The following is a 111756-nucleotide window of genomic DNA, read 5'->3' on the forward strand; positions in this document are numbered from 1 at the left end:
GCGGTCGAGCACCACAGGCGAAAAGGCGACGCTGACGCCGAAACTTTTCCACTCGATCGTGACCTGGTCGAACCCTTGCGAAATCGGCACCGGAAACTCGCCGCCGGACAGGAATGTCGCCGTTTCTCCGGAAACCGCCGTCAGGTTCGGTTCGGCGAGAATGGAAACCAGCCCCTCCGCCTGAAGCGCGTCCAGAAGGCCGGAGACATCGACATTGCCGCTGTCGCTTCTGTATCCGAATCCGAGCGAATTCACCCCGGTTGAGCTGCGTGAAAAATCCCCGATGGTTTCCGCCGCGCTCGCCAGCGGTTCGCGCCCGGTCAACAACCCGACGGCGAATTTTCCGTCGTTAAAGACCGCGTTCCAATTGAGCCCGAAGCTTTTGTCGACCTGTTTTGACACTTCAGCGACGCGAATTTGCAGATTGACCTGCGTCGGCTCGCGCACGCCGACATTGAAGGCCATGTCTTCATCTTCGCCGATATGCTGTTGCACCGCGCCCTTGACGATTTGCGCCTCAACCGGCGACCCAACGGTCCCCGATACGGAGACGCCGCGCGGCGCGCTTGTGACTTTGACGTCCGCCCCGGGAGCCTGTTCGCGGACAGCCGCCCCAATCGCCTGTTTGGAATGCTGCACCGTCAGCGCATAGGATTCGGCCGCGCCGTTTTTCAGCAATGTGTAAATCGTCGTTTTGCCGGGTTTTTTCGCATAGACGAGCACGCGCGCCGGCGTCGGAACCTGAACGTCTGCAATCTCCGGATTGGCGATGAACACGGTTTCAGCCGCCCGCGGCAATTCGATCAGCGTCGCCGCATCGACGTCCAGCGTGATGGCCTTTTGCGACGCCGCCGGTTCGGCCATTGACGGCTGAACGATCAACAGCATCGCCGCGAGCGTCGGCGCGCCCTTCGAAAAAATACGCATAATCGCCTTATTGGTTTTCTGTCGTTCCGCCATGCATCACCTGAACCCGGGCCGGGCCTTGTTGATTTGATCCGGCTGCCCCGCCTTTAGAGCCCTCGAGCGTGGAAAGCGCAGGCGAAACGTCGGCCGCCCAAACGGTCTCCCGCGCTTGCGCTGAAGCGGCGTCCGCGCTGACAAACGGCCTCAACGCAAGCCCCAGATTGCCCAGCTCCGTCGCGACGAGCAGCTTTTCAGCATCCTGTTGGGAGACTTCCACCGTGATCGTGTTCGGCAGCTTTTCCCGCCCGGCCGATTGCCGGGAAGAAGAAGACTCTTCCTCCATATTCAATCTCTGATCGACCGCAATCACGCGGACATTATGCAAAATGGTTTCGCCGGAAACCTTGCGCGCAAGACCGGCTCCGGACTCGCCGAAGCGCTGCGTCAGGATCACGTCCACCCGATCGCCAGGCAACAACATGCCGGCGGCGCTTTGCAGCGCATTGACGGTGACGGTGACGGCGCGCATGCCCGGCGTGAGCACCGCAGCCAGAAAATCGCGCTCTTTCGGCCTTATCAGGCCGGAGGCCAGCAACGGCTCGCCTTCGCTGAACCGGCGCGTCGTCACTGCGCCGATATAATTCAGCTCAGCGGCTTCGCCGCCCTCGATGTACTCTTTTTCAAAACCGCTCGGCGGAACCTCCGCCCAGCCGATATCGTCCGCGCGCAACAAAACACCGGCCTCTACCGGATGAGCCGCAACCAGAACGGCTCTCGGCCTGTCCGCAGCCGGATCAGACGACGGCGCAGCGGGGCGCATGACGGCGATCCCGGACAACAACAGGCCTGAGATCAGCGCCACAACGCCGACCGCCATCAAAATATTGCGAAAACTCATTGCACGCCCCCTACGCTGTTACAGGTCATGCGAACGCGCAAACGCCCCGCATCGCGCGCCGACACGCCGTATTTTCGAATTTTTTCCGAGGCCGAAGCCCGTTCAAGATTATAGTGCGTGTACGCAATATATTGTTCTTGTCCAAACCGAAGCCGTTTTCCGTCTTTTGCAAAATTCTCTTCGGGTCGCGCTACGCTTGGTTTTATAGCGCAGATCTTCTGGGTGCGCATTGTTTTTCCTTGACCACAAAAATTACAGCTCGCACTGTAACTCAACACCCCCAAGTTTCGTTGATTTGCATCAAGTTTTATTTTACTCATTATTTAAATATCTTTATACGGAATTAATTCTTTAGAAACTATATTGCCCTTCATATGGTCTGAAACCGCCCGACTGCGGGACAGCGTCTCGGACTGGGACATGCCATATCGCTCTAATCATATTGACGTCTTGAAAATCTTGTCCGCCTTGCTGATGGCCGCCGGCGCGTCAGCATGCGCAAGCGGCGCCGGCGTGAAAGACGCGCAGCCCGTTTCCGTCGCGGAGCCGAGCACAGCCTCCATGCTTCGCCTGGCGCACGCCGCACGATCGGCGGGCGATCTCGCCTCCGCCATCAATCTTTATCGCAACGCCCTTTTGCAGGATCCGGGCAATGGCGATTTGCAAGTCAAGCTCGGCGAGGTTCTCGCCGAAGCCGGATCCTTCGACGACGCAATCGGCGTTTTCCAAGACGTGGACGACGCATCGCCGGACAAGGCCAGGGCCCTTGTCGGCCTTTCCCGCATCTATCTGCAGCTCAATCAGCCGGAACAGGCCCTCGCCTATGCGGACCAGGCGCAACAGATCGCCCCCGCCGACGCTCAGGCGCTGAACCAGCGCGGCGTTACGCTCGACTCCCTCGGCCGGCACGACGAAGCCCAGGCCAGTTATAGATCGATACTTGAGACAGCGCCGCGCAACGTCCCTGCGCGCAATAACCTGGCGTTGTCGCTCGCCTTCAGCGGACATTTCGATGAAGCCGTCGCCATTCTGACGCCCATGGCCCGCTCGTCGGACGCCTCCCCGCAAATCCGTCAAAATCTGGCGCTGGTCTATGGGCTGAAAGGCGACGCGCAACGCGCGGCGGCGTTGAGTAAGATGGATCTCGATGAGGAAAAGGTGCAGGTGAATTTGCGGTTCTTCGACTACGCCCGCAGCCGCCAGCGCTGAGCGCGCCCTGCCGCCGTTTTTACCGCCGGCGCTCGCGCATTGCCTGGGTCAGAGCGGATAACACGCTTCCGCTTTCAGCATGACCGTCCCCTTTCCCGTCCAGGGCAGGATCAGGCGAACCGGATGGCTGACGGCGACCTTTTCTCCGCATTCCACGACTTCGACGTCGATCAGCTCCGCATCGAGCGCGACGCCCGCCGCGCGGGCGACGACATAGTCTTTGACGGCGTCGTCTTCGCCGCATTTAACCGCGTCGACAGCGCCGCACCGCGCGGCGACGTCAACGGCGTGGCTGAGCGTCGCCTGCGTCCAGACCACGCGGCCTGCATCGATCAGCCCCAGCACGAAGGCCAGCAACACCGGAAACAAAAGGGCGTATTCAATCGCAACCACGCCTTTTGCGTCAGCATGCGAACTTTTCCCGCGCAGATGTCGACGGCCAGCCGCTGGGGTCATTTCAACCTCACCGTCGATTCCCCCGTCAGGACAACCGGCGAAGACACCCAGGGATAAGGCAAAATCGTGTGATGCTCGAATGACGCCTCGACCTTGACATAGTCGCCGGGGGCGTCGCCGCCGGGGCAGGTGAAATCGCAACTGATGACGGTGACGCCGTCCAGCCCCGGACAGCCGCAAAAACTGAGCGGCGCCGCGCCCGCCGTCACGCCGGACAGGCCGGTGGCGTTCTCCATCGCCGTCTCAATGCCGTCCGGATCGAACCCGTTCCGCACGGCGTAAAGCGCGCCTGCTTCAGCCGCGTTCTGCACTTCCATATCCTGATAAGCGGCCAGCCCGATCTCGACGACTCCAATGAGTAGCACGACGAGCAAAGGCGCAAGCAAGGCGAACTCAATAGCCGCAACGCCGGCTGTCGTTTCCGGTCCGGGCTTACGCCGTGATGTTGATTTCATCATGCTCATGCCGGCGCCTCACTCCACAAGTTCGCTGCTGTTGTCGCCGCCGATCGGCGTGATTCCGACGCCGTCGCAATCGGTGTCGAGGTCGAGATTGTTGTAGAGCTTTATCGTGCGGACGATGATTTGCGTGCAGTCCGTGTCGCCGATAACCGTATTGTTTCTGATGTAGACGCCCTGATTGGGAAAATAGAGAGCGCCTTCCACTTTCACGATCGAATTGCTGTCAAACCTGTGCTCCCTTGACGGCGAGGCGGTTCTCGGGCTCATCATGGCGATGCCGGCGTAAGGTCCCGTGGAAGGCGCCGTGATTTCCAGGACGGAATTATTCCTGATGCGAAAATCGTAATCGCCGTTTATGACCAGCGTCGTTCCTGACGTCGCATAAACGCGCGAATTGCTGTCTATCTGGAACCTGTCATCGATATAATAGACGCCCGCGCCAAGGTGAGCGGTCGCCCCGTTGCGGAAATAGAGCCCATTGCAGAAATGCCCGGCCGTGAGGTGAACTGTCTTATTGTTCTGCGCAAATCCGCTTTGCGACGTGCAAGGCGGAATCGGCTGCAGGGATAAATCCGCATAAGGATCGTCAATCGGCGGCGCATTGCTGAGCAGCGGCGAGCCGTTCAGCTTCGCATTATTGCTCAGCCGCCAGCCGCCGACTACGGACACCGGGCCGTTGATTTCCGCATTGTTGCGGACGGTCAGCCCGGCGCTGGAGCTCGAATTGACGCCGACGCCGCATTCCGGATTGGCCACCTTCGCATTATTGGTGACGGTGGCGGCGCTGTAAGCGGTCGGATCGAGCACCAGAAGGCAGTAAACGCCGCCCGGCGAGCCCACGACAGCGACCGCGCGCGCGCTGACATCGACGCTCGCCACATTATAGAGCCGCATAAAGCCCACTTTTTGCGGCTGCGTGATGATGACCTCTATGGCGTTTACGTCTCCCGCATGGGATCCGGACAAGGGCGGGCGATTGACGACGACTTCCGCGCCGTCGACGGTGTTGGCGAAGCCGGCCTCGCTTGCAGCGGCCTGGGCTTCGAGCGTGAAATCCGACGGATAGCCGGCGCCCATGGCGACCGCGCCGCCATACGCCGCAGAGTCGGCGGCGGTCTGCATCTGGCGGTGCTTGGCGAAAAGAAACGCCGCTTCCGTTCCAAGCGCGACAAAGCCGATGACCACAACGAAAAGGATCGCGAAAAGAACGGCGACGCTGCCCTTCTGACGCCGCAGGAGCTCCGCGGAAACAACAGAAGAATGATCATGCATCGGCTTCACCAGATCCTGAACGGTTTGCAAGAACAACAGCGCGTCGTCCCGCTGATCAAAGCTCGCCCCTCACAAGGGCAGGGCCTGATTGTCTGCTATTAGCGTTTCCGAACGGTTGCGCTGACTTGCTTTTTATTGGCGGAGGAAAATTCTTCACCGCATATTAAGCATGTTTTGCGGCCCGCCCCGCTAACCGTCGCGAAAATTGGAAATTTAAAAACCAATCCTAATAATCATTTAATTTTCAGGAACTTTGGAGAGAACCGCAGGGCGCAAGCGCCGCCTTTATCTCCTAACGATTGAGTAACCCCCGCCCGATTATTCTTCTACTTTGCAGTCACGACGCTCAATAACGGCGTTCGGCGGCGCGGCGCTTAATGTATGAAAATAGCCGATAATATCGCAAGCATTTCCGACCTTCAGGCGATCATCAACGTGATGCCGTTGCCGGTTTTCATCAAGAATCGCGCGCACCGCATCGTGTTGCTCAATGACGCGGCGTGCGAGTTTTTCGGCCATTCCCGCGAGGTTATGATCGGCTTTTCCGACTACGATCTTTTCCCGGACGAAGAGGTCGAGGTGTTTCACGCCGCCGACGATCGCGTATTCGACGACGGCGTCCTTTCGGAGAACGAAGAACAGGTCACCGACGCGGCCGGCAAAACGCGAACGGTCATCACGCGCAAACGCCGCGTGCGCCTGGAGGACGCCGATTACCTCGTCGCCACCATCACGGATGTGACCGCCTATCGCGAAGCCGAAGCCCACAACTACCATCTGGCGTTTCACGACACGCTGACCGGCCTGCCGAACCGCGCCTTGCTGAATGAGCGCATCGACCAGGCTTTACTGCGCCGCCAACGTTCAGGCGAGCGCTGCACATTGCTCTACATCGATCTCGACCGTTTCAAGGAAGTCAATGACGCCTTCGGCCATCAGGCGGGAGACGCGTTGCTCCAAGCTTTCGCCGAACGCCTGACAATGATCGTGCGCGCATCCGATACTGTTGCAAGGCTCGGCGGCGATGAATTCGCCGTTTTGCTCATCGACCGCGGCAAACAAGCGGATGTGGAGCTTGTTTGCCGCCGCATTCTCGAGGCCGCGGCCGAACCCTTCTTTGTTGAAAATACGCGCGCCTTTGTCAGCGCCTCGATCGGCGTTGCGGACGCAATCAAAGATCTCGACAATGTCGAATTGCAGCGCCAGGCGGATGTGGCGCTCTATCAGGCGAAACGCGAGGGCCGGGCCTGCTTTCGGCGCTTCACGAGCGAGCTCGACAAACATATTCAACACCTTCGCCGCCTTGAAAGCGATCTGCGGGAGGCGTTGGCGAAGAAGAGCGGTCTCGAAGTCTACTACCAGCCGCTCTTTACTACGGCCGACGAAAAGCTTGCGGGAATGGAGGCGCTGATCCGCTGGCGCCATCCCGAACTCGGCCTGCTGCAGCCGGAGGAATTCATACCGGTCGCGGAGGAATCGGGTCTGATCGTTCCGCTTGGCGATTGGGTGCTCCAGCAAGCCTGCCTGATGATGGCGCAATGGCCAGACATTACGCTGGCCGTGAACCTGTCGCCCGTTCAGCTGCGGGAGGAAAACCTGGCGGAAAGGATCGTTGAGATCCTGAACGAGGCGAATCTCGATCCGTCCAGGCTGGAGCTTGAACTCACGGAAGGCGCTATTCTCAATACAAACGAAAACATCCGCACCTGCCTGAAAAAGCTGCGGGCCGCCGGCGTCAAGATCGTGCTCGACGATTTCGGCACCGGGTATTCGAGCCTGACGCATCTTCAAAAGCTCGACGTCGACAAGGTCAAAATCGACAAGTCCTTTGTCAATGACATCGCCGCAAACGATCAATCCGAGGCGATCGTGCACGCGGTCACTTATCTTGCGCGGGTGCTCGGCATTCCCGTCACCGCCGAAGGCGTGGAGAACAGCCGCCAGCACGATCTGCTGCGCATCATCGGCTGCACCGAGATGCAGGGCTTTCTCTACTCGCATCCTCTCAGCGCCGAAGACACCCGGCGCTTCCTGGCCGACAAAAAGAAATGGACTCACGTCGCTTAAGACGCGGCGGCCGTCCTCATCCGAGCAAAACCGTCAAAACCGAAAAGCGATACGGCGACCGGGAAACGGCGGCATGCGCTGATCCGTGCGCATATGCGGATTGGCTCCAGCGTAATGTCTTGTTTTTAAAATGGATGGAGCGGGTGAAGGGAATCGAACCCTCGTCGTAAGCTTGGGAAGCTTCTGCTCTGCCATTGAGCTACACCCGCTTCAGGCCGCCGGCGGCGCGCGGGGCCGCAGCGGCCCCTCATTTCGCCTTAGCGGAGAAAAAGGTCAAGCGGGGCCTGTTCTAACGGGGTCTGGCCGGTTCGGCGCCGACCCAGCTACGCCGGAGCGAAGCCCCGGCTTCGCCGAGGCGAGAAAGGCCTCGACGCAAGGCCCAAATCTCACCAAGAATTCATGTTCCAGGCTGCGGGCCGCCATCTTTCGGCCCCGCCAAACAGGCTTATTTATGGCCCGAACTGGGACGGCCTGAGCGCTGTTCCCTAGGATTATCGGGGATTTTGAAAGGAGGCCGGCAGATGAAACGGCTATTTTGCATGCTCGGCGCTTTCGGCGCGGCGATTTCGATGACGATCGCGCCCGCCAGCGCCAAGCCGAAAGGGGAAAAGGCCGAAGAACTGGTGGTGAAGGCCGCCGACACGGTCAGCTATTTCGCCAATGACAGCGCCTTCGAGCCGCTCTGGGATACGGCGGATCAGGCGAAAGCCATGGTGATCATCCCGAAATCGATCCGCGGCGGCTTCATCATCGGCGCGTCCGGCGGCAATGCGGTGATGGTCGCGCGTAATGAAGACGGCAGCTGGTCGGAGCCGACCTTTTTCACCATCGGGTCTCTTTCCGTCGGCTTCCAGGCCGGCGTCGAAGGCTCCGAGACGATCCTCCTGATCATGACCCAGCGCGGCATGGAGCACATGCTGTCGACCAATGTGAAGCTGGGCGCCGACCTGTCGCTCGCCGCCGGGCCCATCGGCGCCGGCGCGAAAGCGCAGACCGTCGACGTCCTCGCCTTCTCCCGCTCGCGCGGGCTTTACGGCGGCGTCAGCCTTGAAGGCGCGATCCTGAAATCGCGCAACAGCTGGAATGAGGGCTATTACCAGGCGAATGTCAGCCCGGTGGACATCATCTTCCGCGAAAAGGTCTCGCACCCGCAATCGGCGGTCCTGCAGAACGCGGTCTGGGCGCTCGCCCATCGCGACGAGCCGGGCGCGCAGCCAGCCGTGATGGCGCCGGTGCAGCCGGCGCGCATCGATCCGGTGACCGGCGAGCCGCTGCCGGACGAGCCCGAATATGAAGACGACGACGTCTGGGCCGCGCCCATCGGCCCGGTCGAGCCGGCGGAAGAAGACAACAACTAGCCTCAAGAGCCCGGGGCGCATCGTTTCCCGGCCGACAGAAACGTCTGATTATCAACCGCCGCAACAAAGGCGGCATATTTCAGGTCAGGCTCTAACGCTGAATTGATCGCGTTTGAAACGCCCGCCGGTTTCCCCGGCGGGTGTTTTCGTTATGCTGCAGCGTTTAATCCGGACGAAAAAAAATGGACGGCGAAGCAGGCGTTAAAACCGCCGCAAAATTTCAGCACAAGGAACGAACGGCGGCGGGCGAGCTCCGCGCCGAAGTGCCTCTCGCCCGGCTCGAGACGCTGTGGATCAACACCGGCACGCTGTGCAATGTCGAATGCGCGCATTGCTATATCAAATCTTCGCCAACCAATGACCGGCTTGTTTATCTGAGCGCTGAGGAAGCCGCGCCGTTTCTCGACGAAGCCCGCAGAATGGGCGCGCGGGAAATCGGCTTTACCGGCGGCGAGCCGTTTTTGAACCCGGACATGATCGCGATGACCCAAGGCGCGCTGACGCGCGGCTTCAATGTGCTCATCCTCACCAACGCCATGCGCCCGATGATGCGCCCGAAGGTGCAGGAAGGCCTCCTGTCGCTGCGCGCGCGCTTCCCGCATCTGCTGACCTTGCGCGTCAGCCTCGATCATTACAGCGCCGAAGGCCATGACGCCGAACGGGGCGAAGGCGCGTTCGAGGCGTCCATGACGGGGCTTGGATGGCTGCAGGACAACGGCTTCTCCTTCACCATCGCCGGACGCGGCCTGACCGGCGAACGCGAAGCCGAATTGCGCTCCGGCTTCGCGGCGCTTTTCGAAGCGCGGGGCGTTCCCCTCGATGCGCACGATCCGGCGCAGCTTGTAATCTTTCCGGAAATGGATGCGGCCCGCGACGTTCCCGAGATCACTGCGGCCTGCTGGTCGATCCTCGGCAAGGATCAGGCCGACATGATGTGCGCAACCTCGCGCATGCTCGTAAAGCGCAAGGGCGCTGAAAGGCCCGCCGTCCTCTCCTGCACGCTCCTGCCTTATGACGAGCAATTCGAAATGGGAAAAAGCCTCGCCGAAGCGGCGAAACCGGTAAAACTCAATCATCCCTTCTGCGCGCAGTTCTGCGTCCTTGGCGGCGCAAGCTGTTCGGGGTAGAAGCCGCGCTCATGACAAAGACGCCGAAAGAAACCGCCCTCGAAAATCGCGCCCATGACGGCGCCAAGCTGTTTTCGCCCTCGACCGAGCGCAATCGCGACGCGATCCGCGACGTGTTTTTGAAAACCATGCCGCAGAAGGGGCGCATCCTCGAAATCGGCGGCGGCACGGGCGAGCATGCGGTTCATCTCGCGCGCGCCCTGCCGGATGCGGAATGGCGGACCGGCGACCCAGACGAAAAAGCGCGAGCCTCCATCGCCGCCTGGATCGCGGACGCCGGTCTTTCGAACCTCTCAGGGCCTCACGCCATCGACGTCACGCAAGCCGATTGGGGCGTTGAGGACCGCGCGCCCTTCGCCGGAATCGTTTCCATCAACATGATCCACATTGCGCCTTTTGCGGCTGCGAAGGGATTGTTCGCAGGCGCGGGACGGCTTCTCGCCCCCGGCGGAAAACTGTTTCTTTACGGACCGTTCTCCAGAAAAGGCGCACACACGGCGCCGTCGAACGAGGCCTTTGACGCCAGCTTGAAGGCGCGCGACCCGCGCTGGGGCGTGCGCGATCTGGAACGGGACATCCTCCCTTTGGCGCAGGAAAACGGGCTCAGTCTCGACGCGGTTGTGGAAATGCCGGCGAATAATTTCTCCGTCGTCTTCACAAAAGACTGACAAGCATTTGAAAAATCAGCGCTGTCTTTTCCCCACAAGTTCAGGAGAAAGTTTGTGGAAAAGAATGAGTCGACCGATGTCAATAAATCGGTATCCTGATCATGTTTCGCGGTTCTACAGACAATTCGCAGTGTTTGCCTAGCGGCGGGTTGGACGAGCTAACGGAATGATGCGCGAGGCCGGATGCAACGCTCAGATGCAGTCCGGCGAACGAAACAAAGGCGAGTTTCATGCGCATGGCCGGACCTGAGCGGTCCGCTCCCGCCGGAAAGCCGAAAGGCGGTTCGGGAAACGGGAGATCGGCATCGCCGTGGGCAGCGGGCAAGCTGCTGATCGGCGCGCTTCGGTGACGCCCTTGCGGAGGTTAACGCTGACGTATGGGAAAAGCCGGTGCGGATCTGAAGGACGCAGGACGTCGGACATGGCGAAACGCAAATGCCGGCAGCCACGACCTGAGTTTTGCGCCCGCAAGGTCTAGCGGTTGAGAGCGATACGGCAACGGACCCGCTCAACAGTCGCAAACTGGAGACCATCTGAATTCTCACTGGATTGGGGTGTGCTCCGGATTTCCGCGAAAGCGGGAAGAAAGGGCGTCGCTTAAGCGACGCCCTTTTTCTTTACTCCCCCTTATGAATTTTCAGCGAAATCTTGACTGCGCCCTATCACGGACGCCGGCGAATTTGTGTATGAGGCCGGGCGATGGCCCAGACTATCCGCGTTCTCTCGGCGCTCCTGATCGCCGCCTTCCTCCTGATCTCCGGCGCCGGCCTGCAGGGGACGCTCCTGTCCGTGCGCGGCAATATCGAGGGCTTTTCCCTCGTCCTTCTCGGCTCCTTGATGTCGGCCTATTTCACGGGCTTCACCATCGGCTGCCAGTTCGCGCCGCATATGGTGAAGCGGGTGGGCCATATCCGCAGCTTCACCGCCCTCGCCTCCATCGCCTCGGCGGCGGCCCTCGCCCACGCTTTGGCGGTGAACCCGGTCTTCTGGATCCTGTTGAGGGTCATCGCCGGCTTCTGCCTCGCCGGCCTTTATATGATCATCGAAAGCTGGATCAACGAAGGCGCGACCAATGAGCGGCGCGGGCGGGTTCTCGCCGTCTATCGAGTCGTCGACCTCAGCGCCGGCACGGTCGGCCAGGCGCTCCTGGCCACAGCCGATCCGGCCGACTTTTATCTCTTCGCCCTCGTCTCGATCCTGATTTCCGTCGCCCTGGTGCCCGTGGCGCTGACCACGACGACGCAGCCGACGCCGATCACGTCGGCGGATATCGATCTGAAAAAACTATTCCGCATCTCCCCGCTGGCGGCGTTCGGCTGCCTCAGCGTCGGCGCGGCGAACGGCGCTTACTGGGCCGTCGGCGCCGTCTATGTGCAGAAACTGGGTTATGACATTCAGACCGTTGCGGCCTTCATGACCACAGTGGTTGTTTCCGGCGCCCTGTCGCAATGGCCGCTCGGTCACATATCCGACCTTTTCGATCGGCGCATCCTGATCGTCGCCATCGCGGCGCTCAGTTCCGCTGCAGGCGTTCTGCTCGCCCTCACCGGCGGACAGTCCGAGTTCATGCTGCTGGCCGGCGGCGCCGCTTTCGGCTTCACGGCGATGCCGATCTTCGGCCTCGCCGTCGCCCACGCCAATGATCGGGCGGACCCCCATGAATATGTCACCCTCGCCGCAGGCCTTTTGCTGCTCTACGGCGCGGGCGCCATTGTCGGCCCCTTCGTCGCGCCGATCATCATGCAGAACGCCGGCCCGCAGGCGCTCTTCTTTTATACCTCAAGCGTCTATGCGGCGCTGACGCTTTTCGGTCTCTACCGCATGCGGCGCAGCGACGCGACGCCGCCGGAAGAGCGCGAGGCCTATGTCTCAGTACCGCGCACCTCGCCCGCCGTCTTTGAAATCGACCCGCGCGGCGAACACGAAGAAGACGAGAGCGCGGACGAAGCCGCTGAAGATGACGCGAAGGGCGAAACCGCCTGATCAGCGGAAATGCTTCGACAGTTTCAGGCCCTGGCCCTGGTAATTCGATTTGATTCCCTCGCCGTAAAGGGCCTCCGGCTGCGCGGCCATGCGCTCATAGACGAGCCGCGCCACAAGCTGGCCGTCTTCGAGGACGAAAGGCGCGTCGTGGCTCCTCACTTCCAGAACGCCGCGCGAGCCGTTGCGGCCCCCGCCCTCTGAATTTGGCGACCAGCCGAAGCCGGGGTCGAAAAAGCCCGCATAATGGACCCGGAACTCGCCAAGCCCGGGACTGATCGGCGTCATTTCCGCCGCATAATCGGGCGGCACGGCCAGCGCCTCCTTGGAGGCGAGAATGTAAAACTCATCCGGATCGAGAATGACGAAGCCTGATTTTGGCGGCGCAAGGGGCTCGAAATAGTCATGCGGGTCGAGGGCGGCGACCTTGTCCACGTCGATAAGCCCGGAATGACGGCGCGCGCGCCAGCCGATGCACTCTTCCTTGCTTGCAAGACAGACGGAAAGACCGAGGCCGCCATTAATATCCGCCGCGCCTTCAACGAGCGGGATCTCCCCGTTCAGGCGGCGCAGCGCCCCATCGTCGAGGCGGCAGTCCCCGGCTTTCAGGCGCAGCTGATTGAGACTCGACCCCGCCCGCGCTAGGATAGAGAATGTCCGTGGACTGATCTCTGCATAAAGGGGCCCTTCATAACCCGCCGGGATCTCGTCGAAGGCCGCGCCGTAATCCGTCACCAGACGGACGAAAACGTCAATACGCCCGGTCGAGCTTTTGGGATTGGCGGCGCCTTCAATCTCCTTGGGCAGCGACAGTTTTTCATTGAGCTCCACAAGATAAACGCAGCCCCGCTCGAAAACCGCGCCGCCGGAAATATCCATCTCCTGCATGGCGAGCCCGCCGGTCAGCCGCGCTTCGACGGTGCGCGAGCGTGAGGGAAGAAACGAGGCGCGCACCCGCCATGCGCGAGGCGACAAAGTCAGATCGAGACTGGCCGGCTGCAGCCGGGCGCGGTCCGCGCCGACGATCACCCCGGCGTCAATCAGACCCGCAATATCTTGCGACGCCAGAACCCCTTTGTCCGGAAGTCTTGTCTCAGCCATAAAGCCCCTTTGCCCGCCGCGAAGAGTGAAGGCAAGATTTATTAACGTGCGCCCCGGCGCTGCTTTTCCCCGCCCCGTTGAATTTCCGGCTATGGCTGGCGCTCGCCTGCGATGCAGCATAGATTACGCGAAAACAGGGGATGAAAGAGATGGAGTTGCTAGGCGGCGAAATGGCCAGGGGAGAGCGCAACATCGGGACATATGAGCAGGTGACGCGCGGCATTCGCGTCAGCGTCAGCCCGACTTTTCTCGAAGATCAATCGGATCCGGACGAGCCCCGCTATGTCTGGGCCTATACGGTGCGCATCAACAATGAATCCGACACCCCCGTGCAGCTGCGCACCCGCTATTGGCGGATCACCGATTCGCGCGGCCAGACCGATGTTGTCGCGGGCGACGGCGTGGTCGGCGAACAGCCGGTGATTCGTCCCGGCGAAGGTTTTGAATACACCTCCGGCGCGCCCCTGGCGACGCCGTCGGGCCTGATGGTCGGAGCCTATGGAATGGAGACCCATGAAGGCGAAGTCTTCGACGTCGACATTCCGGCCTTCTCCCTCGACAGCCCGCATGAATTGCGCCAAATCCACTAGGGATCCCGCCGGGCGCCGGCGGCCGGCTTTATCAAACGCCGCGACCTTGTGAAGCCATGCTGAATTTCCGTCCCGTCTTGCTGGTTACGGGCGCGCTTGTGACGGCGCTCGGCGTCACCATGCTGATCCCGATGATCGCCGACCTCCTCTCGCAGGACGAGGTGCACCGCGCCGACTGGTCGGCCTTTGCGGTGGGCGCGGCGGCGGCGATCCTGATCGGAAGCGGCGCGGCGGCGGCGAGCTGGGGGCGGATCGACGATCTCGGCATTCGCGAAGGCTTCATGCTGACGGCGGCGAGCTGGCTGGCGCTCACGCTGTTCGCCGCCATTCCGCTGGCGCTCGGAGGCCTGCATCTTTCCTATGTGGACGCCTTTTTCGAGGCCATGTCGGGGATCACCACCACGGGCTCGACGGTCGTCAGCGGCCTCGACGACGCGCCGCCCGGCGCCTTGTTGTGGCGCTCCATGCTGCAATGGTTCGGCGGCGTCGGGGTCATCATCATGGCTTTCGCCGTCCTGCCGGCGCTGAAAGTCGGCGGCATGCAGATCTTCAAAAACGAGGCCTGGGACACGTCGGAAAAATTCATCGCCAATGCGGCGCAATACTCGCTGGGCTTGAGCGGCATCTACGGCTTCTTCACGGTTCTTTGTTTCCTGTGCCTGTGGGGCTTCGGCATGACGCCCTTCGACGCCGTCAATCATGCGTTGACGGCGGTCTCCACCGGCGGCTTTTCGACCAAGGACTCCTCTATCGGCGCCTTCCTGACGGTTGGGCGCGGGCCCATCGACCTCGTCGTCACCGTGTTCATGATCATCGGCTCCCTGCCCTTCGGGATTTTTCTCGCGGCGATCACCCGCGGCGCCTGGAAACGTCTGTTCACGGATAGCCAGATCCGTTTCTTCGCCGGCATCGTCGCCTTCCTCACCATCGTCATCATGATCGAAGTCTATGAGGTGTACGCCCATCTCGGGCTTTTCACCGCCTTCCGCATGGCGATCTTCAACGTCGTTTCGATCCTGACCGGCACCGGCTACGCCACGACCGATTACGACGACTGGGGCGCCTTCGCTATCGCCTTTTTCTTCTGCATCATGTTCATCGGCGGCTGCGCCGGATCGACGTCCTGCGGGATGAAAGTTTTCCGCTTTCAGGTGGCGCTCTCCGCCATCGTCGTCTACGCCAAGCGCCTGGCGCATCCGAGCGGCGTCTTCGTCGCGCGTTACAATCAACGCCCTCTGACCGACGAAATTTACGTCTCGGTTCTGAGCTTCTTTTTCGTTTATTTCGCGACCTTCGCGACGCTGGCGGTCATCCTCGCCGGGCTCGGCCTCGACACGCTGACGGCGATTTCCTCAGCCGGCACGGCGATCGCCAATGTCGGGCCGGGGCTCGGCGACATTGTCGGGCCGGCGGGGAATTTCGCGCCCCTGCCCGACGCGGCGAAGATCGCCATGTCGATCGGCATGATGCTCGGCCGGCTCGAATTCTTCACGGTGCTGGTGCTTTTGTCCCCCGCCTTCTGGCGCGGGTGAGCCGCTACAAGTTCTGCGCATTGAACGTGTCGCAGCGGGCGGCGTCGCCCGAGCGATAGCCGGTCGTGAACCAGCGCTGGCGTTGCGCGGACGTCCCATGGGTGAAGCTTTCGGGCGTCACGCGCCGCCCGGCGTTTCGCTGCAGCGTGTCGTCGCCGATCGCCGCCGCGGCGCGCAGGCCCTCCTCGATATCGCCGTCATCGAGAAAGTCGCCATAGCGGTCCGCATGATGGGCCCATACGCCGGCGTAGCAATCGGCCTGCAGCTCCATCATCACCTGATAAGCATTGGCTTCCGCCTCGCCCTTGGCGCGTTGTTGCGCCGCGCGCACCTCGTCGGAGACCCCGGTGATCGTCTGGATATGATGGCCAACCTCGTGGGCGATGACATAGGCCGCCGGAAAATCGCCCGGGGCGTTGAAGCGCTGATCCAACTCCTGGAAAAAGCTCGCATCGAGATAAACTTTCCGGTCCCCCGGACAGTAAAACGGGCCGGCCGCCGCAGAGGCGCGGCCGCAGGCCGAGGTGACGCCGCCTGAAAACATCACCAGCGTCGGCTCGGGATAGTCGCTTCCCGCAGCCTCGAACTGGCGGGACCAGACATCCTCGGTCTCGGCGAGAATCACGCGCACGAATTCGGAGGTTTCGTCGTCGACGGGATCGGCATGCGTCGCTGGGCTTGCGCCCCCGGCGAATTGCAGCGGATCGACCCCGGCCATGTAGAGTCCGAGGCCGGCGAGCCCCACGACGACAACCCCGCCAAGGCCGAAACGGCTGAAGATAAAACGCAAGAGGAGCAGGATGATCCCGGCGCCGCCGGCCCCGCCGGCGCTGACGCCCCGGCGATCCTCCACATTCCGGCTCTGGCGCCGGCCCCGCCATTTCACCATCCCGAAGGCCCCTTTCGTCTTTCGCGTATTTACCTTTTCGCCCGGCCACTATGGCGCAAAGCCGCCGCCTGTCGAGACCCGGAAAGCCCCGCAAAACGGGGCTTTCGCAAGCGCGCCTTGACAGGGCCGGGGCCGCATAGGACTTTCGGCGCTCGATTGCGCGGGGACAGTTGGGGGTTGTTTCATGTCCGGAACCGGCGACGGCGTTAGACTGGCGGCGACGTTCATCACCGCAGCCCTGTTCGGCGCGGCCATCGCCTGGCCGCAGAGCGGCGTGAAGCTCGCCGAAAAGGCCGAATCCATCGCCGCGCAAACCATGGCGCGGGCCGACGGCGCGCCCATGGCGAGCCGCGTTTGCGCCATCGGCGAGCCGGCGCTCACCGGTCCCTTCGCGCCGCTTGAGGATGTCCTCTCGGTCTCGCCGCTCGGCGGCGTCACCGCGCCCGGCGAGCCGCTGCCCGCCCCTTATATCCGCATCAACACCCGGTCGGGCGATCAGGCGTTCGAACGCCGGCAAACTGAGGCGCTGGCGCCGGCGAAAGCGGACGTCACCGCCATCGAACGCCATGTCCTGCGCGACGAATATGGCCGCGCCACGGGCCTTGCATGGACGGTGCATTTTCGCTCCTGCGAAAACATCGCGTTTTATTACGACCGCATCGACGAGATCGATCCCGGCCTGCTTCAGCGCGCCGGCGGCCTCGTCGCCTTCACCGAATTCGGATCGACCGACAACATGGCCGTAGAAACCCGCGTGCGCGTCAATGAAGGCGACGTCATCGGCAAGAGCGACGGCTTCGATGTCGGCCTGCACGATCTTTCCGCAAGGCCGGCGGCGCTCGCCCGCCCGGAACGCTACCGCGTCGACAGTTTCGCCCGCGCGGAAGTCTTCGACGCGCCGCCGAGCCTCGTCGCCGCCATTACGACGGATGTGACCCGCGCGCGCTGTCCCATCAATTATCTGCCCAAAGACGAGCAGCCCGAATGGGCGGCGAAGCTGGGCGACGCCTGGGGCATCCGCCGGGCGAAGGGCGACAACGCCTGCCGCACGGCGCTTGTGGACACGCCGGATGCGGCGCAGGGCGCCTGGTTCACCGACGCCGCCCATAATGCGGCGACCACGAAAGTCAGCGCCATCGCCTTGTCTCCCGACGCCATCGATCCCGAGCGGCTGATCTTCGCCCTGCACGGACGCCTGCCCTCCCTGACGCCGCAGATGATCGGCGGACGCATGAAGCCGGGGAGCGAGGCCGACGACGGCGCCACGGACGGGTTTCTTTCCTTCACGAAAGGCGAAGGCCGGATCAACACCCCCTTCGCCGACGTGGATGACAGCGCCGTTCATTGTTATCAGCGGCTCAGAACCAATTTCATCGGCCCACTGATCAACGGCGTCGTTCTTCTGCAGCGTCAGACAAGCGACAACGGACTCTCTCTTTTGAAAATAGAAGCGCGCGGCGACGTCTCCTCCTGCATCGATCTTGAGGAGCCCTGGAGCTTCACCGGCGACGAAACGATCTTTTACCGGTAGTCGCCGCAAAGAATTTCAACCGCAAAGAAAAAGCGGCGGACCCATGGCCCGCCGCTTCTTTTATGATGACGCAAGTCTGCCGCTCGCGTTCTTTCGGGCGTTCGCCCCTCCCTGTCCTTAAATTAAAAGTCCGCTCTCGCCTGCACCCAGAGCGTGCGGCCCTGGCTGAAGAAAGAATAGTTCGATTTGGCGCCGAAAGTCGAGCCGGCGAGCGGCGTGTCGCCGCCATATTGCAGGAACTGCTCGTCGGTGAGGTTCTTGCCAAGGAACGCGATCTGCCAGCCGCCGTCCTGCGGGCCGAAGGCCAGCCGCGTATTAATCGTGGCGTAGCCGTCTTGCACCAGCGCCGGGTCGTAGGTCGAGGAGGCGTCATATTTCGAGGTGTAGAAGAGATCGGTGACGCTGGAGATTTCGTAGTCGTTCATCACCGGGAAATGGATGTCCGCCGTCAGGACGCCCTGGAAGTCGGAAACGAGCTGGTTCGACTTGCCCGTATAATCGCAAAGCCCCGGCAGAGACGGCGAATCCGGCGTCTGGCCGAAATAGCACTGGCCGTTTTCGAAATCGGTGAATTCGAAATCGGTGAACGCGCCGGAGCCGGAAAGCGTCAGATACTCGCTCACCGCCCAGCGGCCGTCGAATTCGATGCCCTTGATTTCGGCGGCGGCGGCGTTGCCCACATTGAAGCCGAGCACGCCGTCGAAGATCGAAATCTGCAGATCGTCGAATTTCGTGTAAAACGCCGCAAAGTTGATCTCCGCCGTCGATCCGATGCCGAGCTTGCCGCCGATTTCGTAATTGGTGGCCTGTTCGTCGCCGAACTTAAAGGAATCGGAGATGGTCGGATAAAAGTTCTTGTTGTTCGCGCGGAAGTCGAAGCCGCCGGTTTTGTAGCCGCGCGCCCAGCTCGCATACAGCAGGAGATCGTCCGTGGCGTCGAAAACCAGCTTCACGTCGGGCGAGAAGCGGGTTTCTTTCAATGAATCCGCGACCGGCAGCTCGCCGAGCGCCGCGAGAAGCCCCGTCGCCGGCACGGAAAGCTGCGGCACGGGCGCCATCGACAGATCCGTCAGATTGGTCGAGGTGATGCCGAACAGGTTGCCGTAAATCAGCGGCGCGGAAATCTGCGCCATCGACAACGGGTCGAAGTTCAGATCGACGATGGAGAGGGTCCGCGTCCCGTCTTTCTTTTCATAGCTGAGACGCCCGCCAAGCTGCAGCTCCAGCCGGTCCACGGGGCGGAGATTGACCTGCGCGAAGGCGGAATAAAGATCGCTGTCCGTCGTCGCTTCGCGAGCCGCCTGCGTCGCCGACACGGCGAGACCGGCGGAGCTCATGGTCAGCGCATTGATCGCCGGCACGAGAATGGAATTGGCCGGCACGGCGATCTGGTCGGCGTAATTATGATCGCTCGTCTGCCAGTAAAGGCCGGCGACGAAGTCCCAGCGGTCCCAGACCGGCGAGGTCACGCGCAGTTCGGAACTCCACTGCTCGTATTCCTCCTGAAGATAGGCCTCAAAGACATTGGCGCCGGTGAAATCGCAATCGCAAAGCTCGTCATATTCGAAATTTTCGTAAGCCGTCGTCGACCGGATCTCATAACCGTCGGCGTCCCATGTGAAATTCGCCACATAGGTCTGGGTTTCGTTGTTGCTGAAATCGCCGTTGGAGCTGCGCACGCCGTCAACCGTCGTATTCAGGACGCTCGGATCGGCGCCGAAGCCGCCCGCCAGGATCTGGCCATAGGTGAGGCCGTTGAAAGGACCCGGCGCGACCGAGGGCTGTTCGCCGATCACCTCGATATGGCGGCCGACAACGTCGAACTGGCCAACTTCGGCTTTCAGGCGCATCTGGAACGTGTCGGTCAAATCGGCTTCGAGCTGGCCGCGGATCATCCAGTCTTCGCGCTGCGGCTCGGTGCGATCGAGCGTCGCGTTTTGCACATAGCCGTCGGCGTCGCGATAGCGCCCGGCGATACGGCCCCGCACGCGGTCGGTGATCGGACCGGAAACCGCGCCCTCAATAATATATTCCTCGTCGACGAATTCATAGGATCCCGAAAGATAGCCCTCGAAGTCTTCCGTCGGTTTCGCGGTCGTGATGTTGAGGGCGCCGGCGATGGCGTTTTTGCCGAACAGGATCGCCTGCGGCCCGCGCAGGACTTCGACGCGCTCAAGATCGAGGAACGGCGCGCGGGTCTGTTGCGCGCGGGGATAATGAACGCCGTCGATATAGGTCGCAACCGACTGTTCGAACGCCTGGTTGATGCCCGACCCGATGCCGCGGATGAAAATATTCGTGGCGATGCCGGTTTCCGTCATGGTGAAGTTCGGCACCAGGAACTGCAGGTCTTCGGATTTCTGGATCGCCGTATCGGCCAGTTTTTCAGCCGGCACCGCGGAGATCGAAATCGGCGTGTCCTGAAGCCCTTGCGCGCGCGACTGCGCGGTGACGACGATTTCGTCGAGCTCCTGCGCCGCCGCGCCGGCGCTGATGGCCGCCGCGGCGCCGATCAGCGCCGATGTCAAAAACAGCTTGTTTGCGAATGTTCTCTTCGCCATAGGACCCTCCCAAGTCGCGCCCCGAAATTTAGGGCGTTGTTGTTGGATTATTATTTTCAGGGCTCTGTAAACCGGCCCGTTTCCTCACAATAATTCATATATCATTGCGCTATATTGCGAAAAGTCACTTTCAGCTGAAATCTCTTTTTCGTCGCCGGTTATCCCGCGACTGGTTCATTTGCGTCACAAAGTCTCGCCGCATGTTGCAACGCAACGTATTCCATCACGCCGGAAAAGGAGTATGAAGCTGGAGAGAGAGCGTGATGGGAGGGGGAGAGAATGCGGACGGAGAAACGTGAGCAATGGCGCAGAAGTCTTAAGCTGGATTGACGCGCTCCCGCCGGACGTGCGGGCGGCTGTTCTGGGGAAAATGCAAGGTCAACGGGTTCCGGCCGGCGCCGTGATTATGGAGCGCTATGCGCCTGTGCGCGGACTATACCGGATCGTCAAAGGCAAAGTGCGGCTCTTCTCCCTGTCTCCGGACGGGCGGGAGTTTTTATACAAGGTCTACGCGCCGCCGGAAAACCTGGGCGATCTCGCGGCCATCGACGGAGAGCCTTATCCCCTTTCCGCCGAGGCGCTGACCGATTGCGAGCTCTTGTTTCTATCGCGCAAAGATCTGACGGAATTGCGCAGGACCTATCCTCAGATTGAAACCGCCCTTCTGGAATTCTTCGTGAAAGTGGCGCGCAGCTCGCTCCTGTTTATCGAAGAAGCCTCGATCTTTCCTTTATCGGCGCGGATCGCGTCGCGGCTTTCCTTTCTGGCTTCCAGCGCCAAGGCCCGCGGCGAGCCCATGACCGAACTCAAAGTGGCGCAAAAGGATATTGGCGTCATGGTCGGCGCGTCGCGTCAGGCGGTGAACAAGGTCCTGGCGGACTTCCAGTCGCTTGGCCTCATCGAAACGCAGTACGGCGCCGTGCGCATCCTCGACCGCGAGGGGCTGATGCAGCAATCGCTTCGCTTTTCGTCCTCGCCTGCAGAGAATACCCCTAAACACCACCCATAAAAGGCTTTTCTGTTACGCTTTCCCGGCGCTGACGACGGAATAATAAGGGCTCGTCTGTATCGCCTCGACGCCGGTGAATCCGGCGCCTTCCAAAATAGCCGTCAGCTCGCGAAGCGTATATTGCTTGCCTTGCGTGCCGCGCAGCATCAGCATCGAGAACGACGCCGTCGTCAAAGGCCCGTCTTCATTGTCGTTCATCAGCATTTCATGCAGGAAGATCCGCCCCCCGGAGGGCAGCGCGTCATAGGACCGTCTTGCAAGCTCAGCGTTCGTTTTTTCGTTCCAGTCATGGAAGACGTTCGAAAAGAACAACGCGTCATAGCCTTGCGGCCAGTCTTCGCGGAACATGTCCACCGCAACCGTATCGACGCGGGCCTCGACGCCGGACCCTTTGACGAAAATCTCCTCGGCCGCCGCGCACATCGTATCGAGATCCATGATCGTGGCTTGCAGCGCCGGATCGCGCTGGGCGGCGGCGATGGCGAAAACGCCCGACCCGCCGCCGACATCGAGAAATTTTTTCACGCCGCGAAAAGCGCCGGAGCGCGCGGCGGCCACCGCCGCCGGGAGCGAATGCGCGTGCATGAATTTGGCGATGAACTGCGCGGCTTCGGGCGTGATTTTTCCCGCCGCCCAGCCCTCGACCGGCCGCCCGCTCATATCCGTTTCGCCTTGCTTTAAAAGCTCGAGAAGCTGCTTATGAACGCGCGATTCATCCTTATAGGAGGAAAAGAGCGGCCCCCAGAAATAGTCGCTGTCGGATTTCAGATAAGCGCGCGTCACAGGCGCGGGCCGGTAGACGCCCTCGCGCCGCGTCACGAGGTTGAGCCCGCACAACATCGCCATGAGAGCCGACAAGGCACGGCGATTGAGCGACAGCTTGTCGGCCAGCGCGTCGAAACTCAACGGCGTCTCGCAAAGCGCATCAAAGATCCCGACTTCTTCGGCGGCGGTCGCCGCCGGCAGATGGTGCATCGAGAGCCACAAATCCCAGATCGCCTTGTCGTTGATGCTCGGCGCTTCGTAATCTCCGCTCATTCGGGCTTCTCCCTGTCCAGCCGTCTTTATGCAGGAGAGTTTACCGCTCCGGCCTTATCGGGAAACGCCTTTCAAGGAATGGAAAACCGACCTCAAGAGCCCGGGCGGTTCAAGGCGGCGGAAGCGCACCAGTCCTTGCGCCCGCCGCTGACGGCAAGACCCGCCGCCGTCAACGCGCGTGCGAGATCGGCGCCGTTCGCCTCGATGCGGGCGACGACGCGGCCCGCATATTTGCCCTGTTCGATGTCTTCAAGACGCGCTTCGCCGCCGCTCAGAAACACTTCTACAAAGTTTTTGGCCTTAAGGGCGCGCGCGCGTTCGGCGTCGCATTTCGGTCGAAACAGCTCCGGCGCGTCGACGCCGGCAAGACGCACCGATACGAGGATTTCCTGATCGAGCCAGATGGCGACGCGCATTTTCACCGTGTCGCCGTCGATCACCCGCTCCACGCGGGCTTTTGCGGGCCCGTCAAAACCCGCAGCGGCGGCCGGCGGCGCCAGCACCAGGAAAAGCGCAACTATCCATCGCATATACACGCATAAGTAGCATGTTTATTATTTGTTCTCAAAATAAGTGTATTACACTTTTTCAAATCTATACTTAAATAATACTGTTTATTGCTTATCTGGTTTATAGCGCCAAACCCGCGCCGGGCCTCATGCCGATGGACGCGGCTTACTCGACGCCGGTGAAGATGAATTTCTGCACCCGGCGGCCGGTGCTCACTTCGCTCGTATAGAGATTGCCGTCGCTGTCGACGCCGATGCTGTGGAGCCAGATGAACTCGCCCGGATAACGGCCGTTGCGGCCGACGGCGCCGAGAAACTCATAAGTCTTTGCATCGAGAATCCAGACCTGGCCGTTCATCATGTCGGAGACATACATGAATTCTTTATCCGGCGAGAAGGCGACGTCGGATACGGTGCGCGTGCCGCCGGTTTCCGGCGCAAAGACAATGTCCTGAATGAAAACCGTCTCGCCGTCTTCGTTGGTTTCGAAAACCTGCAAGCGGTTGTTGCGCCGGTCGCAGACATAAAGGCGCTCATCCGGGCCTTTGACAAGACAATGCACGATGTCGCCGAAGGTCTTCGACGCCGGATCGGCGCCGCCATCGGCGTTGCTCGACGCCTGGCTTTGATCGAAGGCGCCTGCGCGCGTTTCGTCGTCGGGCGACGAAGCATAAGCGCCCCAGAAGCGCGTGAAGTCGCCTTCCTCGCCGAAACCGATAATGCGCTTGTTGATATAGCCGTCAGCGATGAGGATTTCGCCGTCATCGCTGTCATAGGCGATGTCCGCGGGATTGCCGAGGGTTGCGCGGTCGTAATTGCCGCGCGTCTCGCCGCGCCTGCCGATGGCGCGAATGAAGTCGCCGTCACCGGTGAAGTTCAAGACCACATGGTCGCCGTCGCCATTGCCGCCGATCCAGACCGAGCCTTCCTCATCGACAAATAGTCCGTGCACGTTGGACGGCCATTGCGGCTCGCCGTCGATCTCGGGCGCCAGCGCCGGACCGCCCCAAGCGTCGAGGAGTTCGCCGTCCTGCGCGAATTTCATGACATGGGGCGCCGGCCGGCAGCACACGGCGATGGGCGGGTCCTGCGCCAGCCCGGTGTCGGAAAAGCCGAGGGAGTTCGGGCGCTGCAGGATCCAGACATTGTCTTCGCCGTCGACGGCGAGCCCTGGGATCTGGCCGAGCATGAGATCGTCGGGGAGGTCCGGCCAGCCGGCGTCGACGACAAAGCGCGGGATCGGCCGGTCGGTGAATTGCTGGATATGCGCCTCGACATGGCCGGCTGGCAGGTCCGGCGCCTCTTCGGCGCGCGCTTCAGACGCCGTCTCTGCGCAGCCGGCAATCGCCCCGTAAGCCGCCAGCAACGCCGTCCTGAAACCGCCTGGACCCTGAAGCTGCATAATCCCGCCTTTCGCCTTGTCTCGGACGCACGAAATCTTAACGGCGCTGCATACGCGCAGCCAAGCAGGATCGGACGGCGCCACGGCCTATATGGATAACAGTTGCGAGAGGAGGAACCGGACCGGCGCGGCCTAAAAATCCACCGCGCGCCCGCCGCGCTCCCAGTCGCCATAGCGGGTCGGCTCTTCGCCCTTCGGCCCCCCAAGTTCTTTGGCCAGCTCCTTGGGCCGCTTGCCGGTGTTCGCGGCCTCGCTCGCCGCCTGGCGGCGCGCCTCGGCCTCGGCGAGGGCGCGCTGCGCCGCGGGCGGCAGGTCTTTGCGGGAAGAGGTTTCGGTTTCGTCAGCCATATTGAAGCCACGCCTTTCAGCTCTACATATAAGCCTTCGAATTCTTCGTGAAAAGGACGGTATCCGAACCATGAACACGCTTCGCACCGGCATGCTGCTTGCGGCGCTGACCGCGCTTTTCATGGGCGTCGGCTATATGCTCGGCGGCGGCGCCGGCATGGCGCTCGCCTTCCTGTTCGCGGCGGGAACGAACCTCTTCGCCTACTGGAATTCGGACAAGATGGTCCTCAAAATGTACAAGGCCCAGGAGGTGGACGGGTCCCACGCCTCCGGCGCGGTGCGACGCTACGCCGAGATCGTGCAAGGCCTCGCCGCGCGCGCGGAGCTGCCCGAGCCCAGAATTTACATCATCGACAATCCCCAGCCCAACGCCTTCGCCACGGGCCGCAATCCGCAGAACGCCGCCGTCGCCGCGACCACCGGACTTCTCCAGATGCTCACGGACGAAGAAGTCGCGGGCGTCATGGCCCACGAACTCGCGCATGTGAAAAACCGCGACACGCTGACCATGACGGTGACTGCGACCATCGCCGGCGCCATCACCATGCTGGCGAATTTCGCGCTCTTTTTCGGCGGCAACCGCAATAATGGCGGCGGGCTGATCGGCGCGCTAGCGATCATGATCCTCGCCCCCATGGCGGCCGCGCTCGTCCAGATGGCGATCAGCCGCGGCCGCGAATATGAAGCCGACAAGGGCGGCGCGGAAATCTGCGGCCACCCCGAATGGCTCGCCTCGGCGCTGGCGAAAATCTCGAACGGCGCGGCGCAGATCCCCAACATGACCGCCGAGCGCCACCCCGAAACCGGGCAGCTGATGATCATCAATCCGCTGGCGGGCATGCGCGCCGACAAGCTGTTTTCCACCCACCCGGCGACGCAGGACCGCATCGACCGGCTGATGGAGATGGCGGGGATGAGCGGGCACGTGCAAGCAGCGCCGGAAGGCTTTTCGCAACAAGGCGAACCCCGCCGCAAAGGCCCGTGGGGTTAAGACAAGTCAGGCGCGGCCTTTTTCTACAGGGAAATCTTCCATGCGCGAGGACGGCAACGCAAACCAGTTTCGCGCCGATCCCGGCGGCGCTTCATGGAATCGCCTTTCGTTTCCGTCCCAAAGGAAAAAGCGGTAGCCAAAATCACTGAGAAACGCCTGACAAGCGTCGGCGGTAGGGTTGTTTTCAACCATTAAAACCGGCGCACTCTCGCGAAGGGTTTCCCGCATGCCTTTAAGCACACCGAGTTCGCGCCCCTCAACGTCGATTTTCACCGCGTCGGGACGCAGGCCCAAAGCGTCGAATACGCCGATCTCCACCGACTGTTCAGCGACGCTCCCTTTTTGACCGGTTTCGCGCGCGAGCGCCTCAGCCTGTTCAGCCGCGGCGGCGGCGCTGAGACTTGCTCGGGTTGTCACCGGCAACCCGCCGATACAGGGAACGTAAAGCGGCAACATTCCTTCCCTGTCAGCGAGCCCAATCTTATGGAAATCGAATCGTGCGCCAAGCATGCCTTTGATAAAATCGAGATCGGGCCAAAGCTGCGGGTTGGGTTCGAAAGAAAGAATCCGAAATCCTGGGCAGTGAACGGCGAAGGCGACCGCCGATTGCCCGCCATTCGCGCCGATATCAACGACAAGGCCGCCGGCGCTTTTTTTCAGCCCCTTGAAAGCGCGAAAATCCGGCTCGTCCGGCGAGCGCGCAACGAATTGCGCGGCAAGGAGGGCGCGGCGCAAATATCCGTAAATACGCGGATTTTTGATCGTCTTGCGCAGGCAAGTATTGATCGCAGCGCTCTGCATGAGCGGACCTCCCGAAAAAAGCTGATTTAAGGTTAAGTATTTTCTTTTCAGTTAACGCGGAAATCCGGAAAACCAAATCAAAACGCGTCGAATAGATCCGGCGCGAGCGCGCCTTCGATTTTCAACAGCCTGCGTTTCAATTCCGCCCCGCCCGGCGCGGAAAAGCCGGTCATGGCGCCGGACGCGCCGACAATGCGATGGCACGGCACGACAATCGGAAACGGATTGCGGCCCAGCGCCTGTCCCACGCGCCTTGACTGCGCCACATCGCCCAGCGCTTTCGCCAGATCGCCATAAGTCTTCGCCTCGCCCGGCCTGATCTCGACCGACAACGCATAAACCCGGCGCTCGAAATCGCCGACGCCCTCAAGATCGAGTTTGGCGTAAGAAAGATCGCGCTTTTCGCCTTCGAACAGCGCAACGATGTCTTCGATCAACGCGGCGATCTCTCGCGGCGGCTCGGCCTCGGCGGCGCCGGGCGCGCGCCGCCGCAGACGCCCGCGGGTTTCCTCGTCGCTCGCTTCGGGAAAGCTGACGGCGCGCAGGCCGTCCGGCCCCCAAGCGATCCCGCAGCGGCCGAGGGCCGTGTCGAAAAGAGCAAGCGAATAGCCCGTCATCTGCTGAAAGTAGCATGGATTCGAGAAACCCGGCGCCCGGAAGTTGCGGCGAGCATCGCAACGCCTGACCATCCAAGAAAAAGGGTGGCCGGAAACCGGACCGCCCTTGAATTTCTGGGCCAAGCTGAGCTTGCCCTATGATCTTGCCTTCAAGCTAAGCGGCTTTTTTCCTGCCGCGCAAGAAGCCGAGACCGCCAAGTCCCGCCAGGAACAGCGGAAACGCCGCGGGCAGCGGCACGTCGCTGACATCGCCAACCACAGCCGTGAATGTGATGTCCGTCCCAACGCTTGCAAATTCAAGCACGCCGCCGTCCGTCAATACCGCAGACACAGCCCATTGGAGGAAGTTGCCGCCTCCCGTTGACGGGCCGATGGACGTCGTCAGGTCATACGCGCCTAAGCCTGCCGGACCGTTCAGAAGATCCGCGCCGTTGAGACCGCCGTTTGCGCTGCGGCTGAATCCGACAAAACCGTTATTCACGAAGGTGCGCGTCGGCGAAATAAAGTCGAAAACGCCTAAACCATCGATGGCGATCGACGCAGCCAGGTGTTCGACAGCATAAGTGCCGCCGCCAACATCAACGATATCATCCGTATCCGCCGCCGCTGTGATGACGATTGCTCCCCCATCGAAAGCTGCGCCGTCCAGCGTTCCGCCGCCGGAAGTCGCCTCGTGAGTGAAGGTAATAGGAGCGGCGTGCGCCGCCGAGAACATCGCAAGCGCGAAAAACACAGAAATGGCAGAGAATACTTTTGACACAACAACCCCCGTTTTTTGATCACTTCCACCTTATGTAGACACAATAAGGCGAAGTCAATCAGAGGCTGGAAACTCTTCCTTTGTGCGCCCCCGCAACGCGTTACACCCGCAAAACGGGCGCCATCCCTAGGCGCCTGTCCGAGCGCGGATCGCTTTCAGCTCTTCGCGCAGCTTTTCAATGGGAAGCCGCTTTTTCGACGCATCGCGCCCCTCCATCGCATATTCGATCTTGCGCACGCGCTCCAGCGTCAGTTCCAGCAATTGCCGGTTATAAGCGACAAGATCGGCGATCAGCGCGAACATGGCGGAAACGGCGCCGATCATCATGATGACGCCGCCGATGATCAGCGACTGGATCATGCCCTCGCCGTCGCCGGCAAAATAGTGGATGAGAAAGCGCACCACCGGCACGGCGCCCATAACCATCATGGCGAGGCCGAGCAGCGCGAAAATTTTCAGCGGCTCATACATCGCATAGGCGCGCAGCATGGTGCGGCCGGTGCGCATGAGAAAATGCGGAATGGAGCGGAAAAGACGCGAGGGCCGCTCCACCTTGTTGGTGCGGACCGGCACGGAGGCAATGCGCAACCGCCGCCGCCCCGCCTGAATGAGCGTTTCGGTGGTGTAGGAAAAACTCGAGCGCACGGTCATGCCCATAGCCGCCTGGCGCGAAAAGGCGCGAAAGCCGCTCACCGCATCGGCGATCTCGGCGTTCGCGAGCGCGCTGACGACGCCGCTCCCGGCTTTTTGCAGGCGCTTCTTCAAGGGCGAAAAATGTTCGATGGCGTCCGTCTGGCGGTCGCCGACGACGATGTCCGCCTTGTTGTCGAGGACCGGACGCACCAGCGCCGCCACATCCGCGCCGCAATACTGGTTGTCGCCGTCGGTGTTGACGATGATGTCGGCGCCGAGCCGCAAGGCGGCGTCGAGCCCGCGCTGAAAACTCTGGGCGAGACCGCGATTGCCGCCATTGCAGACCACGTGATCGGCGCCCGCGGCCTTCGCCGCCTCCGCCGTCCCGTCGGTCGACCCGTCATCAATGACCAGAATCTCGATCACGTCGACGCCGTTGATCGCGCGCGGCAACTCGGCGATGGTCGCCGCAATGGTTTCCGCTTCGTTAAGACAGGGGATCTGGATGATGAGTTTTGTCATAAGGGGGGCGCCGCCGCCAGCGTTTCGAACGAACCTCCGACAAGCTTTATCTAACAAGCTTAACCATGCGTAAATCTACAGCTCCTAGCTTTCTACAAAGGCCCGGAAGGGAAGACTAACCAAATGAGCATCCCGTCAGTCCGCGAGGGGCGCGACCTTAACGCTGTCCGCACCGCGCTGCAGCAAGGCGCTCGGGCGCATGCATGCGCGCTGTTCGCCGGCGCCGCGCCCCGCATCGGTTTTTTCCGGCAAGCCGCATTCCCAAAAAGACTCCGCGCCATCATTTACGCCGGAGCCATGCTGCTCCTTATCGCAGGCGTCATTATTGCTTTTCGCGCCTTACCCGAAAACGTCTCCCTAGAACATCCCGTCTATGGCTGGCTTGTGTTCGCCGCTATCGCGCCTGCAATCATCGTTATGAACACGCTGGAAACCCAGTTAAGCGCATACATTCTCGGCGTGCGTTTCGGTTGGATCAGCGCCCTCAGAATCTCCGTTTTGTCCAGCGCCGCAAACGTGCTTCCGCTTCCCGGCGGTCCCGTGCTGCGCGCGGCGGCGCTGAAAACGCTTGGCGTAAAATTCACATCTAGCGGGGCGCTTATTTCGGCGATGACAACGCTCTGGCTCGGTCTCGTCTTTATTTACGCAGGCGGCGCATTAACACTGCATGGAAACAGCATCGCATTTGGCGTTCTCTTCATGTCCATTGGCGCAATCAGTCTCGCCGCCGCCGCCTTATGGCTGCGTCATCTTTCCTGCTCCACAGCTCAAATTCTGCTGATCGGCGCCCTAAAGCTCACAACAAGCATTATCGGCGTCATCGGTCTATGGTGGACTTTCGCGCTATTGGGCGCTTTCCCAGGCTTTATCGAAGTGTCAGTGTTTTCGGTTTCCGCAATCAGCGGCATTGTTGTCTCTTTCGTGCCCGCCGGACTGGGCGTCACGGAAATAGCATCGGCGGCGATGGCGACCATGGTTTCAATCTCGCCGGCGCTCGCCTTTCTCGCCGCCGCGGCCTTTCGGATCATCTGGCTGGCCTTTCTCCTCCCGCTCGCCGCCTTTTTCGCCTTGACGGGGGCGCGACACAAAGGGCGAATTTTATGACGACTTCCACTTTCACCGACAATACGATCAATCGGGAAACGCACGCCGTCACGGGCGCGCACTCCCGGCTAAAAAAAGCGCGCAAGATGGAAATGCTGATCGCTCCTTATGCGAAGATCAGCGGCGCAAAAATCCTTGATATCGGCGCAGGGAGCGGCGAGATCACAAACTACTTTGCAGCGCAAGCAGGCCCTCAAGGCGAAGTCGTCGGCATCGACGCGGTCAATCAGCTTTGCGGCGAGTTCGATTTTCGCTTCGAACTTGCGGAAGGAACGGCGATTCCCTGCGAAACCGGCGTGTTCGACATCGTCATGTCGAACCATGTCATCGAGCATGTGGGCGCGCACAGGCATCAAGCGCGCCATTTAAGCGAAATCTGGCGGGTTCTTAAAAAGGACGGGGTTCTCTATCTCGCTTTTCCAAACCGGTGGGGCCTCGTGGAGCCTCATTATAGACTGCCCTTTCTCAGTTGGCTGCCGAAACGTGTCGCCGATTTTTATGTCGCGCTGAGCGGGCGGGGCGAGGCTTATGACTGCGACCTGTTAAGCCGCGGCGACGTCATGAAGCTCAGCCTTCCGCTATTTGAGATACACGATGAAACAAAAGCCGCGCTCAAGATTTATATCGCAACGGAATTGACCGGCCTGAAACGCATTGCGGCGAATTTTGCGTCGCGATTTCCCTATCCGCTCCTCCGTCCTTTCATCCCGACGATCATCTTCGTGTGCAAACCGCGTTAGACGTTTGGCCGGATCAGCTTGCCGACAAAACTGTCCCAACTCATTTCCCCGCGAATCCGGCCGAGCCCCTCCTTCATCGCTTGACAATCTTCCGGCGTAATGCGGCTGAACAAGGTCGCGAGTTCGTCGCTCGACCCCACCGGGAACACCCAGCCAGTCTCGTCATTTCGGACCACCTCAACCAGCCCCGGAAGATCCGAAGCGATCACCGGCCGTCCATACCGATACGATAATGGCGCGACGCCAGTTCCCGAGACCGACCGGTAGGGAAGCAACACGGCATCCGCACGATTGAAATATTCCGCCGCTTCCTGATCGCTGACGTAACGGTCGACAATCTCCACAAGATCGCGAAGGCCGCCTTCTTCGATTAGCGCATCATAACGCGCCCGGGCTTCCCAGAACTCGCCAACCACGCTGAGTTTTACGTCCCGTCGATTGGCGCGGGCGAGCGCCTCAAGCGCGATGTCCAGGCCTTTGTAGGGGCGCACCAAGCCGAAGAACAACAATTCCAGACCAGCACGGCGCGGCCAGTTCTGCACCGGCAGCGGATAATGATCGAAAATAGGATGCGGGCTGACGGCAACAGGCTCGCCCGGAAAAAACCGCCTGACCTCGCTCGCCAAGGCCGCGCCATGCACGATGAAATCGTCCGCATGTTTAAGTTGGCTGTTGCTGAGCCAGGACTTTAACGCCGACGTTTCATGATCGGCGACATTATGAACAACCATAGTCACCCGGATTCCGGCCTTTCTACACAAGGACGCGATACGGCCCAGACAAGGGCCGACGAAAAACGTCCAGGCCGGCATGATTACCTGTGTAGCGCGCCATTCTTTGATCACCCGCGCCGCGCGCGGCCATGTAAGCGGATTGACGGCGTCGATCACATAATCCACAGAAAGGTCATCCGGTCGTTTTACATCCGGCGCATGATCGCTTTCCCCTGGATACAAAATCTTCGGATAAAGCTGGCTGAAAGAAATAACACGGACATCGATTCCTTTCATGCCGCGAAGTGTTTTTGCAATTTGAGTCGTATGCGCTGCAACGCCGCCGCGGAAAGGATCGACGGGGCCCACCACGGCAATTCTATTTTCAGCCCCGCTTTTGCCCGTCATCTGCTCTCGCCATCAAGGCTTCAAATTTGTGAAGGCTTTACACAGTGAAGATGAGCGCAATTTATTTACCCCGCCCGACCGGCCATTGATGAACGATTTAACATTCAATAAGGGCCGCGATCTGCGTCTCTTTCTACATACGCGGAACGAAACAGCACGCCTTTATGAGCCGCATTATCATTCGCTATGCGCCATACTTTGGACGCCGCGCGTTTCACCGATTGTTCACCGCCATCCTGTAGCCTCATCCTTAACAGCCTTTTAACGCGCGCCACGCAGGCGCCGTCTTGAGCCATGTGAGGAACAGCGCGGAGATGACGGAACCGGCTTTCATCGCACCGCATCGATCCGGGCTGACTTTAACTGGCCGCATCGCGCTTCCGGCGCTTGCACTTGTCCTCGCCGCCGTCGCCTTTCTCGTCCCGCCCATGCCGTTCATCACCGACGGGGCGGTGTATGCCGAGATGGCGCAGGCCATGGCCGGGCATGGCTGGCTTCACATTGCGGAAAATGGCGGCGTCGAAGGCGCGCCGGCCCTGCAAAAATGGCTGACGGTCGTTTACGACGGCAAGGTCTATCCGCAATATCCGAGCGGCTACGCCCTCATCGCCGCGCCTTTTTACTTGGCCTTCGGCATGAGAGGGCTTTTGCTCCTGAACGCCCTGGCGAGCGCGCTCGCCCTGGCCATGACCTTTCAGCTTTGCCGGCGGCTCTGGAACGACCGCGCCGTCGCCTTCGCGGCGTCGGCGCTTTTGGGCGGCGCAACTTATCTGTCGACATACGCCTTCGCCATTTGGCCCCATGCGCTTGCGCTCGTCTTTTATCTCGGCGCGGCGCTAGCCGCCGTCGAAGGCGCCGGCGCGCAGGGACGCGAGAGGCGTCTTGGGTGGATGGCCGCAAGCGGGCTTTTCATCGGTCTTGGCGTCAATATCCGCGTCGACATGATTCTCGCCCTGCCCGCTGTCCTTTTATGGCTGCGCCTGTTCGTCCTGCCGAAAGAGCGCGCGGCGGCCGCCGCCGTCCTTGTCGGGACGCTGCCGGGGCTTGCGCTGTCCGCCTGGTTCAACTGGATGAAATTCGGCCGGGCGAGTCCGTTTTCCTATGGCAGTGACGGCGGCTTCACCAATGCATCCCACTATCTCGCCGTCGCGCTCGCGGCGGGCCTCGTTCTCGCCGGTCTCCTGCTCGTCAACCTGCCAGGCGCCTTGCAGGCGCTGCGGCGGCGCCCGAAACCTGCGCTTTTCGGCGGCGCGGGCCTTCTTCTTGTCCTTGCCGCACTGGCCTGGCCTCTTGTCTGGCCGACCTTGCGCGGGCTCTGGGTGCTCGTCGTCGACCTGCAAGCCTTGCAGCCAAAATATTTCCGGAATGGGGTCGGCTATGACGCCTATGGGCATCTTCTTTTCTGGAACTTTCCAAAGCGGGCGCTTTTGCAAAGCGCGCCTTTTTTTGCGCTGGCCGTCATACCCGTCATAGGATTTTTCCGCGGCCGGAATGTGGGGCCATGCGCCCTTTGCCTGTTGTTCGCCGCAGCGCCGATCGTCTTTTACGCGCAGAATGAATGGCATGGCGGGGGCGGCTATAATATGCGCTATTTCACGCCCGCCCTGCCTTTCCTGTCGATATTGACCGCAGACGGGCTGGTCCGGCTTTTGCGCAAGGCGGACGCGCCGGCGGCCCGGATGCGTCTGTTCGCCTTCGCCGCCGCCGCCGCCGGTTTCACCGCCTTTCTGTTCGCTGATGAAATATCCCGCGCGCATGCGGCCCTGCGCGCGCCGCTTGCCCTCTATCCGCAACTTATCCTTTTCGCACTGCTCGCCGCCGCCGCGGCGCGGCTCGCCCTGGCGGCGCAAACGCAAAAACGCGCGTCGGCCGGCGCAGCGGTCTTTGCTTTTTTCGTCATCGGCTATGGCGCCGGCGTCAGCTTGCTCGACACGGTCGCCACGGTGAAAACGCGCCTTGGCCAGCAGGACATGGCGGCGGCGATCGCCGACGCTGTTCCCGCGAATGCGTTGATCCTGAGCGAATGGCAAACCATCGACATTCTCGCCGAAGACAAAGGCGCGGCCGTGATGGAGGTTTATGACGAAACGCGCGAAGACGCCGCCGAGGCGGCGGACGCCTTCGCCAGGGCGGGACGTTGCGTTTACTTTCAAGGCGAACGAGTGCGCGACGCCATGGCCGGGCTTTTGAAAGAGCGCGCCGTTTCGACAGCGCCGGTCCGCCTTGCGTCAACTCGTTTTTCCGACGACTTGCGCGTCGATTTTTACGGACTGGCGGATCAGGCTGATCGTTGCGCCTTAAAATCCGCGCCTGACGGGAGGGCGCCTTGAAACCGCCGGCCGTATTCGCCGTCATCATCCTTGTTCTCGCCGCCGGCGCTTTTCTGGCGCCCGGCGCGGCGTTTATCATCGACGGCGGCGTTTACGCCGACATGGCGAAGGCCATGGCCGAAAACGGCGCCCTTCATATCGGCGGCAATGGCGGGGTCGAGGGCGCGCCGGCGCTGACGAAATTTCTCACCGCTCCGCGCAACGGCCTTGTTTATCCGCAATATCCGAGCGGCTACGCCATTCTGGCCGCGCCGTTTTACATGGCCTTCGGCATTCACGGCCTGATGCTGATGAACGCGCTTTCCTTCGGCGCGTGCCTGTTTCTCACCTTCCGGCTCGCCGAGCGGTTTTACGATAGGCGCGTTGCAAAGCTCGCTGCAGCGATTTTAGCCTTCGCCACTTTTGCGCCCACATACGTCTTTCCGGTCTGGCCGCATATGCTCTCCCTCGTCTTCTGGCTCGGCGCCTTTTACATGGCGGTGAAGGCGCAAGAGGCCGGAATGCATAAATCCGTATACGGCTATCTCGCACTCGCAGGCGCATTGATAGGCGCCGGGATCAATATCCGCATCGACGTCTTTCTCGCGGCGATTGCGCTGTTTGTCTGGCTTCGCTGTTTTGCGCGCCCTGAAGACCGGCTCGCCCCCCTGGCGCTGGCGCTCGGCGCGGCGCCGGGCCTGTTGCTCGCCGCCTGGTTCAACAGCATCAAATTCGGCGCGTTCACGCCCTTCAGCTATAACAGTTCCGGCGACGCCGCCGATATCGGGCGTTATGCGCTGGTCCTCATCGCCGCAACCGCCGGCATGACCGCGCTCTGGGCGGTCAACGCCAAAAAAGTCGTGCACAAGGCGCACAGCGCTTATGGCGTTCTTCCCATGATCGCTGCTCTTTTCGCCTGCTTCGCCGTTGCACTGCTCGTTGCGCCGTTGCGCGATCTTATCTGGCGCATGGCCAGGGGCGTTTACGTGCTGGTCGTCAATCTTCAGGCGCACAGCGCCTACATCCAGGAAGGCGTAGAACGCAATCAATACGGCCAGCTTCTTTTCTGGGACTATCCCAAAAAGGCGCTTCTCCAGAGCCTCCCCTATCTGCCGCTGATCGCGCTGCCCGCCTTACATTTCCTGCGCGGAAAGAACGCATCCCGCACAGCGCTATGCCTTCTCGCCATCGCCGCGCCCGTCGCTTTTTACGCGCTCAACGAATGGCATGGCGGCGGCAGTTACAATATGCGTTATTTCACGCCGGCCCTGCCGTTCATTGCGATCTTAAGCGCGGCGGCGCTTGCCGAATTGATCGACAAGGCGGGCGGCGCGCCAAGCCGGCAAACTGTGATGCTCATCATGGGCGGCGCGGCGGCCGTTTATACCGCCATGCAGGAACTCGCCAATTCCGCCGACCGCCTTCTCGCGCCCGCCTCGCTTTATCCCCAATGGCTGATCGCCGGCGTTTTGACATTCACGCTCGCCGCTTATCTCCATGCGCGCAAACGCGCGCGCCTTGCGCTGCATGTCTCGCTCGCCGCCCTGGCCTATGCCGGCGCCGTCAATCTCTATGAAGAGATCGGCCATGAAAAAACGCGGGAAGAACAACTCGCCATCGCGCACGACGCCTCAGCGCCGATCCGGCCCGGCGCGCTCGTCCTCTCGCAGTCACCGCTGATGCTCAGACCGGCGGAAAGAAACGGCGCTTTCGTCATGGTCGGCGCGCAGGACACTGTCGACGCCGCCGCGCAAGCGGCAATGGCGTTCCTGAAAGCCGGGCGCTGCGTTTATTTCCATAATCCGGCGCAACTGCGCCTGATTGCGCCGCAGCTCGACGCGCCGGTCAGCGAAGAAATCTTGTGGGCGCCGAGCCGGCGTTTCGGCCGCGACCCGCGGCTCGCCTTTTTCACATTTGAAAGCCGGCGCGCGGATTGCGCATTCTAATCGGCGGCGCTTGCGGCCTCCAATCTGGACGAAAGCGTCGCCGCGCCGCAACCCACAGTTGAAATTCTCGCCCCTTCTGCGCCAGACAGCGCGGAAAACAACTCTTTCAAGCCAATTTGTCATCGATTTTGCACATGCGAAGGCTATGTTCGCGGGTGCAGCATATGCTATAATAGGCTGACTTTGGGGGAAGACGGATGAAAGTTGAGTTCGAATCGGTCCTTTTCGGGGCCGCCTTGCTGGTTCTGGTGATAATTTCGCTTCCCGGCAAAGAGGCCGACAGCGAAGACAATGTTGCGCCCGCCGCTGCGGAGCAGGTTGAAACCTCAGCCGCGGATGACGTCTTGAAGTCTTAGAGCCCGCCCGGGAAGGGCCTCTCGCCTAGTGCGCTTCATCCCAGTTTTTGCCGGCGCGCGCGTCCACGATCAACGGCACGGATAAATCCACCGCCGGAACCGGGGCGCCGATCATCACATCCGCAACGATGTCACAAGTCTTGGCGGCCTCGTCTTTCGGACATTCGAAAATCAGTTCGTCATGAACATGCAGCAGCATTTTCGCGTTAAGGCGCGCTTTTTTGAGCGCGGCGGGCATGCGGATCATCGCCCGGCGGATGACGTCCGCCGCCGCGCCTTGTATCGGCGCATTGATCGCCTGGCGCTCTGAATAGCCGCGCATCGCCGGGTTCTTGTCATTGATGCCGCCCACATAGGTGCGCCGGCCGAAAATCGTCTCCACGAAACCCTGCTCTTTCGCCGAGGCGATGGTGTCGTCCATATACTGACGAATGCCGGGAAATTTCTTGAAATAAGCGTCGATATAATCTTTCGCCTCGCTGCGCGAAATGCCGAGCTGGTTGGCGAGCCCGAAGGCCGAAATGCCGTAGATGATGCCGAAATTGATCGCCTTGGCGCGCCGCCGGATCATCGGGTCCATGCCCTCGACCGGCACGTTGAACATCTCCGAGGCCGTCATGGCGTGAATGTCGATCCCGTCCGCAAAAGCCTGCTTCATGGATTTCAGATCCGCGATATGCGCCACGAGCCGCAATTCGATCTGGCTGTAATCGGCGGAAATCAGCACATTGCCTTTTTCATGAATGAAGGCGGTCCTGATCTTGCGCCCGTCCTCGCTGCGGATCGGAATGTTCTGCAGGTTCGGGTCGGTGGAGGCGAGCCGGCCCGTGGTCGTCGCGGCCATGGCGTAGGAAGTGTGAACGCGCCCCGTCTCCGGATCGATCTCCTCCGGCAGGGCGTCGGTGTAGGTGCTTTTGAGCTTTGAGAGCCCGCGCCATTGCAGGAGCACCTGCGGCAGCGGGTGGCCTTCCGCCGCCAGCTGTTCGAGAACGTCGGCTTTCGTAGACCAGGCGCCTTTCGCGGTCTTCTTGCCGCCGGGCAGGCCGAGCTTGCCGAAGAGAATCTCTGAAATCTGTTTCGGCGAACCGAGATTGAATTCTTCGCCGGCGAGCTCATGGGCTTCCGCCTCCGACGCCGCCATGCGCTGGGTGAAATCGGCGGACAGGCGCGAGAGCACCGCCTTATCGACTTTGACGCCCTCGCGCTCCATGGCGACGATCACCGGCGCAAGCGGGCGTTCGAGGGTTTCGTAAACCGTCGCCTTGCCTTCCGCGGCGAGGCGCGGTTTTAAAATCTCCCAGAGGCGGAAAGTGATGTCGGCGTCTTCGGCGGCGTATGTCGCCGCTTCCTTGATCGCGATCTGGTCGAAAGTTTTCGCCTTCTTGCCGGTTCCGGCGAGGTCGGAAAACTTGATCGTGTCATAATCGAGATGACGCTTGGCGAGCTCGTCCATGCCGTGCCCGCCCTTGCCGCAATCGAGCGCGTAAGACATCAGCATGGTGTCGTCGAACGGCGCGATATTGACGCCGTAACGCAATAGGACGAGCACGTCGTATTTGAGGTTTTGACCAATCTTGAGGATGCTTTCATCTTCGAGCATCGGCTTTAAAAGCTTCAGCGCTTTTTCGAGCGGGAGTTGCCTGCCGGCGTCCTCATCGCCCGACGCCTCGCCGTCGAAGAGACCGCCATCCCCATCGGGCTTGCCGTGGCCGAGCGGGATGTAACAAGCGCGGCCCGCGCGCGTCGACAGCGATACCCCCACGAGATTGGCCTGCATGGCGTTCAAACTGTCGGTTTCGGTGTCCACCGCAACGGCGCCGCGCGCCGCAGCTTCATCGATCCAGCTTTTGAGCGCTTTCTCATCGAAAACCGTCTCATACTCGGCCTTGTCCGCTGAAAAGGGCGCGGGCGCGTCGGCCGGGTCGCCGCCTTCCGCGCCGCCGACTTCGCGTTTGACCCGCTCGATCAGCTTGTCAAACTCCATTTCCTTTAAAAACGGCAGCAACAGATCGAGATCGATGGCGCGCATGGAAAGCGCGTCCACCGGCTCTTCAAGCGGCGCGGTCGTGCAAAGTTCGACAAGCTTTTTCGAAACGCGCGCCTGCTCGGCGAATTCGATGAGATTTTCGCGGCGCTTTTTCTGTTTGATCTCTTCGGCGCGGTTGAGCAGCGCATCGAGATCGCCATATTCCTCGATCAGTTGCGCCGCGGTTTTGACGCCGATGCCCGGCACGCCGGGGACATTGTCGGTGGAATCGCCGGCGAGCGATTGAATGTCCACCACATGCTCCGGTCCGAGGCCGAATTTCTCGATCACTTCCTCGCGCCCGATTTTTTTGTTTTTTATGGGATCGAACATCGACACCCGGTCGGAGACAAGCTGCATCAGATCCTTGTCGGAGGAGATGATGACGACTTCGCCGCCTTCCTTCTCCGTCTGTTTTGCGTAAGTCGCGATGATGTCGTCGGCCTCGTAGCCTTCGAGCTCGATGCAAGGCACGTTGAAAGCGCGCGTCGCGTCGCGCACCAGCGGGAACTGGGGAATGAGGTCTTCCGGCGCTTCGGGACGGTTGCCTTTGTAGTCGGGATAAATCTCGTTGCGGAAGCTTTTGCCCGAATGATCGAAAATCACCGCTAGATGGGTGGGGTCATGCTCGTCCTGCATGTCGGTCAGGAGCTTATTCAGCATGTTGCAAAAGCCGAGGACCGCGCCCACAGGCGTACCATCGGAACGGGTCAGCGCGCCCGAGCGTCCAAGAGCGAAATAGGCGCGGAAGATGTAGCCGGAGCCGTCAACGAGATAGAGGCGCTTTGCGCTTTTGGATTTCGCCGCCATTTGTCGTAGCGTTCCTTTCGGGCTGTCAGGTCCCGCCTCAATAGGAGATCGTCCATGAAAGTTCTAGGCATCCGCTTCTGCAAAGTCGCCCACGCCGATGACGCCAAAGCCATCGCCGACTTGCTTGGGGAAAACGGGCTGGGCCTTGCGCCGATGGACATGGGGACGGGCGACGGGTTTTCCGGCGCGGTGTTTCCCGTTGACGACGGCGCCAAGCAAGGCCTCGGCAGCTGGATCGAACTCTGGGCGGCGGGCGAACAGATGCCCGAAATGACCATGCTGCAGATCGTGGTGGACGACGCCGACGCCTGGGCCGAGCGCGCCAAAACCCGCGGTCTCGACGTCAAAGGCCCCGACGACGCCCATGGCGAGCGGATTTATTACCTCGAAGGCGCAGGCGGATTGCCGATTGCGTTTTTGTCGAAGACGAAGTGACCGTTATTCAGCCGCGGCCTTCGCCGCTTTCACCGCCGGGCGCTTTTCGGCTGCTTTCGCCGCCATGCGGATGAAGTCGGCGATGCGCGGCTGGATTTGCGAACGCCAGCGCGAGCCGTTGAAGACGCCGTAATGGCCCACATCCGGCTGGATGTAATCGAGGCGCATGCTTTCAGGAATATTGACGCAAAGATCGTGCGCGGCCTGTGTCTGGCCGATGCCGGAAATATCGTCGTTCTCGCCTTCGACCGTCATCAGCGCAATGTCGGCGATCGCTTCGGGCTTCACCCGCCGGCCATGATGTATGAACCTGCCCTCGGGCAGCGCAAACTCCTGGAACACGTCCTTGATCGTCTGCAGGTAAAACTCCTCCGTCATGTCGAGGACGGAGAGATATTCATCATAAAAATTCCGGTGTTTGTCCGCGCTGTCGCCGTCGCCGTCCACGAGATGCTGGAAATAGTCGTAATGGGCGTTCACATGGCGGTCGGAATTCATCGACAGGAAGGAATAAAGCTGCACGAAGCCCGGATAGACGCGGCGCATGGCGCCGGCGTAAGGCGCGGGCACGGTGTAGATCATGTTCTGTTCGAACCAGTGATAGGGCCGCTCTTCGGAGAGCTTGTTCGGCAGGGTCGGCGAGCGGCGCGCATCGATGGGGCTGCCCATGATGGTGATCGACAAGGGCCGCAAGGGATCCTTGTCTTCCGCCATGACCGCCGCAGCGGCGAGCAGCGCCGGGCCCGGCTGGCACACCGCCATGGCGTGCGTTTCGGGACCGATCGTCCGTATAAAGCCGATCAGATAGTCGATATAATCATTGAGATCGAACCGGCCGGCGGACAGCGGCACATGGCGCGCATCCGCCCAGTCGGTGATGTAAACGTCGTGATCCGGCAGCATCGCCTCGACCGTGCCGCGCAGCAGCGTCGCGTAATGGCCGGAAAGCGGCGCGACGATCAGCACCTTCGGATCGGGTTCGGCGTCGCCCCTGATTTTTTTCAGGGCGTCCTCGTCGCGCTTGAAATGCAACAGCGTGCAGAAATCGAGCGCCTCCGCCTCTTCGATCTCCACCCCGATTTCGGCGCCGTCCACAACGGTCGTCTCGATGCCCCATTCGGGCTTGGGATAGCGGCGCACGGCGTGCTCGAAGACGTCGAGCGCGGCGGCGGCGGAGCGCCCGAACCAGCTTTCCGCAACGGGATTAAACGGCGAGCGCCAGAATTTCGCCCCGACCCCGGCGGCGATCCGCGAAGGCGTTAAAGCCGCGTAGGCAAGCTCGTAGGCCGTGTACAACATCGTTAATGACCGCCCCAAAACGCTACTGGTTTATGCTGCATAGCACAAAATATGCGCAAGTCCTTAAAAGAGGGCGGACTATGCGCCTAACCGGCGGCCGGAATCAACGCTTTACAACGGCTCTGCAACAATTCGCCGAGCCGGCCGAAAAGCGTAACTCACTGATAAAAAAGATAATTTTCTTAAAAACAGGGTTACTTGCCGATTTCGCGGCGCAAAATCGCCGCAAGTCCCTCAGGGCTCGCCCCGCCCACCATGGCGATCTGCGGCCGGCCCTCGCGGTCGCTGATGAAGAACGCCTGCTGGTGCTGGACCGTATAGCCTAGGGCGCTGTCGGGCAGCGGCTGTTTTTGGGCGAACACCTTGAAGGCGTTGCGGGCCGCCTTGGCCGCCTCGACCGAGCCCGTCAGCGGGATGATCCGCTCGTCAAAGGCGAAATAATCCGCCATGGCCTCGGGGGTGTCCCGCTCCGGGTCGACGGAGATGAAAAGCGGCGCAACCTCGTCCGCCTTGTCCCCGAGCTGATTGAGGGCCGCGCTCATCACGCCCACATCGGTGGGACAGATATCCGGGCAGTTGGTGAAGCCGAAATAGACCAGCATGATCTTGCCCTCGAAATCCTCGTCCGTGACCGGCGCGCCGGTCTTGTCCACAAGCGCGAAATCGCCGGTGAACTGATCGGAGAGCGTGACGACGCCTTCGGTGGGAATGTCGGCGGCGGGCTCTTCCCCGGCGCAGGCGGCGGCGAGGAGAAGGAGGAGAACGGCGGCGCAGCGAACCATGATGAGGCTCCTTTCGGCGGCGGCGGGGAACGCCCGTTACATAGACTCCTTCCATTCACAACAACAGACGGGCTAAAAGCGCCGAATGCCGCACGCCCTCCTCGACAACCATCACGCCCGGGACGCCCAAGACGCGATGAACGCGCTGCGCGGGCCGGTGCGCTTGCGCACGCTGACAACCCTGCGCTGGCTCGCCGTTGCGGGACAATCCGTCGCCATCATCATCGTGCATTTCGCGCTCGGCTTTCCGACGCCGCTGGGGCTTTGTCTCGGCGCCATCGCCGCCAGCGCCTGGCTCAATCTCTTCACGGTGCTGCGCTTTTCGCCGCAGCGGTTTTTGTCGGACCGCGAAGCAGCCGCCTATATCGCTTTCGACATTGTTCAGCTGTGCGCGCTGTTGTTTTTCACCGGCGGCATTTCAAACCCTTTCGCCGCGCTCATCATCGCGCCCGTGACCATCGCGGCGAGCGTCCTGCCCCTGCGCTTCACAATCGCCGTCGCCGCGCTCGCCATGGCCGGGGTCAGCCTTCTCGCCGTTCATCACATGGCGCTGCCCTGGACGCCCGGCGAGACGCTCGATCTGGCGCCGATTTACAAGGCCGGGGTGTGGGCGGCGCTGACCTTTTCGATCGCCTTTTTCGCGGTCTACGCCCACCGCATCGCAGCGGAATCGGCGCAGATGCGCTCGGCGCTGGCGGCGACGCAGCTGGTGCTCGCCCGCGAAGAACGGCTTGCCGCGCTCGGCGGTCTCGCAGCGGCGGCGGCGCATGAGCTCGGCACGCCGCTCGCCACCATTCAGGTGACGGCCAAGGAAATGAAGCGCGACATCGAACGCTCGCTGCCCGAAGAAGACGATCTCGCCGACGACGCCGCGCTCCTCGTCAGCCAGGCCGAACGCTGCCGGGACATTCTCGGGCGCCTGTCGCGCCATGGCGACGCCGGCGACGTCATGCACGACAAGATGAGCGTCGAGGCGGTGATGCGCGAGGCGGCGGCGCCGTTCATGGACCAGCCGGGCGGCCCGCTGATCCGTATCGAGACGAAGTCCCGCGACGGCGCGCCGGCGCCGGTCTTGAAGCGCCGGCCCGAAATCGTGTTCGGCCTTCGCAATTTCATCGAAAACGCCGCCGGCTATGCGGCCGATCAGGTGTTGTTCGAAGCCGAGTGGGACGCTGACAGCCTGTCGATTTCGGTGCAGGACGACGGACCGGGCTTTTCGCCCGAGATTCTCGCCCGCCTGGGCGAGCCCTATGTGAGCGAACGGGGCGGGAAAACCGGCCTCGGGCTCGGCTTTTTCATCGCCAAAACCCTGCTGGAGGCGACCGGCGCGACCGTCCGGTTCGACAACCGCCGCTGGAAATCGGGAGATTTCGACGCCGAAGGCGCCTGGGTTTCGTCCGAATGGAGCCTAAGCAGCGGACAATCGACCCTAATTGCTTGAAATTCACGCCAAAAAGCGCATTTATGCGCTATCGAACAAGACCCTCAGGCACCGAATAATGTCCCACCTTGACGACGCCCGCACTGACGACGCCTCTCTGCCCGAAGACGCCACCCTGCTGATCGTCGACGACGACGAGCCGTTTCGCACCCGCCTCGGCCGGGCGCTTGAAAAACGCGGCTTCCAGCCGATCCTCGCCGCCGGCGTCGCCGACGCCGAAACCATGATCAAAGACATTCCGCCCGCCTTCGCGGTCGTCGATCTGCGCCTTGAGGACGGCGACGGGCTCGAAGTCGTGGAACAGATCCGGGCGAAGCGCGAGGATTGCCGCGTCGTCATGCTGACCGGCTATGGCAATATCGCCACCGCCGTCGCCGCCGTGAAAGCCGGCGCCATCGACTATCTGTCAAAGCCGGCGGACGCCGACGACGTCGAAAAGGCCCTGCTCGCGCGCCCCGGCGAGCGCCCGGCGCCGCCGGAAAATCCGATGTCAGCCGACCGTGTGCGCTGGGAGCATATCCAGCGCGTTTACGAGCTGTGCGATCATAATGTTTCCGAAACCGCGCGGCGTCTCGGCATGCACCGGCGCACCCTGCAGCGCATCCTCGCCAAGCGCGCCCCCCGCTAAGCATTTTTGCTGCGCCCGCCCGCTACATTTGTCTTGCGCCAGGCCGTTCCCCTGGCGCGCCGAACCGTTGCCGCAGGCTGTCATTTGCATTTGCCGCGCCCGCTTCGTATTGCGAAAAGCAAAGCAGACCCGCATTTCATCCGAAGTTCAGAAGGAAACCCAGATGCGTTTCATCCTGCCTCTTGTGAGCGCCGTCGCGCTCGTCCTCGCCCCGGCCGCCGCCGCCGACATTGAACTGCCTTATAGCGAGTTCACGCTCGACAACGGCCTCACCGTCATCGTCCATGAAGACCGCAAGGCGCCGCTGGTCGCCGTTTCCGTCTGGTATCATGTAGGCTCGAAAGACGAGCCCGAAGGCAAAACCGGTTTCGCGCATCTGTTCGAACACATCATGTTCAACGGATCGGAGAACTTCGACAAGGACTGGTTTGGCCCACTCGAAGAGGTTGGCGCCACGGACCTCAACGGCACCACCTGGTTCGACCGCACCAATTATTTCCAGACCGTGCCGACGACCGCGCTCGACATGACATTGTGGATGGAATCCGACCGTATGGGCCATCTCCTCGGCGCGCTCACCCAGGACAAGCTCGATGAACAACGCGGCGTCGTGCAGAACGAAAAACGCCAGGGCGACAACCAGCCTTACGGCCGCATGGAATACGCGACCCTCGAAGGCCTCCTGCCCGCCGGCCACCCTTACAGCCACTCGACCATCGGCTCCATGGAGGATCTCGACGCCGCCTCGCTCGAAACCGCGAAACAGTGGTTCAAGGATTATTACGGCGCGGCCAACGCGGTCCTCGTCCTCGCCGGCGATATCGACGCCGAAACGGGACGCGATCTCGCAGAGAAATATTTCGGCGACATTCCCGCCGGCCCGCCGGTGACCCAAAGCAAAGCGAATGCGCCCAAGCTCGAGGTCAACAAGCGCGAAGTCATGTATGACCGCGTGCCCCAGCCGCGCCTCGACCGCAACTGGGTCGCGCCGGGCCGCGCGACGCGCGAGGCGGTGCTGCTCGACCTTGCGGCCGAGGTGCTGGGCGGCGGCAAGACCTCCCGGCTTTACAAGCGCCTGATTGACGATCTGCAAATCGCCACCAGCGCCACCGCCCAAAACCAGCATCAGGAGCTGATGAGCTTTTATTCCGTGACGGTCGACCCCAAGGCCGACGCCGACCGCGCCGAGGTCGAGCGCGAGATGGAAGACGTCATCGCGGAATTTCTGGACAAGGGCCCGAGCTCGGACGAACTCGCCCGCGCCAAGACCTCGATCAAGGCGGACGTGCTGCGCGGCCTTGAACAGATTGGCGGCTTCGGCGGCAAGGCGGTGACGCTGGCGCAAGGCGCGCTTTACGCCGACGACCCCGGCTTCATCTTAAAGCAGCTCGACTGGCTCGACGAAGCGTCGCGCCAGGACGTCCTCGAAGCGGCGCGCGGCGTGATGAGCGCCGGTTATTACCAGCTCGACGTTCTTCCGTTCCCTGAATATTCAACCACCGCCTCGACGGTCGACCGTTCGGCGGGCCTGCCGCAAGTCGCCTCGACGCCGGATCTCGTTTTCCCGCAAATTCAGGAAGCGACCCTCGAGAACGGCGTGAAAGTCGTCCTCGCGGAACGCCACACCATGCCGCTCGTTGAACTCGCCGTGCAATTCGACGCCGGTTACGCCGCCGATTCCGTCGAAGGCGGCAAGCTCGGCGCCTCGTCCTTCGCCGCAGCGATGCTCGACGAAGGCACGAAAAAACGCTCGGCCTCCGACATCGCCGAGGAACTGGAATCGCTCGGCGCGACCTTGAGCGCCGGCGCCAATCTCGACGTCAACGCCGTCTCCATGTCGGCGCTGAAGGAAAACCTGCAGCCTTCGCTCGACATTCTCGCGGACGTCATCCGCAATCCGGCGTTCAAGCAGTCCGAGATCGACAAGCTGCGCGGGCGCTGGCTCGCCGGCATCGAGCAGGAAAAGGCCAATCCGGTGCAGCTCGCCCTCAGGCTGTTGCCGCCCGAGATCTATGGCGAAGGCCACGCTTACGCCGCGCCCATGACTGGCTCGGGCACAGTGGAGTCGATCAACTCGCTGACCCGCGACGATCTCGTCAGCTTCCAGGAAAAATGGATGCGCCCCGACAATGCGACGGTGTTCGTCGCCGGCGATGCGACCATGGACGAAATCAAGCCGCTCCTGGAAGACGCCTTCAATCGCTGGGCGGCGCCGTCTTCGCCGATCCCGCAAAAGAACGTCGCCCATGTGGACCGGCCCGAGCATGGCAAGGTGATCCTTGTCGACAAGCCCGGCTCGCCGCAATCTCTGATCCTCGCCGCCCATGTGGCGCCGCCGTCGAACGCGCCTGACGCCGTCGCCATCAATGCGATGAACGACATTATCGGCGGACAGTTTTCGGCGCGGGTGAACATGAATCTGCGCGAAGACAAGGGTTGGGCCTATGGCGCCTACACTTTCCTGCAAGGCGCGAAAGGCCAGCGCCCCTTCATGGTCTATGCGCCGGTCCAGACCGACAAGACCAAAGAGTCGCTGCAAGAGCTTCTGAATGAGCTGAACGGCTACATGACGACGAAACCGGCGACGCCGGCGGAGCTTGAGCGCACGGTCTTGAACAATGTCCGCTCCCTGCCGGGCTCGTTCGAAACTTCGGGCGACGTACTCGGCAGCCTGACCTCGAGCGCGCGTTACGGCCGGCCCTGGGATTATCCGGCGACGCTGAAGGACAAATATCAGGCGCTGACCATCAACGACATCACGGACGCGGCGAAAGAAGTCATTCATCCGGACAGTCTCGTCTGGGTGATCGTCGGCGACCGCGCCGAGATCGAAGAGGGCGTGCGCGCCCTCAATCTCGGCCCGATCGAGGTGATGAAAGCGAGCGAGCTCTAACGCCCGCAATCAACGCGGAGACTATTCATGAAGCCGAAACAGGTCATTGCTTTGCGCGCCGCGGCGGCGCTCGCCGCCGCATTAGCGCTGGGCGCGTGCCAGGGCGGCGATGATTCTCAAACCGCGCTGGAGGCGGCGAATCTGAAAAAAGCCGTTTATTGCATGGAGCTTCTCGAAAAGCATCACGATCTGGAAACGGCGGAACGCGAATGCTTCGGCGAGACCTATATTCAGCACACGCCCTGGCTGCCGGACGGAAAAGACGCCGTGCTCGAACTCTTCGCGAAGAGAGTGAAAGAAAATCCCGACAAGACAATCGAGATCAAGCGCGCGGCGGCCGACGGCGATCTCGTCTGGATCCACCTTCACTCCAAGAACGCGGCCGACGATCCGTTAGGCCACGCCGTCGTCAATATTTTCAGAATGGAAGACGGAAAGTTCGCCGAACACTGGAACGTGGTGCAGGCGGTTCCCGAAGAGTCCGCGAACGACAATACGATGTTCTGAAAAAGACTCGCCCAAATGCAAACAAAAACGCCGCCCCTAAGAGCCTGACCGAAAACCCAGCAAAACCCGGGGGAGTGGATTTTCAGATGTCAATTTGCCAAAAAACGATGCCTCGCAGGCTCTTATCCTTAAGATTTAGAGCCCGAAAAGCATCGCAATCTTGCTGGCGAACGTCTGACCATCCGGCATCGAAGCATTGCGATGAATTTCCGGTCGGGCTCTAAGGGCGGCGTTTTTGCTTCGGAGATGAACCCTGTCTTTAGAAAAGAGCCTTTGCGGCATCGGTTTGCAGCAGGCTGACGTCTGTCCATCCAGCGACAGAACCCGCTGCAAACATATGCGCCGGGCTCTTAGGCGCGAACCATGCGCATCGTATCCGCTTCAAGGGCGATCGGCTCGCCGTCGAGGAAGAGGACGGTGTACGGCACATAGCCGCCCATTCTGCCGTTCGGCATGCGCGCCTTCACGCGCACATCCACCGCCCAGCAGGGCAGGCCTTCATAGCCGCTGACATCGGCGAAGACCTGATACGGCTCGCCGGCAAACTCGTAACGGGCCGAACGCGGCTCGGTCAGGCGCTGGTCAAAATAGTCAATCGCCTGCGCCTCATAATCAGCCGGCGCGGCCCCAAAATCCGAAGCGATCGCCGCGGCGCCAAAGGCCGCCGCCGCTGCAATACCGGCAAGAGCTTGTTTTATTTTCATTTTATGCCCCTTTCAGGTGTCTGGTTGAAAGAATTCGTCTGCATGACAGTGGTGTCATTAAACTGTCATATAGCTGTCATCTAAGTGTCATGTCAACCGGAAATGCGCAACATGTGCGCAAGAGACCGTCACATTCCCCATACAACCCTGGCGGGTCGGCGTTTTGGCCCGGCAATCAGTACCTTAGGCGCATAAGGGCGCGCCGCCGCGGGCGCCGCCAAAGCCGGGCGCATGCGGACAGGCGCACGAATTTCGGCAGTATCCACCGGCCCGGTTTTTGAATACTGTAGCGGTCTGTGGGGTTCTGGCAGGCCAAGGGGAAACAAATGGCGCGCTCACTAGGTCGGACGATCAAATTTGCCCGCCCGGGCGGCAACATCTTCAACATGTTGGTTTTCCTGCTCGCGGTCGGCGCGGTGGTGTTTTACCTCTCGCCCTGGAGCCCGCAGCCGACGAACCTGCTCGTCGATGCCTTCAACGCCAATCCGGCGCTCAACGGACTGATTCTCGCCGTCCTCGCCATCGGCGTCATCTACAATCTGCGCCAGGCCGGCGTCATCGATCCCGCCGTGCGCTGGGTCGAAGCCTTTATCGAAGCGGCGGACCCGTCGCGCGCGCGCCTGCCCCGGGCGCCCAATCTGATCAGCGCCATGGCGCGCCTGCTTCTCGACGCGGACACGCGCGGCTCGCGCCTGTCGCCGGAATCGACGCGCGCCATTCTCGATTCCATCGGCACACGGATGGATGAAGGCCGCGAGACCGGCCGCTACATCATGAACCTGCTCGTGTTTCTCGGCCTTCTCGGCACGTTCTGGGGCCTCCTCCAGACCGTCAACGCCGTCGCCGAAACCATCAACGGCCTCGCCAGCACCGGCGGCGCGGCGGAAGACGCGGTCTCGCAATTGATCGCCAATCTGCGCGAGCCCCTGTCGGGCATGGGCACGGCGTTTTCGTCCTCCCTCTTCGGTCTCGGCGGCAGCCTTGTGGTCGGCTTTCTCGATCTCGAATCGGGCAAGGCGCAAAACCGATTTTATTCCAATCTCGAAGACTGGCTCGCCGGCATGACCGAGACGGTGCGCGCGTCCGCCAAAGGCGGCGCCGCGCTCAGCGTCGAGGAGGCGGACGGCGACCTCATCGCCGCCGTTCAGGCGCTTGAAACCGCGCTCGCCGCCAACACCGAGACCCAGATCAAGGCGGCGGCCGGGCAGACGGCGGAGCTTAAAGACGAAATCAGGGCGCTCAACCGGACGCTGATCCGCGTCGGCAAGGGCGAATAGGGAGGCGCAGCTTATGGCGCGCCGGCGCTCACGCAGCGAGGCCAATATCTGGCCGGGTTTTGTCGACGGCCTGTCGACATTGCTCCTTGTGCTGATGTTCGTTCTGTCGATCTTCGTCGTCGCGCAGTTCTATCTCGGCGACCGCCTCAACACGGTGAAACAGGAGCTCGCCGACAAGGATTCCGAACTCGCCCGCCTCATCGCCCAGATCAATTCCCTGAACGACCAGCTCGGCCTCGCCCAGAGCGAACGCGACCGGCTGCAGGCGCAGGTGCTTTCCCTCGAGGACACCATCGCGCAAAAAGACGAAGAGCTGGCGGGGCTTTCCGCCGCGCTCGCGACGAGCCAAGCCGCCGTCGCCGCCTCCGCCGAAGAGCTTGAAGCGGAAAAAGCGCTCACCGAAGACCAGAAGAGCGAGATCGCGACCCTCAACGCGCAGATCGCGGCCTTGAGGAAACAGCTCGCCAGTCTGCAGGAAGCCCTCGAAGCGGCGGAAGCCAAAGACAAGGAGCAGCAGGCGCAGATCGAAAACCTGTCGCAACGCCTCAATGCGGCGCTCGCCCGCAAGGTGCAGGAGCTTCAGGAAGTGCGCTCGCGCTTTTTCGAGGCCCTGCGCGAGGCTCTCGGCGATCGCACCGACATCAAGGTCGTCGGCGACCGCTTCATATTCGAAAGCGACATCCTGTTCGGCTCCTGCTCGGCGACTCTGGGCGAAGCCGGCAAGGTCGAGCTCAACAAACTCGCCTCGGCCCTCCTCGATATTCAGGGCGACATTCCCGAGGGCGTGAACTGGGTCCTGCGTGTCGACGGCCATGCGGACGCTTCGCCGCTGGGTCCCTCCTGCCGCGCGCAATTCGACTCCAATCTCGAACTCTCCGCGCAGCGGGCGATCTCCGTCGTTCAATATCTGAAAAACCGCGGCGTGCCGGAGCGCCGCCTGCTCGCCACGGGCTCGGGCTCCGCAGCGCCGCTGGTCGCCGGCTATTCGGCCGCGGCGCTGGCGCAGAACCGGCGCATCGAGTTTAAACTGACCGAGCGATAAGCGCTCGGAAGGGGGATGACATGAAGAAAAACCGGCTTGTGAGGGTCGGCCTCGCAGCGCTCGTCGCATGCATTGCGGCCGGCGTCGTCGCGGCGCAGGAGCGAACGCCGCCCGATCCCGAAGCGATCCAGGCCGCGCTCCGGGAAAAAGCCAAGCGCATTCCCAAAGCCGGCCTCGCGTCCGCTTTACGCGCCGCCGCAGACAATCGCGACGCGCGCGCAACGACGCTGGTGAGGCGGCCCGATCTTGAGGCCTTGCGCGCAGAGCTGGCGCGCACCAGCGCCGCGGACGAGGAACGCAGCGCCGCCGATCTTAGCAACCTGTCTGCGGTGCGCGCGCCTTCTGCAGCCCAACAGCGTGTGGCGCCCGGCCTTCGCGCCCTCGCCCCGGAAAACCTGCGCCGCGTTGCGCCGGCGGAAGTCGAACGGGCGCTGATCCCGGTGCTCATTCCCGCCGCCGCGGAGGTGCGCGACAAGATCCGCGTTTACGGCATGGAGAACGTCTATACGGCGAGCGCAAGGATCGATGCAGAGGCGGCGTTGTCGATCTCCGGCACCTGCAACCGCGTCGTCGGCGGCGACCCGGACGTCATCGCCTTCCGCAAACGCCTCGCGGAACAGCCGCGCCGGCTCGCCGGCACGGGCGCGGCTTATTTCATGAGCCGCAATGATTTCGGCGTCGATCTGAGCTTTTCGAAATTCGGCTGCGGCTATGTCATCACCATCGAATGCGGCGACCCGGGCGCCGATCCGCGCTGCGCCGAAGACGATTACATTACGGGCCTTGCCGACTCGATGATCCTTGCAAACCCTGACCTGGCGGGAGGCGAATAATGCGCAGTCTCAACAAACTCTTTGTTGCGTTCGTGTTTTCCCTGACGCTCGCGGCCTGCGAGGGCGGCGAGACGCCGGATCCCACCGACGCGCCGGACGAACAGCCGGGCGATCCCATGTCGCCCGATCCGGCGCCCCAGCCGGAAGAGCCGGACCCCATGCCGGAAGAGGAATATCTCGCCGATGAAGAGGGGCGCGTCTTTTCTTACGTCTCTGTAGGCGACCTCCTCCCGAATTCAGGACCCGGTCACGAAGACTCCACCATCTACCGGCCGGACATCCAGTTCCCGCTGGAAGACGCCGCTTTCCTCAACAGCCAGGTTTATCGTTATGGCGGCAGTCAGGGCTATATCAACGGCATGGAGGGCGGCCAGTGCAATGAAACGAATTACGACTATCCCTGGCAGGACACGTTTTGCGAGTCGCGCTCGCGTTCGCAGATCATGTGCCCGGACGGCGGTCATGAAGGCGTCGACATCCGCCCGGCGACCTGCATTCCCGAAAGCGGCGCCAGCCACTGGGCGGTGGCGGTCGAGGACGGGCGCATCGTCGGGCTCGCCGATTCGAAATATACGGTGAAGCTGCAGACCGAAGACGGCTCGCTTTATCGCTATCTGCATATGAAAATGGACGAGCTGGCGGTGGAGGACGGCGAGTATGTGACGAAAGGCCAGCGCCTGGGCCGCGTCTTCAACGACTTTTACAACTCCGCCGGCGAGCGCGTGGCGACGACTTATCACCTGCATTTCGAGATGTATCAGAATTACGCGCCCGACGAAGAGACCGATCCGGTGTTCGATCAGGTCAATCCCTACATGACCCTCGTCAATGCGTATGAGAAAAAGCTGCGCGGAGAATAGTCAGCCGCCGAACAGAACGTCGTGCATGATCCGCCCGGGCAGAAAGGCGAGCGCGCCGGCGATGATCAGGCCGCCGATAAAAATGCCGATGAAGGGACGGGCGTGATGTTTGCGCGCCGGCCCGCTTTTTAAAAGCAGCCTGACGCCGAGAGCGATGCTGAATATCGTCATCACGGTGAAGATGTGTATCCACGAAAACCACTTCGCCAGCGGCAGGCCGGGATTGAGCGAAGGCCGGACAAAAATGCTGCTGACCGCAATCACCGCCATTAAAGCGACCCAGACTGCGCCCAGCGCCTTATGCGGCAGGGTTCCCTTCGGCGCCGCGATCTGAATGACGCCGAGGACAAACGCCGCCATGGCGGCGAAGGCGTGCGCCTGAATGATCCACGGCGCGTCAAGCAAAGGCTGCAGGGACACGCGCCCCCCTTTCTGGCTCTCCCGGCGCAAAGGCTGGCCGGTCAGTCCGGCCTTTTCAAGGAAAAAACGAGCCAGACGCCGACAAGCGCGGCGGCGAGCCCGAACCAGGTCAGCGCATATTCGAGATGACGGTTGTTGAATTTGAGCCGGGTCGTCCCGCCTTTCGGCCAGTCGCGCCCCGCGACCGCGAATTCATCCACATAATAGGAAAGCGCCTCGCCGCCCGCCTCTTCTGCGAAGGCTTTCGGGTCGCGAATGAACCATAATCCGTCTGCGGACTTTCCTTCGGGCTGAAACCAGGAGGCGGGCGGCGCCGGTTTTTCCGCGTAACGCAAGAGACCTGTCACCGTTTGCTCGCCCGCCGGCGGCGCCAGCTCATCGCGCAGCGCCTGCGGCGCAAAACCTTCATTCACATAGACCGTTTCGCCGTCATCGGTGGTCAACGGCGCGAAGACATAAACGCCGGCTTCGCCTTCGTAAGAGCCGAAGACTTTCGCCGTCCCGCCGGCGTCCATGCGCCCGCTCAGCCTGACCGGCGCATATTCCATCGCCTCGCCCGCTTCGGCGCGGGCGAGCGCTTCGTCAAAGGGGATCGGCGCGGCGGCGGTGCGCGCTTCGACCCGGGCGATGAGATCGCGTTTCCATTCAAGGCGCTTCACCTGCCAGGTCCCGAGCGCGATCAGGAGGGCGAGCGCCAGCGCCGTCGCGATGGTGAGGCCGGGTTTGAAAATGAAGCGCCAGCCGGCCATCACTCTTCAAGCCGGCCTTCTTGGGCCTTATGGGCGTATTGCAGCGCGATCATCGTCGCTTTCAGGGGCCGCAGCAGCGCCAGGATCGAAACAATAGCGAAGCCGATGCTGAGGAAAAGCGCCACGCCCATGGGCGCATACCAGACATAGCGGGCGACGAAGGCGAGCGCGACGGCGATGAAACCGACGATGAAGATCACGAACACCGCCGGACCGTCGCCGGAATCGGCCTTGGCGTAATCGAGGCCGCAGACCTCGCAGGCCGGCTTCAGCTTCAAGAAGCCCTCGAACAATTTCCCCTGGCCGCAGCGCGGACATTTGGCGCCGAGGCCGGCGGCGTAGGGAGAGACAGGCGGATAATAGGTCATGATTACTCTTCAGCTTCGTTCGTCACAGGCGTCAGGACGAGTTTTGCGTCGTCGTCGCCCGTGGTTTTCCCGCGGCGATAGGCCTGCGCCGCGGCGACCAGCCCCGACAGCGTCTTGACGGTGCAGACCTCGAAATCTTCGTCATCGCTCGACAGATCGCCTTTTTGAACCAGCCGCGCGCGCAGTTTTTCGGGCAGCGCGTCGCACATCATCAAGGTCAGTTCGAAACGGTCGGAATCGCCCGCGCCGTAATAATAGGCGTAGCCGTCGTCTTCGGCGGACTGCACCGCATAGGCCTTTCGGGCGACGCGGCGAAAGCGCAACTGCGCAGGCTCGTCTTCGTCTTCCGCGGCGAGCGCATAGGCGCCGTCATCGGAAAGCGTCACGGTGAAGACGGTGCAGTCCTGCGCGTCTTCAGCGTTTTCATCTTCAGCGTTTTCGCAGGCGGCGTAAACGCCTTCGTCCAACGGCGCGGCGCGGCCGTTCCCGGCGTCGAGCACAGGCTCTTCAGAGACGAGGCATCCCGCAAGAAAGCTTGCGGCAAGCCCCGCGATTGCGGCTTTCAAAATCGGCAGAGAGCGCATCAGCCGCCCTCCTCTTGGCTGCTTCATGGAGCAGCTTAGGACAACAGCCCCTGATTGCCGAGCACATAGATGAAGGCGAAGAGGAACAGCCAGACGACGTCGACGAAGTGCCAGTACCAAGCCGCCGCCTCGAAGCCGAAATGGCGATCCGGCGTGAACTGGCCGGCCAGCGCCCGGAACAGGCAGACAATCAGGAAAATGGTCCCGATAATAACGTGCATGCCGTGAAAGCCCGTCGCCATGAAGAAGGACGCGCCGTAAATGCCGCCGCCGGAAAACTGGAACATGCCGCCGGCCAGCGCTTCATAATATTCAACCGCCTGCAGCGACGTGAACAGCATGCCAAGAACGATCGTGAGAACGAGCCCCTGCACGAGCCCTTTCTGATCGCCCTGCTGAACGGCGTAGTGCGCCCAGGTGACGGTCGTGCCCGACAGCAACAGGACAAGCGTGTTGATCAGGGGAAGGCCCCAGGCCGACAAGGGCTCGACGCCGACCGGCGGCCAGACGCCGCCCATGGCGTGCATGCGCGCGTCATTGCCGATATAGGCCGGATCGCCATTGGCGTTCAGCATTTGCGAGCCGTCGGCGAGGATCACCGGGTCGAACGCCGTCGGGAACAGCGCGGCGCCGAAAAACGCCCAGAACCATGCGGCGAAGAACATCACTTCCGACGCGATGAAGAGGAGCATGCCGTATCTGAGGCCGAGACGCACGACGACCGAGGTGTTCTCGCCCCGGAGGCTTTCCCCGATGACGTCGCGCCACCAGCCAATCATGGTCACGAGAACGCCGGCGAAGCCGAGCATGAACAGCATGTTGCCTTTGATGGCGAACCATTTCGCGCCGCCGTCGTCAGCAAGGCCGCCTACGGGAATGCCGCCCGCGCCTTTCATCCAGGCGACCGCGCCGATCATCATGACCGCGGCCGACATCGAGCCGACGAGCGGCCAGGGTGACGGGTTGACGAGATGGTAATCGTGTTTGACTTCCGCGCCGGCCATGTTGGTCCTCTTGGGCTGGTCCTCTTGGATGCGAATCCGGAAAGGTTTTTTAAGAGGTTTCTATACTGGGCCCGGCCGAAATTCCAAGCGCCGCAGGCGCCGGGGCCCGCGCTATTCGGCCGCACTTCCCCCGTCGCCGGCCCCGTCATCCGCCGAATCATCCTCCCAGGGGAAGAAGGTGTAGGCCAGCGTAATGGTCTGAACGTCGTCCAGATTCCCGTCTTCAGCCAGCGCCGGATCGACGAAATAGGTGACAGGCATGGAGACCGTTTCGCCCGGCTGAAGGGTCTGCTCGGTGAAGCAGAAGCACTCGATCTTCTTGAAATAGAGCCCCGCCTTGGCCGGCGAGACGTTGAAGCTCGCCCGCCCCGTGATCGGCTTGTCGGAGAGATTGACCGCCTCGAAGAAAGCGAGCGAAGTCTCGCCGATATGCATGGTCTGGGAGACCTGCTCGGGGTGGAATTTCCAGTCGAGGCCCTGGCTCACGGACCCGTCGAAGCGCACGGTGACCTTGCGCTCAAGCGTGCGGTCGGCGCCGGCGGCGGCGCGCTGGGTCGTGCCGTTCCATCCCGTCACCGAGCAGAAGGCGCGATAGGCGGGCACGGCGGCGAAGGACATGCCGATCATGCCGACGACCATGCCCGATACGATGAGGGCGGTTTTCTTGTTGCTCGAGAGTCCTTTTTCCGTCATCGCAAGATCACCTTCGGATCGTTCAGCCTTGCGGCGCGTTCCCCGCCAGTTTCAGCATCGTCACAATAAACACGATCAAAACAAAGGCCCCGAGGGAGAGACCGATCGCCACATTGCGGCGTTTTCGCTGCTTCAATTCCTCCGGCGTCAGCGGCCGTTCCGGTTCGAATTCTTCAGCCATGCAGCCCCGCCAGATGTTCAATGAGGAGCGTCGCAAACAGGCCGAAGAGATACAGGATCGAAAATCCGAAAAGCCGTTTCGAAGATGTGTAATCGCCTTCGGCCGCATTCAAGACCGCCCAGGAAAGCCCGACAAAGCCGGCGCCGAGCAAAGCGCTGACGGCGAGATAAAGAAAACCCGCCATGCCGATGAGGAAGGGCGACACGCCCGTTGCGGCCAGGATCAGCGCATAGGCGAAAATCTGTTTGCGGGTCGACGCCTCGCCCTTGACCACCGGCATCATCGGCACGCCCGCGCGCTCATAGTCGCCGCGCTTGTAAAGCGCGAGCGCCCAGAAATGCGGCGGCGTCCACAGGAAAATCACGGCGAACAGAACCCAGGCGTCGAGCGGCGCCGTTCCGGATGCGGCGGCCCAGCCGACAACGGGGGGAAGCGCGCCCGCCGCGCCGCCGATGACGATGTTCTGCGGCGTCGAGCGCTTCAGCCACATGGAATAGATGACGACGTAAAAGAAGATCGTGAAAGCGAGCAGCCCGGCGGCGAGATAGTTCGAGGCGAGCGCCAGCAGCGCCACGGACAGAACCGACAGGAAACCGCCGAAGGCCGCGGCTTCCGCGCGCGGAATGCGGCCGGCCGGAATGGGCCGCGCTTCGGTGCGCTTCATCACCGCGTCGATATCGGCGTCCCACCACATATTGAGCGCGCCCGAGGCCCCGGCCCCGACGGCGATGGCGAGCAGGGAGACGACGGCGAGCAACGGGTTGATCGCGCCCGGGGCGACGACCATGCCAACAAAGGCGGTGAAGATGACGAGCGACATCACCCGCGGCTTTAAAAGCGCGAAATAATCCTCCGGCCCCGCAAGGGCGTAGGTCTGACCCGCAAGGGTGTAAGGTTCGGGTTTCATGGCGGCGTCGCTCATGGCGCGCCTTATGCCGGAAACTCTCGCCCCTTTCAAATGGCGCCCCATTCAAATGACAAAGGGCCGCGGCGCGATCGCCGGCGCGTCCCGCCGGCCCCCGGAAACGCCGTCCTTTTAGCGGCTGAAGACCGCCCGGACGCCGAAGAGGACGAGAATCAGGAACATGAAAGCGATGAAATAGGCGAGCAGCGTGCCGGCCTGCAAATCCATGAAATAGCCCCAGCTCGCCTCAAGCTGGTTGACGGCGCGGTCGCCATAGGTCGTCGTCTCGGCCGGCGCGCCGCCGCGGAAATAGCCCCTGAGATAGCCGCCAATGGCGAACAGGACGAGCGCCAGCAAGGTCATGGACCCGATCTGGGTCCCCCGGCGCATCAGGAGCGAGGCGACCAGCACCGATCCGAATGCGATCACCAGCGCGATCATGTCGCCATTAAGGAATGTCGTCTCGAAAATGCCCGTCACATCGTCGATCATTGTTTCCAACACGGGACCCCTCCACTCGTATTCTGCCAAGACCAAACGTTAACCATTCATAGCGGATTTGAACGCGCCCGGCCAGACGGTCGAACAGCCTGAATTTGCAGGCAAAACTGTGCCGGGAGGGGCCCGGCGGGCGGGGCGTGCGAACCCGCGGCGTTAATCTTTGACGGAGATGGCCTCCTGCGCCGGCGGACCGCTCAGGCTTGTTCCGGCGGAAAAATGCGCCCGCGAACCGTCAGCACAAGATTGAGGCCGATCAACGCCGCCACCGGGGTCGCCAGCCATGCGAGGGTGTAAATAAGCTGGCCATGCAGGACGTCGGGCGTCCGGGCGTAAGCGGCGCCGACAGCATGGAAAATCAACCCATGAGCGAGGAAGAACAAAAACATGTTCTTGCCCGCAAGATGGATCCGGCGCCCCGCGGCCGTGGGCGCGATGTCGACGCAAAAGCACCACATGGCGAGCGCGATGACAGGGCGGCGCACGGCATTGTCATAAAGGGCGCCGCCGATCAGCTCGCCGATCCGCGGCTCGAACAACGCGGCGATCTGGACCAGCGTGACAGCGCCCGCGACGGCGTAGACGCCCGTCTTTTCCCAGCGCGTCGGGAAACGGATGCGGTCCGCGTGAACGGCGAGGTAGACGCCGACCACGTAGAAAAACAGGATTTGCGTTCTAAGGACGATCCAGATTTTCGGCTGGGCGAGATAGACCGCCGCCACGATCAGCGCCGTGACGACAGGCCGCCGCCTTGCGCCGTAAATGAACAGCGGCGTCAGGCAGGTGAGCGCCATCAGATCGCGCAAGAAAGCGAGATGCAGCTGGGCGGGCGGTTCCGTGACGGCGAGAAGGCCGTTCACAAGATCCAGCGGCGCGGCGTCGCGGAAATCCATAAACAAGATCATCGCCAGGGCGTTCCAGATCATCATCGGGATGATCAGGGTGCGGAACCTCTGCGAAACGGCGGATTTGTAATCGCGGCGCGCAAAAAACCGGACCATCAAAAAGCCCGAGGCGACGGACAGGAGCGGCACGCTCGACCGGCCGAGAATGTCCGCAATAACGGCCTCCATCACCAAGAAGGCCTCCGGCGACGCATGCCCGGCGTCGAAAAAGTGCAAATGCACATAGGACATGAAGAGAATGCAGAAGACGCGGGCGATCTCCAGCGCCTGCGAGCCGGCCCCGAGCGCATTCGAATAAGCGGAGGAGACAGCGCTCATCGGCGCGCCGAATGCAAAACGGCGCCGGAATCGATTCCGGCGCCGCTGCAGGAGATAGGGTCAAAAATCACGCCGCTTCCCCCGAAGCCGGCGTTCTAAAACGCCTTGGCGTCGCCCTTGTCGAAACGGGGCAGTTCGTTGAACTGGTGGAAGGGCGGCGGAGACGGCAGCGTCCATTCCAGCGTCGTCGCGCCCTCGCCCCAGGGATTGGCCTCCGCCTTGCGGCGATAGAAGAAGAAGGCGTCGATCATGGCGACGAGGAAAACCGCCATGCCCACAAGGGTGATCGCATAACCGACCGACGAAATGTAATGCCATTGGGCGAACGCTTCCGGATAGTCGATATAACGGCGCGGCATGCCTTGCAGACCGAGGAAATGCTGCGGGAAGAAAATCAGGTTCACGCCGATGAACATGACCCAGAAATGCAGCTGGCCGAGCCATTCGCGATACATCTTCCCGGTCATTTTCGGGAACCAGTAATACCAGCCCGCAAAGATCGCGAAGACGGCGCCGAGCGAGAGCACATAGTGGAAGTGCGCCACGACGTAATAGGTGTCGTGAAGGGTATGGTCGATGCCGGCGTTCGCCAGAACGACGCCGGTGACGCCGCCAATGGTGAACAGAAAGATGAAGCCGATCGCCCAGACCATCGGCGTCTTGAACTGGATCGAGCCGCCCCACATGGTCGCGATCCAGGAGAAGATCTTGATGCCCGTCGGGACCGCAATGACCATGGTCGCCGCGACGAAATAGGCTTTCATGTTCACCGAAAGGCCGACCGTATACATGTGGTGGGCCCAGACGATGAAGCCGACAAAGCCGATCGCCACCATCGCGTAAGCCATGCCGAGATAGCCGAAGATCGGTTTCCGGGAGAAGGTCGAGACGATGTGGCTGATGATGCCGAAGCCCGGAAGGATGAGAATGTAGACTTCCGGATGGCCGAAGAACCAGAACAGGTGCTGGAACAGGAGCGGGTCGCCGCCGCCGGCCGCGTCGAAGAAGGACGTGCCGAAATTGCGGTCGGTCAGGAGCATGGTGATCGCGCCGGCGAGCACCGGCAGCGACAGGACCAGAAGGAACGCCGTCACCAGCACCGACCAGGCGAAGAGCGGCATCTTGTGCAGCGTCATGCCCGGGGCGCGCATGTTGAAGATCGTGGTGATGAAGTTGATGGCGCCGAGGATCGACGAAGCGCCGGCGAGGTGCAGCGATAATATCAGCAAATCCATCGCCGGCCCGGGGTGTCCGGTATTGCTCGATAAGGGCGGATAGAGCACCCAGCCGCCGCCGAATCCGAGCTGGGAGCTGTATCCCGGCACGAAAAGCGACAGCGTGATCAGAACGCCCGACGCGGCGTAAAGCCAGAACGAAATGTTGTTCATGCGCGGGAAGGCCATGTCCGGCGCGCCGATCATGATCGGCACGAACCAGTTGCCGAAACCGCCGATCAGCGCCGGCATCACCATGAAGAAGATCATCATGAGGCCGTGATAGGTGGTCAGCACGTTGTAGAAGTTGGAGGCCGCGGTCAGATCGCCGCCGGTAAAGCGCGTCAGGATGGTCACGCCGGGCTCCGCGAGCTCCCAGCGCATCAGGCCCGACATCGCGCCGCCGACAATCCCGGCGATGATCGCGAAGATCAGATAGAGCGTGCCGATGTCCTTGTGGTTGGTCGAGAAGAACCAGCGGACAAAGAAAGACGGTTTGTGATCGTGTGCGTCGTGCGATCCGGATGCGGCGTGTGCGTCAGCCATGATGGTACCTTGCCCTCTTATTCAGCAGCGGCGCCGGCGTCGTCGGCCTGCGCAAGCTTTACAGAATCTGTTTCAAACATGGGATCGAGCCCGGCGAGCGAACGCTGCCCGTCAATCCAGGCCTCGAAAGCCGGACGCGAGACGAACTCGACCGCAATCGGCATGAAGGCGTGGTTCACGCCGCAGATCTCGGAGCACTGGCCGTAATAGACGCCCTCCTGCTCGGCGCGGATCCAGGTTTCGTTGATGCGGCCCGGCACGGCGTCGATTTTGACCGCGAAATTCGGCAGCGCCCATGAGTGAATGACGTCGCTCGCCGTCGTGGTGACGCGGATGGTCTCGCCCACGGGGAGAATAACGCGGTTGTCGACTTCGAAGCGATAGAGCTCTTCAGAGGCCTCTTCTTCCGGCAGCATGTTCGAAAAGATTTCGAAATCGCCGTAATCGGGATAGCCGTAGCTCCAGTTCCACTGACGGCCGGTGACTTTCAGCGTCATCGTGGGCGCCAGGACGACTTCCTTTTCGCAGCCGTCGAAATAGCGTTTGGCCATGGGGCAGCCGGCGACGTTCTGGGTCGAGCGGCCGCCGCGCAGGATGACGCTGGCGCCGACGGGCGCCGGTTCGTTCAGCGACACGACGAGATCGGGCTCGCCCCAGCCGTCGACGGTGTAATCGGTTTTGTATTTGAGGGTGCGCCGTTCCGCGCCCGTATCGAGCATCACCTGAAGATGGTCGCGGCGCGCCACCATGCGGCTCGGCGGAAAATCGTTGGGGAAGACGAAGTCGACCGTCTGGCCGTCGCCGCGCTCAACCACCTGCTTGCCGTCGGGCGTCACGTCTTCCTTGAACAAAAGCTCGAAAGACGGCAGCGCAATAACGAGAAGGATGAGGATCGGAACGCCCGTCCACACGACTTCGAGCATGGTGTTGTGGCTGTTCTTGCTCGGGGTCGGATTGGCGCGCGAATTAAAGCGCGCCATGATGAAGATCAGCAGCGCCAGAACCAGCAGGCAGATCCCGGTGATGATCGGCAGCAAAATGCCGTCATGGAAAAAATGCACTTCCTCTGCGAGCGCCGACGCCGGAGGAACCATGTTGATGTGGCCCTGCTCCGGCAGCGCATAGGCGGCGGAGCCCGCCAGCACGCTCACTCCGGTGAGGAAAGAGAAAAGTCTTTTCATTGTCGCATCCCGCGCCTTGAGAAAGCCCGCCCGAAAAGGCCGGCTCTTCATTCCACATTTTCGGCCGCCTCGATACGCCCGCCCGAGCGCAGAGGTCAAATTCTAAAGTCGTCAGACGGCCCGCTTATAAGCCCCCGCCGGGCGCGCCGTCATCGCGCTTGGCGCGGAAAAATGGTCGCAGCGTAAAGGCAGGGTTTTCCGCCATTGCCGGGAGGCCCCGCGAGCCTTAAATCGTAACGCATGACAGATTCCTATTTTTTCTCCCGCACCGATCTCGACCGCGAGCGCACGCAAGGCATCCTCGACGATGCGCTGAAAGGCGCCGACGACGGCGAGCTTTATCTCGAATATGGCCAGTCCGAGGCCTTCGTTTTCGACGACAACCGGCTGAAAACCGCCAATTTCGACGTCAATCAGGGCTTCGGCCTCCGGGCCGTGTGCGGCGAATCGACAGGCTATGCGCACGCCTCCGAGCTTTCCGAGGCCGCGCTAAAGCGCGCCGGCGAGGCGGTTCAGGCGGTGAAAACCGGCCGCGGCGGGACCCTCGCCGACGGGCCGTCCCGCACCAACGCCAAGCTTTATTCCGACGAAAACCCGCTCGGCGCGGGCAGTTTCGAGGAAAAAGCCAAGCTTCTGGCTGACATCAACGACTATGCGCGGAACCTGGATCCGCGCGTGCGCCAGGTCTCCTGCTCCCTTTCCGGCTCCTGGGAAGCTGTGGAAATTATTCGTCCCGGAGGCGAAATCATCCGCGATTTTCGGCCTCTCGTGCGCCTCAACGTGTCGGTGACTGCCGGCGAAGGCGACCGCCAGGAATCGGGCAGCTACGGCGCCGGCGGGCGCGAGGGCTATGAACGCTTCATCGCGCCGGACGCCTGGCAGGCCCAGGTCGACGAGGCCCTGCGCCAGGCGCTGGTCAATCTCGAAGCCGAGCCCGCCCCAGCCGGCGAGATGGAAGTGGTCCTGGGGCCGGGCTGGACCGGCGTCCTTCTCCACGAAGCCGTCGGGCACGGGCTTGAAGGCGATTTCAATCGCAAGGGCACCTCGGCCTTTGCGGGCCGCATCGGCGAGCGCGTCGCGGCGCCCGGCGTCACCGTGGTCGACGACGGAACCATCGACGGCCGGCGCGGCTCCTTGACCGTCGACGACGAGGGCACCCCAACCTCGCGCACGGTGCTGATCGAGGACGGCATTTTGAAAGGCTATCTGCAGGACCGGCTCAACGCCCGGCTCATGGGCGCGGCTTCGACGGGCAACGGAAGGCGCGAGAGCTACGCCCACCAGCCCATGCCGCGCATGACCAACACCTTCATGCCGAACGGCGACAAGGACCCGGAAGAAATCCTCGCCAGCGTCAAGGACGGGATTTACGCCGTGAACTTTTCCGGCGGCCAGGTCGACATCACGAGCGGCAAATTCGTCTTCAACTGCACCGAGGCTTACCGCGTCAAAAACGGAAAGATCGTCGCGCCGATCAAGAACGCGGCGCTGATCGGCGACGGGCCGAGCGTTCTCACCAAGGTGTCGATGGTCGGCAACGACTTCAAACTCGATCCCGGAATCGGGGTTTGCGGCAAAGGCGGACAGGGCGTGCCGGTCGGCGTCGGCCAGCCGACCATCAAGGTCGACCGCCTCACCGTCGGCGGCGCCGGCGCGTAAAGCAAGACGGCCTTGATGAGGCTCGTCACCCGTTTCGCCCCCTCGCCCACAGGGCTCTTGCATCTCGGCCACGCCTTTTCGGCGCTCACCGTCTTTCGCGCGGCGCAAGAGGCGGACGGGCGCTTTCTCTTGCGCATCGAAGACATCGACCGCACGCGCTGCAAGCCGGAATTCGAAGAGGCGATTTACGAAGATCTCGCCTGGCTCGGGCTCGACTGGGAGACGCCCGTTCGTCGGCAGTCGGATCATTTCGGCGATTACGAAGCGGCGTTGAATGCGCTTCGCGAAAAGGGCCTCGTCTATCGCTGCTTCAAGACGCGCAAGGAAATCCTCGATGAAATCGCGCGGGCGCCGCATCTTTCCGCCGAGAGGCCGGAAGGACCTGCCTATGTGGGCGCGGCGCTTCCCGCGCAAGAAGAACGCGCGCTGATCGATGACGGCGCGCCCTTCGCCTGGCGGCTTTCCATCGAGGCGGCGAAACAATATCTGGGGCCGGCTTACGGGGCGCTGTCCTTCACCGAAGAAACGCCGGACGGCGTGCGGACGGTGAAAGCGACGCCGGAGATTTTCGGCGATCCGGTGATCGCGCGCAAAGACAACGGCACGAGCTATCACCTCGCCTCGGTTCACGACGATGCGCTGCAAAGCGTGACGCATGTGATCCGCGGCGAAGACCTTTACTCAGCCGCGCACCTGCACCGGCTGTTGCAGGCGCTGTTTGACTATCCCGAACCGGTCTACCGCCATCATCGTCTGTTGACGGATGAAACGGGCCGCCGCCTCGCCAAACGCGACAAGGCGGCGACGCTGCAGGCATTGCGCGAAAGCGGCGCCAAGGCGGAAGATATTCTCGCCCGCCTTGGCTTTGAGGCTTCCTAACCGTTAAGGCTCGACGCCGTCGTTTCCGGATAGCGCGCGCCCACGACGGCTTCCGGCGGGACCGCCGCCTCGATGACGGCGATGTCCTCATCGGACAGTTCGACAGTCAAGGCGCCGAGATTTTCTTCAAGCCGGGAAAGCTTTTTCGTTCCCGGGATGGGAATGATGTCGTCGCCTTTCGCCATCACCCAGGCGAGCGCGATCTGCGCCGGCGTCGCATCCTTGTCGCGCGCAATCGCAATGATCTGATCGACGAGCGGCAGGTTTTTCTCCAGCGCGCCGTCGGCGAAACGCGGGCTCATCACCAGCCGGTAATCGCCGTCGCTGAAATCCCGCTCGCTGCGATAAGCCCCGGTCAGGAGCCCGCGTCCGAGCGGCGAATAAGCGACGAAGGCGGCGCCGAGTTCGCGGCAGGCGGGGACGATCCCCGTCTCCATCTCGCGGGTGACGATGGAATATTCCGACTGCACCGCCGCGATCGGGTGAACGGCGCTCGCCTTTTTCAGCGTGTCGGCGCTGACTTCGGACAGACCCAGCGCGCGCACCTTGCCCGCCTTGACGAGCTCGGCCATGGCGCCCACGGACTCCTCGACAGGCACCTCTTTATCGCGCCTGTGCATGTAATAAAGGTCGATGACGTCGACGCCGAGGCGTTTCAACGACGCGTCGCAGGCCTCTTTAATATATTTCGGATCGTTGGAGAGACCGAGCCATGCGCCGTCATCGCCGCGGCGGATTGCGAATTTCGTGGCGAGGACGACATCGTCCCGGTGTTTTTTGAGAAAACCGGAAAGCTGTTCTTCATTGCGGCCGCTGCCATACATGTCGGCCGTGTCGAAAAACGAAACGCCGCGCTCCAGCGCGTCTTCAAGAATTTTTTCCGCTTCCGCGTTCGATAACGCCTCGCCGTAAAACTCTGCGAGACCCATGCAGCCGTAACCGAGCCGCGAGACTTCGAGGCCGGACCGGCCTAAAGGAACCTTGCGCATGCGCGCCTCCTGAAATTGTCATGAAAACGGCGCGAGACTGCGCGCCGACGAAGAGCCTTATGCAAAAATCTTTGCAGCGCAGCAATTCTTGAAAAGCGCGAGGCGCGTTCCTATGTGTGCGCCTCGATGAGGTCGATTGTCACGCGATAATGATCCGTCATCGTCCAATCGAACAAGACGTCTTCGAGTTTCGGCCCGGCGCCGATATTGTGCACCACCATGGGCCGGCCCGAGGGCGCGATCCGGTCGGTGACGACGCCGATATGCGGCAGCCATCCCGCGTCCCCGCGCAGGTTCCACGCAACAATGTCGCCCGGTCGGTAATCCGCCGGATCGTCGCTGGCGTGAAGCCGCGCGCCCGCCCGCGTGAAAAAGGTTTCGAGATTGGGCACGCGCCGGTGATCGATATTCGGATCGGGCCGCGCCAGGCCCCAATGACCGGGATAGGCCGAGAAGGCCGCCTTCATGTCTTCATGCACGCGCTCTTGCAGGTCGATGCCGAGAGACCGCAGGGCGCGCACCACCACATCGGCGCACACGCCCCGGTCCGCCGCCACATCGCCCATGGGATAGGCGAGCCGCACATAAGCGGGATCGTAAACGACGCGATGCTGCGTGCGCGCGATGGCGGCGGCGGAAAGCCGCGCGCCAAAATCCGAAGGCTCGGCCTGCGCCTGAAGCGGCGCCAGCAGGAAAACCGCCAGCAAAGCCAAAAGTCCGCCGCTCATTCCCGCGAAGGCGGGAATCCAGGATTGTTCAGATATGGATCCCCGCCTTCGCGGGGATGAACGGGAGATGATCTTTTTCATTAACTCACAAAAACGCCCGAAAAATACGGCGGCCTTATGGCGGAACGCGCCGAAACGGCGCGGGCTCGCGATAAAGCGAGATGAAATTCCCTCGCAACCGCCTATATAGGTCCTGTCGCCGAAAGGCGCGGCCATAAGGAGGCGCGGCATGTATCCTGAACACCCCTTGCGCGACGAAGAGTCGATCTCCGTCATCGCGCTCGTCCTTAATATTTTATGGCTGGCGCTCGGCGGCGCGGTCGCCGCGCTCGGCTGGTTCGTCGCCGCGTTCTTTATGGCGATTTCGATCATCGGCCTGCCCTGGGCGCGCGCCGCCTTCGACAACGGCGTCTACACGCTCTGGCCCTTCGGCACGCGCACCATCGACCGCGACCTTCTCTATCGCGGCGACATCGGAACCGGCCCCCTCGGCTTTCTCGGCAACATCATCTGGTTCGTGCTCGCCGGCTGGTGGCTGGCGCTCGGCCATCTGGTCGCGGCCTTCTTCCTCGGCATCACCATTATCGGCCTGCCCTTCGCCTGGGCCCATGTGAAGCTGGCGGGCTTTGCGCTCTGGCCCATCGGGCGCACCCTGGCGAGCTCCGATTTCCGCCGCCGCCGCGCTTATTACTAGCTCGTTGCGGCGCAGCACGCGCCGCCAGCCTTTCTTAATGACAGTCAGTACGCCCCGGGATTAGCGGCGGGCCGGCAGGCGCTGTAAAAAAGCCTGTCGGCCACATCGCGTCCGCTCGCGACGCCGAACCCGGGAGGACGCGGCGCGACGGAGCTAATCCCTCCTCTCGCCGCGCGATCCCGAAAGCAAAACAAAGACAGTTTCAGGGAGCGCGGATGATGATTTTGAATGTGGGGATGAAGACGCTGCGGCGATTTGCAATGATAGCGGCCGCCGCCGCTTTCGCATCGACAAACGCTTATGCCCAGGCGGATCAATGCGGCCGGCGCTGTCTCCTGGAATTTCTCACCGTCTACACCGACGGCCTCATCATGAACGATGCGTCGCATATCGACGCCGCGAAAAACGTGCGCGTCACCTCGAACGGCGAGAAATCGAAACTGGGGAAAGGCGAGGTCTGGGGCGAGATCAGCCGCATGCCTTACCGCCAGGCTTTCGTCGATCCCGTCACCGGCTCGGCGATGATGCTGACCACCGTCACCAACACGCCGACCCGCGACGCCGAGCGCTGGTGGTTCTACATGCTGCGCCTCAAGGTCGAGGACATGAAGATCACCGAGATCGAAGAGATCGCCTTTGACGGCACGCTGCGCGGCACGCCGGCGGCGTCCATGCATCTTTCCGACCGCATGTTCGATACGGTCCTGCCCGAAGACGAGCGCGTCCCGCGCGCGGAACTCGTCAAAGTCGCGAACCAGTATTTCGACGTCGTTTCCGGCACGCTCGACTGGCGCGAGGTCCCCTGGCATCCCGAATGCCAGCGCTACGAACTCGCGACCATGACCGTCAATTCGGCCATGCTGCCTGAAAGCTGCGGCGTCGAATTCGAGAACCCGCGCATCAAATGGCCCGTGAAGAACCGGCGCATCTATATCGCCGACGTCGAACGCGGCGTCGTCATGGGCGTCGGCCATTTCACCGCGCCGCCCGATTATCCCGACAACAACGAGTCCGTCGTCTTCGAGGTCTTCAAGGTTCAGGACGGCCTGATCCGCCATATCGAGGCGATGTTCCGCGGCAACAACACTCAGCACAAATCGGGCTGGCCGGACATTCCGGGCACGGCCGCACCCGCTCTTGAATAGGAAGGCGGCACGCCGGGGCGCAAAGGGAAACACCGCAAGCCCCAAAGCGACGCATGGAGAAAAGGGGGAGGCCCGCGATCGAAAGATCGCGGGTTTTTCTATTTATTCCTTATACAGATTATCTGTAAAACGCCTTGCGAAACAGGCTTATTCGGCTTCCCGCTCAAGAATGCGCTGCACCTTCCGGCGCGCCTGCGCGGCGTCGATGGCGAGATCTTTTCCGGTCAGATGCAGATGATCGCCGCCGGCTTTTCGCGGCGTTTCCTGACGCTGCGTTTCCGGGCGCGGGGGCCCCGCATTCACCCGGGCGATGGCGCCGAGCAGCGCGCGCAGCTCCGCCTCCAGCGAGCGCCCGTTCTGGGCCGCGCGAATGCGCAGGCGCCGGTGCGTTTCCTCCGGCACGTTTCGAATCGTGATCGCCTTCATTGGGTCCCCTGCACTGCATGAAGCGCAAGCATTGCCTGCACTGCTTTCACCGCCAGCATAGCTGGGCATGCCTGAAACCCCGGTTAAGGAAAATTAGGACACGGGCGATGCTCTTCGACGGCGAGCGCCGGAAGGCGCGGCGGCCTGAAACCGCCAGGTTTCGCCGCCCGCCGGAGGGCTGCGTCCTATCCCCGAACGGACGGAATAAGCTTTTGTTTCTACAAAGCCTTTCGTCCCGGGCGGGGCGGGCGTTGCGCCGTCTGCGGAACGCTTGCCCTGTGGACGGCGCGCACTATCGAAGCCCGCCGGCTCGGGTTAACATAAGGTTTATGGGTGTTCGGTGGATCAAGGGCTGGGCGATGGGGATCGCCGCCTTTCTGGCGGCGTGCAGCTTGCCGTCCGCAAGCGCTCTTGCTCAAGACGGCGCGATCCCGCCCCCCGTCAACACCGGCAAAAGATGGGAAGTCTACAAGGCGGCGTGGAGCCCCGAAGACGAAGCCGGCTATTCGGCTTTCGTGGCCGCCATCGGCCATTCGGACTGCACCTCCATCGACAGCTGTCTCAAAGACGACGCCAATCCCTACCGCTCGTCCGTCGATCCGCATCTGCCGGGCGACTGCGCCGACATGGCTTACGTCCTCAGGGCCTATTACGCCTGGAAAAACGGGCTTCCCTTTTCCTATCAGAACGCCATGCGCACCGCCGACGGCGCGCGCGAAGACATCCGCTATTCGAGCGCCGGCAATGTGGTGGCGGGCCGGCGTCAGATTTTGAACTATGTCACCAACGCGCCGCACTTCATCGCGCGCATCGGCGGCGAGGTCTCGACGGCCATGTTCCGCACCGACCCGACACGCGGCGGCGGCAGAAGCCATGACGATTTTTACCCGGTGAAGATCGAGCGCGGCGCCATCAAGCCCGGCGTTCTCGCCTATGACATCTACGGCCATGTGGGCATCGTCTACGACATTCTCGAAGACGGGCGCATCCTCGTCGTTGCGTCGCACCCGGACAATTCGGTGACGCGCACCGCCTACGGCGCCAATTTCATGCGGTCGAAACCGGCGCTCGGGGCGGGGCTCAAAGCCTGGCGCCCGATCCGCGTCAAAGGCGCGAAAAAAGCAAGCGACGGCTCGCTCCTTGGCGGCGCGCTTTATGCGGCGAAAAACGAGGAGATCGCCGACTTTTCCATGGAGCAGTATTTCGGCACTGTCCCGCACCCGTCAGGCGTCTGGCATTATGGCGAGTTCAAATTCAAAGGCCGCACGCTGAAATATTACGATTATGTGCGGCGCAAGCTCGCCGCGCCCGACTTCGCCTATAATCCGGTGGACGAGCTGCGCTTCGGGCTCCAGACCATTTGCGGCGATCTGAAAGCTCGCAAGGTCGCGGTCGACGCCGCCTATCGCAAGCGCCTGCATATGAAGCCGCATCCGCCGAAACTGCCGCGCAACATTTTCGGCACCTATGGCGAGTGGGAGGAATATTCGACCCCGTCGCGCGACGCGCGCCTCAAAGTCAGCTTCATCGAGCTGCGCCGGACCATGCAGCATCTCGTGGAGGACGTGCGCGCCGGCGCGCCCGGCGTCGTCTATGACGGCGACGACCTCGCCGGCGATCTCGTCGCGGCTTTCGAGGAAGAAAAGAACGCCTGCACCTTCACCTATTGGCGCTCGGACGCGACCCGGATGCGGCTCAATCTCGCTCACGCCATGGAGCGGTTATGGGCGCTCTCTTTCGATCCCTATCATTGTCCGGAGCGCCGCTGGGGCGCGACGGGCGCCGAACTTGAGACGTGTACGGACGGCAAGACCAAAACCCAATGGTACAACGCCCAGCGTTTTCTGCGCTATCAGGCGAGACGCACCTATGACGTGCGCATGGACTTTTCTTTGCACGAGCTGAAGCCGCCCATGGTCGCCCCGCCGGAACAAGGCGGCCTCGGCGTCGACGCGCCGGCCGACGCCGATATTCGCGGCTATCTCTACCGGCTCGCAGACCCGCTCGTGGCCGACAGCGAAGAGGAAGCGGAAGCGACGCCGACAAGCTATGCGCCGGAAGAAACAGGCGTCTTTCTCCCCAGCTGGCATCACAAATCAGCGATGGAGCCAGTGAGCGGATCAGGCTCTGGGAAAACTTCCCGCAAATAGTGGAAATCGCACGCAGCGCGTCCTATATTGCCCGCCAAGGGCAAAAAACGCCTTTTAATAAAATCTATATTCGGGAGCGGCTTCATGGACGCCTTTGTTTTCTTCCTGATCCCCATCGGCCTCGCCGTCACAGCGATCATCCTCGGCGTCGGCATTTACTCCCTCGCGCGCGGCGGAACCTTCGCCAAGGAAAATTCGAACAAGCTGATGCGCATGCGCGTCGCGGCCCAGGCGGTCACCATCGCGCTGATGATGCTGTTCCTCTGGCTCGTGGGCAAAGGCGGCGCTTAAGCGTTCGCGCGCGCCGAAGCGTAATCGATATAATCCATGAACGTCTCAAGGGCGCCCGCCCAGAGATAAAGCCCTTCGCGAAGAGCGCCTTTGTCCTGGGCGCCGCTGACCGACACCACATGATCGAGAAACGGATCGTTCTCTTCATCGAGAAAGGCCCGCCCGCCGAGCTGTTCGGCGTTCCACTGATTGATCTTCTCCAAAGGAAAGCCGTCCTCAAGGTCGAAACCGGCGATGAACAAAAACTCTGTGCAACGCCCGCCAGCCCCGCAATTGGCGGAAAGAACCTCGAAGCGTCCGCCGCCGGCGGCGCTGTAGATTTTGCCGGCCTCGCCGCCATCGGCGACCCGCGCCGCAAGCCCCTCGCCGGCAAGCACGGCTGCGACTTCCTCAATGGTCATGCCGGAGGCAAGGGTGTTCTGCGCCGACACCGGCCCCAACGCCATGACGGCCGCCGCCGCCAGGCCGATCCGTTTTTTCATATGTCGCCCCGTCTTCAAGAAGTCCCTGGAAAAAGCCTATGCCGGGGCGCAAGGCCCGCCAAGGCGCCCTTAAAAGTTTGGCGCCAGCGAGCGTTGAAACCTTAGAACCCCGCGACTATGGTCCGCCCGAAATCGCCGCCTTCCCGGCGGCCCTGCCCAGCACCCTTTGAGGAGCCCTTGAGATGAAGATTCTCGTGCCCGTCAAACGCGTGATCGATTACAATGTGAAGGTCCGCGTGAAATCGGACCAGAGCGGCGTCGATCTCGCCAATGTCAAAATGTCCATGAACCCGTTCGACGAGATCGCCGTCGAGGAGGCGGTTCGCCTGAAAGAAGCGGGGACGGCCGAAGAGATTGTCGCGGTCTCGATCGGGCCGGAAAAAGCGCAGGACCAGCTGCGCCAGGCGCTTGCCATGGGCGCGGACCGCGCGATCCTGATCAAAACGGAAGAGACGGTGGAGCCGCTGGCCGTCGCCAAGCTCCTCAAGAAAGTCGTCGAGGAGGAAAGCCCGGAGCTCGTCATTCTCGGCAAACAGGCGATCGACGACGATTCGAACCAGACCGGCCAGATGCTCGCCGCGCTGCTCGGCTGGGCCCAGGGCACGTTCGCCTCCAAGGTCAATCTCGCCGACGGCAAGATCGACGTTACGCGCGAAATCGACGGCGGCTTGCAGACCGTGTCGCTGAAGCTTCCCGCCATCGTCACCACCGACCTTCGCCTTAACGAGCCGCGTTACGCCTCGCTGCCGAACATCATGAAGGCGAAGAAAAAGCCGCTCGACGTGAAGGAGATCGGCGATTACGGCGTCGACGTTGCGCCGCGGCTCGAAACGCTGAAAGTCACCGAGCCGCCGAAACGCGAAGCCGGCGTCAAGGTCGAAAGCGTCGCCGAGCTGGTGGATAAACTGAAAAACGAAGCGGGAGTGCTCTAATGGCTGTTCTTGTTATCGCCGACGTTCATGGAAACGCCATTGACGATTCCACCCTTAAGGTCGTCACCGCCGCCAAGGAAATCGGCGGCGATGTCGATGTGCTGGTCGCCGGCTCCGGCGCGGGCGACGCGGCTGCGGCCGCCGCGAAAATCGACGGCGTCAGGAAGGTTCTCCACGCCGATGCGGAGCACTACGCCAACCGCCTCGCCGAGCCTTTCGCCGATCTCATCGTCTCGCTCGCCGGCGATTATGACGCGATCCTGAAAGCCGCGGCGACCACCGGCAAGAACGTCATGCCGCGGGTCGCCGCGCTTCTCGACGTCATGCAGATCTCGGAGATCGTCGCGGTCGAGGCGCCGGATACGTTCGTGCGGCCGATCTATGCCGGCAACGCCATGCAGACGGTGAAGTCGAACGACGCGAAAAAGATCGTCACCGTGCGCGCCACCGCGTTCCAGGCGGCGGGCGACGGCGGCTCGGCGGAAGTCGCGACCGTCGACGCGCCGGCCGATCCGGGCCTGTCGTCCTTTGTCGGCGAAGAACTGACGGAATCGGAGCGCCCAGAGCTTGCCGGCGCCAAGATCGTCATCTCCGGCGGGCGCGCGCTCGGCTCTTACGAGAATTTCGAGAAATACATCTTCCCCGTCGCCGACAAGCTCGGCGCTGCTGTCGGCGCGTCGCGCGCCGCTGTCGACGCCGGCTATGTGCCGAACGATTATCAGGTCGGCCAAACCGGCAAGGTCGTCGCGCCCGAGCTTTACATCGCCGTCGGCATCTCCGGCGCGATCCAGCACCTTGCGGGCATGAAGGACTCGAAAGTCATCGTCGCCATCAACAAAGACGAAGAGGCGCCGATCTTCCAGGTCGCCGATTACGGCCTCGTCGCCGACCTCTTCAAGGCCCTCCCGGAGCTGAATGAGGCGCTCTAAAAAACGCGCGGCCTTTTCCGTTAAAACAAAAGCCCCGCTCCGACGGGGCTTTTTCTTGCCCCGTCGGCGCGGCGCCCGATCACGCGCCAGGCGCCCGCCGCCCTTGCCAGCCCCCCATGTTGCGGTGCAGTATCCGCGGCCCGCGAGGCGAAAATCAAAAAGCGCGGGCGGTGAAGGGCGGACGGAGCAAAATCATGAGCGATATCAAAACCGTAGGGGTGATCGGCGCAGGCCAGATGGGGCGCGGCATCGCCCATGTTTTCGCCGTCTCCGGCTATGACGTCGTCCTCAACGACATCAGCGCCGGCCAGCTTGAGGCCGCCCGCTCGACCATCGCCAAAAACCTGGCGCGCCAGACCGCGAAAGGCCTGATCGACGAGGCGGCCGAAAAAACCGCGCTCGGCCGGATCAAGACGTCGACCGGACTCGACGACCTTGCGGCTTGCGACCTCATCGTCGAAGCGGCGAGCGAAGTTCAAGGCGTCAAAAAAGACATCTTCGACAATCTTAAAGGCAAGCTGAAAGAGAACGCCATTCTCGCCAGCAACACCTCTTCGCTTTCGATCACCGGCCTCGCCGCCGGCACGGACCGGCCGGAAAATTTCATCGGCCTTCATTTCATGAACCCGGCGCCGGTGATGAAGCTCGTCGAGGTTATTCGCGGCATCGCCACGTCGAAAGAGACTTTCGCAAGAACCAAAGGCGTCGTCGAAAGCCTCGGCAAGACAATGACCGTGTCGGAGGATTTTCCGGCTTTCATCGTCAACCGCATCCTGATGCCGATGATCAACGAAGCGATCTACACGCTTTACGAAGGCGTCGGCTCGGTCGAGGCGATCGACACCGGCATGAAGCTCGGCGCCAACCACCCCATGGGCCCCCTGGAGCTTGCGGACTTTATCGGCCTCGATATCTGTCTCGCCATCATGCAGGTGCTTTACGAAGGTCTTGCGGATTCGAAATACCGGCCCTGCCCGCTTCTCGTGAAATATGTGGAGGCCGGCTGGCTGGGGCGCAAAACCGGCCGCGGCTTTTACGATTATGCCGGCGAAACGCCCGTCCCGACGCGCTGAACCGCTTTTTCTTAAATCGCCGTCAGGAATGCGGCGGCGTTTGCGCGGCGCCCTTAAAAGGGGTCTAATCCGCTCCTTTCGCGCGGGGACATAACCGCGCGCTTCATAAAATGAATAAGGAGGATGTTATGGCGGTCGCACGCGTGACGGAAATCATCGCCGGTTCAAAAAAGAGTTTTCAGGACGCCATCGAAGACGGCATAGACCGCGCCAACAAGACGCTGAAGAACGTCGAGGGCGCCTGGATCAAGGATCAGTCGATCATTCTCGACAAGGGAAAGATCAAGGAGTACCGCGTCGTGATGAAAGTCACCTTCGTCCTGGATGATTAAAAGAGTATCGTCAAAAGAAGGACGGACCAACCACAACGACTCGCCACGGTTTAACCGTGGCGTCCATCAGCACCAAGCAGCTCGAAAGATGGACCCCACGGTCAAGCCGTGGGGAGTCGCTTGCCGAGCGGCGTTTTATTACTCCGTATGCGTCAGGGTGACGTTCAACACATCCGGCAGGGTCTGCGGCGCAGCTTGCGACGCCGCCTGCAGGCTCGCAAAATCCACCGGATCCTCCGGCGCGGCGACAAGGCTGAGCGCGCCGCCGCTTTCGATAAATTTCGCCACAGCCTCCGCATAGGCGGGGATGCGCGCGTTCTGCTCCCCCGCTTGCGCGCCGGTCAGCCGGACCATGGCGGCGACGGACTGGCGCAACGCCGGACCGGCCTCGGGGTCTTCCGGATCGGCGCCGTTTTCGACGGCGGCGTAAGCGAAGAGCCGGTCGAGAATGCCTTTGTCCGCAAGGCTGTGCTGCAGGCCTTTGAGCGAAATCTCTTTCGCCGCCTCCGGCAGCGGCGTATCCGCCTGCGCCATCGCCTCCCAGCGCGCCAGCGACGGCCCGCCGAGCTGCAGGCCGACATCGCCTGCGGAAACCCCCTCGGCGTCGCCATAGAGCGACAGCGCCGTGTCGCCCGTCTCGCCGTTCCAGCTCCAGGCCATCCCCATATCCGCGGTCAGCCGGTCGACGCCGAGCGCCGTCAGAGTCTCGATGAGCTTGTCGAATTGCGGCGCGGCTTCCGTCGCGAAGCCGGGGCCCATGCCGTCGCGCATCTGCGCGACCATGACGTTGAAATCATAATTCACGCCCTCATAGGCGACGTCATAGGCCGCCGGAACCAGCCAGTAGAAATCGGCCGCCGCGACATCGATCCGGTCCACCGTATAGACCGGCGCGCCGTTCCAGCTTTCGCGATAGCCCGTCATGGTCTGCGCGCCGAAATCCAGGAGTTCCGTTTCGGTTATCGGCGGCAACGCCCATTGCGCCAGCCAGGCGAGCCCGCCGCTGATATCGACGCCGCGCGTCTCGACGAAATCGATTTCATATTCGGTGACGCCGGCGCCCGCCGCCGCGGTCAGAAATTCCGCCGGATGCCGGATCATGTCGGCCGCCGCTTCGGCCGGGGGCGTGTTCAGGATTTTTTCGTAAGGGTTCTTCCCGCGCGCCTTTTCTTCTTCGCCGGAGACTTCAACCAGCGGCGCCGCCTCGCCGGCTTCGACCGATGCATAGACGCCGCGCACGCTTTCATAATCCACCGCGCCGGCGCGATAGCCTCGGGCGAAAGCCTCGTCGAGCATGAAGGCGACATTGTCGCCGCGATTGTTGTTGAGGCGGAAGGAAAAGTCAGAATAGGCGGCGCCGTCATAAGCGAACGCGCCCATCACCGCCGCCATATGGCGCAGAACGCCCGCGCTCTCGGCGGCGCCCTCTTTCGGCTCGAGCGCATAAGAGCGCGCGGCGAGGCCGTCGATCACCAGCTTGCCGATGGAGAGCGAAGCGTTTTCGGTTCCGTTCTCCCATTGCAGGCCTTGCGAATGCAGCCCTTCGATGGACAGCCGGTCGAACAACGCCGACATGTCTTCAAGGCTCGCAGCGCCGGAAAAGACCGCGTCAGCCGCCGCCGGATCGCCGCCCCACATCACCGCCCGGTCGGCGACAAGCCGCGCATCGGGCGCGCTCGCCAGCGCGATGGCGAGATCGTCGATCACCATGGCGCCGAGCCCCGCGTCGAACCGGGCGCCGTTATGGCTGACGGAGACCCAGTCCGGCAGGACCGCAAACATGGCGTCGACGTCGAAAGGCTCGCCATCCGTCTGCGCATAAGGCGCCGACAACAAGTCTTCCGCAGTCAGAACCGGCCCGGGCCCCGTCGCGCAGGCGTGCAGCGCCAGCGACGCGACCGACGCGCAAAAAAGAGTGCGGACGGACCGTAATTTCAATGATTTGATCATTGGCTCCCCCTTCCCCGGCAAGCGCCTGCGGCGCCCGCCTTTTCCCCAAAGGCCGGGACCGCCGCGCCGGAGCGGAGCGGCGGCCGGCGGGAAGAGCCTAGATCATCGGGCGGCGAATGAGAACCGCCCGATGATCGAGCGTGACGAGGGCTTATTTCTCGTGCGTCACCGTCAGGTCGATGACATCGGGGAGCGTTTGCGGGGCCGTCGCGCCCGCCGTCTGCAGCGTCGCGAAAGGCACGGGCTCCGCAGGCGTCGCGGCGACTTCAAGCGATCCGCCTTCGGCGACGAAATCGGCGAGCGCGTTCACATAATCGGTGACGCGCTCGTTCATTTGCGCGACTTGCGCGCCGGAAAGCCGGATCATCGCCGGCACCGACGCGCGCAGGTCTTCGCCCGTGCCGCCCATTTGCAGCGCCGCAAGCGCGAAGACCGCATCCAGCGCTTTTTCGTCTTCGAGTTTCATCGAGAAATTCTTGAACGCGCCCTGGGTCAGGATGGCTTCATCGTCGCCATCTTCCATGGCGGCTGCGATGTCGGCGAGTTTGAAATCGCCGAAACCCAGCCCCAGATCGAAATTCGCGAATTTTTTCATATTCGCTTCGTAGGTGAGATCGGCGGCGCCGGATTTCGAATTCCAGACCCAGCTCGCGGTTCCGTCGCCTTCCACATGATCGAGGCCGTGATCCTTCAGGACTTTCAGCGCCTCTTCTTCCGTCTCCGGAACATAAGCGGTGAAATCGTAAACCGCATCTTTGGAATCGACCTTGATGTTGGACGGCGCCAGCCAGGTAAACTCGCCGGCGGTCATATTGGCCTCGGCCACGGTGACCGCGCGCTTGCCGTTGACGAAGGTCTCCATATTCGTCGCCTTCATCGTTCCAAGATCGATGAGGTCGGTTTCGCTCGCCGGGGGCTGTTCGCCTTTCAGGCCCCAGGAAAGTAGGCCGGCGAAATCGATGTCGCGCCACTGCAGCTGTTCGGTTTTCACATGCTGGCGTTTCGGCGCGAACAGGGCGCCGAGCGGGCTGTTCATCAGCATCGCGCCTTGCGGGCCCATGGCCTGGCGCACAGCGGCGAGTGACGCCTCGCTTTGCGTCACGTCATATTCAAGGTCATTGGCGATAATCGCGCCGAGCTTGCCGCCGCCGAGACCGACAAAGCGCAGATCCGGCGCCGACATACTGACGGTCGGCGCGTCCCCGGACTCCGTCCCGAAGGAAAGATCCTTGAAATAAACGCCGGCGAGATTGACCGCGTTGAAAAACCGCGCCGCCTCATTGCCGGCGCCGTCGCCTTCAACGCCGCCCTGCCGGATTTGCAGCTTGTCGAATTCGACGCCGCCAATCGTCAGCCGCACCGCCTCATTTCCCTCTTCAAGCCCTTGCGAAGCGACGTCGAGGAAGCGGACTTTCTGGAAAACGGTCTCGAACGGCGCGTCGGGGCCGGTCTTCTCCGCTGTCTTCACGCGCTCGATGGCGTCCATGTCGACGCCGTAAAACTCGGCGCGCGCGACCGTCACGCCTTCGCCGTCATCGGCGTCGGCGAAGCGCAGATTTTCGACCACCGTCGCGCCCAGCGCATCGTCGAATGTCGCGGTTTCATAGGCAGGGCGCGATTTCTCCGGCATCAGCGCCAGGAGCGCGTCGATGTCCGTCGGCTCGGCGTCTTTCAGCGTGAACTTCTTGTCGAGGGGCGAGCCGGCGTCGGCTTTCGCCGCAGCGGCGCTGGTTTCCGAGGACGGGCCTTCCGCGCCTTCTTTTTTACCGCAGGAAACAAGCGCCAGCGCGGCGGCGCCCGCCAGCAGGACATTCGACAATTTCATAAGATGAGCTCCCCTGATTGATTGCGATCCGCCCAGTATTGAACGGCCCCCGCAAGTGTAATGGGCTGGAGGTGGTATATCGGGATTGGCCCGGCAAGCCTAGGGCGCTCCCAGTACGCTGACTTGCGGCTGTTTTTCAGCGCGCCCGGTCTTAGCGAGGGAGCGCGGAAGAGACCAGCGCCCGCGCTTCCGGGGAAGACCAGTCCGCCTCGCCCACGAGACGGCCGACCTCCTGGCCCGTCGCGTCATAGAGAATGCTGACGGGCAGGACATTCGCCCCGCCGATCGCCGACGTGAACTGCAGATTGGGGTCGGCATAGAGCTTTAAATGCTCGATTTCGAGGCGGTCGAGAAATTCCCGCGCCACTTCCGGCCCCTGCGGATCGGCGGCGATGGCCACCACTTCGAACTTTTCCCCGCCGAGATCGCCCTCGAGCGCGTCGAGGGAGGGCAGCTCTTTGAGGCAGGGCGCGCACCAGGTCGCCCAGAAATTAACCAGCACCGCCTTGCCTTTGAAATCGGCGAGGGTCACATCCGCGCCCTCATGGGCGAAGGCGATCTGCGGCGCCCCGCGCGGCGGAAAGGCGTAAGCGAAGTCGGCCATTTCGCCGATGAGGAGCGCGTTGTCCTGTTCAAGGGCGGAATAGGCCTTTTCGCCGCCTTCCGCGCCCGGCTTTGGGCTTACGCTCGCGCTTATGATGACGTAGAGGAGGAACGCCGCGCCGAGGCCGCCCCAGAGGAGGAGCCAGAATCGCGGCTGTTTGATGAGATTCACGAGATTGTCGCTCCAACAGAATTGCTTGCCTGATGTCAGATAAAACCGAACCAGCCGAAAACCAAATGTGGGGCGGCAGATTTTCGCAGGGGCCCGCCGAAATCATGGAGGCGATCAACGCCTCCATCGATATCGACAAGCGGCTCTGGCGCGAAGACATATGGGGCTCGAAGGCCCATGCCGCCATGCTCGCCGAGGCCGGGATCATCTCCCGCGCCGACGCCGAGGCGATCCTCAAGGGCCTCGATCAGGTCGCCGCGGAGATCGAAGGCGGAACGTTCACATTTTCGAAAGCCCTCGAAGACATCCACATGAATATCGAGGCGCGCCTGAAAGAGCTCATCGGCGAGCCCGCCGGGCGGCTCCACACGGCGCGCTCGCGCAACGACCAGGTGGCGACCGATTTCCGCCTGTGGTGCCGCGCGGCTTGCGAGGATGCGGCCTCAGGGCTCGGCGATCTGATGGCGGCGCTCTCGGAAAAAGCGCTTGAAAACGCCGATGCGGTGATGCCCGGCTTCACCCACCTCCAGACCGCGCAGCCCGTCACCCTCGGCCATCATTTGCTCGCCTATGTGGAGATGTTCTCGCGCGACGCCGGGCGCTTCATGGATGCGCGCGAGCGCATGAACGAAAGCCCGCTCGGCTCGGCCGCGCTCGCCGGGACGCCCTTCCCGATCGACCGCAAGACGACGGCGGAAGCGCTCGGCTTCGACCGGCCTTGCGCCAATTCCCTCGACGGGGTTTCCTCGCGTGACTTCGCGCTCGAGCTTTTGTCGGCGGCGGCGATCTGCGCGACGCACCTGTCGCGCCTCGCTGAAGAGATCGTCTTGTGGACCTCGCCGCAATTCGGCTTCGCCTCTTTGTCCGACGCGTTCTCCACCGGCTCGTCGATCATGCCGCAAAAGCGCAACCCCGATGCGGCGGAGCTGGTGCGCGCCAAGACGGGCCGCATCACCGGCTCGCTAAACTCGCTTTTGACGGTGATGAAGGCGCTGCCGCTGGCCTACGCCAAGGATCTGCAGGAAGACAAAGCCGCGACCTTCGAGGCCGTCGAAGCGCTGGCCCTCGCCCTTTCCGCGATGACCGGCATGGCGAGCGACTTAAAACCCAACCGCGAAGCCATGAGAGAGGCGGCGGCGCGGGGCTATTCCACCGCAACCGATCTCGCCGACTGGCTGGTGCGCGAGCTCGGCCTTCCTTTCCGCGAGGCCCATCACGTCACGGGCCGCGTCGTGGCGCTCGCCGAAAAAGCCGGCAAGCGGCTCGACGAGCTGACGCTCGCCGACATGCAAACCGTCGAGCCGAAAATCACCGACGATGTTTTCACCGTGCTTTCTGTCGAAGCCTCGGCCGCCTCGCGCAAGGCGTATGGCGGGACCGCGCCGGACAATGTTAGAACCCAGGCCCAACGCTGGATCGCAGCCTTGAAGAAGGGATAAACCATGCGCGCGCTGTTTCTCATTCTCGCCCTCTCCTTCGCTCTTTCGGCCTGCGGAAAAAAAGCGCCCCTGCGCGCGCCGGACAAGCCTGAAGAACAATCCCTCAACGGGCGGCAATAACCCCCGTGCATCATTTCGAACATCGCAACGGCCGTCTTTATGCGGAGGATGTGGATGTCGCGGCGCTCGCTGGCGAGATCGGCACGCCGTTTTACGTCTATTCCGAAGCGACCCTGCGCCGCCATGTGCGCGTTTTTGCGACAGCCTTCGCCGGCGCCGATCCGCTGGTCGCCTTTTCGGTCAAGGCGAACTCCAACCTCGCGGTCCTGAAGATTCTCGCCAGCGAAGGCGCCGGCGCCGACGTCGTCTCCGCGGGCGAACTGATGCGCGCCCTGAAGGCCGGGATCGCGCCGGAAAACATCGTTTTCTCCGGCGTCGGCAAGACCGGCGAGGAAATGAAGGCCGCGCTCGACGCCGGCATCTATCAGTTCAATGTGGAATCGGCGCCCGAGCTCGAAGCGCTGAACGACGTCGCCTTGGCGCTGGGCAAGCGCGCGCCCATGGCCATGCGCGTCAATCCGGACGTCGCCGCCGGCGGCCATGACAAGATTTCCACGGGCCGCAAGGAAGACAAGTTCGGCGTCGCTTGGGACGACGCGCGCGCGCTTTACGCCCATGCCCGCGGCCTCGACGGCATCGAGGTGGTCGGCGTCGATTTTCACATCGGCTCGCAGATTTCCGATCTCGCGCCCTTCGAAGCCGCTTTCACGAAAGCCGCCGGGCTGATCGCGGATCTGCGCGCCGACGGCTGCACGATCGACCGGCTCGATGTGGGCGGCGGGCTCGGCATTCCTTACGGCGATAAAACGCCGCCGCCGCATCCGGACGATTATGCCGGCCTCATCAAGAAACTGACGGCGCCGCTCGATGTGCGGCTCATTTTCGAGCCGGGCCGGATGATCGCCGGCAACGCCGGCATCCTGGTGACGCAAGCGATCTATGTGAAAGAAGGCGAAGCGCGCACTTTCCTGATTGTCGACGCGGCCATGAACGATCTTATTCGCCCGGCGCTTTACGACGCCCATCACGAAATACAGCCGGTTCTCCTGAAAGAAAACGCGCCGGAAAAACTCTATGACGTGGTCGGCCCGGTCTGCGAGTCGAGCGACTTTTTCGCCAAGCAGCGCGCCCTGCCCGAATTCCGCGCCGGCGATTACGCCGCGATCATGTCGGCGGGCGCTTATGGCGCCGTGCAGGCCTCGCAATACAATACGCGCCCGCTCGTTCCCGAAGTCATGGTCAATGGCGACAAGCATGCGGTCATCCGCCGCCGCCCGACATTCGAGGAAATGCTCGCGCTGGAAACAACGCCCGACTGGCTCTCCTGAAAGAGACAAAGCGCGCGCCGGTTCTTGCAGATCGGGCAGGCGGGCGCCGGTCATGATAACACGGAAATGAAAGACGGGGATAACTATCCACGGGTTTTCCGGCGGGGCTATGATGCATGCGGCCCCCATGAAAGCCCGCAACGTGTTCGCAAAACTGACGATAGAAAGACCAAACTTTCCTCCGGCGTCTCACCACGCTTCAAGCGTGGCGTCCATCCTTTACGCCGGCGCTCGCTGGCGGCCTCTGGGCCCCACGCTTAAAGCGTGGGGAGTCGAAGAAGGAGGGATCGCAAAAAAACAGGATGCATCCCCCGTGAAACAATTTGCGCAAATGGCGCCAAACTCCGCTGAAAGCCAGAAAAGACGCCGTTTAAAAGAAAAAGAGAATCCGGTTTACGCAAATTGTTTCACGCAGCCGCAACCCGCGCCGACGGACTTAAAAAATCCCGGCGATGGCGAAATTATTGGCGACGATCCAGGCGTTGCCCGCCGTCGCCGCGGCGAAGAAGCCGAGCACGATCCAGTGCGGAAACCACAACACCATGAAGCTGATCAGCCCCTGCAAGGCGAGTTTGGCGAAAATCCAGCCCTCGCCCGCATGGGTCATCAGCGCGCTCAGGATCGGATTGGCTTCGACGCCGGCGCCGGCGTCGAGCGCGATCACGGTGGAGGCGATGTCCGCCCCGCCGATCATGTTGTAGACGATGACAAGGCCCCATGCGGCGGCCCGGCGGACGGCCGACGCCCGCGATTGGCGCGCTTCCTGTCCGAGCTGCTGGCGGCGTTTCGACGAGGCGAGCGAAAAAACCAAACCCTGATCTCCTGTTCGTTAACCAGTTTTCGCCAGCGATAAGCCAGACTGAGGCAAGCGTGAGGCCGAACGGCGTCGACGGCGGCCGCCCCGGCGGGTAAAGTGCAAGAAGATGACCACAGACGTGACACAGGCGAGAACAAAGCGGAAGGCCGTTCCGGGCGGCGCCGCGATTTTCGCCGCCCGGCTTGTCCTTTTTTGGGAACGGGTCTGGCCCGCCATCCTGCCCGCGCTGGCGGTCCCGGCGGCCTATATTTTCGTCAGCCTGTTCGATCTGTGGAGATTAACCCCGTCATGGGCGCACTGGCTGGCCCTGACGCTTGGCGCCGCCGGGTTCGCGGGGTTGCTGTTTCGCGATCTGCGCGGCCTTGAATTCCCCTCGCGCCGGGAAGGGCAGGAACGGCTCGAAGAAGACGGCGGCGTTCTCCATGCGGCGCTGCAGGCGCTCGACGACAAGCCGTTCGAGGCCGATGAGACCGCATCACCCCTTTGGCGCGCGCATCTGAAAGAGAGCGCCGAACGCGCCCGCGCGGCGCGGCTGAGACGCGCCCGCGAGACCGCGAGCGAACGCGATCCCTGGGGCTGGCGGTTTATCGCGCTCGGCCTGCTCGCCATCGCCTTCGTCGCGGGCGGCCGGGATTCGCTCGACAGGCTGGCGCTCGGGCTCGATCCGGGGGCCCATGCCGGCGGCGGCAAGCTGGTCGCCGATCTGTGGATCGAGCCGCCCGCCTATTCGGGCCGCGCGCCGATCTATCTGTTGCGCGCCGGCGAGGCGCTTCCCACTGAGGCCGCGCAGGTCGACGCGCCGGAAGGCTCGCACCTTGTCGCACAGGTGAATGGCGGCGGACGCGCGAAACTCGTTTATCAAACGCAGGGCGAAACCCTGCGCGGCGCCTTCGAGCGCGAAGACAAGGCCGGCCGCGCGGAGATCGCCATTGGCGAGAGCGGGCTGTTGCGCCTGACCCTTGGCGGCCGCGAAGGCCGCTGGCCCATCGGCATCATCGGCGACGAGGCGCCGAAAGTCGTCTTCATCGAACCGCCGGCGCGCACCGACGACGCCCGCGTCGATTTCGCCGTGGCGCTTGAAGACGATTACGGCGTCACCGACGCGCGCCTTGTCATGCGGCTCGACCCGGCGCAGGAGCGCCCGCTCGACGCCCCGGCGCTCGATCAAAAAGCCCTCGAAGAAACCCGGACCTTCCCTCTTGAAGGCGTCAAGGGACGTCAGGGCGAGCGCACGATGACGCTCGACCTTCAGTCCGATCCCTGGGCGGGGCTTAAAGTGCTGGCGAAAGTCGTTGTGCGCGACGGCGCCGGACAGGAAGGCGACACCGGCGAGGCGGCGTTGACCCTCCCCACACGGATGTTTTTCAACCCGGTGGCGAAGGCCGTCATCGAACAGCGCCAGACGCTCGCCGTCGCCGCCGAGGACTGGCCGCGCGCCGCCCGCTCTTTCGACGCCATCACCCTGGCGCCCGACATTTTCTATGCGGAAAAACCCACCGATTATCTTTTGTTGCGCGCCGCTTTCTGGCGGGTGATGCGCCGCAACGGCGACGATTATGATGATGCGGTCGAAAAATTCTGGCCGCTCGCCCTGCAGCTTGAAGACGAAGCGCTGGAGCTCGCCCGCCAGCGCCTCGAAGCGGCGCGCGAGGCCTTGCGCCAGGCGCTCGAACGCGGCGCCAGCGACGAGGAAATCGAACGCCTCGTGGAAGAGCTGCGCCAGGCGATGAACGATTATCTGACGGCGCTGGCGCAATCGGGCCAGCCTATGGAAAGCCAGCCCTCGCAAAACGCGCAACAGCTCGAACAATCGGATCTCGACGACATGCTCGACGCCATTCGCGATCTTTCCCAACAGGGCGCGAACAACGCGGCGCGGCAGATGCTCTCGGATCTTGAAAACCTTCTCGACAATCTGCGCCTGTCGCAGGGCGGCCAGGGCCGCAGCGGACAAGGACAGGGGCAGGGAAGCGGCCAGCAAAGCGGCGGCGCCGCCGGACAGGCGGGCGATCTTATCGGCCGGCAGCGCGAACTCTCCGACGAGACCTTCGAACAGCGCCAGTCGGGCGAGCTTAATGGCGACGGCCTCGCCGCGCGTCAGGGCGAGCTTGGCGGCGATCTCGACGACCTGATGGACGCGCTCGAAGGCGATCCGAGCGCCGACCCCAACGGCGAGGCGGAGCGCTCTTTGGGCCGCGCGCGCAGCGCCATGCGCGAAGCCGAAGGCGCGCTCGCCGGCGACGATTTCGCCGCCGCCAATGACGCCATGGAGCGCGCCATTCAGAATTTGCGCGACGGCGCGGAAAGTCTCGCCCGCGAACAGATGCGCCGTCAGGCGCAAGGCCAGGGCCAGGGGCAGGAAGGCCGCCGCAATCAGGGTTTCGATCCGTTAGGCCGTCCCGCGGGCGAAGCGCCCGGCGACGGCGTCGAAGTGCCGGGCGAAGGCGATGCGGGCCGCACCCGCGCGGTGATAGAAGAACTGCGCCGGCGCCTCGGCGAACCGGGCCGCGACGACGAGGAAGTCGATTATCTCGAAAGACTGCTGGAGCGGTTTTAAACGCAAACAGGACGATCTCCGCGAGGCCGCCTTCCGCATAGGCTTTAGATAATCAGCGTACTGCTCATTTACGCCTTGCCGCCCGGCGCTCTAATTCACCGCGCCGAGAAGCGGCAGCCCGCGCTTGCGGCCGTCATCGTCCATGCCGTAGCCGACGAGAAAATCGTCCGCACCCGCCTCAAATCCGATATAATCGCATTTAAGATCTTCGGCGTGGCCGGTGAGTTTTTTGACGAAGACGCAGAGCTTCACCGCCTCGGCGCCGCGATCCTCGATCATGCCCTTGCCGAAATGAAGCGAGCGCCCGGTGTCGAGAACATCGTCCACCAGCAGGACCGTCCTGCCCTTGATGTCGATGGAAAAATCCTTGAGCAAGGTGACGACGCCGGACGAGGCGCGCGCGCCGCCGTAAGAGGAAAGCTGAACGAAATCCACATGCGGATCGGCGCCGTGACGGTAAAGCGCGCGCAACAGATCCGCCGCAAAAATGAACGCGCCCGTCAGCACCGGCGCCAGCAGAAAGTCCGGGGGCAGGTCCCGCGCCATCTCCGCCGCCATGTCGTCGATGCGTTTGGCGATCTGATCTTCGGTGAAAAGCGTGCGCATGACTGGTCTCCGGACTGCCGCATGAAGCGACCGCTCTTAAGAGCTTTTCACCCGAAAGGCCAGTTGGCCTACTCCTTCGCCGGCAGGAGGCTGTCGAGCACGCTCTTTTCCGGCGCAAAGGAAAGCGCCACTTCCGCAACGCCGTCCGGCGCCGGGGCGCGGGTCATGAAATCGACGCTGGCGCCTTCGGCGACTTCCGTCTCGCTGGCGGCGAATGTCCAGCGCGCCAGGAGCTCGCCCCGGGGCCCGAGCGCTTCGGCCTGCAGGAGGGGCGCGGCGACGGCCGCCTCGGTGTCGTTCGTAAGCTTGCCGGTGATCTCGATGGTCGGCCCGCCGGTCGACATGGCGAGACGGTGGTTCACATTCTCGATGGAAAGCCCGTAAGGGTTCGCCTCGATGCCGATCACGGCGTAGGCGTCGGCGGCCTTCGGCGCGGCTTTGACGATCTCGTCGCGATAGATGAAGAGCGCGTAGGCGGCGCCCGCGACCACCGCAAGCCAGGCGGTCCAGCCGAAGGCGCGCAAAGGCGTCAGCCGGTTTTTCTCCCGCGACTCGGCGCGCCGCCGGGCCTTCTTCAAGGCGCGTTCAAGCTCGCGCGGGGTCACGCGAAGCGCCGCGAAAAACTCTTCATCGAACGCATCGGGATCGAGCGGACGGACATCCTCCATGCGCGCCAGCGCGGTCGCGCGGCGGCGTTCGGCGCGGATCCGGCGGCCGAAGCCGCGGCCGCGCTCGCCCGCCCCGTCGCCGACATCCTCCCAATCGGCGTCGACGACATAGGCGCCGTTGAAGGCGTCGTTTTCATCGTCCCGGTTTTCATCGTGGCCGCGCGCGTCTTCGTAACGGTCGTCCGAGCGATCATCCGGGCGCGCATCCATGCGTTCGTCATGACGCTCATCATGACGGCGGTCGTTTTCATCGTCCGCAAAGCGCAGCGATTCGCGCGAGTCCCTGTCATCGCCCTTGTCATCATCCTTGTTCTTGCGCTTGCGCGCGAAGAACGGACGGCGCTCGGCCTCGTCGTCATCGTCCTCGACGAGAAACTGGCGGCCCTTGCGCCAGCCTTTCTCGGCGGGCGCGTCATCCTCGTCGCAATAATCGCTCCGGGCGTCGCGGCGCCTGTCGTCGCGGCCGGCATCGCCGCGATATGACTCTTCGCGGTCATGACGGCTCGCCGGCGTATCGAACAGCGAATCATCGTCTTCATCGTCGTCGAAACCGCCGCGCGGTCCGCGCCGGGCGGAATAGCCGCGCCTTTCTTCATGATTGTCTTCGCGTTCGTCGTCACGGTCGTCATAGGCGCGCCCGCGCCTGCGGGAGGCGCGGCGGTCGTCGCCGTCTTCATCGGCAAAGCCCACCTTGATGCGCGGGCGGGCTTCGTCCTCTTCGTCCTTGTCTTTGTTTTTACGGCGCGATGAGGGTTTTTCCTCAAGCGGCTCGACGTCGATCAGCTCCGGCGCCGGCACGAACCAGCTTTCGCCGCAGGCCGAACAGCGCACCGATCGCCCGTTTGGGGAAAACCGGTCGTCGTCGACATCGTAGCGCGTGGCGCAATCGGGACAGGTGATTATCATGTCGGGCCAGAATCGTTTAAGGGTTCGCTGGCGACAGGCGCGCGCATCAGGCCGCGCCGTTTTGCCATGCTGGGATCAGGGCCGGGATCAGGATGAACGCCGGGAAGGAAATCGTCAGATTCGAAAAAGCCGGCCTCGCCTATGAGGAGGCGCCGGAAACGCTGAGCGACATTTCGATGACGCTGCGCGAAGGCGAGTTCCGTTTTCTCACCGGGCCTTCCGGCGCGGGCAAAACGTCCCTCTTGAAAATGATTTACCTCGCGCACAAACCGACGCGCGGCCGGTTCTTCCTGTTCGGCGAAGACGCCATGGAGGCGCCGCGCGAAGCATTGCCCGCGCTGCGCCGGCGCATCGGCGTCGTCTTCCAGGAATTCCGTCTCCTCGATCATTTCACGGCCTATGAAAATGTCGCGCTGCCCATGAAAGTCGCGGGCGTTAACCAAAACCAATACCGGGAAGACGTAAGCGAACTCTTAAATTGGGTGGGTTTGGGCGACCGCATGGACGCCAAGCCGGCGACGTTGTCGGGCGGCGAGAAACAGCGCGTGGCGCTCGCCCGCGCGCTTGTTTCAAAGCCGGATCTCATCCTCGCCGACGAGCCTACGGGCAATGTCGACCCCGCCATGGGCGAGCGGATTATGAAATTGTTCGTGGAGCTCAATAAACTCGGCGCCGCCGTGATCGTCGCGACGCACGATCTCCATCTCGTTCAGTCGATCGGCAAGCCGGTGTTAAGAATTGCTAACGGAAAGGTAACGCGCAGCGCCGGGGCGGGCGGCGCCGGATAATCATGACGCAGGCGGAAGAAACAAAAAAGCGCGGAAAAAGCGCCGGGGACAAGCCGGCTCGGCGCGGCCTGTTCCGGCGCGGCACGGCGCCGCTCTTGCCGGAAGCGGGCGCTGCGGGCGCGCCGCTCACCGCCGTTATCGCCGTCATGTCGTTTCTGGCCGTGCTCGCCATGGCCACGCTCCTAATCGTCAATCACGCCGCCAGCGAATGGACGTCGGCCTTGAGATCGGAAATCACCGTCCAGGTGAAAGGCGCAAGCGCCGAGGATATTTCCAACGGCGTCGAGGCCGCCATGCGCGTCCTTAACGACACCGACGGCGTCCTTGAAGCGACAGCGCAGAGCCAGAAAGATTCGGCGGCGCTGCTCGAACCCTGGCTCGGCGAAGGCAATGTGGAGGCCTTCCTCACAATCCCGGCCATTATCGAGGTGAAGGCCTCGCCCGCCCTGCGCGACAATCTCGACCTTTTGCGCAACCGCCTCGCCGCCGCGGCGCCGGGCGCGAGCCTCGACGATCATGCGCGCTGGCATGACCGGCTCGCCAGCGCCGCGCGCTCCGGACAGGCGCTCGCCTTCGGGGTCTTTCTCCTCGTCATGGGCGCGGCCTGCGCGATTTCGATCTTCGCCGCCCGCGCCGGGCTCGCCGCCAATCACGAGATCGTCTCCGTCCTGCATCTGGTGGGCGCGACCGACGCCTTCATCGCCGCCGAAGTCCAGAGACGGTTTTTCATTCTGGGCCTCAGGGGCGCGCTCATCGGACTCGCCGCCGCCCTCGCCGCGCTTGTGCTGGCCGGTCTCGCCGTGCGCGCCGGCGGCGGCGCGGACAATTTCCTGCCGGATCTGCGGCTCGGCGGCTGGATGGTGTTGTGGCTTGTCACGGCACCGATCGCCACCTGCCTCGTCACCGCGCTCACCGCGCGGCTGACGGTGCTCAACACGCTCAGCAAACAATATTGAACCGCCGCGTCCGCCCCTGCATGCCGGCGGGGGCATGGCCGAGTGTCGCGTCAAGGTTAACTGGCGCGGTCGGAATCAATCGGCTATCGTAACGCCGGGCGGCGGTTTTGACGGGTAAAACTTTGAAAAAGCTGGTCTCAGCACTGATTTTCCTGGCGCTCGCCTGGGCCGGCGGGTTCGCCTTCTTTCTCGCCGCCCTGCCAAAGCCGGACGGGGAAAGACCGATCGCAGCGGACGGCATTGTCGTCTATACCGGCGGCGGCGGCGTCCGGATTTCCTACGCCATGGGCCTGTTGGCGGACGGCGCCGGTCAACGCCTTCTCATCTCCGGCGTTCACCCCGACACCTCTGCGGCGCGACTTTCGGAATTCTGGGTCGGTCCGCGCGAGCGGTTCGATTGCTGCGTCGATCTCGGCCGCGAGGCGCTGACCACGGAAGGCAACGCCGACGAACTGAAAAGCTGGGCCGAAACCCATCGCTACAAGCGCATCATCCTGGTGACGTCCGACTATCACATGCCTCGCGCCGTCGCCGTCACCCATGCGCGCATGAAAGGCATCGCCATTACGCCTTATGCGGTCTCCTCCGGCTATATCAGCGAGAACGGGCTGCCCGCCTCCTCCCAGGCCTTCGGCAAGCTCGCCGGCGAATACACCAAATATCTCCTGGCGCGCATCAAGGCGCTGATCCCGGCGAACGGCCGCTAGTTCAGCATGCTCAGACAGATCCGGTCCGCAGCCTTTGCAGTCTATCTTCCTGTCATTGTCGTGTTGATGGGCATAGGCTGCATGCCGGTCATGCTGTTCGGCGAGAACGCAGCGCGCGCTACAGTGAAGACTTGGTCGCGTCTTGCGCTTTTCGGCCTGAAATGGATCGCCGGCGTCTCCTGCCGCATCGAAGGCGCGGAAAACATTCCGCAAGAGGGGGCGCTGATCGCGGCGAACCACCAATCCATGTGGGAGACGATCGCGCTTTACGCCCTTGCGCCGAAGCCGGTGATGATCCTGAAAAAGGAGCTGACGCGCATCCCCGTCTATGGCTGGTGGGCGCGCGCGGCGGGCAATGTCACCATCGACCGCAAGGGCGGGGCGAAAGCGCTGCGCGCCATGGCCCGCGCCGCCAAAGCCCATACGGACGCCGGCTGTCAGGTCGTGATTTTTCCGGAAGGCACGCGTTCCGCGCCCGGCGCGCGCCAGCGCTATCAGCCGGGCGTCGCCGGCATCTATACGACCGCCGAGGCGCCTTGCGTTCCCGCCGCCCATGACAGCGGACGCTTCTGGCGCCATCCCGGGGGTGAGAAAATTCCCGGCGTCATCACCTTGCGGTTCCTGCCCGCCATCCCGCCCGGCCTTGACCGCAAGACATTTCTGCGCGAGCTCCAGAGCCGCATCGAAAGCGCCCGGCCCGACCTCGTTGAGGCCAATCTGACGGCGCCTCAAGGAAACGCAAATGGCTGACGCCCCCATCCGACTGAAACGCCGCTGGCTCTACATTCCCTTCGCCGTCGCGGCCGTCATCGTCGCCGGCTACTGGCTGCTCTGGCGCGCCGGCGCGGCGGAAATGAAGAAAGGCGTCGCCGACTGGGTCGAGGATCAGCGCAACGCCGGGTTCGAGGTCAGCCATGGCGCGCTCAAGGCCGAAGGCTTTCCGTTTTTCCTGCGCGTCCATGTGGCGACGCCGGAGATCGCCGCGCCAGGCGTCTGGCGCTGGCGCACCGAACGGCTGACGCTCGACGCGCTGCCGTACGATCTCAACCGGCTGATCTTTTCCGTACGCAGCGAACAGCATGTGGAGACGGCGGACTATGGCGCCTGGCGCGTCAACGCCGACGATTTCCGTTTTTCCATCGCCAATGACAAAGCGCGCGGTTGGGTCTTCGCCATGAATGTCGGCGACGCCCATGCGGTGCGCGATGAAGATAATGCCAACGCCGCCGTTGAACAGCTTGTCTTCGACCTAGCGCCCTCCGCCGAGGATCCGGCCATGCTGGTCTTAAGCCTCGCCGCGGCGAACATCAAAGCCGCCGCGCCCGATGGCGCATTTCGTTTGAACGGCGTGCAAACCGTCATGGCCGCAACACAAACGCAAGCGCTCGGCGATGCGGACCGCTGGCGTCAGGCCGGCGGCGAATTCATCATCAACGGCTTCAATGCCCAGCTTGACGAGGCGAAACTATCCGTCGCCGGAACATTATCGCTCGACGCGGCGCGCCATCCGAAAGGCGCGCTCAAGACGGAGATCGTCGCGCCCGAATCTTTCGTGAAAGCCCTGTCGCAGCTTGGGTTGATGAGCGAGGAAGAAGCGGACAGCGCCGGCGCGGCCCTGACGCTCGCCGCCATTGCGGGCGGCGGCAAAATCTCGGCGCCCATTGAGTTTAACGGCGGCGCGGCGCATCTCGCCGGGGTCAAAATTTTTGAGATGGAGAATTAGCCGTACATGGCGCCGAGCGCAGGCTCTTCCGTCTGCGCTTCCACCAGCCGCGCGAAACTGTCGAGATAAATGGCGCCGTCAGCGGTTTTCTGAACGATCACGATGCGCTTGTCGTTCATGTCGCGCACGCGCTTGATGAAGCCGAGAATGGAAAGCGCGTCGAGGGCGCGGGAAATCGCCGGCTTTGGCACGTTGAGATCGCGGGCCAGCGCGCGCACCGTATGGGGGCCGGGCTTTAAATAGACCGTCAGCAGGATCGCCCATTGGCGCATGGATAAATCCGGACTGTCCGCGCGCACGGCGTCGCACATGACTTCCCGCCAGCTTGTCAAATGATCCGTCGCCGCCATCGCCCGGCCTTACGCCCTTCCTGTGGAAACCAAGCTTTATGCTTGCAACCGTTCGGCCGGAAAGGGCAAGGCCCTATTGGGCGGGATAGCGGTCCTTAAGCACGCCGAAGAGGGCGCGAATCGTCTGCGCCTCCCCGCCGGCGGGGCGCCCGGGCGCGGCTTTGGGCCGCCAGGCGTAAATGTCGAAATGCATCCAGCTTGCGGCTTCGCCGGCGAATTTCTTCAAAAACAGGGCCGCCGTCACAGACCCCGCAAAAGACCCGCCTGAAATGTGATTCACATCGGCGATCTGCGAGGACAGCATTGATTCGTAACCGCGCCAGAGCGGCATCCGCCAGACCGGATCGGCGGCGCGGGCGGCGGCGGCCTGAAGATTTTCGGCCAGCGCCTCATCGTCGCAATAAAAGGGCGCAAGTTCGGGCCCCAGCGCGACCCGGGCGGCGCCGGTGAGCGTCGCCAACGAGATCATCAGTTCCGGCTCCTCCTCGCCGCCGAGCGTCAGCGCATCGGCGAGAATGAGCCGCCCCTCCGCATCGGTGTTGCCGATTTCGACGGTGAGGCCTTTGCGGCTTTTGAGAATGTCGCCAGGGCGGAAGGAATCGCCGGAAATCGCATTCTCCACCGCCGGAACGATCGCGCGCAACCGAACTTTGAGCCCGGCGCTCATGATCATGCCCGCCAGCGCCAGAACATGCGCCGCGCCGCCCATGTCCTTTTTCATGATCGCCATGCCGCCGGCGCCCTTAATGTTGAGCCCGCCCGAATCGAAGGTCACGCCCTTGCCCACAAGGGTCAGCTTGGGCGCATGCGCGTCGCCCCAGGTCATGTCGATAAGGCGGGGCGCGGCCTTCGCCGCCCTCCCCACCGCATGGACCATGGGAAAATTTTCAGCGAGGAGATCGTCACCGACAATAACGTCGATCTGCGCGCCATGGGCTTCAGCGAGATTGCGCGCCGCCTGCTCCAGCGCGGCCGGACCCATGTCGCCGGCCGGCGTGTTGACGAGATCGCGTGCGAGAAAGACGGCTTCGCCCGCGCGCCGCGCCGCCTCTGCGTCTGCATTCTCCGGCGCAATCAGGCGCGCCTCGGCGGACTTTTGCTCCTTATAGCGGTCGAAGCGATAGCCGCCCATGAGCCAGGCGAGAGCCGCCAATGTCGCCGCATCGGGCTCAAGCGGGTCCGCCAGAACATAATCGCCTTTGGGCAGTTTTTCCGCCGCAGCCGCAAAAATAAACGGATCGCTTTCGTCGCCGAGACCGATGACCGCGGCGGCGCCATCGGTGAAAACGCCGCCCGCCTCGCCGGTGAAGCCGTTGGCGCGCGCCAGCTCTTTCAACGAGGCCGGGGCGTCGCTTTCATCAAGCGCGCCGTCGCGCACGGCATGGATCTTTTTCGCCGCATCCGCAGCGTTTTTTTCATAGTCGCTTAACAGGTTCCCGCTCATGAATATTCCGTTAACTTACCAATTTCGAATCCGGTTAGATTGGACATTAATCATACGGTTAAGCCTTTATTGAATTCCTTGCGCCACCATGGCGGGCGAAAATCCACATGGAATTCCTTGAGGCGCAAACCCATGCTTAACGCATCCAAGCTTGCAACGAAACAACTTCTTGTCACCGGCGCGGCGCTTTTGCTGCCTGCCTGCGCGTCTTCTCCGCAAACGGCGTCAAAAGGCGCGAGCCACGGCGACTATGAAGATGCAATCGGCGTTTATTCCGATCCTACAGTCGCCGAAGGCATGGATCCCATCGCCGCAGCGGCTTTTTGGGGCACGCGCTACAACACCGATCAGTCGGATCCCAATGTCGCGGTGAACTTTTCGAAATCCCTGCGCAAGATCGGCTCCAATGAAGAGGCCGTCAGCGTGATGCAGAAAGCCGCAAACCTTCATCAGGACAACGGTGCCGTCAGCCTTGAATACGGCAAGGTGCTGGTTGAAAGCGGCCGCGCCTTTGAAGCGGTGCGCTATCTTGAAACCGCCGTCGCCAAGGCGCCGACGGACTGGCGCGCCCTTTCCGCCTATGGCGTCGCTCTCGATCAAATCGGCGAACATGACGCGGCCCGCGCCAAATATGACCGCGCGCTCGCCATGGCGCCGGGCGAAGTCATGCTGCTCAACAATAAGGGCCTTTCCTTCGCGCTGGACGGCAATCTTTCCATGGCGCGCGCCACCCTGCGCCAGGCCACGACGAACGCCGGCGCCAATGCGCGCATCCGCCAGAACCTTGCGCTGGTGCTCGCTCTTTCCGGCGAGATGCGCGAAGCCGAGCGCCTGGCGCGCTCCGATCTGCCGCCGCTTGTCGCCGACAACAATATCGACGTCTATCGCCAGCTGATGAACCAGCCCGCTTATTGGGATCAATATGCGGCGAGCGATGTCGAGACGCCGGATTTCGACGACGCGCCCGCCGCGCCGCTTTCGCCGTCGACGAAGCCCGAGCTTCAGGAAGAAAAAGCGCCGGAAGAAAAAGAAGAAAAATCCAACAGCGCGCCCGTCGCGCTGATTGAAGTCGCGCCGGTGACCAATGCTTCGATGACCGAAGACGAAACCGGCGTCGAGCTGAAAACCGACGACGCCGAATAATCGACCGGCCCAGGGGGTCGATCGCTCGCGCTCGCGTATCAGCGCACATTGCGTGAGACCGCTCCGGACAGGGTTCGGAGCGGTTTTCGCATTTAAGAACCGCCGCGCGGCGTTCGCTTTTCGCGAAGCTTGAGGCTAGTCTCTCGCCCATGTTGAAACGCTTTCGTGCAATCGGTCCCGGCGCGCTCACCGCCGCGGCCTTCATCGGCCCGGGGACGGTGACGACCGCGACCGTCGCCGGCGCGGCTTATGGCTATGCGCTCGCCTGGGCGCTGGTTTTCGCCACCATCGCCGCCGTCATTTTACAGGAAACGGCCGCGCGACTCGGCGTCGTCGCGCGGCTCGGCCTCGGCGAAGCGATTATGCAGCGCTTCTCCGAAACGCCGATTCTGAAATGGATTTCAGGCGCGCTCATTATCGCCGCTCTCTTCATCGGCAACGCCGCCTATGAGGGCGGCAATATCGCCGGCGCCGTTCTCGGGCTGCAGGCGGCCGCGCCCGGCTTCGCCTCGCGCGGCGTTCTCGCCGCTGTCATCGCGCTCGCCGCCGGCGCCATTCTTCTTTTCGGCGGCTATCGCATGATCGAAAAAGTGCTGATCTTCGCCGTCCTCCTCATGACATTGGCCTTTGCGACGGCGCTTTTCATCATCGGTCCCGACTGGGGCGCCCTCATCAAAGGCGCGTTCATTCCCTATATTCCTTTCGGCGCGTTCCCGCTGGTGCTCGGTCTCATCGGCACGACCATCGTGCCTTACAATCTCTTTCTCCACGCCGCGGCCGCGCGTAAAAGATGGCAAGGCCCGGAAGGCTTGAGCGAGGCGCGATTCGACGCGCGGCTTTCCATCGGCGTCGGCGGCGTGGTTTCGATCCTCGTTCTGTCCACGGCGGCGGCGAGTCTATTCGGGACCGGAACCGTGATCGCCAACGTCGGGGACATGGCCCGCCAGCTCGAGCCCGCCTTCGGCGCCGCCGCGACCTGGCTCATCGCCCTCGGCCTGTTCGCGGCTGGCCTTTCCTCGGCGATCACGGCGCCGCTGGCCACCGGTTTCGCCGCGGCGGAGCTTTTCGGGTTTGAAAGCGATCCGAAAGCAGCGAAATTCCGCCTTGTCGCCGGCGTCGTCCTTCTTGCCGGCGCAATCGTCGCCGTCACCGGCGCCAAGCCCGTCGAAGTCATTCTCTTTGCGCAAATCGCCAACGGATTGCTCTTGCCGATTATCGCCACATTCCTACTTTATGCAGCAAACAACAAGAAGCTTCTTGGCGCGAACGCCAACGGGCTTCTCGCGAACGCCGCCGGCATTCTGGTGACGCTGATCGCCGCCATGCTGGGCCTTCGCGGAATCTTGCGCGCGCTCGGAGTGATGTAATGCGCATCATCGATCTTAACGCCGATATGGGCGAATATGCGAATGAAGCGGAAGAAGAAAACGAAGCTGCGATTATGCCGCTCGTCTCTTCCTGCTCTATCGCCTGCGGCGGGCACGCCGGCGACGAGGACACCATGCGCGCAACGGCAAAGCGCGCCAAAGTCCATGACGTCGGCATCGGCGCTCATCCTTCCTATCCCGACCGGGAAGGTTTCGGGCGACGCAGCCTCCTCTTTGACGACGACCACCTTCTCTCGGCTTTGAAAGGCCAGATCGCCGCACTTAAAATAATTCTGGATGAAGAAGATGCGCCGCTCGCCCATGTAAAACCCCATGGCGCGCTTTATAACGACGCCGCCAGGGAGCTTTCCCTGGCGCGTCTTGTCGCCGAGGCAGCGCATGACATTCTGGAGGGCGGCGCCATTCTTGTGGGCCCGCCGGGCTCCGCGCTCGAAGCGGCAGCAAAAGAAAAAGAGCTTCGCTTTGCCGCGGAAGGTTTTGTGGACCGTCTTTATCGCGCCTCCGGCGCGCTGACGCCTCGGAGCGAACCAGGCGCCGTGCTGGCCGATATGGCGGCGCGCGCGGAACAGGCGCTCGCCATCGCCCAAGGCGGCGAACTGTCCGCCTCGGACGGGTCGCTTATCATCGCCGCGCATACGCTGTGCATTCACAGCGATTCGCCGGGCGCCGCAGAGACCGCAAAGGCGGTGCGCAGCGCGCTTGAACGCGCGGGCTTTTCCATACGGTCTTTCGCATGAGCGCGCTTTCTTTTGAAATCAACGCCTTCGGCGAAGCGACGTGGCTGGCGCGTCTTCATGGCCGCGACATGATTGCGACAGCGCTCGCCGCCAACCTGATCGCCGACCGCCTGCGTCCGTCTTACGGCGTGACGGATTGCGTCGCCGGCGTCGACAGCGTGGTTTTGCGCTTTGACCCGTCAGGGCTTGCACCGCAAACCGCCCGCGCAATGCTCGAAGACGCCGTAAAAGAAACGCCTTTAACAGCAGCGACGCCTGAAACCAAAATTGAAATTCCGGTCTGTTACGGCGGCGAATACGGTCCCGACCTCGCCGCACTGGCGCAAAAGCTGTCGCTCAGCGAAGCGGGCCTCATCGAACGACACGCAGCACAGAAATATCGTGTGCTGACCATTGGTTTCGCGCCGGGCTTTGCTTATCTCGGCCCTTTGCCCGAAAGCCTGCAAACCTCGCGTCTCGCAAGCCCGCGAACGCATGTGCCGGCTGGATCGGTGGGCGTCGCCGGCGCCATGACCGGCGTTTATCCCCTCGCCTCACCGGGCGGCTGGCCCCTGATCGGGCGCACGCCGAAAAAACTCTTCAATGCAAAAGCCGATGCGCCTTTCATTTTCACGCCGGGCGCGGAAGTCTCTTTCACGCCAGTGAGCGAAGACGCTTTTGCACGCATGCAAGACGAAGCCGCATGAACGTCCTCGCCGAAATCACCAAAGCCGGGCTTTTGACGACGGTTCAGGATTTAGGCCGCAAAGGAAGCCGCCATCTCGGCGTTCCCTTGGCGGGCGGCGCCGATCCATTTTCCCTCGCCCTCGCCAACGCCGCGCTTGGCAATGCGCCCGGCGCCGCGGCGCTGGAATGCACGCTGCAGGGCCCGTCCTTGCGCTTTCTGGCTCCGACGACGATTGCGCTTGCCGGCGCGAACATGGATGCGGCGCTCAATGGCGCGGCGATCCCGCTTTATGAAGCCGCAAGCGTAAAGGAAGGCGATGAGCTTGTGCTCGGCGCGGCGAAAACCGGCGCGCGCTGTTACATAGCCGTTGCGGGCGGATTAGCGGGCGAAGATTTCCTCGGCAGCGTTTCCACCTATGCGCCGGCGGCGCTGGGCGGCCTCGAAGGCCGCGCGCTCAAACCCGGCGACCGGCTGCGGAGCGGCGGCGGGAAAACCAGCGCGGCGCGCGAGATTCCAGCCGCCCTGCGGCCGCGCTTCACCTCTGAATTCTTCCTGCGCGCGACAAAGGGACCGGAGACCCATGAGCTTTCGCCCGACAGCCTCAAACAGTTTTTTTCCGCGCGCTGGACCGTAAGCCGCCGGGCCGGCCGTATGGGCCTGCAGCTTGAAGGACCGTCCCTCTCGCTGATTGAGACGCCTAGCCAAACCACAACGATGGCGTCGAGCCCGGTCTTTCCCGGCACAGTGCAATGCCCGCCCGACGGCGCGCCGTTCCTGCTCTCCTGCGACGCGCAGACTGTGGGCGGCTATCCGCGCATCGCGCAACTGATCGCCGCCGATCTGCCGCTTGCCGGACAGATGCGCGCCGGCGATCATCTATGGCTGCGGCGAACCGGTGAAGAAGAGGCCTGCGACATCGCGCAAAAAAAGGCCGCGCTACTCGCCGACATTTTCCCTTGCGGATTCTTCCGCTGACGCCGGCTGCGCCGCCGCGCGGATCTCATCGAGCCAGGCGAGGCGCAGGGATATAATCACCGCGCCCATCGCGATCAGGATGAACAGCCCCGGCAGGCCGCCGAGATTGGACAACATCCGCACCCCGTCGATCCCCGTCGTCGCCGTCATGATGAAGGCGACGGCGCCGATCAGCACGCCCCAGAAGATTTTCACCCAGCGCTCGGCGCGCGGGCGCGCTTCGCCGGGGCCGATCTTTTTAAGACACACATTGGTGATCGAAACTGTGTTCGAATCCATCGCCGTCACAAACGAGACGAAAGTGAGCACGATGAAAAGCAGGATGACGATCTGGCTGAACGGCAACGCGTCAAAGAGCGCATAGATCACCGCTTCCGGCCCGCGGGCGTCAAGCGCGGCGACAAAGGCGTGGCTCGACGCCGCATCGAGATTGATCGCCGCCCCGCCGAACACCGTCATCCAAAGCCCGCCGAACAAGGCCGGCGCGACAAGATTGAAGAGGATGAACTCCCGCACCGTATAGCCGACCGAGATGCGGCCCAGGAACAGCGCCGTGACGGGCGCCCAGGCGAGCCAGTTGGCGAAGTAAAATACGGTCCAGTCGCGGGTCCAGTCGGACCCGGCGCGCTCGCCCAGCGCCAGGCTGCGCGGAATAAAATTCATCACATATTGCCCGACGCTTTCCGCGCCGAGCGCCAGGATCTGCAAGGTCGGACCGGCGAGAAGAACGAACACGACCAGCACGAAAAAGAAGCGCGTATTGAAGTCCGAGAGATATTTGATGCCGCGCTGCAATCCGCTGATCGAGGAGACGACAAACATGACGACAATGGCGGCTGTCACGAAAAGGCGCAGCATTGTCGTGTCGTAAACGCCCGCCGCCGCTTCAAGTCCGCCGGCGAGCGTCATTACTCCTGCGCCGAGGGACGCGGCGACGCCCGCCACCAGCGCGTAAAGCCCGACCGCATCGATGAGCGCGCCGATGCGCCCTGTCGCCGCCTTGCCGATAATGACCGACAAGGGCCCGCTTAGGGAATAAGGCCGGCCGAGATTGTAATGGGCGAGCGCAAAGGCGAGCGCCGGCACGGTGTAAAGCGCATAAGGCGTCACCGTCCAGTGCATGAACATGGAGGAAAGCGCGAACTGCGCCGCTTCGTTCGTATAGGGATCGGCGTGCGCGAAAGGCGGCGGCGCCTTGATGTGAAACATCGGCTCCGCCGCGCCCCAGAACAAAATGCCGATGGCGATGGTCGTGCAGAGCGTAATGGAAAACCAGTTCCAGCGGCTGAGGATAGGCTTTGCATCGGGCCCGCCGATCCGCACCGATCCAAGCGGCGAGAACCCGACCCAGGCGATGAGCGCCACCGCCGCGAAGGAGGCGTAGCTGAAAAGCCAGCCGAAATATTTCAGGATCCAGTCCTTGGCGGCGGTCACGCCCGCATAGAACCCATCGAAATCCACGAGGCTGAAAGCAAGCGCCGATAAAAGGAGGATGACCGGCGGCCAGAAGACAAGCGGGCGGGTGGATTTGAGGGTTTCTCTTAAGATGGCGGGCGTCTCCATGGCGCGGGCCGCACAGTCATAGCCCAGCCGCGCGCCAGCCCCAAATTTTCCAGGGGAGCAAAAGCGCAATTTCAGTTTTCAGGGAAGGATATGGTGCCGCTTGTCAGACTTGAACTGACGACCCCATCATTACGAATGATGTGCTCTACCAACTGAGCTAAAGCGGCCCACTCCGTCTTTCGGAGGCGAGGGTCTTAGCTTGGCCGGGCGCGATCCGCAAGCCGGTCAGACGTCCGAAATCGCCCCCGCGGCGGGAAAGGCGCAAGACGCGCCCCATTAGCCGCGCAACGTCCCGCCGGTAGCCTTTTCAACCTGGGCGACGATGCGCGCCGACACCGCCTCGATCTCCTCGTCCGTTAAGGTTTTCTCCCGCGGCTGCAGGGTGACTTCGACCGCGAGGGACTTCATGCCCTCGGGCACGCCCTTGCCCTGGTAGACGTCGAAGAGGGAGACGTCCGCGATAAGCTTTTTCTCCGCGCCCCGCACGGCTTTCAGAAGCGTTTCTGCCGTAACGCCTTCCTCCACCACAAAGGCGAAATCGCGGGTCAGCGGCAGAAACTCCGAGGCGTCGAGCGCGGCTCGTGTCTTGGTCGGCTTTTTCTTCGAGGCCGGGATCTGGTCAAGGAAGACCTCGAAGCCATGGACCGGCCCGTCCACATCCATGGCTTTCAAGACGCGCGGATGAATCTCGCCGAAATGGGCGAGCGCTTTCGGCCCGAGGCGCAAAACGCCAGAGCGGCCGGGGTGAAAATAGTCAGGCGCGTCGGCGCTGGTCTGCAGGCTCGCGACCGGCGCGCCGGCGGCTTCGAGCGCAGCGATGGCGTCGGCCTTTACGGTGAAAACATCCGCCGTCGCGCGCGCGCCTTGCCAGTGGCGGGTAGGGTGAGAAAGACGCGCGCCGCCGGCGGCGTTCTGGTGATCCGCAGGCTGATCGCCGGCGTAAATCGGCGCAACCTCAAAAAGCGCGAGATCGTCGCGGCCGCGGTCGGCATTGCGCTGAAGCGCGGAAATGAGGTTCGGCAATAGAGAGGACCGCATGACGCCGAGGTCCGATGCAATCGGATTGGCGAGAACAAGCCCCTTGGCCTTGATCTCCTCTGCGCTCATGAAGAGTTCGGCGTGTTTTTCGTCAAGGAAGGACCAGGTCACAGCCTCGAGCATGCCGCGGGCGGCCAACACGCGGCGCGCCATCCGCCGCCGGTCCTGGCCCGGCGTCAGCTTCGGCGTCTCGACAGGCTTCAAAGCCGGGAGGGTTTCCGTCGGCAGATGATCAAAGCCGACAATGCGCGCGACCTCTTCGACGAGGTCGGCCTTTCCTTCAATGTCCGGGCGCCAGGACGGAACGTCCACCTGCCAAGGGTCGCTCTTTCTCACCGTGAAGCCGAGCGCTTCGAGGATTTCCTCGGCTTTTTCGGGCGCGACATCCATGCCGGTCAGGCGTTTCACCTCCGCCGGCGGAAAGAGAACCGTATTATCCGTTTGCGGAACAGCCCCAGCGAGCTCGACTTCGGACGGCTCGCCGCCGCACATATCCATGACAAGCTGTGTCGCCATTTCCATGCCCGGCAGGATGAAATCGGGATCGACGCCGCGCTCGAAGCGGTAGCGCGCATCGGAATTAATGCCCGTCTTGCGGCCGGTTTTCGCCGTGCGAAGGGGATCGAAATAGGCGCATTCGATGAAGACATTCGTCGTCTCTTCCGTGCAGCCCGTATCCTCGCCGCCCATGACGCCGCCGAGACCGAGCACGCCGGAATCATCGGCGATGACCGTCATGGTCTCGTCGATTTCATATTCCTTGCCGTCGAGCGCAAGCAGTTTCTCTCCTTTTTTCCCGAGCCGCGCGCGGATAACGCCCTGCAGCTTGTCGGCGTCGAAAACGTGGAGCGGGCGGGCGCGGTCGTAAGACATGTAATTGGTGATATCGACCAGCGCGCTGATGGGACGAAGACCGATGGCGCGCAGGCGGTCCTGCAGCCATTTCGGCGACGGCCCGTTCTTGACGCCGCGCACATAACGCCCGGCGAAAACCGGACAGGCGTTTTCCGAGCCTTCGGGGAAATCGAGCTCAACCTTTTGCGGCGAGGGATAATCGCCCTTGATGGGCTTCGGGTCGGGCGAGATGAAATCGCCGATCTTCGCCGCCGCAAGGTCGCGCGCCACGCCGTTGACGCCATTGGTGTCGGGCCGGTTGGGGGTCACTTCGAAATCGATGACCGGATCGTTGACGCCCATCACCGACGCCACCGGATCGCCGACTTGCGCCGATGCCGGCGCCTCGATAATGCCGTCATGATCGTCGCCCATTTCAAGCTCGCGGACCGAGCACATCATGCCGTGGCTCTCGACGCCGCGGATTTTCGCTTTCGACAGCGTCACGTCGATGCCGGGCACATAAGCGCCCACCGGCGCATAAGCGACCTTGATCCCCGCGCGCGCGTTGGGCGCGCCGCAGACGATCTGCATCTCGCCGTCCTTCGTGGCGACGCGGCAGACCTTGAGCTTATCGGCGTCTGGATGCTGCTCGGCCTCTATGACTTCGCCGATGGTAAAGGCGGAAAGACGTTCCTCCGGGTTTTCGACGTCTTCGACCTCGAGGCCGACGGCGACCATGATCTCGACGATGTCGTCGAGACTGGCGTCCGTTGCAAGATGGTCTTTTAACCAGGATAAGGTGAACTTCATGACGCTTCATCTTCCGAGATGGTTTGCAGCAAACGCGCGACGACATCGCTGCCGGCGCGCTCGCATGATTTTACAGGTTCGGGAACGGCTCTGTTATCCGGCGTATTTTTCCAGCAACGGTCAAAGACCGAGCAATAACAAACGCCGAAAAAGGCGTCGTCCGGATCGCCGGAAAAGACACGCTGTCTCAACATCTCAAACCCGGCGTCCGTCTCCTCATTGCTCGGCCAGGAAAAGACAATGGCCTGCGCCTCGTGCCCCGCAGCAAGTATGCCGACCGCCGTATCGAGATTCGACTGAAAGTCCTTGCGCAACGCTTCAGGCATGAACCGGTCGCGCAGATCCGGCCAGTCCTTGACCGGCGCGCCGCCGACAAAAAGGTCGGCGCTTTCAATCACCGCCGGGCCGATGCCGTCATTGCGAACGGAAACGGTCAAGACATGCCGATCGCCTTCCGACGAAAGCCCGCCGGACACATTGAGCACCGGCAGGACGCTGGCATGCTGTTGTTTGCGCATGATCTGCGCCTGATCCCAGGCGACGAAAAGCGCGCAGGCGCCGATGACGATGGCGGCGATGGAGCCGATCGTTTCGAAGCTGAGGGAAAGGCGTTTTTCAGACTTCGCCATCAAAGCGCCTCGATCACCCTCGCAAGCGCGTCTTTCACCGGCCCTGCGATGTCGGCGAGGCCGGGATTGTCGACCGCCTTCATCGAGGCGACCGGGTCGACCGCCGCGACTTCGACGCCTTCATCCGTTTGCTGAACGATGACGTTGCAGGGCAGCATGACGCCGATCTTGTCTTCGGCGGAGAGCGCCTTATACGCCATTTTCGGATTACAGGCGCCGAGAATGCGGTAGGGGCGGAAATCGACATCGATCTTTTTCTTTAATGTCGCCTTGACGTCGATGTCGGTGAGAACGCCGAAGCCTTCGGCCTTCAGCGCCTCTGTGACGCGTTCGATCACGTCGTCAAAATCGCCGGAAACGGTTTTCGCGATGTAGTAGGTCATTGGTTTTGATCGCTCCTGTTTCGCCGTTGAGTCCAGAAATAATAGGCCACAAAAAACAACACCCAAATAAAGAGAATAACGGTTAAGGCTACGAATGAGCCTCTCGTACCGAAAAACCGAGTCGACACTTCCGCCGCGCCCCAGCTAAAGGCCATGATCACAAGGAACGCCAAGATTGGGCGTTTGGGCTTCTTATCAATGTCCGCGCGGGGTGATTGCTCGGTCATTTTGTCACTACTTGCTCAATCCCGCCCACAGGCTCGGCTGGTCGGCGGCGTCGAAACCGTAATGCTCGAGCCAGCGCGCGTCGGCGGTGAAGAAATCCCTGAGATCGGGAATGCCGTATTTCAGCATGGCGAGGCGGTCGACGCCCACGCCGAAAGCAAAGCCCTGATATTCGTCGGGATCGAGACCGCAATTTTTGAGGACATTCGGGTGCACCATGCCGCAGCCGAGAATCTCCATCCATTTCTCGCCCTGGCCGAAGCGCACCTCGTTGCCGACCCGCTCATATTGCACATCCATTTCCGCGGACGGCTCCGTGAACGGAAAGAAATGCGGGCGGAAGCGCGTCTTTACGTCGTCGAGCTCGAAGAAGGTTTTGACGAAGGCCTCGAGCACGCCTTTGAGGTGCCCCATATGGGTCTCCTTGTCGATCACAAGCCCTTCGACCTGATGGAACATCGGGGTGTGGGTCTGATCGCTGTCGCAGCGGAAGGTGCGGCCCGGAATGATGATCCGGATCGGCGGCTTCTGGGTCATCATGGTGCGGATCTGCACCGGCGAAGTGTGCGTTCTTAGCAGCATGCGCTGCCCGTCTTCCTTCGGTTCGAAGAAAAACGTGTCGTGCATCTCGCGCGCCGGGTGGTCCGGCGGAAAGTTCAGCGCGGTGAAGTTATGGAAATCGTCTTCGATGTCCGGGCCTTCGGCGACGTCGAAGCCCATGGCGGAAAAGATCGCGATGATTTCTTCCGTCACCTGGCTGACGGGATGAATCTTGCCTTTGGGCTCGGGACGCACCGGCAGGGTAACGTCGACTTTTTCAGAGGCGAGGCGCGCATCGAGCGCAGCCGCTTCAAGCTCGGCCTTCTTCGTCTCAATGGCCTCGGCGATACGGGTTTTAAGGCCGTTCAGCGCCGGACCCATTTCCTTGCGCTCTTCCGGGCTCATCTTGCCGAGCGTTTTCATCTTCTCGGAAACCGCGCCCTTCTTGCCGAGCGCGGAGACGCGCACCTCTTCCAGCGCCGCGCCCGTATCGGCGGCGCCTATCCTGGCGAGAAGGTCTGATTCGAGCTGTTCAATGTCGGACATCGCGTCCGGTCTCCATGCTTTTAAGACGTAAAAAAAGCGCCACCCTTCGGATGACGCTTACCGGCAGATACCGCTTCGGTCACCCGTTCAATCAACGCTCCTAAAAAAGAACTCGAAAAAGGTCACGGGGCGTGCGGCTCCAATGAAAAAATCCTGCCCCTTGAATATAAAGAGCGGGCCCTCTTGTCGAGGGCCCGCTCCCCATATCGCCTGTCCGGTGAGAGAAGGCGTTAAGCCCCCAAGGGCTTTTTTTGGACCGAGGCCAGCTGCTCCGGCATGGCCTCGTTGTCAGCATAGGCCGTGAGCATCGGTGAGGCGATCTTTTTAACCGTCCCGGCGACGGTGGAGTCGATGCAGGTTCTCAGCGCGCTCAAATAGAAAGGCGCTTGATTTTCAAGCGCCTTTCAGGATCGTTAAACACCCGTAACAGTTATTAGGCGAGGGCCGCTTTCGCTTTTTCCGCCAACGCCTTAAAGGCCTCCGGCTCTTTTACCGCAATGTCGGCCAGCACCTTGCGGTCGACCTCGACGCCGGCCTTGGTGAGGCCGTCAATGAAGCGGGCATAGGTGAAATCAAGCTCGCGGCAGGCGGCGTTGATGCGCTGGATCCAGAGCGAGCGGAAATTGCGCTTGCGCGCCCGGCGGTCGCGATAGGCGTACTGGCCGGCCTTCTCCACCGCCTGATTGGCGACGCGGAAGGTGTTTTTGCGGCGGCCGTAATAGCCTTTGGCTTTGCCGATGATTTTCTTATGGCGGGCGTGAGCGGTGACGCCTCTTTTCACACGTGACATGGGGCGGTCTCCTTAGCGGTTATAGGGCATGTATTTCTTGACGATTTTCGCGTCGGGATCGGACAGCACGTCCATGCCGCGGTTCTGGCGGATTTGCTTGGGCGTGCGCTTGATCATGCCGTGACGTTTGCCGGAGACGCCGGCTTTGACCTTGCCGGTGGCGGTCATTTTGAAGCGCTTTTTCGCGCCTGATTTGGTCTTCAGTTTGGGCATTTTGCTTTTCCTTAAAGGGTCCTTTCGGACGCGCAACAAGACCGCCAAGGCATGCCAAAAGGCCCGGCGACCGGTGAGAAGGCGCGGGTTATAGCCGAAGAGCCCCATCTTTCAAGGGCGAAACGCCGAAAATCGGGGATTTTTCCCCGCGCCGTCGGCCCCCGGGCCGCTCCTTTTTGACCGGCCCCCTTCGCTAGCGCAGCAAAAGCAGGACGCCCGCGGCAAGGCCCAGGACGGAAACAGCGAAAAGCGCTTTCCGGGCAGGCGGCGGCAGACGCCGGACAATGTGAATCATGCAACCCTCCATCACAAAGTCGAGAATACGCAGGATCGGCCACCCCGCAATGCTTGAGGCCCTAGTGACTTGGCCTCTCATCGCCATATGATGCGCATGGGCGCGCGATTTTCCTGTCTAGGGAGGGCGGATGAAATCGTTGCTTTTTCGGCTGGCCGGCGCGGCCGGCGCATGGGGTCTTCTTTCATGCTTGTCGATCGCGATGGCGGCTTTGCCGCCGCGCGGCGTCGAGCCTGTGGCGGAAATTCCCTACCGCATCGCCTATCAGGGCTGGTTCACCGTAGAAGCGAGCGTCAACGGAACCGGCCCGCACGACTTCATCGTCGATTCCGGCGCCACCATCACCTCCGTCTTCGCCAATCTCGCCGCGCAGCAGGAGATGCCGCCCGTCGCCGGAAAGAGCATTCAGATTCTCGGACTCACGGGCGCGCAGGAGCTGCCGGCCTATATGCTCGGCGACATAGATTTCAACGGCGTCGCGATGACCGACCATTTAGGCGTGGTCCTGCCGGACTGGGCGCCGCCGAACACGCCGCCGCAAGGGGTCATGGGGCTTGACCTTCTGACGCGCTACACGGTGCATGTGGACACCAAAGACAAGGTCATCCGGTTTTACGATCCGTCCGTCCGGCTCGAAAAGCGCCGCCGCTGGGTCAGAACGAGGATGAAGTTGTTCAAGGCCCAAGGCTCGCCTTCGAAACTTTACACCGTTGAAGTCAAGGTCAACGCGGCGCGCATTCCTTGCATTCTCGATCTCGGCGCCTCCGGCACGATCTTCAACATGGAGGCCTTGCGCAACATGATGACGGGCGTCAGGCGCAGCCCCGCCTCGGGGCCGGGTTTTACGACCGGCTCGCGCGTCAAAGATGTTTTCGATGTGAGCGACCGCGCGCAGCCCGTTCGAATTCAGCGTTTGAAAATCGGCGGCGCGACCTGGCACAACAGGATCTTCGCCGTATATGACGCGCCCATCTTCGCCGATCTCGGCTATGAGCGAAAACCGTTTTGCCTCATCGGCGCCGATATGTTCTCCAGGCGCAGCATCCTGTTCGATTTCAAGAGAGAAAAGCTCTATATAGGCCCCGAACGCTAAGACGCCGCCAATGCCGCGGCTGAAATAAGGGGCAATCATGAAACTGAAACTCGCCGCCGCTTTGTTGTTTCTGACAGGCGCAGGAGCCAACGCAGCCGATTACGCCGTCGTCCACGCAGGGCGGTTGCTCGCCGAACCAGGCGGCGCCGTGAGCGAAAACCAGACGGTGATCATCAAGGACGGCCGCGTGGCGCGCGTCGCTTCCGGGTTTCTCGGCGCTGACGACATCAACGCAAACGCAGACGACGCCGTCTCGGTCCATGACCTCAAATCCATGTTCGTCATGCCCGGCCTGATTGACGGTCATGTCCACATCACCAGTGAAAACAATCCGAAAGGCCGCCTGCAGCGGGTGGAGATGTCGGAAGCCGACCGCGCCATCGCCGGCGCCGGTTTCGCGAAGAAAACCCTCATGGCGGGCTTCACCACCGTGCGCGACGTGGGCGCCGGTTCATCCGATGCGATTTTCGCCCTGCGCGACGGGATTGCGCGCGGCGATGTCGCGGGGCCGCGCATCTTCGCCGCCGGCGCCGTCATTTCCGTCACCGGCGGCCATGGCGACGGCACGCAAGGCTATCGCGACGATATCGCCGAGCTCCTGCATTCCTCTGGTGTTTGCGACGGCGTCGGCGAATGCCGCAAGGCGGTGCGCGAACAGGTGCGCCGCGGCGCCGACCAGATCAAATTGACGGCGACGGCGGGCGTTCTCTCCAACACCGCCGCCGGGCTTGAACAACAGTTTTTCGAAGACGAATTGAAGGCGATCATCGACACCGCCCATTCCATGGGCCGCAAAACGACGGCGCACGCCCATGGCGTCAACGGCATCAATGCGGCGCTGCGCGCCGGCGTCGACACGATCGAACACGGCACTTATCTCGACAATGAATCGATCCGCCTGTTCCGGCGCAACGACGCCTATCTCGTGCCGACCATCCTCGCCGGCGTCACCGTCGCCGAATGGGCCGAGGATCCCGACACGTTTTTGCTGCCGCCGCAGCGCGCGAAAGCCGCCGAAGTCGGCCCGAAAATGCTCGACATGGCCCGGCGCGCCCATAAAGGCGGCGTCAAAATCGCCTTCGGCACCGATTCCGGCGTGTCGAAACATGGAGACAACGCGCGCGAATTCGCGCTTCTGGTCGAGGCCGGCTTGACCCCGATGGAGGCGATCCGCACCGCCACGCTCGCCGGCGCCGACAATCTCGGCAAGTCCGACGTGCTCGGATCAATCGCGCCCGGCAAATATGGCGACCTCGTCGCCGTCGACGGCGATCCCTTAACCGACATCACCGAGCTTGAAGACATCGACTTCGTGATGAAGGAAGGCGTCGTCTACAAAGACAAATAACGCCTCACGCATAATCGGTCGGCAGCTCCGTCGTCTCTTTCAGCACTTCCATGGAGAAGGTGGAGGTGACGTCGGAGAATTCGGCGGCCGCGATGAGCTTTTTGTAGACGCGGTCATAAGACGCCATGTCCGGCGCGACGACTTTCAAAAGATAGTCGATATCGCCGCTCATCCGGTGCACTTCGAGAATCTCCGGAATGCGCCGGATCGCGTCCGCGAATTTTTTGAGCCAGGCCTCGTTATGCTGCGGGGTCTTCACCGAAATGAAGGCGGTGAGGCTGAGGCCCAGCGCCGCCATGTCGGCGAGCGCCACGCGGGCGCGAATGACGCCGTCCTCCTCGAGCTTCTTGATCCGCCGCCAGCAGGGGGTGGCGGAAAGGCCGACCTCATGGGCGATATCACTAACAGGCGTCGATGAATCGCGTTGCAAAATGCGCAATATAGCTTTATCAGTAGAATCCATTCCAATATTCCTACAGAAATTAGAAAAAACTCGCAATAATTAGTTTTTCTATTGAATTCTGTAGGATTAATTTTCTCCCCTTCCCGCTTATGCTCGGCGCATCAAATGACGGAGCTCAGGGGATTTATGATTAAGCGCGCCTTCACAGACCATCCGGCCAGCGTCGGCGAGAGCTACGCCGAGCATATGGGCATGGCGTTCGGCTTCGGCGCGAAGATGATCGGCGCGGGCCTCGCCTGTCTCATCCATGGCTTTCTCCCCTTCCTGTTCAAACGCACCGGCCGCGACTGCATCGAGGCGTTGCACCACAGCATGGTGACCCATCGCGACCGGCGCATTCCCGCCGAAGACCCAACGCCGGTCATGACGCAGCGGGAAGACAGGCTCCGCGCGGCGGAGTAAGACGCGCCCCGCGCTTTCGAAAGGCCGCCCCGTTCCGTGACCGCTCTTTCCCGCTTGTCCGATAAAGCGCGCGCGCTCGCCCCCGGGCTTTTGCTCGCCGTTACGGTCGCCTTCGCCTCGCTGTTTATCGCCTCGCGTTATGGCGGGCCGGTGATGCTTTACGCGATCCTGTTCGGCATCGCCTTCAACTTCTTGAATGAAGACCCGAAGACGAGCGCCGGCATCCAGTTCGCTTCGAAACGCGTCTTGCAGCTTGGCGTCGTTCTCCTCGGCGCGTCGGTGACGTTTTCCGAAATCGCCGAGCTCGGCTGGGCGACGGCGCTGCTGGTCGTCGCCGCAGTTGCGACAACCATTGCGGCCGGCGTTCTCATCGGGCGCGGCGCGGGGCTTTCGGGCCCTCATGCAACGCTCTCCGCCGGCGCCGTCGCCATCTGCGGCGCATCGGCGGCGATGGCCATCGCCTCGGTCCTGCCGCAGACCAAAGACAGCGAGCGCAATCTCATTCTCACCGTTGTCGGCGTCACCACCCTCTCCACCGTCGCCATGGTGACCTATCCGTCGCTCGCGCATCTTTTCGGCTTTTCCGACATGCAGGCCGGGGTCTTTCTCGGCGCCACTATTCACGACGTGGCGCAGGTGATCGGCGCCGGCTACATCGTCTCCGACGAAGCGGGCGCGGTCGCGGCCATCGTCAAGCTGATGCGCGTCACCCTGCTTGCGCCCGCCGTTTTCGTCATCGCGCTTGCGTTCTCGCGCCACGCCGGAACGGATGCGACGGGCCGCGCTTTTCCGATGTTTCTTTTCGGTTTCGCAGCGCTCATGGCGGCGAACAGTTTCGGCCTCGTGCCCGACGCCTTTCGCGACGGGATCGCCGGCGCTTCGCGCTTTTGCCTTGTCGTCGCGGTCTCCGCGCTCGGCGTCAAAACCGCGCTCAAGGAGCTTTTCGAGGTGGGCCACAGGCCGGTCGCCACGCTCGCCCTGCAGACCGCGTGGCTTGCGGTTTTCGTCGGCCTCGCCGTCGCCTTCGGCAAAGGCGTGCTGCCGCACTAGGAGCGTGATCGGAAAAAATGGAGACCGGTTTTTCGGTTCGATCACGCGACCGCTAAAAAAGCCGGTTAACACAACCTTAAACCGCCAATCCCCATCGAATTCCTTTCCCAGTTTTTAACCCCGATGAGCGATGCTTTCCGCGTCTTGTTTATCCGGGGAGCCCTTCGCCCATGTCCGATCCGTCCCTTTCCGCCCGCCTCGCCGCCATCGGCGCGGACGGTTTCGTCTCCGCCGATGAGGTTCTTTTCCTGAGGAAAGCCGTCTTCGCCAACGGCGTCGTCGACGCGCACGAGCTCGACGCGCTGTTCGATCTCGGCGACCGCGCCCAGAAGGGCGATCCCGAATGGTTCCAGTTTTTCGCCGAAGCGGCGGCGGATTTTTATCTCCGCGAGGAAGAGCCGCAAGGCTATCTGACCCCGGAAGAATTCCAGTCCCTGAAGGCGCGCGTCTTGCGCAACGGCCACGCCAACGCGCTTGAGATTGCGCTGATGGTGAAGCTGATGGAGACGGCGACGCAAACGCCGCCGGAGATGGCGGCGTTCGCCGGCGAGCAGTTCAAGGAAATGATCCTTGCGAAGCCCGACGGCCCGGTCGTCGACAAGCAGGATGCGGTTCTCCTGCGCCGTTATCTTTTCGCCGCCGGCGGCGACGGCCATGTCGCGGTGACGCGCCGCGAGGCCGAACTTCTCTTCGACATCAACGACGCCGTCGAACACGCCCACAACAATCCGGCGTGGACAGAGCTTTTCGTGCAAGGCGTCGTCAACCACCTGATGGCGCATCTTGGCTACACCGCGCCGAGCCGGGAAGAGGCCTTCCGCCGCAACGCCTGGGCGAAAGACCATTCGACCAATGTCGGCGGCTTTTTCAAGCGCATGGTTTCCGGCGGCTTCGGCGCCGTGATCGACGCCTATAAAGACGACAAATCCGTCCATGCCGAACATAACGAACAGCGCGACGCCGGCGTCGCCCACGCCGAAAAGCTCACCAGGACGGAAGCCGACTGGCTCGCCGCCCGCATCGGCCGCGACGGCGCCTTCGACGCCAATGAGCGCCGCCTCATCGAACGCCTGCGCGAATTGAAAGACGATCTGCCGGA

At 62.4% G+C, this 111756-nt stretch carries 108 protein-coding genes and 2 tRNA genes (2 of these 110 running past the window's edge); 54 read left to right on the top strand and 56 right to left on the bottom strand.

Translation table 11 applies throughout. The features are described 5' to 3' along the window. The 3 genes in view from CW354_RS05920 to CW354_RS23000 are tightly spaced (at most 7 nt apart) and all read right to left on the bottom strand, a layout consistent with a single transcriptional unit that may run on beyond the window. A protein-coding gene (locus tag CW354_RS05920) for a type II and III secretion system protein family protein (protein WP_165793548.1) crosses the window boundary here: on the bottom strand, positions 1–927 show its 5' portion. The gene continues 468 nt to the left of window position 1, outside the view; 927 of the gene's 1395 nt are visible here — the first part of the coding sequence; it begins with the start codon at positions 925–927; its stop codon lies off the left edge, out of view. Positions 928–934: 7 nt separating this feature from the next. After that, positions 935–1804 carry a Flp pilus assembly protein CpaB gene (cpaB, locus tag CW354_RS05925; RefSeq protein ID WP_104829131.1) on the bottom strand — a complete coding sequence of 290 codons (870 nt, stop codon included), beginning with the start codon at positions 1802–1804 and terminating at the stop codon, positions 935–937. Next, a complete protein-coding gene (locus tag CW354_RS23000) occupies positions 1801–2124 on the bottom strand; it encodes a hypothetical protein (RefSeq protein ID WP_133162199.1) in 324 nt (107 codons plus the stop codon). Before CW354_RS23000 ends, cpaB begins: the two co-directional genes overlap by 4 nt. A 100-nt stretch (positions 2125–2224) precedes the next feature. Between CW354_RS23000 and CW354_RS05930 the strand changes: the two genes are divergently transcribed. After that, positions 2225–3013: a tetratricopeptide repeat protein gene (locus CW354_RS05930; protein ID WP_104829132.1), complete on the top strand. Its 789-nt coding sequence runs from the start codon at positions 2225–2227 to the stop codon at positions 3011–3013. 48 nt (positions 3014–3061) lie between these two features. On the opposite strand, the gene CW354_RS05935 is transcribed toward CW354_RS05930, so the two are convergent. The 3 genes from CW354_RS05935 to CW354_RS05945 are packed head-to-tail and all read right to left on the bottom strand — an operon-like array spanning position 3062 to position 5238. Further along, the gene (locus tag CW354_RS05935) at positions 3062–3406 is read right to left on the bottom strand and encodes a TadE/TadG family type IV pilus assembly protein (protein ID WP_165793549.1); all 345 of its coding nucleotides are present in this window, start codon (positions 3404–3406) and stop codon (positions 3062–3064) included. Between the two features lie 59 nt (positions 3407–3465). After that, a complete protein-coding gene (locus CW354_RS05940) occupies positions 3466–3933 on the bottom strand; it encodes a TadE/TadG family type IV pilus assembly protein (protein WP_104829134.1) in 468 nt (155 codons plus the stop codon). Between the two features lie 9 nt (positions 3934–3942). Further along, positions 3943–5238 carry a TadE/TadG family type IV pilus assembly protein gene (locus CW354_RS05945; RefSeq protein ID WP_104829135.1) on the bottom strand — a complete coding sequence of 432 codons (1296 nt, stop codon included), beginning with the start codon at positions 5236–5238 and terminating at the stop codon, positions 3943–3945. Between the two features lie 345 nt (positions 5239–5583). Between CW354_RS05945 and CW354_RS05950 the strand changes: the two genes are divergently transcribed. Next, positions 5584–7269, top strand: a complete 1686-nt coding sequence (locus CW354_RS05950; protein WP_104829136.1) for a putative bifunctional diguanylate cyclase/phosphodiesterase — start codon at positions 5584–5586, stop codon at positions 7267–7269. Between the two features lie 135 nt (positions 7270–7404). On the opposite strand, the gene CW354_RS05955 is transcribed toward CW354_RS05950, so the two are convergent. Next, positions 7405–7478 (bottom strand) — tRNA-Gly (locus CW354_RS05955). 312 nt (positions 7479–7790) lie between these two features. Here CW354_RS05955 and CW354_RS05960 point away from each other — a divergent pair. The 4 genes from CW354_RS05960 (at position 7791) to CW354_RS05980 (ending at position 12405) form a co-directional block, all read left to right on the top strand. After that, positions 7791–8627, top strand: coding sequence for a lipid-binding SYLF domain-containing protein (locus CW354_RS05960; protein WP_104829137.1), 837 nt, complete (start codon positions 7791–7793; stop codon positions 8625–8627). 182 nt (positions 8628–8809) lie between these two features. Further along, positions 8810–9754 carry a radical SAM protein gene (locus CW354_RS05965; RefSeq protein WP_104829138.1) on the top strand — a complete coding sequence of 315 codons (945 nt, stop codon included), beginning with the start codon at positions 8810–8812 and terminating at the stop codon, positions 9752–9754. A gap of 11 nt (positions 9755–9765) precedes the next feature. After that, complete coding sequence (locus CW354_RS05970; protein ID WP_104829139.1) at positions 9766–10422, top strand: DUF938 domain-containing protein; 657 nt, start codon at positions 9766–9768, stop codon at positions 10420–10422. Positions 10423–11121: 699 nt separating this feature from the next. Next, on the top strand, positions 11122–12405 hold the full coding sequence (locus CW354_RS05980; protein WP_104829141.1) for an MFS transporter: 1284 nt from the start codon (positions 11122–11124) through the stop codon (positions 12403–12405). Here the strand turns inward: CW354_RS05980 and CW354_RS05985 are convergent, their stop codons facing one another. Next, positions 12406–13503, bottom strand: a complete 1098-nt coding sequence (locus CW354_RS05985; protein ID WP_104829142.1) for a 2'-deoxycytidine 5'-triphosphate deaminase — start codon at positions 13501–13503, stop codon at positions 12406–12408. A 149-nt stretch (positions 13504–13652) separates the two neighbouring features. Here CW354_RS05985 and apaG point away from each other — a divergent pair, with 149 nt between their 5' ends. After that, the gene (apaG, locus tag CW354_RS05990) at positions 13653–14093 is read left to right on the top strand and encodes a Co2+/Mg2+ efflux protein ApaG (protein ID WP_243396321.1); all 441 of its coding nucleotides are present in this window, start codon (positions 13653–13655) and stop codon (positions 14091–14093) included. A 56-nt stretch (positions 14094–14149) separates the two neighbouring features. Then, a complete protein-coding gene (locus tag CW354_RS05995; protein ID WP_104829143.1) occupies positions 14150–15625 on the top strand; it encodes a TrkH family potassium uptake protein in 1476 nt (491 codons plus the stop codon). 4 nt (positions 15626–15629) lie between these two features. Here the strand turns inward: CW354_RS05995 and ypfJ are convergent, their stop codons facing one another. Beyond that, positions 15630–16511, bottom strand: a complete 882-nt coding sequence (ypfJ, locus tag CW354_RS06000) for a KPN_02809 family neutral zinc metallopeptidase (protein ID WP_104830006.1) — start codon at positions 16509–16511, stop codon at positions 15630–15632. A 187-nt stretch (positions 16512–16698) separates the two neighbouring features. Here ypfJ and CW354_RS06005 point away from each other — a divergent pair, with 187 nt between their 5' ends. Then, entirely contained in the window at positions 16699–18045 is a 1347-nt protein-coding gene (locus CW354_RS06005) for a hypothetical protein (RefSeq protein WP_104829144.1), read from the top strand. A gap of 122 nt (positions 18046–18167) precedes the next feature. Here CW354_RS06005 and CW354_RS06010 read toward each other — a convergent pair whose 3' ends face one another. Next, complete coding sequence (locus CW354_RS06010) at positions 18168–20606, bottom strand: TonB-dependent receptor (RefSeq protein ID WP_104829145.1); 2439 nt, start codon at positions 20604–20606, stop codon at positions 18168–18170. A 295-nt stretch (positions 20607–20901) separates the two neighbouring features. Here CW354_RS06010 and CW354_RS06015 point away from each other — a divergent pair, with 295 nt between their 5' ends. Then, entirely contained in the window at positions 20902–21615 is a 714-nt protein-coding gene (locus tag CW354_RS06015) for a Crp/Fnr family transcriptional regulator (RefSeq protein ID WP_165793550.1), read from the top strand. Positions 21616–21627: 12 nt separating this feature from the next. Here CW354_RS06015 and CW354_RS06020 read toward each other — a convergent pair whose 3' ends face one another. The 4 genes from CW354_RS06020 to CW354_RS06035 all read right to left on the bottom strand — a co-directional run bounded on the left by CW354_RS06020 (position 21628) and on the right by CW354_RS06035 (position 24912). Further along, on the bottom strand, positions 21628–22653 hold the full coding sequence (locus CW354_RS06020; protein ID WP_104829147.1) for a methyltransferase: 1026 nt from the start codon (positions 22651–22653) through the stop codon (positions 21628–21630). A 92-nt stretch (positions 22654–22745) separates the two neighbouring features. Continuing rightward, a complete protein-coding gene (locus CW354_RS06025; protein WP_104829148.1) occupies positions 22746–23183 on the bottom strand; it encodes a thermonuclease family protein in 438 nt (145 codons plus the stop codon). 145 nt (positions 23184–23328) lie between these two features. Beyond that, the gene (locus tag CW354_RS06030; RefSeq protein ID WP_108723950.1) at positions 23329–24564 is read right to left on the bottom strand and encodes an NHL repeat-containing protein; all 1236 of its coding nucleotides are present in this window, start codon (positions 24562–24564) and stop codon (positions 23329–23331) included. 132 nt (positions 24565–24696) lie between these two features. Further along, the gene (locus CW354_RS06035; RefSeq protein WP_104829149.1) at positions 24697–24912 is read right to left on the bottom strand and encodes a DUF1674 domain-containing protein; all 216 of its coding nucleotides are present in this window, start codon (positions 24910–24912) and stop codon (positions 24697–24699) included. A 70-nt stretch (positions 24913–24982) separates the two neighbouring features. Here CW354_RS06035 and htpX point away from each other — a divergent pair, with 70 nt between their 5' ends. Continuing rightward, positions 24983–25903, top strand: coding sequence for a zinc metalloprotease HtpX (htpX, locus tag CW354_RS06040; protein ID WP_104829150.1), 921 nt, complete (start codon positions 24983–24985; stop codon positions 25901–25903). Positions 25904–25909: 6 nt separating this feature from the next. Here the strand turns inward: htpX and CW354_RS06045 are convergent, their stop codons facing one another. From CW354_RS06045 to CW354_RS06060, 4 genes are all read right to left on the bottom strand, one after another. Next, on the bottom strand, positions 25910–26704 hold the full coding sequence (locus CW354_RS06045; RefSeq protein WP_104829151.1) for an FkbM family methyltransferase: 795 nt from the start codon (positions 26702–26704) through the stop codon (positions 25910–25912). A 77-nt stretch (positions 26705–26781) separates the two neighbouring features. Continuing rightward, on the bottom strand, positions 26782–27321 hold the full coding sequence (locus CW354_RS06050) for a methylated-DNA--[protein]-cysteine S-methyltransferase (RefSeq protein ID WP_104830008.1): 540 nt from the start codon (positions 27319–27321) through the stop codon (positions 26782–26784). A 154-nt stretch (positions 27322–27475) separates the two neighbouring features. Further along, entirely contained in the window at positions 27476–28081 is a 606-nt protein-coding gene (locus tag CW354_RS06055; RefSeq protein WP_133162200.1) for a VPLPA-CTERM sorting domain-containing protein, read from the bottom strand. 126 nt (positions 28082–28207) lie between these two features. After that, positions 28208–29236: a glycosyltransferase family 2 protein gene (locus CW354_RS06060; protein ID WP_104829153.1), complete on the bottom strand. Its 1029-nt coding sequence runs from the start codon at positions 29234–29236 to the stop codon at positions 28208–28210. Between the two features lie 123 nt (positions 29237–29359). Here CW354_RS06060 and CW354_RS23315 point away from each other — a divergent pair, with 123 nt between their 5' ends. Both CW354_RS23315 and CW354_RS06070 read left to right on the top strand, forming a co-directional pair. After that, a complete protein-coding gene (locus CW354_RS23315) occupies positions 29360–30340 on the top strand; it encodes a hypothetical protein (protein WP_165793551.1) in 981 nt (326 codons plus the stop codon). Continuing rightward, positions 30337–31080 carry a class I SAM-dependent methyltransferase gene (locus tag CW354_RS06070; RefSeq protein WP_165793552.1) on the top strand — a complete coding sequence of 248 codons (744 nt, stop codon included), beginning with the start codon at positions 30337–30339 and terminating at the stop codon, positions 31078–31080. Before CW354_RS23315 ends, CW354_RS06070 begins: the two co-directional genes overlap by 4 nt. On the opposite strand, the gene CW354_RS06075 is transcribed toward CW354_RS06070, so the two are convergent. Next, entirely contained in the window at positions 31077–32201 is a 1125-nt protein-coding gene (locus CW354_RS06075; RefSeq protein WP_104829156.1) for a glycosyltransferase, read from the bottom strand. The two genes, CW354_RS06070 and CW354_RS06075, sit on opposite strands and share 4 nt — an antisense overlap. Before the next feature lie 314 nt (positions 32202–32515). On the opposite strand from CW354_RS06075, the gene CW354_RS06080 reads away from it, so the two are divergent. From CW354_RS06080 to CW354_RS23320, 3 genes are all read left to right on the top strand, one after another. Continuing rightward, complete coding sequence (locus tag CW354_RS06080; RefSeq protein WP_104829157.1) at positions 32516–34531, top strand: ArnT family glycosyltransferase; 2016 nt, start codon at positions 32516–32518, stop codon at positions 34529–34531. Further along, entirely contained in the window at positions 34528–36456 is a 1929-nt protein-coding gene (locus CW354_RS06085) for an ArnT family glycosyltransferase (RefSeq protein WP_104829158.1), read from the top strand. Before CW354_RS06080 ends, CW354_RS06085 begins: the two co-directional genes overlap by 4 nt. A gap of 197 nt (positions 36457–36653) precedes the next feature. Then, a complete protein-coding gene (locus CW354_RS23320) occupies positions 36654–36812 on the top strand; it encodes a hypothetical protein (protein WP_165793553.1) in 159 nt (52 codons plus the stop codon). 25 nt (positions 36813–36837) lie between these two features. On the opposite strand, the gene polA is transcribed toward CW354_RS23320, so the two are convergent. Continuing rightward, positions 36838–39648, bottom strand: coding sequence for a DNA polymerase I (gene polA / locus CW354_RS06090; RefSeq protein ID WP_104829159.1), 2811 nt, complete (start codon positions 39646–39648; stop codon positions 36838–36840). A 54-nt stretch (positions 39649–39702) separates the two neighbouring features. Between polA and CW354_RS06095 the strand changes: the two genes are divergently transcribed. Next, positions 39703–40083 (top strand): VOC family protein, encoded by a 381-nt coding sequence (locus tag CW354_RS06095; RefSeq protein WP_104829160.1) that lies wholly within the window; start codon positions 39703–39705, stop codon positions 40081–40083. A 3-nt stretch (positions 40084–40086) separates the two neighbouring features. On the opposite strand, the gene CW354_RS06100 is transcribed toward CW354_RS06095, so the two are convergent. Both CW354_RS06100 and CW354_RS06105 read right to left on the bottom strand, forming a co-directional pair. Continuing rightward, a complete protein-coding gene (locus CW354_RS06100) occupies positions 40087–41382 on the bottom strand; it encodes a polyhydroxyalkanoate depolymerase (protein ID WP_104829161.1) in 1296 nt (431 codons plus the stop codon). A gap of 194 nt (positions 41383–41576) precedes the next feature. Beyond that, positions 41577–42164, bottom strand: coding sequence for an SCO family protein (locus CW354_RS06105; protein WP_104829162.1), 588 nt, complete (start codon positions 42162–42164; stop codon positions 41577–41579). Positions 42165–42249: 85 nt separating this feature from the next. Here CW354_RS06105 and CW354_RS06110 point away from each other — a divergent pair, with 85 nt between their 5' ends. From CW354_RS06110 to CW354_RS06125, 4 genes are all read left to right on the top strand, one after another. Continuing rightward, complete coding sequence (locus CW354_RS06110; protein WP_104829163.1) at positions 42250–43605, top strand: ActS/PrrB/RegB family redox-sensitive histidine kinase; 1356 nt, start codon at positions 42250–42252, stop codon at positions 43603–43605. 58 nt (positions 43606–43663) lie between these two features. Further along, on the top strand, positions 43664–44233 hold the full coding sequence (locus tag CW354_RS06115; protein WP_104830009.1) for an ActR/PrrA/RegA family redox response regulator transcription factor: 570 nt from the start codon (positions 43664–43666) through the stop codon (positions 44231–44233). Between the two features lie 163 nt (positions 44234–44396). Then, on the top strand, positions 44397–47126 hold the full coding sequence (locus CW354_RS06120) for a M16 family metallopeptidase (RefSeq protein ID WP_104829164.1): 2730 nt from the start codon (positions 44397–44399) through the stop codon (positions 47124–47126). A 27-nt stretch (positions 47127–47153) separates the two neighbouring features. Then, a complete protein-coding gene (locus CW354_RS06125) occupies positions 47154–47633 on the top strand; it encodes a nuclear transport factor 2 family protein (RefSeq protein ID WP_207764693.1) in 480 nt (159 codons plus the stop codon). A gap of 350 nt (positions 47634–47983) precedes the next feature. Here CW354_RS06125 and CW354_RS06130 read toward each other — a convergent pair whose 3' ends face one another. Beyond that, positions 47984–48337, bottom strand: coding sequence for a hypothetical protein (locus CW354_RS06130; RefSeq protein WP_104829165.1), 354 nt, complete (start codon positions 48335–48337; stop codon positions 47984–47986). Between the two features lie 326 nt (positions 48338–48663). Here CW354_RS06130 and CW354_RS06135 point away from each other — a divergent pair, with 326 nt between their 5' ends. The 4 genes from CW354_RS06135 to CW354_RS06150 are packed head-to-tail and all read left to right on the top strand — an operon-like array spanning position 48664 to position 52349. After that, entirely contained in the window at positions 48664–49614 is a 951-nt protein-coding gene (locus CW354_RS06135; RefSeq protein ID WP_104829166.1) for a hypothetical protein, read from the top strand. A 13-nt stretch (positions 49615–49627) separates the two neighbouring features. Continuing rightward, positions 49628–50656, top strand: a complete 1029-nt coding sequence (locus tag CW354_RS06140) for a peptidoglycan -binding protein (protein ID WP_104829167.1) — start codon at positions 49628–49630, stop codon at positions 50654–50656. A gap of 20 nt (positions 50657–50676) precedes the next feature. Beyond that, the gene (locus CW354_RS06145; RefSeq protein ID WP_104829168.1) at positions 50677–51489 is read left to right on the top strand and encodes a hypothetical protein; all 813 of its coding nucleotides are present in this window, start codon (positions 50677–50679) and stop codon (positions 51487–51489) included. Beyond that, positions 51489–52349, top strand: a complete 861-nt coding sequence (locus CW354_RS06150; RefSeq protein ID WP_104829169.1) for a M23 family metallopeptidase — start codon at positions 51489–51491, stop codon at positions 52347–52349. Before CW354_RS06145 ends, CW354_RS06150 begins: the two co-directional genes overlap by 1 nt. Here CW354_RS06150 and CW354_RS06155 read toward each other — a convergent pair whose 3' ends face one another. The 12 genes from CW354_RS06155 to CW354_RS23640 form a co-directional block, all read right to left on the bottom strand. Then, positions 52350–52769 carry a DUF2306 domain-containing protein gene (locus tag CW354_RS06155; RefSeq protein ID WP_104830011.1) on the bottom strand — a complete coding sequence of 140 codons (420 nt, stop codon included), beginning with the start codon at positions 52767–52769 and terminating at the stop codon, positions 52350–52352. It abuts the gene before it with no gap. 41 nt (positions 52770–52810) lie between these two features. Then, a complete protein-coding gene (locus tag CW354_RS06160) occupies positions 52811–53518 on the bottom strand; it encodes an SURF1 family protein (protein WP_104829170.1) in 708 nt (235 codons plus the stop codon). Beyond that, on the bottom strand, positions 53518–53886 hold the full coding sequence (locus tag CW354_RS06165; protein ID WP_104829171.1) for a DUF983 domain-containing protein: 369 nt from the start codon (positions 53884–53886) through the stop codon (positions 53518–53520). The genes CW354_RS06160 and CW354_RS06165 overlap by 1 nt, the downstream gene beginning before the upstream one ends. Before the next feature lie 2 nt (positions 53887–53888). Then, on the bottom strand, positions 53889–54470 hold the full coding sequence (locus CW354_RS06170) for a hypothetical protein (protein WP_104829172.1): 582 nt from the start codon (positions 54468–54470) through the stop codon (positions 53889–53891). A 35-nt stretch (positions 54471–54505) separates the two neighbouring features. Beyond that, the gene (locus tag CW354_RS06175) at positions 54506–55474 is read right to left on the bottom strand and encodes a cytochrome c oxidase subunit 3 (RefSeq protein WP_104829173.1); all 969 of its coding nucleotides are present in this window, start codon (positions 55472–55474) and stop codon (positions 54506–54508) included. A gap of 111 nt (positions 55475–55585) precedes the next feature. Continuing rightward, the gene (locus CW354_RS06180) at positions 55586–56167 is read right to left on the bottom strand and encodes a cytochrome c oxidase assembly protein (RefSeq protein WP_104829174.1); all 582 of its coding nucleotides are present in this window, start codon (positions 56165–56167) and stop codon (positions 55586–55588) included. Between the two features lie 22 nt (positions 56168–56189). Further along, positions 56190–56348: a cytochrome c oxidase system small membrane protein gene (locus CW354_RS23325; RefSeq protein WP_165793554.1), complete on the bottom strand. Its 159-nt coding sequence runs from the start codon at positions 56346–56348 to the stop codon at positions 56190–56192. Beyond that, the gene (locus CW354_RS06185) at positions 56341–57270 is read right to left on the bottom strand and encodes a heme o synthase (protein WP_207764694.1); all 930 of its coding nucleotides are present in this window, start codon (positions 57268–57270) and stop codon (positions 56341–56343) included. Before CW354_RS06185 ends, CW354_RS23325 begins: the two co-directional genes overlap by 8 nt. A 114-nt stretch (positions 57271–57384) precedes the next feature. Then, positions 57385–57756, bottom strand: a complete 372-nt coding sequence (locus CW354_RS06190; protein ID WP_133162201.1) for a hypothetical protein — start codon at positions 57754–57756, stop codon at positions 57385–57387. A 191-nt stretch (positions 57757–57947) separates the two neighbouring features. Then, positions 57948–58973: an acyltransferase family protein gene (locus tag CW354_RS06195; protein ID WP_104829176.1), complete on the bottom strand. Its 1026-nt coding sequence runs from the start codon at positions 58971–58973 to the stop codon at positions 57948–57950. A 95-nt stretch (positions 58974–59068) separates the two neighbouring features. After that, complete coding sequence (gene ctaD / locus CW354_RS06200) at positions 59069–60733, bottom strand: cytochrome c oxidase subunit I (RefSeq protein ID WP_104829177.1); 1665 nt, start codon at positions 60731–60733, stop codon at positions 59069–59071. A gap of 17 nt (positions 60734–60750) precedes the next feature. After that, positions 60751–61914 carry a cytochrome c oxidase subunit II gene (locus CW354_RS23640; RefSeq protein WP_207764695.1) on the bottom strand — a complete coding sequence of 388 codons (1164 nt, stop codon included), beginning with the start codon at positions 61912–61914 and terminating at the stop codon, positions 60751–60753. A gap of 240 nt (positions 61915–62154) precedes the next feature. On the opposite strand from CW354_RS23640, the gene tldD reads away from it, so the two are divergent. Both tldD and gluQRS read left to right on the top strand, forming a co-directional pair. Further along, positions 62155–63573: a metalloprotease TldD gene (tldD, locus tag CW354_RS06215; protein WP_104829178.1), complete on the top strand. Its 1419-nt coding sequence runs from the start codon at positions 62155–62157 to the stop codon at positions 63571–63573. A gap of 15 nt (positions 63574–63588) precedes the next feature. Beyond that, entirely contained in the window at positions 63589–64452 is an 864-nt protein-coding gene (gene gluQRS, locus CW354_RS06220; RefSeq protein WP_104829179.1) for a tRNA glutamyl-Q(34) synthetase GluQRS, read from the top strand. On the opposite strand, the gene CW354_RS06225 is transcribed toward gluQRS, so the two are convergent. Both CW354_RS06225 and CW354_RS06230 read right to left on the bottom strand, forming a co-directional pair. Beyond that, on the bottom strand, positions 64449–65441 hold the full coding sequence (locus CW354_RS06225) for an aldo/keto reductase (protein ID WP_104829180.1): 993 nt from the start codon (positions 65439–65441) through the stop codon (positions 64449–64451). The two genes, gluQRS and CW354_RS06225, sit on opposite strands and share 4 nt — an antisense overlap. Positions 65442–65551: 110 nt before the next feature. Beyond that, on the bottom strand, positions 65552–66169 hold the full coding sequence (locus tag CW354_RS06230; RefSeq protein WP_104830014.1) for a DUF1287 domain-containing protein: 618 nt from the start codon (positions 66167–66169) through the stop codon (positions 65552–65554). 229 nt (positions 66170–66398) lie between these two features. Between CW354_RS06230 and CW354_RS06235 the strand changes: the two genes are divergently transcribed. Together CW354_RS06235 and CW354_RS06240 are read left to right on the top strand one after the other, a co-directional pair. Beyond that, positions 66399–66863, top strand: coding sequence for a YccF domain-containing protein (locus CW354_RS06235; protein ID WP_207764697.1), 465 nt, complete (start codon positions 66399–66401; stop codon positions 66861–66863). Between the two features lie 215 nt (positions 66864–67078). Continuing rightward, positions 67079–68008, top strand: coding sequence for a DUF8021 domain-containing protein (locus CW354_RS06240; protein ID WP_104829181.1), 930 nt, complete (start codon positions 67079–67081; stop codon positions 68006–68008). A 147-nt stretch (positions 68009–68155) separates the two neighbouring features. On the opposite strand, the gene CW354_RS23645 is transcribed toward CW354_RS06240, so the two are convergent. After that, on the bottom strand, positions 68156–68434 hold the full coding sequence (locus tag CW354_RS23645) for a FitA-like ribbon-helix-helix domain-containing protein (protein WP_207764698.1): 279 nt from the start codon (positions 68432–68434) through the stop codon (positions 68156–68158). Between the two features lie 329 nt (positions 68435–68763). Between CW354_RS23645 and CW354_RS06250 the strand changes: the two genes are divergently transcribed. Both CW354_RS06250 and CW354_RS06255 read left to right on the top strand, forming a co-directional pair. Next, positions 68764–70584, top strand: a complete 1821-nt coding sequence (locus tag CW354_RS06250; RefSeq protein ID WP_133162202.1) for a hypothetical protein — start codon at positions 68764–68766, stop codon at positions 70582–70584. 84 nt (positions 70585–70668) lie between these two features. Beyond that, complete coding sequence (locus tag CW354_RS06255; RefSeq protein ID WP_104830016.1) at positions 70669–70875, top strand: twin transmembrane helix small protein; 207 nt, start codon at positions 70669–70671, stop codon at positions 70873–70875. Here the strand turns inward: CW354_RS06255 and CW354_RS06260 are convergent. After that, the gene (locus CW354_RS06260) at positions 70872–71357 is read right to left on the bottom strand and encodes a YbjN domain-containing protein (protein ID WP_104829183.1); all 486 of its coding nucleotides are present in this window, start codon (positions 71355–71357) and stop codon (positions 70872–70874) included. The genes CW354_RS06255 and CW354_RS06260 overlap by 4 nt on opposite strands. 182 nt (positions 71358–71539) lie before the next feature. On the opposite strand from CW354_RS06260, the gene CW354_RS06265 reads away from it, so the two are divergent. The 4 genes from CW354_RS06265 (at position 71540) to CW354_RS06280 (ending at position 74623) form a co-directional block, all read left to right on the top strand. Beyond that, on the top strand, positions 71540–72289 hold the full coding sequence (locus tag CW354_RS06265) for an electron transfer flavoprotein subunit beta/FixA family protein (protein ID WP_104829184.1): 750 nt from the start codon (positions 71540–71542) through the stop codon (positions 72287–72289). Continuing rightward, the gene (locus CW354_RS06270) at positions 72289–73218 is read left to right on the top strand and encodes an electron transfer flavoprotein subunit alpha/FixB family protein (RefSeq protein WP_104829185.1); all 930 of its coding nucleotides are present in this window, start codon (positions 72289–72291) and stop codon (positions 73216–73218) included. Before CW354_RS06265 ends, CW354_RS06270 begins: the two co-directional genes overlap by 1 nt. Before the next feature lie 194 nt (positions 73219–73412). Next, a complete protein-coding gene (locus tag CW354_RS06275; RefSeq protein ID WP_104830017.1) occupies positions 73413–74291 on the top strand; it encodes a 3-hydroxybutyryl-CoA dehydrogenase in 879 nt (292 codons plus the stop codon). Positions 74292–74419: 128 nt separating this feature from the next. Then, entirely contained in the window at positions 74420–74623 is a 204-nt protein-coding gene (locus tag CW354_RS06280; protein ID WP_104829186.1) for a dodecin family protein, read from the top strand. A 138-nt stretch (positions 74624–74761) separates the two neighbouring features. On the opposite strand, the gene CW354_RS06285 is transcribed toward CW354_RS06280, so the two are convergent. From CW354_RS06285 to CW354_RS06295, 3 genes are all read right to left on the bottom strand, one after another. Beyond that, entirely contained in the window at positions 74762–76573 is a 1812-nt protein-coding gene (locus CW354_RS06285) for an aq_1923 C-terminal domain (protein WP_104829187.1), read from the bottom strand. 151 nt (positions 76574–76724) lie between these two features. Next, positions 76725–78398: an aq_1923 C-terminal domain gene (locus CW354_RS06290; protein WP_104829188.1), complete on the bottom strand. Its 1674-nt coding sequence runs from the start codon at positions 78396–78398 to the stop codon at positions 76725–76727. A gap of 151 nt (positions 78399–78549) precedes the next feature. Then, positions 78550–79173, bottom strand: coding sequence for a TlpA family protein disulfide reductase (locus CW354_RS06295; protein ID WP_104829189.1), 624 nt, complete (start codon positions 79171–79173; stop codon positions 78550–78552). A gap of 32 nt (positions 79174–79205) precedes the next feature. On the opposite strand from CW354_RS06295, the gene argH reads away from it, so the two are divergent. From argH to lysA, 3 genes are read left to right on the top strand one after another with little or no spacing between them, the layout of a single operon-like run. After that, positions 79206–80612 (top strand): argininosuccinate lyase, encoded by a 1407-nt coding sequence (argH, locus tag CW354_RS06300; protein ID WP_104829190.1) that lies wholly within the window; start codon positions 79206–79208, stop codon positions 80610–80612. A gap of 3 nt (positions 80613–80615) precedes the next feature. Continuing rightward, positions 80616–80732 (top strand): LPS translocon maturation chaperone LptM, encoded by a 117-nt coding sequence (gene lptM, locus CW354_RS23780; RefSeq protein ID WP_165793555.1) that lies wholly within the window; start codon positions 80616–80618, stop codon positions 80730–80732. Between the two features lie 5 nt (positions 80733–80737). Then, on the top strand, positions 80738–82000 hold the full coding sequence (gene lysA, locus CW354_RS06305) for a diaminopimelate decarboxylase (protein ID WP_104829191.1): 1263 nt from the start codon (positions 80738–80740) through the stop codon (positions 81998–82000). A 436-nt stretch (positions 82001–82436) separates the two neighbouring features. Here lysA and CW354_RS06310 read toward each other — a convergent pair whose 3' ends face one another. Continuing rightward, positions 82437–82811, bottom strand: coding sequence for a DUF5658 family protein (locus CW354_RS06310; protein ID WP_104829192.1), 375 nt, complete (start codon positions 82809–82811; stop codon positions 82437–82439). Positions 82812–82923: 112 nt separating this feature from the next. Here CW354_RS06310 and CW354_RS06315 point away from each other — a divergent pair, with 112 nt between their 5' ends. Beyond that, positions 82924–85374, top strand: a complete 2451-nt coding sequence (locus CW354_RS06315; RefSeq protein ID WP_104829193.1) for a DUF4175 domain-containing protein — start codon at positions 82924–82926, stop codon at positions 85372–85374. A gap of 90 nt (positions 85375–85464) precedes the next feature. Here CW354_RS06315 and CW354_RS06320 read toward each other — a convergent pair whose 3' ends face one another. Together CW354_RS06320 and CW354_RS06325 are read right to left on the bottom strand one after the other, a co-directional pair. Next, positions 85465–85980 carry a phosphoribosyltransferase gene (locus CW354_RS06320; protein WP_104829194.1) on the bottom strand — a complete coding sequence of 172 codons (516 nt, stop codon included), beginning with the start codon at positions 85978–85980 and terminating at the stop codon, positions 85465–85467. A gap of 68 nt (positions 85981–86048) precedes the next feature. Continuing rightward, entirely contained in the window at positions 86049–87554 is a 1506-nt protein-coding gene (locus CW354_RS06325; protein WP_104829195.1) for a zinc-ribbon domain-containing protein, read from the bottom strand. Positions 87555–87646: 92 nt separating this feature from the next. Here CW354_RS06325 and ftsE point away from each other — a divergent pair, with 92 nt between their 5' ends. From ftsE to CW354_RS06350, 5 genes are all read left to right on the top strand, one after another. Beyond that, on the top strand, positions 87647–88342 hold the full coding sequence (gene ftsE, locus CW354_RS06330; RefSeq protein WP_104829196.1) for a cell division ATP-binding protein FtsE: 696 nt from the start codon (positions 87647–87649) through the stop codon (positions 88340–88342). Between the two features lie 2 nt (positions 88343–88344). After that, the gene (locus tag CW354_RS06335) at positions 88345–89298 is read left to right on the top strand and encodes a cell division protein FtsX (RefSeq protein WP_104829197.1); all 954 of its coding nucleotides are present in this window, start codon (positions 88345–88347) and stop codon (positions 89296–89298) included. 107 nt (positions 89299–89405) lie between these two features. Next, positions 89406–90005, top strand: coding sequence for a YdcF family protein (locus CW354_RS06340; RefSeq protein ID WP_104829198.1), 600 nt, complete (start codon positions 89406–89408; stop codon positions 90003–90005). A gap of 6 nt (positions 90006–90011) precedes the next feature. After that, positions 90012–90755: a lysophospholipid acyltransferase family protein gene (locus CW354_RS06345; protein ID WP_104829199.1), complete on the top strand. Its 744-nt coding sequence runs from the start codon at positions 90012–90014 to the stop codon at positions 90753–90755. Beyond that, positions 90748–91728, top strand: coding sequence for a DUF2125 domain-containing protein (locus tag CW354_RS06350; RefSeq protein WP_104829200.1), 981 nt, complete (start codon positions 90748–90750; stop codon positions 91726–91728). The genes CW354_RS06345 and CW354_RS06350 overlap by 8 nt, the downstream gene beginning before the upstream one ends. On the opposite strand, the gene CW354_RS06355 is transcribed toward CW354_RS06350, so the two are convergent. Together CW354_RS06355 and CW354_RS06360 are read right to left on the bottom strand one after the other, a co-directional pair. Next, a complete protein-coding gene (locus CW354_RS06355; protein ID WP_104829201.1) occupies positions 91725–92078 on the bottom strand; it encodes a MarR family transcriptional regulator in 354 nt (117 codons plus the stop codon). The genes CW354_RS06350 and CW354_RS06355 overlap by 4 nt on opposite strands. A 73-nt stretch (positions 92079–92151) precedes the next feature. Then, a complete protein-coding gene (locus CW354_RS06360) occupies positions 92152–93522 on the bottom strand; it encodes a leucyl aminopeptidase family protein (protein ID WP_104829202.1) in 1371 nt (456 codons plus the stop codon). 132 nt (positions 93523–93654) lie between these two features. Between CW354_RS06360 and CW354_RS06365 the strand changes: the two genes are divergently transcribed. The 5 genes from CW354_RS06365 (at position 93655) to CW354_RS06385 (ending at position 98432) form a co-directional block, all read left to right on the top strand. After that, complete coding sequence (locus CW354_RS06365) at positions 93655–94665, top strand: tetratricopeptide repeat protein (protein WP_104829203.1); 1011 nt, start codon at positions 93655–93657, stop codon at positions 94663–94665. 149 nt (positions 94666–94814) lie between these two features. Continuing rightward, positions 94815–96032, top strand: coding sequence for an Nramp family divalent metal transporter (locus CW354_RS06370; protein ID WP_104829204.1), 1218 nt, complete (start codon positions 94815–94817; stop codon positions 96030–96032). Next, positions 96032–96790, top strand: coding sequence for a 5-oxoprolinase subunit PxpA (locus tag CW354_RS06375; protein ID WP_104829205.1), 759 nt, complete (start codon positions 96032–96034; stop codon positions 96788–96790). Before CW354_RS06370 ends, CW354_RS06375 begins: the two co-directional genes overlap by 1 nt. After that, positions 96787–97476: a 5-oxoprolinase subunit PxpB gene (gene pxpB, locus CW354_RS06380; protein ID WP_104829206.1), complete on the top strand. Its 690-nt coding sequence runs from the start codon at positions 96787–96789 to the stop codon at positions 97474–97476. Before CW354_RS06375 ends, pxpB begins: the two co-directional genes overlap by 4 nt. After that, positions 97473–98432 (top strand): 5-oxoprolinase subunit C family protein, encoded by a 960-nt coding sequence (locus CW354_RS06385; protein WP_104829207.1) that lies wholly within the window; start codon positions 97473–97475, stop codon positions 98430–98432. The genes pxpB and CW354_RS06385 overlap by 4 nt, the downstream gene beginning before the upstream one ends. On the opposite strand, the gene CW354_RS06390 is transcribed toward CW354_RS06385, so the two are convergent. The 8 genes from CW354_RS06390 to rpmI form a co-directional block, all read right to left on the bottom strand. Continuing rightward, a complete protein-coding gene (locus tag CW354_RS06390) occupies positions 98394–99995 on the bottom strand; it encodes a BCCT family transporter (RefSeq protein ID WP_133162203.1) in 1602 nt (533 codons plus the stop codon). The two genes, CW354_RS06385 and CW354_RS06390, sit on opposite strands and share 39 nt — an antisense overlap. A 91-nt stretch (positions 99996–100086) precedes the next feature. Next, positions 100087–100162: transfer RNA gene (locus CW354_RS06395), tRNA-Thr, on the bottom strand. 109 nt (positions 100163–100271) lie between these two features. Beyond that, positions 100272–102680, bottom strand: coding sequence for a phenylalanine--tRNA ligase subunit beta (gene pheT / locus CW354_RS06400; RefSeq protein WP_104829209.1), 2409 nt, complete (start codon positions 102678–102680; stop codon positions 100272–100274). Beyond that, positions 102677–103309, bottom strand: coding sequence for a hypothetical protein (locus tag CW354_RS06405; protein WP_104829210.1), 633 nt, complete (start codon positions 103307–103309; stop codon positions 102677–102679). The genes pheT and CW354_RS06405 overlap by 4 nt, the downstream gene beginning before the upstream one ends. After that, on the bottom strand, positions 103309–103692 hold the full coding sequence (locus CW354_RS06410) for a DUF302 domain-containing protein (RefSeq protein WP_104829211.1): 384 nt from the start codon (positions 103690–103692) through the stop codon (positions 103309–103311). The genes CW354_RS06405 and CW354_RS06410 overlap by 1 nt, the downstream gene beginning before the upstream one ends. Positions 103693–103926: 234 nt before the next feature. Beyond that, on the bottom strand, positions 103927–105003 hold the full coding sequence (pheS, locus tag CW354_RS06420; RefSeq protein WP_104829213.1) for a phenylalanine--tRNA ligase subunit alpha: 1077 nt from the start codon (positions 105001–105003) through the stop codon (positions 103927–103929). A gap of 433 nt (positions 105004–105436) precedes the next feature. Further along, on the bottom strand, positions 105437–105793 hold the full coding sequence (gene rplT, locus CW354_RS06425) for a 50S ribosomal protein L20 (protein WP_104829214.1): 357 nt from the start codon (positions 105791–105793) through the stop codon (positions 105437–105439). 12 nt (positions 105794–105805) lie between these two features. Further along, a complete protein-coding gene (gene rpmI / locus CW354_RS06430; protein ID WP_104830018.1) occupies positions 105806–106006 on the bottom strand; it encodes a 50S ribosomal protein L35 in 201 nt (66 codons plus the stop codon). A 425-nt stretch (positions 106007–106431) separates the two neighbouring features. Here rpmI and CW354_RS06440 point away from each other — a divergent pair, with 425 nt between their 5' ends. Together CW354_RS06440 and CW354_RS06445 are read left to right on the top strand one after the other, a co-directional pair. Then, positions 106432–107394 carry an aspartyl protease family protein gene (locus CW354_RS06440; RefSeq protein WP_104829216.1) on the top strand — a complete coding sequence of 321 codons (963 nt, stop codon included), beginning with the start codon at positions 106432–106434 and terminating at the stop codon, positions 107392–107394. Positions 107395–107431: 37 nt separating this feature from the next. Continuing rightward, positions 107432–108742: a metal-dependent hydrolase family protein gene (locus CW354_RS06445; protein ID WP_104829217.1), complete on the top strand. Its 1311-nt coding sequence runs from the start codon at positions 107432–107434 to the stop codon at positions 108740–108742. Positions 108743–108746: 4 nt separating this feature from the next. Here the strand turns inward: CW354_RS06445 and CW354_RS06450 are convergent, their stop codons facing one another. After that, positions 108747–109205: an Lrp/AsnC family transcriptional regulator gene (locus CW354_RS06450; RefSeq protein WP_104829218.1), complete on the bottom strand. Its 459-nt coding sequence runs from the start codon at positions 109203–109205 to the stop codon at positions 108747–108749. A 126-nt stretch (positions 109206–109331) separates the two neighbouring features. Here CW354_RS06450 and CW354_RS06455 point away from each other — a divergent pair, with 126 nt between their 5' ends. The 3 genes from CW354_RS06455 to CW354_RS06465 all read left to right on the top strand — a co-directional run. After that, positions 109332–109607 carry a DUF6356 family protein gene (locus tag CW354_RS06455; RefSeq protein WP_104829219.1) on the top strand — a complete coding sequence of 92 codons (276 nt, stop codon included), beginning with the start codon at positions 109332–109334 and terminating at the stop codon, positions 109605–109607. Positions 109608–109643: 36 nt separating this feature from the next. Further along, positions 109644–110657, top strand: a complete 1014-nt coding sequence (locus tag CW354_RS06460; protein ID WP_104829220.1) for a YeiH family protein — start codon at positions 109644–109646, stop codon at positions 110655–110657. Positions 110658–110827: 170 nt separating this feature from the next. Continuing rightward, positions 110828–111756, top strand: partial view of a hypothetical protein gene (locus CW354_RS06465; protein WP_104829221.1) — the 5' portion only. 34 nt of this gene lie beyond the right edge of the window; the window shows 929 of its 963 coding nt (coding positions 1–929); its start codon is at positions 110828–110830; its stop codon lies off the right edge, out of view.

Source organism: Hyphococcus luteus, from assembly GCF_002943565.1.
In the GTDB taxonomy this organism is placed as follows: Bacteria; Pseudomonadota; Alphaproteobacteria; order Caulobacterales; family Parvularculaceae; genus Hyphococcus; species Hyphococcus luteus.

What these genes read in the sequence shown, in the direction of transcription:
- cpaB (WP_104829131.1), bottom strand. Translation starts at nt 1,804, where the DNA reads ATGAGTTTTCGCAATATTTTGATGGCGGTCGGCGTTGTGGCGCTGATC.
- CW354_RS23000 (WP_133162199.1), bottom strand. Translation starts at nt 2,124, where the DNA reads ATGAGTAAAATAAAACTTGATGCAAATCAACGAAACTTGGGGGTGTTG.
- CW354_RS05930 (WP_104829132.1), top strand. Translation starts at nt 2,225, where the DNA reads ATGCCATATCGCTCTAATCATATTGACGTCTTGAAAATCTTGTCCGCC.
- CW354_RS05940 (WP_104829134.1), bottom strand. Translation starts at nt 3,933, where the DNA reads ATGAGCATGATGAAATCAACATCACGGCGTAAGCCCGGACCGGAAACG.
- CW354_RS05950 (WP_104829136.1), top strand. Translation starts at nt 5,584, where the DNA reads ATGAAAATAGCCGATAATATCGCAAGCATTTCCGACCTTCAGGCGATC.
- CW354_RS05960 (WP_104829137.1), top strand. Translation starts at nt 7,791, where the DNA reads ATGAAACGGCTATTTTGCATGCTCGGCGCTTTCGGCGCGGCGATTTCG.
- CW354_RS05965 (WP_104829138.1), top strand. Translation starts at nt 8,810, where the DNA reads ATGGACGGCGAAGCAGGCGTTAAAACCGCCGCAAAATTTCAGCACAAG.
- CW354_RS05970 (WP_104829139.1), top strand. Translation starts at nt 9,766, where the DNA reads ATGACAAAGACGCCGAAAGAAACCGCCCTCGAAAATCGCGCCCATGAC.
- CW354_RS05980 (WP_104829141.1), top strand. Translation starts at nt 11,122, where the DNA reads ATGGCCCAGACTATCCGCGTTCTCTCGGCGCTCCTGATCGCCGCCTTC.
- CW354_RS05985 (WP_104829142.1), bottom strand. Translation starts at nt 13,503, where the DNA reads ATGGCTGAGACAAGACTTCCGGACAAAGGGGTTCTGGCGTCGCAAGAT.
- apaG (WP_243396321.1), top strand. Translation starts at nt 13,653, where the DNA reads ATGGAGTTGCTAGGCGGCGAAATGGCCAGGGGAGAGCGCAACATCGGG.
- CW354_RS05995 (WP_104829143.1), top strand. Translation starts at nt 14,150, where the DNA reads ATGCTGAATTTCCGTCCCGTCTTGCTGGTTACGGGCGCGCTTGTGACG.
- CW354_RS06005 (WP_104829144.1), top strand. Translation starts at nt 16,699, where the DNA reads ATGTCCGGAACCGGCGACGGCGTTAGACTGGCGGCGACGTTCATCACC.
- CW354_RS06010 (WP_104829145.1), bottom strand. Translation starts at nt 20,606, where the DNA reads ATGGCGAAGAGAACATTCGCAAACAAGCTGTTTTTGACATCGGCGCTG.
- CW354_RS06020 (WP_104829147.1), bottom strand. Translation starts at nt 22,653, where the DNA reads ATGAGCGGAGATTACGAAGCGCCGAGCATCAACGACAAGGCGATCTGG.
- CW354_RS06025 (WP_104829148.1), bottom strand. Translation starts at nt 23,183, where the DNA reads ATGCGATGGATAGTTGCGCTTTTCCTGGTGCTGGCGCCGCCGGCCGCC.
- CW354_RS06030 (WP_108723950.1), bottom strand. Translation starts at nt 24,564, where the DNA reads ATGCAGCTTCAGGGTCCAGGCGGTTTCAGGACGGCGTTGCTGGCGGCT.
- CW354_RS06035 (WP_104829149.1), bottom strand. Translation starts at nt 24,912, where the DNA reads ATGGCTGACGAAACCGAAACCTCTTCCCGCAAAGACCTGCCGCCCGCG.
- htpX (WP_104829150.1), top strand. Translation starts at nt 24,983, where the DNA reads ATGAACACGCTTCGCACCGGCATGCTGCTTGCGGCGCTGACCGCGCTT.
- CW354_RS06045 (WP_104829151.1), bottom strand. Translation starts at nt 26,704, where the DNA reads ATGCAGAGCGCTGCGATCAATACTTGCCTGCGCAAGACGATCAAAAAT.
- CW354_RS06050 (WP_104830008.1), bottom strand. Translation starts at nt 27,321, where the DNA reads ATGACGGGCTATTCGCTTGCTCTTTTCGACACGGCCCTCGGCCGCTGC.
- CW354_RS06060 (WP_104829153.1), bottom strand. Translation starts at nt 29,236, where the DNA reads ATGACAAAACTCATCATCCAGATCCCCTGTCTTAACGAAGCGGAAACC.
- CW354_RS23315 (WP_165793551.1), top strand. Translation starts at nt 29,360, where the DNA reads ATGAGCATCCCGTCAGTCCGCGAGGGGCGCGACCTTAACGCTGTCCGC.
- CW354_RS06070 (WP_165793552.1), top strand. Translation starts at nt 30,337, where the DNA reads ATGACGACTTCCACTTTCACCGACAATACGATCAATCGGGAAACGCAC.
- CW354_RS06075 (WP_104829156.1), bottom strand. Translation starts at nt 32,201, where the DNA reads ATGACGGGCAAAAGCGGGGCTGAAAATAGAATTGCCGTGGTGGGCCCC.
- CW354_RS06080 (WP_104829157.1), top strand. Translation starts at nt 32,516, where the DNA reads ATGACGGAACCGGCTTTCATCGCACCGCATCGATCCGGGCTGACTTTA.
- CW354_RS23320 (WP_165793553.1), top strand. Translation starts at nt 36,654, where the DNA reads ATGAAAGTTGAGTTCGAATCGGTCCTTTTCGGGGCCGCCTTGCTGGTT.
- polA (WP_104829159.1), bottom strand. Translation starts at nt 39,648, where the DNA reads ATGGCGGCGAAATCCAAAAGCGCAAAGCGCCTCTATCTCGTTGACGGC.
- CW354_RS06095 (WP_104829160.1), top strand. Translation starts at nt 39,703, where the DNA reads ATGAAAGTTCTAGGCATCCGCTTCTGCAAAGTCGCCCACGCCGATGAC.
- CW354_RS06100 (WP_104829161.1), bottom strand. Translation starts at nt 41,382, where the DNA reads ATGTTGTACACGGCCTACGAGCTTGCCTACGCGGCTTTAACGCCTTCG.
- CW354_RS06105 (WP_104829162.1), bottom strand. Translation starts at nt 42,164, where the DNA reads ATGGTTCGCTGCGCCGCCGTTCTCCTCCTTCTCCTCGCCGCCGCCTGC.
- CW354_RS06110 (WP_104829163.1), top strand. Translation starts at nt 42,250, where the DNA reads ATGCCGCACGCCCTCCTCGACAACCATCACGCCCGGGACGCCCAAGAC.
- CW354_RS06115 (WP_104830009.1), top strand. Translation starts at nt 43,664, where the DNA reads ATGTCCCACCTTGACGACGCCCGCACTGACGACGCCTCTCTGCCCGAA.
- CW354_RS06120 (WP_104829164.1), top strand. Translation starts at nt 44,397, where the DNA reads ATGCGTTTCATCCTGCCTCTTGTGAGCGCCGTCGCGCTCGTCCTCGCC.
- CW354_RS06125 (WP_207764693.1), top strand. Translation starts at nt 47,154, where the DNA reads ATGAAGCCGAAACAGGTCATTGCTTTGCGCGCCGCGGCGGCGCTCGCC.
- CW354_RS06130 (WP_104829165.1), bottom strand. Translation starts at nt 48,337, where the DNA reads ATGAAAATAAAACAAGCTCTTGCCGGTATTGCAGCGGCGGCGGCCTTT.
- CW354_RS06135 (WP_104829166.1), top strand. Translation starts at nt 48,664, where the DNA reads ATGGCGCGCTCACTAGGTCGGACGATCAAATTTGCCCGCCCGGGCGGC.
- CW354_RS06140 (WP_104829167.1), top strand. Translation starts at nt 49,628, where the DNA reads ATGGCGCGCCGGCGCTCACGCAGCGAGGCCAATATCTGGCCGGGTTTT.
- CW354_RS06145 (WP_104829168.1), top strand. Translation starts at nt 50,677, where the DNA reads ATGAAGAAAAACCGGCTTGTGAGGGTCGGCCTCGCAGCGCTCGTCGCA.
- CW354_RS06150 (WP_104829169.1), top strand. Translation starts at nt 51,489, where the DNA reads ATGCGCAGTCTCAACAAACTCTTTGTTGCGTTCGTGTTTTCCCTGACG.
- CW354_RS06160 (WP_104829170.1), bottom strand. Translation starts at nt 53,518, where the DNA reads ATGGCCGGCTGGCGCTTCATTTTCAAACCCGGCCTCACCATCGCGACG.
- CW354_RS06165 (WP_104829171.1), bottom strand. Translation starts at nt 53,886, where the DNA reads ATGACCTATTATCCGCCTGTCTCTCCCTACGCCGCCGGCCTCGGCGCC.
- CW354_RS06170 (WP_104829172.1), bottom strand. Translation starts at nt 54,470, where the DNA reads ATGCGCTCTCTGCCGATTTTGAAAGCCGCAATCGCGGGGCTTGCCGCA.
- CW354_RS06175 (WP_104829173.1), bottom strand. Translation starts at nt 55,474, where the DNA reads ATGGCCGGCGCGGAAGTCAAACACGATTACCATCTCGTCAACCCGTCA.
- CW354_RS06180 (WP_104829174.1), bottom strand. Translation starts at nt 56,167, where the DNA reads ATGACGGAAAAAGGACTCTCGAGCAACAAGAAAACCGCCCTCATCGTA.
- CW354_RS23325 (WP_165793554.1), bottom strand. Translation starts at nt 56,348, where the DNA reads ATGGCTGAAGAATTCGAACCGGAACGGCCGCTGACGCCGGAGGAATTG.
- CW354_RS06185 (WP_207764694.1), bottom strand. Translation starts at nt 57,270, where the DNA reads ATGAGCGACGCCGCCATGAAACCCGAACCTTACACCCTTGCGGGTCAG.
- CW354_RS06195 (WP_104829176.1), bottom strand. Translation starts at nt 58,973, where the DNA reads ATGAGCGCTGTCTCCTCCGCTTATTCGAATGCGCTCGGGGCCGGCTCG.
- ctaD (WP_104829177.1), bottom strand. Translation starts at nt 60,733, where the DNA reads ATGGCTGACGCACACGCCGCATCCGGATCGCACGACGCACACGATCAC.
- CW354_RS23640 (WP_207764695.1), bottom strand. Translation starts at nt 61,914, where the DNA reads ATGAAAAGACTTTTCTCTTTCCTCACCGGAGTGAGCGTGCTGGCGGGC.
- tldD (WP_104829178.1), top strand. Translation starts at nt 62,155, where the DNA reads ATGACAGATTCCTATTTTTTCTCCCGCACCGATCTCGACCGCGAGCGC.
- gluQRS (WP_104829179.1), top strand. Translation starts at nt 63,589, where the DNA reads ATGAGGCTCGTCACCCGTTTCGCCCCCTCGCCCACAGGGCTCTTGCAT.
- CW354_RS06225 (WP_104829180.1), bottom strand. Translation starts at nt 65,441, where the DNA reads ATGCGCAAGGTTCCTTTAGGCCGGTCCGGCCTCGAAGTCTCGCGGCTC.
- CW354_RS06230 (WP_104830014.1), bottom strand. Translation starts at nt 66,169, where the DNA reads ATGAGCGGCGGACTTTTGGCTTTGCTGGCGGTTTTCCTGCTGGCGCCG.
- CW354_RS06235 (WP_207764697.1), top strand. Translation starts at nt 66,399, where the DNA reads ATGTATCCTGAACACCCCTTGCGCGACGAAGAGTCGATCTCCGTCATC.
- CW354_RS06240 (WP_104829181.1), top strand. Translation starts at nt 67,079, where the DNA reads ATGATGATTTTGAATGTGGGGATGAAGACGCTGCGGCGATTTGCAATG.
- CW354_RS23645 (WP_207764698.1), bottom strand. Translation starts at nt 68,434, where the DNA reads ATGAAGGCGATCACGATTCGAAACGTGCCGGAGGAAACGCACCGGCGC.
- CW354_RS06250 (WP_133162202.1), top strand. Translation starts at nt 68,764, where the DNA reads ATGGGTGTTCGGTGGATCAAGGGCTGGGCGATGGGGATCGCCGCCTTT.
- CW354_RS06255 (WP_104830016.1), top strand. Translation starts at nt 70,669, where the DNA reads ATGGACGCCTTTGTTTTCTTCCTGATCCCCATCGGCCTCGCCGTCACA.
- CW354_RS06260 (WP_104829183.1), bottom strand. Translation starts at nt 71,357, where the DNA reads ATGAAAAAACGGATCGGCCTGGCGGCGGCGGCCGTCATGGCGTTGGGG.
- CW354_RS06265 (WP_104829184.1), top strand. Translation starts at nt 71,540, where the DNA reads ATGAAGATTCTCGTGCCCGTCAAACGCGTGATCGATTACAATGTGAAG.
- CW354_RS06270 (WP_104829185.1), top strand. Translation starts at nt 72,289, where the DNA reads ATGGCTGTTCTTGTTATCGCCGACGTTCATGGAAACGCCATTGACGAT.
- CW354_RS06275 (WP_104830017.1), top strand. Translation starts at nt 73,413, where the DNA reads ATGAGCGATATCAAAACCGTAGGGGTGATCGGCGCAGGCCAGATGGGG.
- CW354_RS06280 (WP_104829186.1), top strand. Translation starts at nt 74,420, where the DNA reads ATGGCGGTCGCACGCGTGACGGAAATCATCGCCGGTTCAAAAAAGAGT.
- CW354_RS06285 (WP_104829187.1), bottom strand. Translation starts at nt 76,573, where the DNA reads ATGATCAAATCATTGAAATTACGGTCCGTCCGCACTCTTTTTTGCGCG.
- CW354_RS06290 (WP_104829188.1), bottom strand. Translation starts at nt 78,398, where the DNA reads ATGAAATTGTCGAATGTCCTGCTGGCGGGCGCCGCCGCGCTGGCGCTT.
- argH (WP_104829190.1), top strand. Translation starts at nt 79,206, where the DNA reads ATGTCAGATAAAACCGAACCAGCCGAAAACCAAATGTGGGGCGGCAGA.
- lptM (WP_165793555.1), top strand. Translation starts at nt 80,616, where the DNA reads ATGCGCGCGCTGTTTCTCATTCTCGCCCTCTCCTTCGCTCTTTCGGCC.
- CW354_RS06315 (WP_104829193.1), top strand. Translation starts at nt 82,924, where the DNA reads ATGACCACAGACGTGACACAGGCGAGAACAAAGCGGAAGGCCGTTCCG.
- CW354_RS06320 (WP_104829194.1), bottom strand. Translation starts at nt 85,980, where the DNA reads ATGCGCACGCTTTTCACCGAAGATCAGATCGCCAAACGCATCGACGAC.
- CW354_RS06325 (WP_104829195.1), bottom strand. Translation starts at nt 87,554, where the DNA reads ATGATAATCACCTGTCCCGATTGCGCCACGCGCTACGATGTCGACGAC.
- ftsE (WP_104829196.1), top strand. Translation starts at nt 87,647, where the DNA reads ATGAACGCCGGGAAGGAAATCGTCAGATTCGAAAAAGCCGGCCTCGCC.
- CW354_RS06335 (WP_104829197.1), top strand. Translation starts at nt 88,345, where the DNA reads ATGACGCAGGCGGAAGAAACAAAAAAGCGCGGAAAAAGCGCCGGGGAC.
- CW354_RS06345 (WP_104829199.1), top strand. Translation starts at nt 90,012, where the DNA reads ATGCTCAGACAGATCCGGTCCGCAGCCTTTGCAGTCTATCTTCCTGTC.
- CW354_RS06350 (WP_104829200.1), top strand. Translation starts at nt 90,748, where the DNA reads ATGGCTGACGCCCCCATCCGACTGAAACGCCGCTGGCTCTACATTCCC.
- CW354_RS06355 (WP_104829201.1), bottom strand. Translation starts at nt 92,078, where the DNA reads ATGGCGGCGACGGATCATTTGACAAGCTGGCGGGAAGTCATGTGCGAC.
- CW354_RS06360 (WP_104829202.1), bottom strand. Translation starts at nt 93,522, where the DNA reads ATGAGCGGGAACCTGTTAAGCGACTATGAAAAAAACGCTGCGGATGCG.
- CW354_RS06365 (WP_104829203.1), top strand. Translation starts at nt 93,655, where the DNA reads ATGCTTAACGCATCCAAGCTTGCAACGAAACAACTTCTTGTCACCGGC.
- CW354_RS06370 (WP_104829204.1), top strand. Translation starts at nt 94,815, where the DNA reads ATGTTGAAACGCTTTCGTGCAATCGGTCCCGGCGCGCTCACCGCCGCG.
- CW354_RS06375 (WP_104829205.1), top strand. Translation starts at nt 96,032, where the DNA reads ATGCGCATCATCGATCTTAACGCCGATATGGGCGAATATGCGAATGAA.
- pxpB (WP_104829206.1), top strand. Translation starts at nt 96,787, where the DNA reads ATGAGCGCGCTTTCTTTTGAAATCAACGCCTTCGGCGAAGCGACGTGG.
- CW354_RS06385 (WP_104829207.1), top strand. Translation starts at nt 97,473, where the DNA reads ATGAACGTCCTCGCCGAAATCACCAAAGCCGGGCTTTTGACGACGGTT.
- CW354_RS06390 (WP_133162203.1), bottom strand. Translation starts at nt 99,995, where the DNA reads ATGGAGACGCCCGCCATCTTAAGAGAAACCCTCAAATCCACCCGCCCG.
- pheT (WP_104829209.1), bottom strand. Translation starts at nt 102,680, where the DNA reads ATGAAGTTCACCTTATCCTGGTTAAAAGACCATCTTGCAACGGACGCC.
- CW354_RS06405 (WP_104829210.1), bottom strand. Translation starts at nt 103,309, where the DNA reads ATGGCGAAGTCTGAAAAACGCCTTTCCCTCAGCTTCGAAACGATCGGC.
- CW354_RS06410 (WP_104829211.1), bottom strand. Translation starts at nt 103,692, where the DNA reads ATGACCTACTACATCGCGAAAACCGTTTCCGGCGATTTTGACGACGTG.
- pheS (WP_104829213.1), bottom strand. Translation starts at nt 105,003, where the DNA reads ATGTCCGACATTGAACAGCTCGAATCAGACCTTCTCGCCAGGATAGGC.
- rplT (WP_104829214.1), bottom strand. Translation starts at nt 105,793, where the DNA reads ATGTCACGTGTGAAAAGAGGCGTCACCGCTCACGCCCGCCATAAGAAA.
- rpmI (WP_104830018.1), bottom strand. Translation starts at nt 106,006, where the DNA reads ATGCCCAAACTGAAGACCAAATCAGGCGCGAAAAAGCGCTTCAAAATG.
- CW354_RS06440 (WP_104829216.1), top strand. Translation starts at nt 106,432, where the DNA reads ATGAAATCGTTGCTTTTTCGGCTGGCCGGCGCGGCCGGCGCATGGGGT.
- CW354_RS06445 (WP_104829217.1), top strand. Translation starts at nt 107,432, where the DNA reads ATGAAACTGAAACTCGCCGCCGCTTTGTTGTTTCTGACAGGCGCAGGA.
- CW354_RS06450 (WP_104829218.1), bottom strand. Translation starts at nt 109,205, where the DNA reads ATGGATTCTACTGATAAAGCTATATTGCGCATTTTGCAACGCGATTCA.
- CW354_RS06455 (WP_104829219.1), top strand. Translation starts at nt 109,332, where the DNA reads ATGATTAAGCGCGCCTTCACAGACCATCCGGCCAGCGTCGGCGAGAGC.